Below are 115,343 nucleotides of genomic sequence, written 5' to 3'. Positions count from 1 at the left end.
GCTTGCGCACCAGCAGCGTTTTTGTGGGGTATTGGCCCATCAGTTGCAAGGCCACCCCGGCCGCCTTTCGCTCGCAGTTGGCATGATCAATCAGCACCTCATCCAAATGGGCGATCGCCTGGTTCACCCAAGCTTGGGAGGTGGGCTGCTGCAAAAAACGCACCGAGGGCAACTCAGAAACGGCCGGCGGCGGCAGAGAAGGGGAAGACATGGCGATCGGGAGGAAATTGCAAAGAACTGGAACCGTCGATCGAGCAGTTGAATCAACTGGGCGATCAAATTGGCGATCAACTGGGCGATCGATATCAATGCGAAATTAATGCGAACAAATCCAGTGAACCAGGCCATTGAACAACTGATCAACCCAAGAGGCCCAAATATCTCAAACCGGCAGCGGGCGATCGGGACTGCCCCGAAACCATCCCGGAATTCGCGAAATACAATGGCAAACGTTTCCTAGTTGATTCCTGCTCGATCGGGCCCGTTCGCCGCCCCGTCCGCAACCCACGCTGCCGCCCCTCACTCTCCCCACCCCCGTCTATGGCCGTCGCTCGCAAAGCCAAAGCCCGCCCCACAAAAGCCAAAAAACGCAACACCAAAACCAAGAAAAAACGCAATCAGAAGCGAAAAAATGCCAAGGTCAAAGTTGATCCCAAGGAGCTAAAAAAGCGCCAACGGGAACAAGCCAAAGCTCGCCAAGCCTTTATTCAATCCCTCACACCGTCCCTCATTGTGGGTGTGATTTTAGGGGCGATCGCTGCCGTTGCCGTTGATCCCAAAATGGGCGTAGTGGCCGGTGCGGCCATTCCGGTTTTGTCCCTGTCTTTGAAATATCCGCGTCAGGCTTTTTGGGGCTTTTTAATGTATTTGCCCCTCAGCGGCACGGTCACCTATGCCTTGGGTGGCAGCGTGGTGTTGCAATTGGCCAAAGACGGCATTTATTTGCCTGCTTTGATTGGCATTTGGCGATCGTGTCGGCAGATGCGAATTCCTTTCTGGGCCTCCAAAGCCCTGAAACCCACACTCTTGATTTTGTTAACTTGCTCCGTGATTACGCTGCTGTCCGTGAATGGAATGCAGCAGCTTAAAAAGCCCTTTCCTGATGACAAATCGCCACTTGCTTTGGGAATTTTGGGCTTCAAGGTTTTCATGGGCTATATTCCCATTATCTTCTGCACCTATCACCTCATTCGCAGTAAAAAAGAACTGCTGTTTGCTACGCGAATCACATCGGTTTTGGCTATTATTTGCTGTGCATTGGCCTATGTGCAATATTACTTTCTGCTGACGGGTCGCTGTGCGGGCACTGACCACTTGGAAGGATCGGGATTGTTCAAGGCCTCGATCGACGCTCGTTGCTTTGTGGGCGGCTCCTTGGTTTGGAGTCCATCACAAAATATGGTGCGATTACCGGGAACCTTTGTGGCTCCTTGGCAGTGGGCTTGGTTTCTAATTTCCAATGCCTTTTTTACCTATACGACGGCTTTTAATGACCCATCCCCCCTGTGGCGGCTGATTGGCTTGGGAGCCATGGGTGGCATCTTCATGAATGCGGTGATTTCAGGCCAGCGAATTGCCTTGGCGCTCGTGCCAGTGGTGACCGTCATTCTGTTGGTTTTGACGGGGCAAGTCACCAACTTAAAACGCTTTTTGCCGATCGCCCTCGGTTTGGTGTTGCTGTTGGGTGGTGCAGCGGTTTTATTCCCTGATGTGTTGCAAGAGCGGATTGATAGTTTTACCAGCCGTTGGGCTGCTTCTCCGGCCGATGAATTCATTGGGGAGCAGTTTGGATTTGTGCTTAAAAAAGCCCAAAACAATCCCTTTGGGGCGGGCTTAGGCCGAGCCACCAACTCAGCGCGGGTTTTTGGTCGCACAACCTTGATTGAAACCTGGTTTCCCAAGGTGATGTGGGAGGTGGGTTTTCCGGGCATTGCGGCGTTTTTGGCCTTCGTCACGGTGATTACCATCACCACGTTTAAGGCCTATCGATCGGTCAAGGAAAAAAATCTGCGCGGCATCGGAGCCAGCTATTGGGTGTTTGTGCTGTTCATCAGTTATCAAACCTATTACTACCCGTTGGATGTGGATCCAGTGGCGGTTTATTACTGGTACGCAGTCGGGGTGTTGTTGCGATTGCCCGAGATCGATCGCGCCGATCGTAAGCAACGACTCTTGGAAGCCGAGGACGATTCAGAAGACTTAGAGGCAGATTTAACCGATGATTTGGAGGAATCAGCCAATAATGGAACCAGTCGCCGGGGAGCCGCCAAGGCCGCTCCCGGTTAGCATCTGGTTTTAGCATCTCGCTATTTTTGTGCCAGTCTTGTGGGATTGAATCAACGAATCGGCAGGAGCGTCAGGGAGCTTTGTGGATGAGACTGACACCCAACACCAAGGTTTTGATTTGTGGGATTGCCGAACCGCTGGCGATCGACCATGTGCCGCTGATGCGGGACTACGGCACACAGGTGCTGGCGGGTGTCAGCCCCGGCGAAGGGGGCCGATCGATCAATGAAATTCCCGTTTTTGATTTGGTAGAAGAGGCGATCGCCACGGTGGGGCCGATCGATGTGGTGATTGTTTTTTCGCCAGCCTATGCGGCGGTGGATGCGGCCTTGGAGGCGATCGCGGCCGGCATTCGCCAGGTGGTGATGGTGTCGGCCGGTGTGCCGCCGTTGGATATGGTGCGCCTGGTGCGGCGGGCAGAGGCCACCGATACGTTGGTGCTCGGCCCCAATTGCCCGGGAATTATTGTGCCGGGACAGGTGTTGTTGGGAATGCACCCGGCCGAGTGCTATCAACCGGGGTCGATCGGGATTGTCAGCCGATGCAGCACCCTGGCCTACGAGGTGGCGCTGCAACTGACGCGGGCTGGGTTTGGCCAATCGATCGCCGCTTGCATTGGGGCCGATCGCGTGGTGGGATCGTCGTTGCTACAGTGGCTGCAAATGCTGGATGAGGACGATCGCACCGAGGCCATTGTGCTGCTGGGCGAAGTCAGCGGCGATGGGGAACTGCGGGCCGCGCGTTACATTGCCGAAACGATCGATAAGCCCGTGATTGCCTACATTGCCGGACACTTTGCCCCCGTGAACCGCTCGATCGGCCATGCCAACCAGATCGTGGCCTCGCGCACGGAGTTGGGCAAACGGGGCAAAACCGATGTTGCCACCAAGGTCGCCGCGCTCAAGGCCGCCAAGGTGAGAGTGGCCGATCGCCCCTCCAAAATCCCCGAGCTATTGCAAAGGGCCCTGAACACCAAAGCCAAGGCCCCTAGCGCTAAGTGATAACCGGTGGAGCTAGATCTGATTGTCGGCCAACCTAAGAAGCAGCCAGCAACTCATCTAGCTTGCCTTCCTGCTCCAGGGCGTGGATATCATCACAGCCGCCCACATGGTGGTTATTGATAAAAATTTGGGGAACCGATCGCCGACCATTGGCCCGTTCCGCCATCTTGGCCCGCCCTGGCTCATCGCCGTCTAGGACATATTCCGTATATTTCACCCCTTTGTGGTCGAGCAATCGCTTGGCCCGAATGCAAAAGGGGCAAGTTGTCCAGAGATAGATTTCAACGTTGGCAGCCATAGGATGCGATCGCGGTGGTGTTCAAGATTTATGAAGGATTGTATCTAGTTTCTCGATCGCTTGTGGCCTAGCCCAGGCTCCAGCCCACCTTCAGACACCAGAAGGGCGATCGACCCGTCGGTCGATCGCCCTTCCATTCAGACCCCATTGGGCCAAGGCGCATCGGGATCAGCACCCCAGTGAGCCGCCGCGATCAACCGGTGTTCCGCATTCCGGCCGCAATTCCGTTAATGGTCAGCAGGGCCCCGCGCAACAGCTCGCTGCGGCTATAGCGCGATCGCGCCATGCCAGTCGCTGACTGTTGCTTGTGTTGGCGTAACCGCTTGAGCAACGACGCTTGCAGGAAGCCCAAGGGCACGATCGTGCCGTTGCGCAACTGCACCGATCGCTGCAACGCCGGATCTCCATCCAACAGGCGATCGTGGCCCGTAATTTTCAGCACCAGATCCCGAGTCGTCATGTACTCATGGGCAATTTGCTCAAACAGAGCCTCAAACCGGTCTCGGTTGGCCGGCTGCGTCAACTCATTGGTGTAGTGGCGGGCAATTTGCAGATCCACCTTCGCCAACGTCATTTCCACCTTCGAGATCGCCATCTTGAAGAACGGCCACTTGAAGTAGAAATATTGCAGCAGCTTCAGGTGTTCTTCCGGCTCCTGATCCACAAAGTCTTGCAGGGCCGTGCCCACCCCATACCAGGCGGGCAACAGGAAGCGGCTTTGGGTCCAGCTAAACACCCAAGGAATGGCCCGCAGGCTGCTGAGATCCTTCTTGCCACCCCGGCGGGCCGGTCGCGAAGAGATTTGCAATTGACTGATTTCCTCGATCGGGGTGACCTCATGGAAAAAGTCAATGAAATCCGGTTGTTCGTAAATCAGCGATCGGTAATGTTCCCGCGATCGCGCCGACAGGGACTCCACAATCTCATTCCAAGCCTCAATGTCATCAAACCCCGTGCCCAACAGGCTCGATTGAATCGTGGCGGCGGCCACCTTCTCCAGGTTATAGAGCGCCAACTCGGGCAAGGAATATTTGGAAGCCAGCACTTCCCCCTGCTCCGTGATTTTGATGCGGCCTTGGATGCTGCGGCCCGGTTGGGCCAAGATGGCTTCGTAGGCCGGGCCGCCGCCGCGTCCCACGGATCCACCGCGCCCGTGGAAAATCTTGAGGGCCACCCCAAAGCGATCGGCCACCCCTTGCAGCGCCTTTTGGGCCTTGTGAATTTCCCAATTACTGCTGAGGAAGCCCGAATCCTTGTTACTGTCCGAATAACCGAGCATCACCTCTTGCTGATTGCTGGTGGGGGTGTGGGGTCGCATTTTGGCAAATTCTGCACCCGTTTGCCCTTCGGTGGCCGCTTCCAAAACGGCATCGAGGCGATCGTAGCCACCCGCCAACAATGCGCGGTAAAGCCGCATGGAGAACAGCCCCTCCATCACCGACGGCGCACATTTCAAGTCTTCCACCGTCTCAAACAGCGGCACAACGCGCAGGGTTCCTGACCCGGTGGCGGGGTCATAGAGGCCCGCTTCCTTGGCCAGCAGCAGCACTTCCAGCAGATCGCTGGCGTTGTGGCTCATGCTGATGATGTAGGTTTGGCAGACTCCGGGGCCAAACTCGTGCTGTAACTGTCGCACCACCCGCAGGGTTTCGATCGCCTCGCGGGTTTTGTCGGAAAAGGGCAACTCCGCCGGAATCAAAGGACGACGGGTGCTTAATTCCTGCACCAGCCAGGCCGTTCGTTCTGCCTCGTCCATTTCCCGATAAGGCTTGGGCAACAGTTGCAGATATTCCGTAATTTCATCGATCGCAGCTGAGTGACGGCCACTCTCTTGGCGAATATCCAAATGGGCCAAACTAAACCCAAAAATTTCCACCCGACAGATCAGATCTTCCAAATCCGAGCAAACTAAGCCCGTTTGTTGCAAACTGCGCCGAATGAGATTCAATTCCGCCAAAAATTCCGTGCCCGATCGATAGATGCTGACCGGATTGTTTTCCAACATATCCGAGTGCAATTCATCTCCTTCGTAGAGCCGGTTCGATCGCGCCAGGGTGTTAATCAACCGCTGTTCAATGTAAGCCAGCTTCAGGCGATAGGGTTCTTGGCGGAAACGCACCGCATATTTTTCGTAAATATCCGGTAGTCGAGCCTGCTCCTGCTCCAAGGATTCCAGCAGCTCCGGCAGCACATCGCTCCAGTGCAAAGAAAGGCTCAACAAACTGCTGAGACTTTTCACCGATTGCAGATATTTTTTCAGCACCAAGTTGCGCTGATAGCAGGCGGTTTTCCAGGTCACTTCTGGCGTGACGGAAGGGTTGCCATCGCGATCGGAACCTACCCAAGATCCAAACCGACAAAAATCGAAACGGGGCGGAGTCAGGCCCGGAAATGACGATTTCAACGCCCGATCGAACCGGTGATAGAGCTGGGGAATCACCTCAAACAGCACTTCTTCAAAATAGTGCAAGGCGTAGTCCACCTCATCCAGCACCGTTGGTTTGAATTGGTGTAATTCATCGGTGCGCCACCAAAGGCGAATTTCTTCCGTGAGTTTTTGGCGCAGGGTTTGGGCCTCGATCGAGGTGCTCAGCCCCCGATCGCGCAAATCTTCTTCCACCAAATCCAGCTCCCGCAAAATCTTCACCAACCGCCGCTGTTTATCGCGAATCGTGTGGCGCACAATTTCCGTTGGGTGAGCCGTAAAGACCAACTGAATATCCAATTGATCAATCAACTTTTGAATTTGCCGAGGCGGCACATTCAGTTGTTGCAAATAGGGAAATAGCCAATAGAACGTACCGCAATTATCCGGAATCTGATCCGGTTTGGGAATGCTCCGCTCCAGCACCTTTGCTTCAATTCCACCCTTCGATTCAGGATTGTCAAAGGGGCTATGGTTGCTAAAAAGCTTCGTCAAAATGGGCTGACTGCTGGCAGTTTCGTATTGCCGTTGTTGATCGCGTTGTTCGTAATGTTGCTCAACGATATTAATCAGTTGAAAATAAAGGGCAAAGGCACGCGCAGCCCGAATTGCCGAATTAAGGTCTAGGTTTTCAACCAGCTTCAAAACATCAGCTTCGCAAAAATCAGCGGCTTGGCCGTCCGGCGCGCAGAGATCCAACAGTCGATCTAGCAGGGATACCAATTCCTGACCGCACTCCTGTTGCAACACCTGCCGCCACAGGTCTTCCATCACCTTGAGACGATGCCGCAAAAACAAGTCTGATGCCGAGGCTGCGGCAACTTCTCGATCGAGCGAATGGATGGTCGAACTCATAGAGCGATCGGCTGGCTCGGTAAGGTTGGTCATGCTCCCTAGATTATAGGAAGGCGGGGCTTTAGAAACCCATCCTCATCCCGCCAGCTCGCCAGCGGGTGGGTTGTTGATGAGGGACGGGAAACCTGAATCCTGTTTGGGTCTGGGGGTGGGCAGTTTCCCCCCAAGGAGCCAACATGGTGCATGAAATCCCGGATGGATTGTGCGTTTAAACGGCCCCAGAATCGGTATAGCCCTGTACGGTTTCCGGGTTTTGCAGCCGAATTAAATCATTTGCTTGGCGGGTTTGCATCGGATCAAGATTTTTGATCACCAACAGGTATTGATCTTGATCAAGTCGATTACGATAGGCCAGCACATCGCCGTTACCTCCCGTCAGGCCCAGGCCGCCTCCAACGGTCACGCTGCCCATGGCTCCCCCGATCGCCCCCAACAGACCACCTACCAAATGGTTGCCCACCGGGCCAGCCCATTCCGTGAAGGTTTGCAACCCCGTCGCCAAGCTGAATCCCACGCCGGCCAAAAAGCCAAAGGGAATTGTCCAAAAAGCCATCATCTTAATTTGGCGACGAGCCTGCTGGCTGGGGTCAATGAAGCCAAATTCATCGGCGGTTTTGTAGCCCTTGCCCAAAATGGCCATTTGCTTGAGGTCAAAGCCTGCCGCTTCCAGGGCCGTGTAAGCCGCTTCCACGCCCATGCGATCGGCAAAGACAGCAATTAGGTAGTTCATCAACCAACTCCAAGAAACAAGCCCTAAAAACCAAAATCAGGATTGAGCTTACACTCCATCCTGATTCTGACTCGACAGGCATCATAGCCTACGCACTGTCTTGAGGATTGCCACCCGGCAATCTGACGAGTTGCGGGGCCGGTTGCTGGTCTAGTTGCTGGGCAGGTTAATGGCCATCAGCGATCGATCCAAACCCGCCGAAGTGGCCAGCGCTTGCCAAGCGGCTGCTCGATCGCCCGAGCGATCGGCTTCAATCACGCTGCTCACCGCGTCGTACCAAATGCCCGCACGAGCATAGGCCGCCGCCGCCGTCAGCCGATCGGGAGCTGCCGTTGCTTCCGCCACCGCAGAGCTGGCTTCCACCCGTTGAATCCAGCCGCTAGCGAAGGTGTTGCGCGGTTCTTCGCCGTTGGCCGTTTCGCAAGTGACCGAAACGTACCATTGATAGGCCTTGCCAGCGGTCAGGCCTTGGCCCTTATCCCGCAGCTTCACCTGCACCAAGCCGCCTTCCTGGGGAAGAGCGATGGTTTGCTCGTCCAAGTCGGCTTCCGTTGCGTCCGTCAACCGGAAACGAGCCGTGCTGCCCATCCCAGCGGGCACATAGACCCACAGCGAAGGATGAGCACTGGCCGTCAGCGCACCCTGTTGGCCGGGAACTAAGGGCATGAGGGCCAAGGCCGAGGAACCACAAGCACCGCGCCGGCCTCCACTGACCGTGTGGCGAAGGGTGCGGTTACCCCGGGGAGCGAACCCAGCTTCTTGGCTCGGGAGCGAATTAAAGCTAACGGCGGGCCCTTCTGAGCCAGCTTGACCGTTAACCAAAGGCATTCCTGCCGAAGCGGTGAAACTTGAAAGGGCGATCGCCCCGGCCGTCAAAACCGAGGAAACAAAGAATCGGGAGAGCATGCGATTGGGCACCATAAGAACTACCCCTTATGAGACTGATACAAGCAAAAGCAGTAGCGACCTACAAGGGCTGGATGTTATCTGTCCTCGCGGCTGCTGTTCCCTACCCCTGAGACTCTATTGAAAACGATACTCGGGAAAAAGTAGTGAACCATGTTCCGATCGCGGCTTCGGTTGGGCCATGGTCTGGATTGATCATGACCATAGCTGTGCCCTGCGAACCGCAAACTCAACACCAGGCGAGGACGGAAGCGAATTCCCGTTCAGTCAATAGATGCCCCTGGAAGCCGAGTCCGTCTAGACAGTTAACAAACTGTCTCTCAGTGTATGGCATTCCCCCAAACCAGCTATGTACCGATCAACACTCAGTTCACGGTGAGCTGACTGATCTTACCGGCGGGCGGGCGCGAAACAGGAACCAGAGCGATCGCGCTAAATCCTACGCTGAGCGCGGAACGCCCCTTGCGGAGCGCGATTCACAAAGCGAGCTTGAGGGAAGCTTGGCGAAAGCAGTCCCCTATTGGGAATTTTGAAGAAATGTAAAGAGTCGCAAACAATCGCAAGCTTGAGCTGGACTGCCTCAAGCGGGATCGAAAAGTTGGATCGAATTTGACTCAACTTGATGGATTCAGCTTGGCAGACTCAACTTAGACTCAACTGAATTTTGGGAAGCGGGGCAGCCCCTTTCCAGCCGATTCTGAAATCGGAAAACCGCGTTTTTGCCATTGTTTTTGCCATTGATTAACCCACTGGCCCCCTAACCCATTAACCCATCAGAATCACCCGATCGAGCACATGGATCACGCCATTGGCCGCTTCGATGTCGGCCGCCACCACCGTGGCATTTTTCACCTCGAAGTTTTTGCCAACCCGCACCGGAATTGGAGCACCTTCAAGCGATTCTAGTTGGGTCATCTGGGCCAAATCCGCTTGGGTGTATTTACCAGCCACCACGTGATATTTCAGGATGCGAGCCAGTTGTGGGGGGTTTTGCACCAGGGTTTGCACCGTGCCGGGTGGGAGCTGAGCAAAGGCCTGGTCGTTGGGCGCAAATACGGTGAAGGGGCCTGGACTTTTCAGGGCTTCGACCAATCCAGCCACCTTGACGGCGGTTACGAGGGTTTCAAAGGAACCGGCATTAATGGCAATGTCAACAATGTCGGGCATGGTCAAGGATGGGGGTGAAGTCCAGGTACGGGGCAATGCAGAGCCTCTGAGGCCCAAGGTTGCCGCTAAATCCCAATCATCCTACCGTCGATCGCCCGATCGATTGGCGGTGGGCAATTTTGGAGTTTTAATACCTCCGATTGGGCATGGTTGGCCCGCCCCGCTGTCCTTGGAAGATGGCAGCCATCCCCAGACAGCAGAGCAGGGCTAGATCTAGCAACGATGAGCTACATCGAATGAGCTACTAATGAGCTACATCGATTGGCATTAAGCAATTGGCAATCAGCAATCAGCAATCAGCAATCAGCAATCAGCAATCAGCAATCAGCAATCAGCAATCAGCAATCTGAGACTGGCCGGAGATTGATCTGAAAGTGACCTGAGCGATCGATTGGGTAACTGATCGCCGCTTCGTTACCAGCCCAACACGTAGGCAAACACCAACGGAGCCACGATCGTCGCGTCACTTTCAATCACAAACCGGGGCGTGTCGATCGACAGCTTGCCCCAGGTGATTTTCTCGTTGGGCACGGCTCCCGAATAGGAACCATAGCTGGTGGTGGAATCGCTGATTTGGCAGAAATAGCCCCACAGCGGCGTTTCGCGCAGCAGGTCTTGCTGCAACATGGGCACAACGCAAATGGGGAAGTCGCCCGCAATGCCGCCCGCAATTTGGAAGAACCCGATCGACTGGCCGCTCTCGATCGAAACCTTCGTGTAGTAGTCCGCCAGGGCCATCATGTATTCAATGCCCGTGCGCACCGTGTGGACATTTTTGATGTCGCCCTCAATGCAGCGAGCCGCAAAAATGTTCCCCAGGGTCGAATCTTCCCAGCCGGGCACAAAGATCGGCAAATTCCGTTCAGCCGCCGCCAACATCCAGGAATTCTTGGGATCGATTTGGTAATACTCCTTCAAGGAGCCATTCAGCAGCACTTCGTAGAAGAATTCGTGGGGGAACTTCCGTTGCCCAGTCGCATCGGCCGCCTTCCACACATCCAGCACGGCTTTTTCCATGCGGCGAATGGCTTCTTCTTCCGGAATGCAGGTATCGGTGACCCGGTTCAGATGCTTGTCCAGCAGTTTTTGTTCATCTTCTGGGGTCAAGTCCCGATAGTTCGGAATCCGCACATAGTAATCGTGGGCCACCAGGTTAAAGATGTCTTCTTCCAGGTTGGCCCCCGTGCAAGAAATCGCGTTGATTTTGCCTTGGCGAATCATTTCCGCCAGCGACAGGCCCAATTCTGCCGTGCTCATGGCTCCGGCCATGGCCAGCAACATCGGATTTCCGGCTTCCACATGCACCTTAAATGCTTCAGCGGCATCCACCAAGGCCGCTGCGTTGAAGTGGCGGTAGTGGTGTTTGATGAACTGACTGACGGGGCCCATAGGTTACTTGCCTTTCAACAAAAGAGTGCGACACAACCAGCAGCCCCGGAATTTGCGTCCAAGGGTCGATCGCGCTGCCCCAGCGTTGACCGAGGATGATTCAAGCCCAGCATCCTTCAGCCCAGGGGGCGATCGCGCGCGATCGAAAAAACGGGGCTGCAATCCAAAACGATCATCCTACCGCCTTGGCCTCAACGAAACATTAAGAAGCGGCACAAACCTGGTTTCGTCCCCCATGTTTGGCGGCATAGAGATAGCGATCGGCTTCTGCAATCATCGCCTCATAATCTCCCAGGGCTAAATGGTCAGAAACACCAATGCTGAGGGTGACGCTGAGTTCTGGGTGAATTTTGGGCCAAGGCGCTTGTTCGATCGCCTGGCGAACTTTGTTGCAAGCCGCCACCGCATCCGCTGAGCCGATGCCCGGCAGTGCAATCACAAATTCTTCGCCCCCATAGCGAGCACAAAGATCGCTCGATCGCAGATTCTTTTGCAGAATTTGCGCCACCCCTTTCAAGACCCGATCGCCCACCGCGTGCGAAAACTGATCGTTGATTCGCTTAAAGAAATCCACATCCCCGATCGCAACACTCAAGGGAGAACGATAGCGCTGAGCCTGCTCAAATAATTGGCTCATTTGCCCATTAAAGTGACGGCGATTAAACAGTCCCGTCAGCTCATCTCGAATGCTCAACTCTGTGATTTTGGCGTTCGCCTTTTCCAAATCCAAGATTTTTTGACTTAGGGCCTGTTGCAGTCGATAAATCTGTAAATGGGTGTTGACCCTTGCCAACACTTCCAACTCTTGAAAGGGCTTGGCGATATAGTCCACACCGCCCACCTCAAACCCCTTAACCTTGTCGTGAACAGCGTTGGCCGCGCTGATAAAAATGATCGGGATAGACTGCGATCGACGATCAGCCTTCAAGCGTTGACAAACTTCATAACCATCTAGGTTTGGCATCCGAATATCTAACAAGATCAGGTCTGGGCGATGGGCCGCGATCGCCTTCAGCGCCTGTTCTCCGCTGTTAACCGGCCGCACCTTGTGACCCTCCCGCACCAGCAACTGGCTCAAGACTCGCAAGTTCACCAAATTATCATCCACCAACAGGATGTTGCCTTGCACTGTCGGGATTGTGCAGGGCGGTTGATCCAGTTCATGGATGGCTTCGTGCTGGCCGTCTGCTGGGGGGACACGATCGATCATTGAATAGTTCATCGGCTCTGCATCCTGAAGATTGTGGTTTCGAGTTTCTGAAAATTTGCAAATTTAATTCACGAATTGTGAAACTCGAATCATGAAATTCGTGAATTTATCCTAGTTGCCAATGAAGCGAAGGAGCAAAATACAAGCACAATACTTAAAAAAATTCACTAAGCACTAATTAAAAATATCAATCAAATATCAATTAGCTGTCAATCAAATTTCGTGACAGTCTCATGGCAATTTTGTAACGGTTTCATGACAGATTGATACTCAACAATGACTGTAATTGATCATAGTCATAATCATGCAAAATACGATTCAGTTGAGCAATGATTAACGCCTCTTCCGGGGGCAACTTATGAATTAAATATTCCAGTTCAAAAAAGTCCGCTTCTTGGGCGGCTTTCAGCATTTGCTTGCGCCAAGGTTCTGGCAAATTCCGTAGTTTTTGACTCACGCGATCGGTGAGTTCAGGGCTGGCCACGGGCGATCGCCCGCTGAAGCTGCTGCTAATCTCGCTTTCCAAACCGGTGGATAAGTTGGCATACAGATAGCGAACCTGGAGATGATGGGCGATCGCATCCAAAATCGTTTGCTCTCGGAAGGGTTTGCGCACAAATCCATCAAAACCGGTTGCTAAAACCTCTTCTTCATCTTCCTGAAAAGCACTGGCCGTCAGGGCCAGAATAGCCACAAACTGCTGTTTTGAGCGGGCTAGTTTCTTAATTTGTCTCATGGCCGAAATGCCATCAAGTTGCGGCATCCGTAAATCCATCCAAATTAGGTGGGGCTGCCATTTAGACCACTCCTCAATCGCCTGATAGCCGTCATGAACTTCCCGAACAGCAAACCCCACACGCTTGAGCAATTGACTCAAAAGGGTGCAATTTTCCGGGCGATCGTCAGCAATCAAAATTCGAGGAATTGGGGAATCGGGCGCTAGCCCAATAATTTGTCTGGGATCGGGATTGGCGCTGTTTGGTTCTCCAATGGGCGCACTGATCGAAAAGTGAAAAGCAGTGCCCTGATTGGGCTGGCTTTTAACCGTAATTTCGCCCCCCATGAGTTGTATAAAAGAGCGACTGAGGGCTAATCCCAATCCGGTTCCTGCGCGGCTCGATCGCCCCGATGCGGTTTGCTCAAAAGACTGGAATAACTTGGGCAACTCAGCCGGTTCAATGCCCACCCCGGAATCAATCACTTCCACTATCAGGCGATCGGGCGGTGCATATCGCACTTGCACAGAAATGCCCCCTTCCGGCGTAAACTTAATAGCATTGCCTAAGAGATTGACCAACACTTGGCGAAATTTGCCATCATCCATCACCACACAGGCAGGCAAGGCGGAATCCAGTTCAAAATCGAGGCGTAATCCCTTTTGATGGGCAGCCAACTCGAACATGGCCATGACTTCTTTAAAGAGCGATCGCACCTCGATCGACTGTGTAACAAGTTCCGCCTTGCCCGCTTCAATCTTGGCCATCGACAGGAAGTTATCAATGAGTCTCAATAAATGCTCGCCGCTCATCTGAATCACGGCCAGGTTAGTTTTTTGCTCCTCGGTTAAGCCAATATCGCGCTTCATCAGTTGCGAAAATCCAATGACAGCATTCAGCGGCGTTCGCAACTCATGGCTCATATTCGACAAGAATTCACTCTTAGCCTGATTAGCTAGTTCCGCTTGGTGCTTGGCTGCTTCGGCCTGTTGCTTTTGGCGGGCTAATTTTTGCTCTGCCAGTTGGCGTTGGTGTCGCATGGCCACAAACTCAGTCGCCAGTTGGCCAATTTCACCATTCGCCTTAACCTCGATCGCGCGGTCTAAATTACCTTGCTTCATCAAACGAACAGCTTCTGTTAATTGCTCCAAAGGCTGCGCGATCGTATTTCCCCAAAAATAACCCATCATCCCAATGGGAAGCGCTGTAACCAAAAAAGCCAACAAAAAACTAACTCGCACACTTTGTTCATAGGCTAGGAAGCTGTCATCTACTTCCGAATCATTTTCAAATACAATGAAACCAATAATTTGCTCATCTAATTGCAGCTCAGAAATGCGCTGTGACCATACTTGAGACCACCAACGTTGCAAGTCGAAAAATGGGACGCGATCGCCCCGCGCGGCCCGCTCAGGCGGCAGGATATAGTTGCCTCCTGAGTCCACCACGGAAAACAGCGGGCGGCTGGGGGGCCAGGCTCGCTGGTCGGTTCTGGTTTGTCCTGGCTTGGGAGGTGGGAACAGGCCAGGCATCGTTGCTGGATCTTCTGGCAACTCCGGGAAATCCGGTGGCAAAGCGGCTTCCGAATTGCACGATGATGCCCCGAATCCCCCATGGGTCACGGGAGGCGGAGAGGGTCGCCCAAACATCACCAAAGGGCCTAGCCAAGCCTTGAGCCGCTGAAGCCAGCTTTCCACAGGACAATCGATCGGGCGGGGATCCTTAGGCAGGTCAGCGGCGCGATTGTGGGCCAGTGCTGCCCGACGGCGCTGGATGAAGTGGCCTAGATCTTCCCGCTGCTTGGCTGCGTCCCAAGATCCAGCCGATTGGTAATAGGCCAATACGTGCGATCGATACTTTTCTTGGTGGCCCTGCACGGTGGCCGGCGAAAAAGAAGCCCGCATCATCTCCAGGGTCAAGTGACCGACCACCGCCGCCCCTAGCCAGCCACTAGCCACCACAGCAAGGACGATTTTGGTGCGCAGGGGCAAAAATTTCATGGGCAAATTAGGGGCTGACGGCCCTTGCTTCTCACCATTTCAGTCTGCGATCAAAGTCCACGATCGCACCCCACGATCGCCAAAGGGCAGGCTTGGGGATCAGGGGATCAACTGCATAACCTATCCCTTGGCCCGGCGACGGTGCTTGCGAGCAGCCCGTTCCACCTGATCTTGCTCATAGTCAATCAGTCGGCCAAAGTAGGGATGTTGTCCCAAATCGAGCGACATGTAAACGTGGCGGCGCACATTGTCAAAGCCCTTGCGGGTAAAGAACTTCACTGCCGGTTCATTAGCGGGATCCGTATCAATAAATAGGCTGCGGGCCCCTTGGTGGATCGTGCGCTCCACGAATCGATCAACCAAGGAGTCGGCCACGCCCCGGCGCTGGAATCGGTGATCAACCCCGAGCCAATTGATGTAGCCGTAGGTCACCTGTTTTTCAATCACCGTACCCAACACAAATCCCGCAAACTCGCCTTCCACTTCCGCAATCAGGCAATATTCCGGATCCGTGTTGTAGAGGCCCGTGACCTCCCACTCATCCCAAGTGCGGTAAAGCGTGGGATACAACTCATTTTGAAAAAGCTGCTCGCCCAAGTGAAAGACCGGAGCGAGGTCATCGATCGTCATGTCGCGAGTAACCACCGCATTGGCCGGGGCCGGCTTGGCGGCCGCAGACTCCGCAGGGGGTGAAGACTCAGACCCGAGACCAACATTAGCCCCAGCCCGCGATTCGGACGACTGGGAAGGTAGATGAGGCGAATGAGAAGGCGATGCGTCAGTGGTCACAATAAACCTTAGGGCTGGTTGAACAACACCAAAACCAGCCCGCGATCGCCATTTTATGCGATCGCCATTTGATGGGAACGGATGCGGAGGGACTCGAACCCCCGACCCTCAGAACCGGAATCTGATGCTCTATCCAACTGAGCTACGCATCCAGGGTCGGCTATGCAAGCGGCCGCGCAAGCGCCACTCAACATCGCTTGGCTATATTACCACTTCTGACAGCGATCGCCCCTCTCATTTTAAAATTTTAGGGTTGTAAAAATGGTTTGATATTCGCCAACCCCATCACAACCAACCATTACACCCAACTAAGGAGAAGCTCGCTGTGGTTGCCACTGCCCTTAACACCACCCGTTCAGAAGAAATTTTTGCCGCTGCCCAAACGCTGATGCCCGGCGGCGTGAACTCGCCCGTGCGCGCGTTTAAGTCCGTGGGTGGTCAGCCGATCGTGTTCGATCGCGTCCAGGGAGCCTATGCCTGGGATGTGGACAACAACCGCTACATCGACTACGTGGGCACTTGGGGCCCCGCCATCTGCGGCCATGCCCATCCCGAAGTGTTGGAAGCCCTGAAAGCCGCGATCGACAAAGGAACCAGCTTCGGTGCGCCCTGCTACCTAGAAAACGTGCTGGCCCAGATGGTGATTGATGCCGTCCCCAGCATTGAAATGGTGCGCTTCGTCAACTCCGGCACCGAAGCCTGTATCGCCGTCCAGCGCCTGATGCGTGCTTACACCGGCCGCACCAAGCTGCTGAAGTTTGAAGGCTGCTACCACGGCCACGGCGACATGTTCTTGGTCAAGGCCGGCTCCGGCGTGGCTACCCTCGGTTTGCCCGACTCCCCTGGCGTGCCGAAAAACGTCACCGCCGACACCCTGACCGCCCCCTATAACGACCTGGAAGCCGTCAAGGCCCTGTTCGCGGAATATCCCGGCGAAATCGCGGGCGTAATCCTGGAGCCGATCGTGGGTAACGCGGGCTTCATCGTCCCCGAACCCGGCTTCCTGGCGGGTCTGCGCGAAATCACCAAGGAAAACGGCGCGCTGTTGGTGTTCGACGAAGTGATGACCGGCTTCCGGATCGCCTACGGTGGTGTGCAAGAAAAATTCGGCATCACCCCCGACCTGACCACCCTCGGTAAGGTGATCGGCGGTGGGCTGCCCGTGGGTGCTTACGGCGGCCGCCGCGAAATCATGCAAATGGTGGCTCCCGCAGGCCCCATGTACCAAGCGGGAACCCTGTCGGGCAACCCCTTGGCCATGACCGCTGGCATCAAAACCCTGGAACTGCTGCGTCGTCCCGGCAGCTACGAATATCTCGACCAAATCACCGGCAAGCTGATCACCGGCCTGTTGGCGATCGCCCGGGAAGCGGGTCACGAAGTCTGCGGCGGCCACATCAGCGGTATGTTCGGCATGTTCTTCACAGCGGGCCCCGTGCGCAACTACGAAGAAGCGAAGGCCGCTGACCTGACCAAGTTCAGCCGTTTCCACCGGGGTATGTTGGAGCGGGGCGTGTACCTGGCTCCCTCGCAGTTTGAGGCGGGCTTCACGTCGTTGGCCCACACCGACGAGGACATCGAAGCCACCTTGGCCGCCGCTCGCGAAGTGCTGTCGAGCCTGTAATCGCAAACGGCGCTGAATGACTCAGTTGATGAGCGGGAACAGGTTTTGGATCTGTTCCCGCGCTGAGTTTCATCAAAGAGCAACCCAAGTCCGACAGGGCAACGGCTGTAACTCCGACAAGCGCCGAGTTTGATAGAGATATCGAGTTCGGAGGACAGCCGATGGAAACCCTCGAAGACATCAAGTTGTTGTTGGAAGTGACGGCGGCTTTGGCGGCTTTGTCGCAGACCTTTCCGGTGGCGGCGATGTTGGCTGGTTCGGCGGCGATCGCCTGGTTGGTGTTTCCTGGCTTGAAGCGATCGCGTGACAAGAAGTAGGTTCGATCGAGGGCGTGGGGACTAGCAACCCTGCGCCCTCAACTCTTTTCAAGACAATTCATCTTCATAAGCCTGGGCAAGGTCTTGATCAATTCTTGTATTTTCAAAGTCCTCGGGTTGATCAAGAGTTAATGTGCCAAAGCATTGTTCAAAAGGACTTTTAGGGCCTGAATTGATTCCTACTTCAGAAGTTTCAAGTGACTCATCAGGAGACTTGCTAGCATTTTCCAGGTAACGACTTTTCAGGAAAAGTGTGAATTCGAGAACTAGCTCTAAAGCGGGTTCAGGTAATTCGTCAATCAAGAGTAGTAATTGCTCTTTGACAGTCGTCATGGCTCGCTAAGTTTGATAGAAGGCTTTGTTGGTGCGCTCAATCTGCGATCGATTACTCATCTTCGCCAATTGTGCCAAAAATAGATGAGACGAGAGTAATCTACTCCCGTCTCATTCGGCTAGGTTTCGACTGATCGGCCAATGGTCATAACCACGCTCATCATCACCAAATCATATCCAGGCCATGAACGGGATTGATCATCGCGCGTTGCACCTGTTCGATCCGGCGTGTTGCTTCCATTTTGGTGAGCCAGTTGATCGCTTCTTGGAAATGTTGATTGCTCTGGGTTTGGTTGAAGAGTGACTGATGAGTTTTACCCAAGTAGTAGTGAATCAGGGGAGCGTAGACTTTCATCTGCCCATCCGTCACCACTTCAAGGCATTTTGAGAAGGTCGCTAGTGCTTCCTTGAAATCTGAGCTGTAGTAAGCTAAAACGCCCTCCGATTTCTGCGCAAGAAAATTCAATGTTGCATCTTTAAGCGTCGTCTTGGTCACCAATTGAAGCTCATTCAACTCTTGACCAGCTTGCTGTAGATCTCCTAGATGGGAGTGAAAGTGACAAGCTAAGTCTGCCCAGAGAGCAGAGTCGTGAAAATCAAAGGCGCATTGGTAAACCTTCTTCTGGTCTTGGATTTTAGCTTTCAGAAGATGAATTTCATCGATAGAGATGTCGCTTGAGTCTTGTTGCAGAAATTCGGCCAACTCAAACAGGATGGAATCACTGACAAGATGGAGAATGATGCTTTCAGGGAACTCTCGACCAAAGCTGCTCAAGGGTGATTCAATGCTGATTTCAAAGTTGCTCTCACATAGCAAGCCAACCTTTCTTAAGTTCTGAAAAATTTTCTTGGCATCCGAGTAGTCTCCTTCAACCAGTCGCAACCATAGCAGTCCAGAATAGGCGAGTAGCCTGACTTCCAAGTCATCATCAAAAAAGCTTGAGACTTCTCGAAGCAGTCTTGTGCAGAAGATAGCTCGCCAAGGTGGGTATGGGAATGTAGCATCCAAGCCCAGCAGTCACCTCGATAGCCTTGAATTTTCAGAAAGACATCATCCATTGACGAAAAAGATTCGCACAAATTCAAAATTTTAGTCCAGGTTTCAATCGCTTCTTTGTAATTCCCTTGGTAGTAATTAGAAACACCCATAGAGCCCAGCAAGAGAGTAGTAGACTTCGGGGAAAGCTTTTCCTCAATCTGATTTGCACAACTGAGGAAGTAGTCAGGTCGTCCACTCCAGTTCAGGTAGGCATTGAGACGATTTTGACCCAAGCCAGGTGTGATGCTGCACATCAATGATGCAGCTTTCTCAAATTCATCAATTGCAACAAAATGGTGAAATGATTCGGTGCAGGCGAGAATTTTTTGGGAACCCTCAAAATCTGCATAGTGCGCTTGCCAGTAGCTGGCTGCTTGGTTATGGGACTGTTGCCAATCTTCGCTGATCTTCAAATGTTTACGAGCAAACTGGGCGGTGAATGGCTCCATCAAGTACCCTTGATCTTGACGCTTAAGCAGTGAGCGACGTAACAAGCTTTTAATCAATTGCTGATGTTCCTCGGTCGGTACATCCCACAACAAGCATTCCACACCTGCCAACGTGATTACAGGAATTTCCTCATAGCGATAGCAACCCATACGACAGAATAGACGAGCAGCATTTGGGTTCGACTTCTTCAAATTCTGAAATTGACTTTCAAGCAAAGTCTCTAGCTCAGGATGTTCCGACGAATTTACTTCTGGACGAGACATATATTCAATCAAGTTGTTGTTGGCATCTTCGCGAGTTGCACCGGCAATGATTTCCATAGCTTTAGCATTCCCACCATAGGAATGACGAAGTTTTGACAATGTAGGCGAATGAATCACAATGCCGCGATTCTCAAAAAAGGTGTGCCATGCCGATAACGGCAAACCATCCAGCATATGAGTGACGGCTGCGATCGAAGGTTCGCAAACTCGTACGCGACTTGTAACCAACGTCAGAGATTTCAGCGTGGGATCGCTCAAAGTTCGCAGCAATTCCACATAATCTCGACAATCTTCAATCAATCGTCCCTGCTCATCCAGGGCCGTTTCCAAGTTGTCAATCCAAATCCCGATCGGCGTGGTTTGTAATTGACGCTTCAGACGCAGCAGAGAAACTCCCAGATTGTGACCAGTCTGTTGTTGCAGATCAAACATCAGCCAATCATCCACAAACCCAGAAACCGGCGCTAAGTATCGCGCTTCCCGAGCCACGGGTAACTCAAGAACTTTTTGAGGGAAGTGTGTGCTGAGGAAGTTGCTGGCTAGGGTGCTCTTGCCCACGCCACCACCGGCTTGAATCACAATCAGGCGGTGCTGTTGGCTCAAACGTTCCAATTCAGCAATATCTGCTTCCCGACCCAAAAAGCTAGGATTGAAGACTGCTGTTTCATGATCATCTTCAGTCCCAAAATCGGCAATTTCTTGGAGGTCAAGACCTAGGCGATCGCAAATTTCTTGGAAATACCATCGATCAACTGGCCGACCTCGAAAGAAGTTGTAAATTGTGTCCCGTGAACGCCCCAGATCTAATGCAAGTGCTGATTGGCTTAAACCATTACGCTTCAGGGCGACTTTGGCGCGATCGCGATAACGATCAGCAACTCGCAACGATCTACTCATGGGACACTCATCAACCGCTTCAGCCCAATTATACAAGCCATCAATTGAGACTCTCAGTAGTGAGTTAATTGCTTGATATTGAGTCGAAAGTTAAGCAGTGCGCACCACCAACTGATTGCCGTTGTCGTAGCCCACAACCTCCAGGCGATCGCCCTCATGCAAGTTCAACCCATCCCCATTGGCAATCGACCAATAGGATGCTTGGAACCAAACCCGCCAGCCCCCAGTCACCGGGCTGCGATATTTGACGATCGCCGTCCCGATCGCCGCCGCTGCTGGTTGCCTATCGCCATAGCGCCGCACTTGCTGGCTCGCTTGCACACCCGTTGAAGACAGCCACAACAGTCCCATCGACATGACCTTGACCTCCCAAAACACTTTGGACAACGGTGTTTAACCCGATGAATTTAGTTTGGGCGACGACTGTTGGAGTTACGGATGGTGCTGCGTGGGTGACTGTCGGACTTGCTGAGGCAACTTGTCGGACTTTTGTTGAAGTTGTGGGCGATCGCCATTGCGACATTTTGGCAGTGCCCCCTGAGGATTATCGTACTAAAATCAGATAGTGGTTTCCGTAACCGCCGTTCTTAGAGTCTCTGATGGAGGAGGCGCGATCGATGAAAGGTCACTGTCTGTGCGGGGCGATCGCCATTGAAGTTCCCGACAAAACCACCGTGGATGCTTGTCATTGTGGGATGTGTCGTCGATGGAGTGGTGGCCCAGCGTTGGGAATTGCTTGCGGTTCCAATGTGCAAATCGAAGGAAGCGAGAAACTGAAGGTTTACCGATCGTCCGACTGGGCTGAGCGAGCATTTTGCGGTGAATGTGGCACGCATTTGTTTTATCGGCTGGTTCCGACTCAGGACTATTTTGTGCCAGCAGGATTATTTGCCGATGACCAGCCTTTTGAATTCACGGAGCAAATTTTTGTCGATCGCAAGCCCCATTACTATGACTTTGCGAACCAAACGGTGAACCTGACGGAGGCGGAAGTGTTTGCCAAGTTTGCCGCGATCGCCCCTGACTCTTCCGAAGGGGAACCCGCATAGTTCCGAATTAATTTGCTGAGTTGAAATGTCCCATGATTTTGAGTTTTCAACTCGATCGGGGCATTGCAATGTTGACGATGAATCATGAAAAACACTGGCAGGGCGATCGATCATTTTTGATCAGCTTGCCAGTGTTTTTGGTGGACTGGTTGTTGATGAATTGCCCAAAAAGCCCATCAACGTTGATTGTTGGGTTGTTGATTGTTGGGCTGCAAAAATGCGGTTCCTAAATTTGTTCGGGAACCCCAATTTTCATCACCTTCATGGGCGTGGTGATGCGTCTAGCTTTCAGGGCTGCGGCAAACTGTTCCGGTGTGCCCGGCAACGAAAATAAGCCGTAATGCATGGGTATCACCAATTTGGGGCGCACCAATTCCACCGCTTCAGCGGCGCGATCGGGGCCCATGGTGAATTTGCCACCAATGCAGGTCAACATCAAATCTACGGGGCCAAATTTTGGAATGAGGGCCATGTCGCCAAACAGGTCTGTATCGCCCGTGTGGTAGAGGGTGGGGCCGTTTTTCACCTTGATCCAAAAGCCGCCCGGGTTACCTGCATAAAAGGGTTGGGGGCTGCCATCTGTGCTGACGGTGGAACTATGAACCGCTGGCACGAATGCCACTTCCACTTCCCCATCCAGCAAGGAAATTTGACCGCCGAAGTTGCCCAGGGCCGGAAATTGCAATTGCTCTTTGGGGTAGCCCAACACGGAAACCAGAGCATTGGCCAAGTCAAAGGTGGCCACCAATTGGGCCCCGGTTTTTTGGCCGATCGCCACTGCATCTCCCACGTGATCGTTGTGGCCGTGGGTGACGAGCACCAAATCAGCCCGATCGAGCTGGTTCAGGATGGCTTTTCCCTCGGGGTTGGCCGGATTTTGCAACCAGGGATCGAGCCACAGCACTTTGCCCGAAGGGGTGGTGAGCTTGAAGGCCGATTGGCCATACCAAACCAGTTCCGTACCGCCGGGGGTTGCGGCCTGGCTGGGCTGGGTGGTTCCCCAACTAACGATGCCCCCGATCGCGGCCAGGCCAATGACCAACGCGGCTAAGAATCCCCATTTCAGATGGCCCAAGGGGGGCCAGTGGGGTCGCCAACGGGGCGATCGCGCCGCCAAATTACGCATACTGATCAACCTCTCAATCTCTGAATTTCTGCAACCAAGGTTCTACGAAGGCTTGACGAAGGCTCGACGGTCGAGTTTTCTCGAAGTTTCGCGATCGAATCACCACCCCATCACCCCCTCATCACCGCTCCAAACGGCATGAGGCGATCGATCCTCTGCGGCGATAATGACTACCCCATTTAGAATTTCCTGGGGTAGATCAGGCCAATGGTAAAGTAGACGGCGTTTGGTGTGCGGGTGCTAACTGCATTCCCGCTCCCTTAATTTCCCGTCACTTTCCTGTTTTTTGAGGCGATTATTTCGCATGAGTAGCAATCCCCCAAGCATCGCTAACCATCCCGCTCTGGTGGATCAAAATGAGCCAGGCGATCGCTCTGGGGAAATAGCCTATCCTGCTTTTTCTTTGGTGTTGCCGATTTTTAATGAAGAATTGGGCGTTGCTCCCACCATCGAACATCTGCAAGCCACCCTCAGTGCTTATCCGGGTGTCTATGAAATCATTGCTGTGAATGATGGTTCCAGCGATCGAACCGGTGAAATTTTGCATCAACTACCCGGTATTCGGGTCATTGATCACAACATTAATCGGGGTTATGGTGCGGCCTTAAAAACCGGAATTCGTCACGCCAAGTATTCTTTGATTGTAATTACCGATGCGGATGGAACCTATCCCAACGAACGAATTCCGGCATTGGTGAATTTAATTCAACTGGCGGAAGCGGACATGGTTGTGGGGTCGCGGACTGGGGAGAATGTGCAATATTCCAATTTGCGGAAAATTCCCAAGTGGTTTCTCGTTCGCTTTGCGGAGTGGATTACCAAAACCAAGATTCCTGATTTGAATAGTGGTTTGCGGATTTTTCGGAAGGAAATTGCCAATCGGTTTTTGAATATTTTGCCCAATACCTTTAGCTTCACCACCACCATTACGGTAGCCATGCTCACCAATGGCTATACGGTGCATTACGAGCCGATCGACTATCACCCGCGCCAAGGCCGCAGCAAAATTAAACCGATTCGGGACACTTTGCGATTTGTGCAAATTATTCTGCGCACGGGGCTTTATTTTGCGCCGATGCGAATTTTGATGCCCGTTTCAGCGGCCTTTGCGATCGGGTTTTGCGTTTCGTTGGCGCAAGATATTTTTGTGCGCAATGACTTGACGGAAGCCACCCTAATTTTGCTGTTGGCTGCCACCCAAACGGCCATTTTGGCCTTGCTGGCAGACATGATTGATAAACGGCTTTGAGGGCTGTTTTGTGGATTTTGCGTGAGCTTTGCGTGGGACTTGCGAATCAGCGCGAATCAATTGATCGCCCCATGGTCTTCTAAAACTTATTGGGTTCGGGCTTGGGGGCTTCGCAGGGTTGCCGCACCAACGTGCCATTGGGCAGGGTTGCCCCACATAACTCGGCTCCGTCGCTCCGAATATTCACCAGGTGAGCATCCCTGAGGTTGGCATTGGCCAAGCTGGCTCCCCGCAAGTCCGCGAACATCAAATTGGAGCGAGCAAAGTTCACTCGATCGAGCTGAGCTGCACTGAAATTGGTGGCCCGTAAATTGGCCCGTTCTAAATTGGCTCCTCGAAAATCTGCCCTGGTGCAGTCGGCTGCGCCTAAGTTGGCCTCTGCCAAGTTTGCCCGCTGGAGATTGACGTTTCGCAGGTTGGCCCCGTAGAGGTTGGCCGATCGCAGATCCGCATCTTGCAGATTCAAACTGGTGAGGTCTTGATAGCGCAAATCGCAGCCTCGGCAATGGTTGAAAGCCCGCAGTTGCGCCAGCGGATCCAAATTGGGGCGGGCGGCAGAAACCTGGGCCACAGGGGCCAACGGCAACCCGATCGCCAGGCCAATCCCCAAAGCCATGCCCCCGATCGCCCCTAAACGGGCCAGTCGATCAAGATTGCGCAAAGACTGGTGAGCGGTAATTTTGGCCACGAATCCGAATCCTCAGGGGAAATTGCCAACTATGACAGGCTGGGGGTGCAACGTCCGGCAGCAACGGTTGGGAAAGCGCCTCTATCCTAACCAGGCTCGGGGGCGACTGACAGCCGCTGAAGGCCGCTCGATCGCCCCCAACACACCGCTCGCGAAAAAACCTTGAAAAACCTTGGTCAAAGCTTTGCGTTTTTTCAAGAGATCATGGTATGGTGATAACCCGTTGCGGACGTATAGCTCAGTTGGTTAGAGCACCACGTTGACATCGTGGGGGTCACTGGTTCGAGTCCAGTTACGTCCATTCAGGTTCCGCGAATTCTTTTACAACACCTGGCAAAAGAATCTGGCAAAAATTAGCCAGATCATTTGCTCGATCGCAACTGGGTGACCAACGCCCGCAGCCCCAGCCGGTAGCTTTCGGGGCCAAAACCGGAAATTTGCCCGATCGCCACGGGAGCAATGTAGGAATGGTGACGGAAGCTTTCCCGTTTGTGGATATTGCTGAGATGTACTTCCACGGTGGGAATGGCCACCCCGGCGATCGCGTCGCGGATGGCCACGCTGGTGTGGGTGTAGCCACCGGGATTAATCACCAAACCGTCAAATTGCCCCAGAGCCTCATGGATCCAGTCAATTAACGTTCCCTCGTGATTGGACTGGCGACAATCGATCGCCACTTGCAGCTCCGCCGCATCCTGTTCCAAACGTTCGTTAATGGCCGCCAGGGTCAGGGTTCCATAGACTCCCGGTTCCCGTTGCCCCAGCAAATTCAGATTGGGGCCATGCAAAATCAAGATTTTCACGCGGATTTCGGCGCTCTTTCGCGGTCTAAATTCAATGGACTGAGTGGCCCATTCTCGCAAGATTCCAGCCCCAGTTTTTCTGAGGCTTTTCTGAGGGTCGCGCCAACCTCAGAGCTAACCCCATTTCTCAAAACCCCTTTCTAAAGCACAAGCAAGAGGATAGTCCCCTTGCTTGGCGAATCGTCGGTTTAAATCGGTTGTTGAAAGATACGAACGCTTGACGCTAACTTCCCAGGACAAATATCCAATTAGCGGCGGCGATAGGCGCGATCATCCACAGGCACGGGAATCGGTTCCGCCTCCGGCTGGGCCTGTGGGCCAAGCAGCGCTTCGATCACCTTCTGTGCCCACTGTTTCAGCTTTTCTATCACCTGTTCGATATAGTCCATTAATCGAAGGCTCCTTGACGGCGGTTCGATCGACTGTTGAGGGATCGCTCAGAGTCGCATGTCTTTAGATTAACCCAATCCTCCGTTGAGATGGTGCAAATTTGGTTGCAGTTTGCCCGTTGATTTTGCGTTGAATCCCGATCAAAGGGTGGGGTGGCCGCTCTGGGGCGTTAGGTATGGATCCGTTAAATTTGCTAAATTTGCGAAGTTAAGTGTAAAGCCGAGCGCAATGTTATGCCCTTGGCGCGGGGCTGACCGATGCTTTGGCTCTCCTGCGCTCTGGCCAGGGAACGAGCGATCGCGCAACGAGCAAGGACGAAACCGTGAGTGTAAGTGATCTGTTTACCAAGGGCGGCCCGGCCATGTGGCCGTTGTTAACACTGTCGGTGCTGTCAGTGGGGACGGTCTTTGAGCGCTGTTGGTTTTGGGGGCGCATTTTGCTGCGGGAACGGGAGGTGGCCGATCGAATCCTGGAGTCGGCCCGCAATGACTGGAGCAGCGCCGGCCCGATCGCCAGCAAGGCCCGCGACCAACCGATCGGGCGGTTTTTGGCGGCTCCCCTGAAGCTAGAAGACCCAGACCCGGAACTCTTTCGCCTGGCCCTGGAGTCGGCCGCCGAAGAAGAACTCAGCGCCATGCGCAAGGGCGACAAACTGCTAGAGGCGGTGATTGCTCTTTCGCCCCTGTTGGGTCTGTTGGGCACGGTGTTGGGGCTGATTGGCTCTTTGGGATCAATCCGAATTGGGCAGTTGGGAACCGATGCCACGGCGGGGGTCACCCTGGGCATTGGGGAAGCGCTGATCAGCACGGCGACGGGGTTGGTGGTGGCGATCGGGTCGTTGGCGTTTTATCGCCTCTTTCAAGGGCTAGTGTTTACCCAAGCCAAGCTGTTTCGGCGGGCGGGCAACGATTTGGAGTTGCTCTATCGACAATTGTGGGCCCAGCGGCGCGATCGCCCCGTGCCCAATGGGGAAACAGAGCCAACCCCGGAAGCCTAGGACATTTGATCTATTGCGATTGATTCTGTGTTGATCTACAGCGATCTGCATTGACCAGTACAGATTGGTACAGGTTGGTACAGATCGACCCTGATCCATTCCATATCAATACTGATCGCATTCATATCGATACCGATTGAATCCATATCGGCATTGACCGCAAGCAATCACGGCGATTCGTCACAGCCGATCGACCCTTTTTATTTCGACATTATTTCGACCCTCGTTATCACCGACCGTAGCGATTATGGCGCTGTTAAATTCTGATTCCATGCGGCAAGCGTTAACCTGCGATCGCCTGCCTCTGGCGGTTTACCGTGAACTGGCGGCCCACCTGAACTTGGTCGCTGGGGTGCAGGCGGTCTTGTTGCCCCAAACCTCCCAGGAGTTTGATTATTTGCAAAGTCAGGTGGGAGGCGTGGCGATCGAACTGGATCCCGTGCTGGGCGATCGGGCCCGGCAACAGGTGGAAGCAATTTTGGATCACTATGCCGATCGGTTTGGCCCCTGGCGATCGCTCCCCACGACCTAGGAGCTGTCATCAAATCCCCGAAACCCTGATTCTTGCGTTGCGAGATCGTGGGGAGCAAGGGGCTTAAGCCCCTTGTTTAGGGTGGTTGAGCTAGGAAAATTAGTCGTTCCAGCTTCATTTGATGACACGCCCTAAGCAGTTTCGGGGATTAATCAACAGAACTTGCAGGATCTCGGGGCCCCAACCGCTCTAGGATATTGAACGCTTCACCACCATTTCAATTCGATTCTTTCACCTCGACTCGATCGCCTGCCATGACTGCCATTCAAGCCCTACGCGGAACCAAAGATATTTTGCCGACCGAAGTCGGCTATTGGCAGCACGTGGAAGCCACCGCCCGCCAAGTGCTGGGCCGCGCCGCATTTCGGGAAATTCGTACCCCCATCTTTGAGCAAACGGAGCTGTTTGCCCGGGGCATTGGCGAAGCAACGGATGTGGTGGGCAAGGAAATGTATACCTTCACCGATCGGGGCGATCGCTCCTTGACCCTGCGGCCGGAAGGCACGGCGGGCGCAGTGCGGGCCTTTGTGGAGCACAAGCTGTTTGCAGCTGGCGGCCCCCAACGGTTGTGGTATTGCGGCCCCATGTTCCGGTACGAGCGACCCCAGGCGGGCCGGCAACGGCAGTTTCACCAAATTGGCGCGGAACTGTTGGGTAGTGGGGATGCGCGGGCGGATGTGGAAGCGATCGCGGTGGCCGTGGAGCTGCTGAATCACTTGGGGTTGAAATCGTTGCGGATGTTGCTGAATTCCGTGGGCGATCGGGTCGATCGCGCCACCTATCGGGCCCAACTGGTGGACTACCTCACGCCCTACTTTGCAGATTTGGATCCGGATTCCCAAGATCGCCTCAGCCGCAATCCCCTGCGAATTTTGGATAGCAAAGTGGCCAAAACCCAGGAAATTTGCCAGGAAGCCCCCAGCATTTTAGATGCCCTCTCGCCCGAGTCGGCCGCGCGGTTTGCCAAGGTGCAACAGGCCCTGACGGATTTGGGTATTGCTTACCAAGTGGATTCACGACTGGTGCGAGGGTTGGACTACTACAGCCACACGGCCTTTGAAATCCAGTCCGATGACTTGGGCGCACAGGCCACCGTTTGCGGAGGTGGTCGCTACGATGGCTTGGTGAGCGAGCTGGGCGGCCCGGAAACGCCGGCCGTGGGCTGGGCGATCGGGATGGAGCGGTTGATTTTGTTGTTGCAGCAGTTGCAACCCTTGACGGGCGATCGGGTGGATTTTTACGTGGTTTCCCGGGGCGAGCAGGCCGAACAACAGGCCTTGAAAGTGGCCCAAGCTCTGCGGCAGGGGGGCTTTGCGGTGGAAATGGACTTAAGCGCCAGTGCCTTTGGTAAGCAATTCAAACGGGCCGATCGCGCCGGGGCTGCCGCTTGCGTCATTTTGGGTGATGCGGAGGCCGAAAACGGCACGGTGCAGCTCAAATGGCTGGCTTCTGGGCATCAGGAGGCGATCGCCCAAGTGGACTTGGCGGCCAAGGCTGAACAGTTTCGTCAGCAGATTACCCAACAGATTTCTCAGTAAATTCCCCAGTAAATTCTCCGATAAATCTGCAAAAGCACTGCAAAGGAGCCAAATCAGCGCTTATTAGCGCTCAATTCTGATCTGCTTATTTCTGACCTTCAGAGGCGCGATCGGGAATGCGGGCCGCCGTGCGCAGGATTTGGCCCGCCAGGATCGCCGCCCCGAAGCCGTTGTCAATGTTCACCACCCCCACGCCCGCCGCGCAGGAGTTGAGCATGGTCAGCAGCGGGGCCAATCCGTTGAAGTTGGCCCCATAGCCCACGCTGGTGGGCACGGCCACCACCGGCACATCCACCAACCCCGCCACCACGCTGGGCAAGGCCCCTTCCATTCCCGCCACCACAATCAACACGTCAGCCTGGGCCAGGCGATCGCGGTGGGCAAACAGCCGATGAATGCCCGCAATTCCCACATCCCAGAGCCGATCGACCCGAAATCCCATTAACTCAGCGGTCACCGCCGCCTCTTCCGCCACGGGTAAATCAGCCGTTCCCGCCGACACCAGGGCGATCGTGCCGGGCCGAAGCTGGCGACGCAGGGCGGCCGGCGACTGCCAAGCACAAATCCGCGCCAAGGCGTGGTAGTACAAATCCGGCACGATCGCGGCAATTTGGTCATAGGCCGCGCGATCGACCCGCGTCGCCAAAATCACGGGCGCGCCCCGATCGCGCATCGCCAACATAATCGCTGCGATCTGTTCCGGGGTTTTGTTTTGGCCCCAAATCGCCTCCGGAAACCCCGTGCGCCGTTCCCGTTGCCAATCCACCTTGGCAAACCCTTCCACCGCAAAAAAACCCTGATCTTGCAGGTTGGCCATGGCCTGTTCAGGGGCCACCCGCCCCGCCGCGACCGCCTCCAGCAACCGTTTTAGATCCTCCATCGGTGCGCCCTGCTCCATCCTTGCCTTCACTTTCCCAAAATTGCCCAGGTTCCGCGCCCATCCTGGCTCCTAGAGATCCAGTTGCAAAATGGGCGATCGGGGGTTTGCCATGGTTCTGGCAATGATCTCCGCCACCAGTTCCGGCGCTTCTTGAATTTGCTGCCCCCCTTCCAGAGGCAAAAACGCCTGTCGAGTCTGGGCTAACCAAGTCGCATGGGGCCCCTTGGCTGAACGCCCCCGATCGCGCCCGGTTTCGCGCACAGCCCGCAGCGTCCAAACCGGACAAACCAGACTATCCCAATTCTTCGTTTCCAAAATTTCGGCCCGAACCGTGCCCCACTCCAAATTGATCGGTGATGCAGGCGATCGAACCGCCCGCTTCAGCAAGGATGGGGCCGCCGTTTGCCGCCTGCGACGGGGAGAACCCAACTGTGGCCACCGGAATCGTAATTGAGCACCTTTCAAGGTTTGCTCCGGATCCACCAGCAACACCCCCAGCACACGATGGGGACGATACAGGGCATAGCTGATGGCGATCCAAGCGCCCAAGTCGGCTCCCAACAGCCACAGCCGATCGACCCGCAGCGCGTCCAACCACTCATCGATCGCGGCCAACAACCCCGGCAACGACTCCCAGCGCGGCCGCCCCGACTCCCCCACCCCGGGCAAGTCCGGCGCAAGGCAATGGGTCGATCGCCCCAATGCTTCCAAAAGCCCCTGCCACTGGCCGCCGTCATGGGTCGCCCCATGCAAACAAACCACCGCCAGCGAGTCCGGCTTTCCCGCCTCTCGCCAAAACCAATCCCCTCGCGGCAACCGCATTCGGGCATTACGCACCAGTTGGGCCGCTGCCTGGGGTTTAATCCACAACGGCTTGGCCTCTGAAATAATCCTGGACTTGTCTCGCATGATCATGCGCCAACAACATCCCCCCGATCGAACTTGGCGCAAACAAGCCCACTTCTGCAATTTCCAGTTGATCCACCGGGGCGATCGCTCCAGTCACCTGCACTTCCACAGAAATGTTCACGGCATGGATTCGAGGGTCGCGGTCAAAGGCCGAATAAACCCCCACTAACCGCCCCACCGCCACAACGGTGAGACCCGTTTCCTCCGCCAGCTCACGGTGAATGGTCGAAGCGATCGTGTCGCCCCAATCCACCAACCCACCGGGTAACGACCACAGGCCGTTATCCCGCCGCTTCACCAGCACGAACCGGCCATCCGGCATCACCGGAATCATTGTCACACCCACCAGGGGATGGCGAAACACCACACCCAAAACTGTTTTGACATAGCGCCAAACTTGGGCCAAAGGACGAAAACCGGTCACGGCCAAATTTCCCAGTTCATTCAGGGGATGCCAACGGGGTTGAAAGGTCAGCAAGAACCTGAGTTGGATGAATTTCAGGCTTCACTTTCCGATAGATTTGCTCAATCCTACCATCTACCCCAATAACGAAAGTCTGTCGGAAAACTCCGATATATTCTTTGCCCATGAATTTTTTAGGGCCATAGCTCTCATAGGCGGTGGCGACGGAACCGTCGAGATCACAGAGTAACGGGAAAGGAAGTGAAAACTTCTGGGTGAATTTCTGGTGAGCTTTTGCGTCGTCTGCACTGACACCCAAGATCACGGTGTTTGCTGCTTGGAATTCGGCGTGGTGGTCGCGGAAACCGCAGGCCTCTTTGGTGCAACCGGGCGTGTTGTCCCGAGGATAAAAATAAAGCACCACCCGCTGGCCCCGCAGTGCCGACAGTTGCACCAAGTTGCCTTCGCCATCGGGCAGGGTGAAATCGGGGGCGAGGTCGCCAACTGAAAGGGTCATAGGTCAAAAATTCACTGCAAGAGGGATCTGGAAGCAACGGAGCTGAATTCAACCGAAATTCAGGCTGAATTCAACCGAAATTCAACCGAAATTCAGATAGCCAACTCCATCGCAAAACAGCAAAACCCGATCGAGTCAGGCCAATCCCACAGCAGGGCAGCACCTGAACGAGATCGGGTTGCCAATTCGTTCACCAAACCTGTTAAACGGTCATGATGTCCTTTTCTTTTTCCGCTAGCAAGCTGTCAATTTTGGAGATGAATTTGTCCGTGGTTTTTTGCACCTGATCTTGCAAATCACGAGCTTCATCTTCTGACAACTCGGCGCTCTTTTCTTGCTTACGAATTTGATCGATCGCCTCTCGCCGCACGTTGCGAATGGCGACCTTGCCCTCTTCGGCATACTTCGAGGCCACCTTCACCAGCTCCTTGCGGCGCTCTGAGGTGAGCGGCGGAATATTCAGGCGAATCACCGAACCATCGTTATTGGGCGTGAGGCCAATATCTTCATCCATCGAGATCGCTTTTTCGATCAACGACAGGGTGGTTTTATCGTAGGGCTGAATCGCAATGGTGCTGGCATCGGGGGTGCTGATGCCGGCCAAAGACTTCAAAGGCGTAGGAGTGCCGTAATATTCCACCACAATTCGATCGAGCAGGGAGGTGTTCGCCCGCCCCGTTCGAAGCGTATTAAAAGAGCGCAGGGTGGCTTCCACACTCTTTTGCATGTTGCTTTCAACGTCAGCTAACTTCACAGCGTCCTCCTACAATCGTGCCGACTGATTCTCCCATGACCGCGCGCTGAATATTGCCGCTAACGGTCAAGTCAAACACCACGATCGGGATGTTGTTTTCCTTGCACAGGGCGATCGCGGTACCATCCATCACGCGCAGATCCTGCGTCAAAACATGATTGTAGTTGAGGCTGGTGTAGCGTTTTGCCTCAGGATTGGTCTTTGGATCCGCGTCGTAGATCCCATCCACCTTCGTGGCTTTAAAGATCACATCCGCATCAATTTCCGCCGCTCGCAGCGCTGCCGTTGTGTCAGTGGTAAAAAACGGGTTACCGGAACCAGCCCCAAAGATCACCACTCGCCCCTTTTCCAGATGACGAATGGCGCGTCGTCGAATGTAGGGTTCAGCCACTTCTTGCATGGCGATCGCGGTTTGCACTCGGGTGGGCACCCCTTGGCGCTCTAGGGCATCTTGCAGGGTCATGGCGTTCATCACCGTGGCGATCATGCCGATGTAGTCACCCGTGGCCCGATCCATTCCGCCGGCCGCCGCCTTGACTCCTCGGAAAATATTGCCACCGCCCACCACGATCGCCAGTTGCACCCCCGTGGCCATCACCTCCGCCACTTCGCGGGCAATGCCGTGGACAATTTCGGGATCGATGCCATAGGACAAGTCACCCATCAGCGCTTCGCCGCTGAGCTTCAGTAGAATTCTTCGGTATTTAGAGTCCATTCGGCTACGATCTCGCGTTGCTAGAGTCCAAGCTTCCCCCATAGGATATCGCAAGGCATTCCATGCGCATCAGCTTGGCTGAAAGGGTTGTGGGATGTCCCTTGGGCGATCGGGCAATCTCTATTAAACTCTTTATGGCTATCCAGTTATACTTATTGGGTCATCTCATTGGGTCATCGTGCATTGGGTCATCTTGCTCCTGTGCTCCCATGCTGAATTGCCCTCACCAGCAGCCTGTTTGCTCCCAAACGCTTGCATATTCTCCAACGCCATTGCTTGGCCCCCTTCTGGCATGACTGATCAAGATTGCAACCCGCTGACCCCTGAAGTTTTGACCTCGATCGCTGACTATTTCAAGGTGCTTTCGGAAGTGAGCCGCTTGCAAATTTTGTGTTGTTTGCGATCGGGGCCCATGAACGTGATGGAACTGACGGAAGCGACGGGTTTCAGTCAAGCCAACTTGTCCAAACACCTGAAGATTATGACCCAGGCGGGCATCTTGTCCCGGCAGCCCAAGGGCGTTAGCGCCTATTACGAAGTGGCGGATCCCAAGGTGTTTGTGCTTTGTCAGAGTGTTTGCGATGGCATTGGCGATCGACTGCGGCAACAGGCTCAACAGTTCCAATTGGGCCCGACGGGAATGGGCGATCGAGCAGGGCGATCAGCCGCCCAAAGCCACCCCGGATGATCGCGGCAATCATGCCAGAGCAACCATTCAAGCGGCCATGATTAGCGATTAAACAGGCTGTTAACCGAATTCATCGATAGGAAATCACGGACTTTATGGACGTGCAAGAACTGATTCAGCGCGGTGCAGCGGGTGAACAAAAATTCCATCTCATCCAAATGCGGGATGTGGAATTAACCGCCATGAATTTCCAGGGATTTGACTTTAAGCAAGCGGATTTTCGGCAAGCAAGATTAGGCAAAAGCAACCTCAGCCATTGCAATCTGCAACAGGCGGATCTGAGTGAATCGCTGCTTTGGGGAACGAATTTGCATGGAGCAGATTTGAGCGAGGCAACGCTGCGGGAGGCAGATTTAACGGGGGCAATTTTGACGCAAACTTGCTTGAAGTTTGCCAACTTTTGCAAGGCAATTTTGAGCGGTGCGGATTTGGCGCGGGCAGATTTGCAAGGGGCTGTTTTGTATGAGGTGGATTTTCGATCGACCCCTAATCACCACACGAATTTACAGCACGCCCACTTTGCGGAGGCAGATTTGAGCTATGGCCAACTGAATGGGGCAATTTTGCGCCATGCATCGTTGGAGGGAGCCAAGCTCTGCCGCGCCAATTTACGCCGCATTTCCGGCGCAACGCCTCTGATTACGGATCTGACGGGAGCCAATCTGAAGCGTGCTGACCTCAGCTATGCGGATCTGACGGGGGCGATTTTGCGGGATGCGGATTTGCGCGGGGCGGATTTGACCGGAACGCTGTTGGGGCAAGCGGATTTGCAGGGGGCCGCCCTGCCAGATGGCTTTGCGTTGCAAGTATCCTAGGGGTGATTGCCCGATCGGGTCGATGGCTCGATCGGCTCCATATCGTTCTGGCGATCGGTCTGGCTGTTGAAGCGGCTCAAGATTGCCACCCGCTGCCAGCGCTCATCTTTCGGCTATCTTCCGGCCATTGCTCCGGGACAGGTTCGGGACAGGTTTGGAATATTAAAGATCATCCGTTTCCTCGATCGCCTGGTGCTGCAATCGGCGGGAGGTGCGGCGAAATCGTTTGCTATTCAACCGGGGTTCCAGGACTTCGCGCCCGTCTCGCTGGATTTTGCGCTTGAAGGAGCTTTCGGTTTGGCGTTGGCGCTCTTGGGCGGCTTCGTAGTCGATCGCCTCCTCAAGCAACTCCAGATAGAAAGGATATCGTTCCCAGTCACCGCGAACGGCGCAGTCTGGCTCATTGCGGTGGCGACAATCCCCATAGCGACAGGGGGCGATCGCTAGCCGTTGCTGAATTTCGGGAAACAGGGCCGGAATGGCAGCGGGGCCACAGGTCAGTTGAGGCTGATTGAATCCCGGCGTATCCGCCAGCAGACCACCACCCGGCAGCTCAAATAGCTCCACGTGGCGGGTGGTGTGGCGGCCGCGGGCCAATTTGCCGGAAACGGCGGCCGTTCGTAGATCCGTGCCAATTAAGGCCCCGATCGTGCTGGACTTGCCAACGCCGGACGGGCCCGCCACAACGGTTGTTTGCCCCGAAAGGGCCTCATGCAGGGTTTGGAGTCCCTGTTGTTGATAAACACTAATCAGTAATGGGTCATAGCCCCAATTTCGCAGCCGATCGCGCCATTGCTGGCAGTCCGCCGCCGACAGTAAATCCCGCTTGTTCAGACAAAGGGTGACCGCCAGCCCCGTAGACTCTGCTTTCACCAAGAATCGACTCAGTTGATGGGGATCCAAGGCGGGTTCCGCTAGGGCAAAAACCAACAACACCCGATCCACATTGGCCACGGGCGGCCGATCGAGCCAACTGCGGCGGGGCAAGACTTCTTCGATCGCCCCCCGTTGGCCTTGCCAGTCCGGTTCCACCACCACCACCCGATCGCCCACGGCCACTTGTTGACCCACCTTTTTCAGGCGGGCCCGCCGCAAACACAGCAACCGTTGAGTGGTGCAGGTAGCGGGAATGGGAGAACCAGGGTCAAGCTGCACCCAGTAATAGTTGGCTTGCACGGCCAAAACCGTGCCCGTTAACCGTTCGATCGCGATCGGTTCAGCGGGGAGAGTCGTTGCTTGCCCGGTCATGACTCCGCAGCAGCAGCGGCCGGCTTGCGCACTTGCAGCACAAAGTGGCCATCTGCCGCCTCGGGTTGGGGGCCCAAAAACTCGATCGCATAGCCCGCCATGGTTAAACTATCGGGCACTTGCTCGATCGGCTCCCCCGCATCCAACCACACTTCCAGCAGCGCCCCGGCTGCCATCTGTTGCAGTTTCAACTTGGTGCGCACAAAGTTGATGGGGCAGGGCGTGCCCCGCAGATCAAGCTGTTCATCCGGTTCCAGGGCGATCGCCGCCATCCTGTCAACTCCTTTCCAGTCCCCTAATGAAACAAATTACCTAAAAAACCGCGGCCCCCCTTATGGGTCGAGTCGCCACGCAGGGCCGCCAATTTCTCGAGAATTTCCCGCTCCTCATTGCTGATCCGCGTGGGAATCTCAATCTGCACCGTAATCAGGTGATCGCCGCGCTGGCTGGGGTTGCCCAAGCGAGGCACGCCCTTGCCCTCCAGGGTTAACACCGTACTGGGTTGGGTTCCGGCCGGAATTTCCAGCGCCTCCGTGCCATCGATCGTTTCCACCTCGATCGTGGCCCCCAAAATTGCCTGCAAATAGCTCACGGACAGTTCCGACAGAATATTGATGCCATCCCGTTGGAACTGTTCCTCCTCATTCACAAACAGGTAAACGTAAAGATCCCCAGGCGGGCCGCCGGCCTTGCCCGCGTCGCCTTCGTTGGAAACCCGCAGTCGCGTGCCGTTGTCTACCCCGGCCGGGATGGAGATTTTGAGCTTTTTGGTGACCTGTTTGGTGCCGCGGCCGCCGCAGTCGGTGCATTTGTCCTCAATCACTTGACCCGTACCGTTACAGGTGGGGCAAACGGACACTTGCGCAAAACTGCCGAAGGGCGTGCGGGTGGCTCGGCGCACTTGGCCTGAGCCGCCACAGGTGCCACAGGTTTTGGGGCTGGTTCCCGGCTTGGCTCCGGAACCGTTGCAGGTGTTGCAGGTTTCCAGATGGCTAATCCGGATTTCCTTTTCGCCACCGAAGATGGCTTCCTTGAAATCCAAGCGCAAATCGAGGCGGAGGTCATCCCCACGCACCGGCCCGCTGCGTCGTCGGCCACCACCGGGCCCCCCAACCCCGCCAGCTCCGGCAAACCCACCAAAGAAGGTTTCAAAAATGTCGGCGAAGCCCCCCATATCGCCCACACCAAAGTCGCTGAAGCCTGGCCCCCCGGCGGCTCCCGACACACCGGCTTCGCCAAAGCGATCGTACCGGGCCCGCATTTCCGGCTCCGAGAGCACTTCATAGGCTCGGTTAATTTCCTTGAACCGCTCTTCTGCCCCCGCCTCTTTGTTCACGTCGGGGTGATACTTCCGAGCTAACCGACGGTAGGCTCGCTTAATTTCGTCCTTATCTGCGTCGCGAGATACGCCGAGAGTCTCGTAGTAATCAGCCATAGCGCGATTTCAATCGGTGTGTGGGTGGTTAGGGGCAACTCCAACAGACGAAACTTAACAAAAGGGGGTGTGACGCTGCAACTGGCGAGGGGGCGTAATTGCCGTCTATGGATGAGGGGGGTTACCCAGGCCAATCTTTGGAGAGTTGGCCTGGGCTGGCGACTGTTGGAATGGGTCGAAATTGGATGGGGAATTGCTCGGAACTGGAGCGATCGGGCGTTTAGTCCTCGATCGCCTCGTAGTCGGCCGCGATCGTGGAGTCATCGTATTCCGAATCGTCATCCTCCGGTAACTCAATGCCCAAATCCGTGAGGGCGATCGAGGCGATCGGGGACGGCGGATCCACACTCAATTCCGGCATCGAAAAGCTATTCCCATCCCCGTTGGCCAACAGGTTCACCGCAGGCACGGCAGGGGTGACCGCCGGAACCGGGCTGGGGCTGGGAACGCTGACAGGCGCGGGACTGGTGGCCACGGGAGCCACGGGCGGCGGCGTGACCGGGGTGGAGGCGATCGGGGGAGAGCTGAATGCTGAACTGGTTGGCCCCATCACGGAAGGAGCGGGAGCGGGGGATGGGAATTGCGGGGAAGATGGGGGCTTGTTGGCAGCTTCCGAATTCTGATAAGCCCGTTTACCCACCGACAGCAGGGATTCCTGAAGCGCATTGAAGGCCGATTGCAAATCCTCAAAACGTGCTTCCGGATCGCTATCCAGTCGCCCAAGGGTGTCGGCCTGGGTTTTCAACACTTGGCGCAACGAATCATCGATCAGATCGGCATTGCTTTGGAGCGCCGATTCATAGCTATACATCAGGCTATCAATCTGGTTTTTCAGATCCACGCGCTGCCGTCGGTTGCGATCGAGATCTGCAAACTTTTCCGCATCCTGCCGCATCCGCTCCACTTCTTCCGTGGACAGGCCACCGGTATTGGTGATCCGGATACTTTGCTTTTGGCCCGTGCCTTTGTCCACGGCCGAGACCTTGAGGATCCCGTCAGCGTCAATTTCAAAGGAGACTTCGATTTGCGGCAGGCCGCGGGGAGCGGGGGGAATGCCGGTCAGCAGGAACCGGCCAAGGCTCTTGTTGTCGGCAACCATAGCCCGCTCCCCTTGGGCCACATGGATTTCCACGGAGGTTTGACCATCGATCGCGGTGGAGAAGACTTGCGATCGGCAGGTGGGAATCGGGGTGTTGCGATCGACAATCCGCGTAAACATGCCCCCCAGCGTTTCCAACCCCAAGGATAGGGGAGTCACGTCCAGCAACAGCAGGTTTTGCACTTCGCCGCCCAAGACTCCCGCTTGGATGGCGGCCCCCAGGGCCACGGCCTCATCGGGATTCACGGAGCGATCGGGCTGACGACCCGCAAACCTGGCGCTGACGGCCTGTTGGACGGCGGGAATGCGAGTGGAACCCCCCACCAAAATGATTCGGTCGATCTGATCGGGCGCAAGGCCCGAATCCCGAATGGCTTGATCCACCGGGTCGAGCGTGGCCTGCACCAAGTGTGCCACCAGTTCTTCAAACTTGGTGCGGGTCAGCTCCATTTCCAAATTCTTGGGCCCCGTTTCGTCGGCGGTGATGAACGGCAGGTTCAGGGAGGTGGTGGGGGAACCGGACAGCTCAATTTTGGCCCGCTCTGCCGCTTCCCGCAGGCGCTGGAGGGCCATCTTGTCTTCGAGCAGGTCAATGCCCTCGATCGCCTTGAACTCTTCGATCGCCCAGCTAATGATGCAGTTATCAAAGTCATCGCCCCCCAGGTGGTTATTCCCGGCCGTGGCCTTCACTTCAAAAACCCCATCCCCCAGTTGCAGCACCGACACATCAAACGTGCCGCCGCCCAGGTCAAACACCAGCACCGCCCGATCGACATCCTGCTTGTCAACACCGTAGGCCAAAGCCGCCGCCGTCGGTTCATTCACGATCCGCAGCACTTCCAGACCCGCAATCTGGCCCGCGTCTTTCGTGGCCTGGCGTTGGGCATCGGTGAAGTAGGCAGGAACCGTGATCACCGCTTGGGTGACCGCCTCCCCCAGGTAGGCCTCCGCGTCCTGCTTCAGCTTGTTCAGCACCATGGCAGAAATCTGCTGGGGCGTGTAGGACTGGTCGCGAATTTTCACATCCACGGTCTCATCGCGCCCGGCCACGCAGGTGTAGGGCATGACACGCCGCTCGGACTCCGTTTCCGTCCAACGGCGACCGATAAAGCGCTTAATGCTGAAGACCGTGTTTTCGGCGTTGGTGACCGCCTGCCGTTTGGCCAGCTCCCCCACCAGCCGTTCGCCCCCTTTGCCAAACCCGACAATGCTGGGAGTGGTGCGGGCCCCCTCCGAGTTGGGAATGACGATCGCTTGGCCGCCTTCCAGAACGGCGACGCAGCTATTGGTCGTGCCAAGATCGATCCCGATAACTTTTCCCATAGTTTTCAACTCAATGGCAGCAGCGGTTCAATCATCCCCATCACGGCAAGATTGATCGATACCTCATCAATACCCAGGCAGTTTCCATTGGCCTTCATATTGACCGGTTTTCGGAACAAACACACCGCAACCCGGCGATGAATGGTTTCAAGCTCAATTTCTAAAACTTTAAGATCGAGAGCTGAGAGTTCCGGCACTCGAATTTTTTTGGAACCCCAACGGTCAGAACCCAAACTTCTAGAACAAGCTGCTAGAACGAATTGCCCGGTAGAGCCAATGACGAAACTAGGCTGAAGAGGAGGCCACCACATCAGCACTGAACCCGGAACCATAACCCGGAGCCGTTGGGCCAGAGCCTGGGACGATCGATTAACCGATCACTAACCGATAACCGAGGCGATCGCCCCAGGGCCATCGCTGAATCATCATTGACCCTGATCCCAACGGGTGCGCCATTGCTCATCCGGCGGCCCTTAGGACTCAGAGGCGGCCTGGTCGTTGTCCTCAGACGCTACCACAGGCTCACCGGGAGCGGCAACTTTCACCATGGCATGGCGCAACACCCGATCGCCCAACAAATAACCATCCTGCAACTGCTCCAGCACTGTGCCTTCCGGGTGCTCATTGGACGGCTCCCGCATCACCGCCTCATGCAAATTCGGGTCAAATTCCTGGCCCTCGGGGCGCATTTTCACCACCCCTAACCGCTTCAGGCTGTCCACCAACTGGCGATAAATGCCCTGATAGCTCTTGTGCAGATTTAATTCGCCATCGGTTTGGGGCTTGATGAACGATCGGGCCCGCTCAAAGTTATCAATAACCGACAACAGCTCGCGGATCGTGTCGCAGCGAATCCGCAACTCCAACTCTTCGCGCTCTTTGGCGGTGCGGCGGCGGAAATTCTCAAAGTCAGCCGTTAAGCGCATGTGCTGGCCGGTGCGATCGTCCAGTTGCCCCTTCAAGCCCTCAATTTCCCGCAGCAAGTCCGCCACCTTTGGCCCATAGGTTCCTTCGGCTGCCGGTTCTTCCAACTCAGACAAGTCCAGATCATCCAGGGTGGCCGGTGCTTCCTCGGTTGCGCTGGTTTCGGGGGTGGCGGCTTCGGGGGTCGGCGCTTCAGCAGTTGGGGGTTCTACTGCCGCTTCGGGGGCCGGGTCATTCACCGAGGTATTGTCTTCCGTCAGGTTTTCTTCAGGGCTGTAGGTCATTGGTTCCTCGCTAGCAGTGATCACAATGGAGTTTTTGTTGAGTTCCTGTTGAGCTTTGACCATCAACAGTCCAACAACGGTCAAATTTCCTGACCCGTGCAAATTGGCCAAATTGGGGCGATCGCCCGTGGGTGGCCCTCACCACTTCAGTGCTCGCTGAAGTGCAGATTGCCCATCACCCACCTGTCCCGCAGGGCTGCCCGGACAGTGACCCGCACAGGCTCAACCTATGTTAGAACGCCACCCGGCCGAATCGAACATTTCCCGCCCTGGCCCCTGCCTCAGATGCCAGCTCTAGATGCCAGCTCTAGATGCGAGCTTTCCCGAGACCTTTAGCTTAGGATTGATTTGGTTTTGATCCATTGGCTTTGCATGACCCGCCAGCCCACCCTGAAACCGATCCGAGAACAGGCTCGAACCCATGGCCCAAAACTCAAAACCATGGCCCAAAAACCAATCAGTGTCAATGCCTGCCATTCCTAGGCATCCAGCTTCAGGATCCAGCTTCGATCCTTGGGGCTGCGTGGCTGCGGGCTGTTGTTTTCGGGGGGTAGACCGGGGTATACCTGGGTCATGCTGTAGCTGAGTTGGGCCCTGTAGCTGAATTGATTGCCCGTCCGTTTCGCTCCTCGCGCCCGATCGCCCGATCGATGCGCCTTCGATCCCGCTAGGTGTCACCTGCTATGACAAACTCCATAAACCGGCGCGCCCTGGTTGTCCAAAGCAATTTTTCGCCCTTCGGTAACAAACTTGTGCAGTCGGGCTATGTGGATCCCGACCAAATGAGCCGCGCTTTGGCTGAACACCGCCAGTCGGGCCGGCCGCTGATGGAAGTGCTGGCAGCGATCGCCGGCAAAGAAGTGCCACCGGAATTGGTACGCCAGTACAAAAAGCAACTGCTGTTTGAACTCAAAATTCTCCACGGGGTTGAGGCGATCGACCCGGAAATTGAAGAAGTGTCCGCGGCCCAGGTGGAGCAATGCATTGAAACCCTGATTCCGGTGGATGTTTGCCGTCGCTATCGGTTGCTGCCCCTGGGGCGGGCCCAACGGGGCGACGCACCGGCCATGATGGTGGCCATGGCCGACCCGGACAACCTGGATGCACTGGACGATTTGAATCGCATCCTGCGGCCCCAAAACCTGGCCCTGATTCGGCGGGTGATTGCCCCCGAAGATTACCAGGCCATCATTAGCCAATACCTAGACGAAGCGGCCCGCAAGTCCCAACAGGCTTCTCGCCAAACTTCCGCCGCCGTCAGTTTCGATGAGTCGGATTTGCAGAACCTCGAAGCCATGCAAATGGAAGAGGCTTCCGACGAATTGGAGACGGACGACCTGGCCAGCTCCATGAACGACGCGGAGTCGGGGCCGATCGTCAACCTAGTGAACAAGGTTTTGATTAAGGCCCTGCAAGACGGCGTTTCGGATATTCACGTGGAACCCCAAGAGGAAGAAATGCGGATTCGGTTCCGCAAAGATGGGGTGCTGCAAGAGGTGTTCCGGCTCCCGAAAAAGGTGGTTCCGGCCGTGACCTCCCGGTTCAAAATCATTTCCAACCTGGACATTGCCGAACGACGGGACACCCAGGATGGGCGGATTCGCCGGGTCTTTGAAGGGCGGAAAGTGGACTTTCGGGTCAATGTGCTACCCAGTCGCTACGGCGAGAAGATTGTGTTGCGGATTTTGGATAACTCCTCAACACAACTGGGTTTGGATAAGCTGATTGGCCGGCCGGAATCGTTGCAGTTGGTGCGGGAGATGGCCAGCCGCCCCTTTGGCTTGATTTTGGTGACGGGGCCGACGGGTTCCGGGAAGTCCACCACGCTCTATTCAATCTTGGCGGAACGGAACGACCCAGGCATCAACATCAGTACCGCTGAAGACCCGATCGAATATGCCTTGCCCGGGATTACCCAGGTGCAGGTGATTCGGGAAAAGGGGCTGGACTTTTCGCGGATCCTGCGGGCATTCCTGCGCCAAGACCCGGATGTGATTCTGGTGGGTGAGACGCGGGACAAAGAAACGGCCAAAACGGCGATCGAGGCGGCCCTCACGGGGCACTTGGTGTTAACCACCTTGCACACCAACGACGCATCCGGGGCGATCGCCCGCTTGGATGAAATGGGCGTGGAACCTTTCATGGTGGCGGGGGCCCTGTTGGGCGTGGTGGCCCAGCGGCTCATGCGGCGTGTTTGCAGCGAATGCCGCGTGCCCTACACCCCCACTCCCGAAGAGTTGGCCCGCTACGGCATGAGCGCCAACCAAGAATCCCACCTGACCTTCTACAAGGCCAATGTGGTGTCGCCCGATGAGCGCAAGACCCTGGGCGAAATGGGCAAACTTTGTCCCAAATGTGGCGGTGTGGGCTACAAGGGCCGTTGCGGGGTTTATGAGGTTTTGCAAGTGACGGAAACCTTGCAAAACCTAATTACCCAAGGGGCCCCAACCGATCGAATCAAAGAGGCCGCCGTTGAAGAAGGGATGGTTACCCTGTTGGCCTACAGCCTGGATCTGGTGCGGGAAGGGCTGACCACCTTTGAGGAAGTGGAGCGGGTCACCTTCACCGACACCGGCCTAGAAGCGGAACTGAAGGCCAAGCGCAAGAGCGCCCTCACCTGTCGCACCTGCGCGGCAGAACTCCAGCCAGACTGGATGGACTGTCCCTATTGCCTCACGCCTCGGTTTGAAGAGCCGTTGGTGACCGGTCGCTAGCTTTTGGCGATCGCTCATGACTGGCTCGCCGGTTGGCAGGGAATGCGATCTTGATACGATCGCCCGCCCAATTGGGCATCCTCAGGCCAACTTCACGGCTGAATTCACGGCTGACCTCATCCCTGGTTTCGACGCTTCCCCATGGTTGGCCCCGCTCGAGTTGTTCAAACCCTGCCAACTTTGCGGGCCCCGACAGCGTTTTGATCCCGATCGACCCCTCATTCGATCCCCATTCGACCTAACCTCACTCGACAGGAGTAGCGACCATGCCACTGGATTACATGATCGAAGACGTGATGGAATCGCTGATCGAACAAGGCGGCTCCGACATGCATATCCAAGCCGGTGCGCCCATCTATTTTCGGATTAGCGGCAAACTGACCCCCCAACCGCAATTTGGCGAAGTTCTCGACTCCCAGGACTGCCAAAAGCTGATTTTCAGTATGCTCAACAACAACCAGCGGAAAGACCTGGAGCAGAACTGGGAATTGGACTGCGCCTATGGGGTCAAGGGTCTGTCGCGGTTTCGGGTGAATGTCTATCGCGAGCGGGGCTGCTGGGCCGCCTGTTTGCGGGCCCTGGCTTCCCAAATTCCCAACTTTGAAAAACTCGGTTTGCCCCAAGTGTTGCTGGAGATGGCGGAGCGGCCCCGGGGCATGGTGCTGATCACGGGGCAAACGGGATCCGGCAAAACCACCACCCTGGCGGCCTGCTTGGACTACATCAACCGCACCCGCGCGGAGCATGTTCTGACCGTGGAAGACCCGATCGAGTATGTGTTCCCGAACATGAAAAGCCTGTTCCACCAGCGGCAAAAGGGCGAAGACACCAAGAGTTTTGCCAACGCCCTGAAGGCAGCGCTGCGGGAAGACCCGGATATCATTCTGGTGGGGGAAATGCGGGACTTGGAAACCATTTCCTTGGCTATCTCCGCCGCTGAAACCGGTCACTTGGTTTTCGGAACCCTGCACACCAACTCCGCCGCCGGGACGATCGACCGGATTTTGGACGTGTTTCCCCCCATCCAACAGCCCCAAGTCCGGGCCCAGATGGCCAACTCCCTCGTGGGGGTTTGCTCACAAAACTTGGTCAAGAAAGTTGGGGGCGGTCGCTGTGCAGCACACGAAATTATGCTGAATACCCCCGCTGTGGCGAACCTGATTCGGGAAGGCAAAACCTCGCAAATCTATTCCACGATTCAAATGGGTGGTAAGCAGGGGATGCAAACCATGGAATCTTGCCTGGCGAAGCTGTACCAAGAAAACAAGATCACCTACGAAGATGCCCTGGGCAAAAGCTCCAAACCCGACGAGCTACAGCGGTTGTTGGGTGGCAAGGTGGGTGCTGGTCGCTAGGGACGCGGCATTCCTTCCCTAATCAGGCGGATCCAATGAGGCGTACCTAAATTGGCATCGCCGATCGAGCGCATATCGGGCGCATAATCGATTGACAGAAGGTAACGACGGGGCCGATCGCTCGGCAAACCCTCGGGCGATCGACCCCAGCCCAACCCCCACAGCCCCCTTTCCCCCGTGCCGCCACCCCTGGCAACGGACTCTCGACAGAATTCTGAGGACTCACGTAGTTTGAGCAGCGCCCTATGGCTAAATTCATCGCCACCATCGCTGGCCCCGACGGCAAAGGCAAGCGCGAAGTTGTTGAAGCAGAAAGCATCAATGGGGCGCGTAATAAACTGATTGCCGCTGGGTTTAGCCAAGCCCAAATTCGCGATCTCAAGGAACAGAAAAGCGGCCTAGACATTGACCTCGCCAGCCTCACGGCCAGCGTAACCGTAAAGGATTTGGCCGTGTTCTCTCGGCAATTTTCCGCCATGTTCAATGCGGGCATTGCCATGGTGAAATGTTTGGATATTTTGAGCAATCAATGTGAAAATCCCAAACTGAAAAAAGCCCTATTTAAAATCAATGCTGATGTGCAAGAAGGGGAAACCCTATCTTCTTCGCTGAAACGACACGGCGACATCTTCAGTAAGCTCTATTGCGCCATGGTGGAAGCGGGTGAAATTGGGGGGGTGCTCGATGAAGTGCTCACCCGACTGGCAACCCTGCTGGAAAATGCCGCCCGGCTACAAAACCAAATTAAGTCCGCCATGTCCTATCCCTCCACAGTGGGATCCTTGGCGGTCATTATCTTTTTGGGAATGACCATTTTTCTGCTACCAACCTTTACGGGAATTTTCGATAAGTTGGGGGCTGAATTGCCGGCGTTCACGCAAATCATGATCAATATCAGTGAGTTTTTGCGTGGCCCCACTTTCCCCGATGATGATCCCAAGGGGCGCAAGAATTTCTATGTGGTGTTTTTGGTGATTGCCTTGGTCATCGGCAAGGTTGTCTATGACCTGTGGTACAAAACACCGGCTGGCAAGCGCCAAATGGATGCCGTCTTTCTGAAGTTGCCGATTTTTGGAGACATCATTCAGAAAAGCTCGGTGGCTAGTTTTTGCCGTACCTTTGGGACGTTGACGCGATCGGGTGTGCCGATTATTCAAGCCCTCGAAATTTGTAAAGATACCGCCGACAACCAGGTGGTTTCGGATGCGGTGGCTTCCTCTATTGCCGAAATTCAAGGTGGGGGGACGATCAGTGCGGCGATCGAGCGATATAAGGTCTTCCCGGCCATGGCCATTCAGATGATGATGATTGGTGAGGAAACCGGGGAACTCGACAAAATGCTAATGAAGGTGGCGGACTTCTATGAAGATGAAGTGGAGCAAGCAATCAAGGGTCTAACCAGTATGTTGGAGCCGTTGATGATTGTGGTGATTGGGGGGATGGTTGGTTCGATTTTGTTGGCGATGTATTTGCCCATCTTTGCGGTGATGGATGCGATTAAGTAGTGCTGCAAGGCAACGCTATTAACCATCAAAACTCCAAAGATTGACCACCAAAGCCCCAAGGCAAAGCGATCGATCATCAAAACTTCAGGTGAATTTTTCGCGGGCGAATTCTTCTCAGGTCAGCTTTTCTCAGGCAAACTTTTCTCAGGCAAACTTTTCCAGCGATCGAGTGAGCAGTAGCATCAGCGAGGCAGCCTATGTCCATCAAGTCTGCGGATTATGAGGAAATTCTGGCGACTTATAGTGGGCGGCAGGCAGCAATCGAGCTGCTGCGGGAATATCGGCCCTACTTGGAACTGTTGCCCAGTATGCGGCGGCCCCTGGACAGCACCGTGGTGATTACGTTGCCGTTGGCGCGGATCGATCCTGATGTGTTGGAAATGACCCAACTGGCCGAGGTGGCCGATGTGAGCCGATCGCGCCGTCGCCACTCGATCGAGTCCGAGCGATCGACCAACAAGCCGGGGCGGCAGGCGGTGCGGTTGCCCTGCGAGATTGCCCTCCTGATGTGCGATCCCGAATGGCAGGTGACCACGGGCGTGGCGGTGTTTGTGTTTGTGCATCGGCCCAATGAGGATTTTTATGGGCTGATGAGTCGCTGGCGACAGACGCAATTGCTGCTCGATCGCGACTATGAATGGGTGATGCCCTTGGCTTACCGCCATGTGGTGGGCGATCGGGCCGATCGAATCTATCCGCTGTTTTTGCTGTCGGAGCGATCGCCCGAACGGTTGCAACGGGGCTTGAAGGGCGCAACCTTGCCCTATGTGGTTTGTCCAACCCAGGCGGAACCCCCCGCTCGATTCGATCCCCAGGTTGACCACACCCCCGCTCCCACCACGGACTTGACCCGCGAAGCACCCCATCCAGGCCCGGGGCGATCGGCCCGCGATGCTCAGCCCACCTCCGATCCAGAGCTGGAAGGCGATCTTTGGGTTGAGTGAGGGTTGCCGCTCGCGCCCTTGGGGCCCAGTTGGGCTTGGGCAACGACTGAGACCCGGATTCGGCCCGGTATCCAATAGGTTGCTTTTGTGCCTTGCGTGGCATTGGGCGACACAGCGCCGTTTTCGGCGTGATCGTATAATGCCAAAGCCATCCCACAAGGCTGGCCATCCCCTCCCCACAGCGTTTAGCTAGGTTAACGATGGACTTGCTGGAGTATCAGGCAAAAGCCCTGTTTGCCGCCATGGGCATTCCGGTGCTGCCTTCCCAACCGATCGCCAGCTTGCAGGAATTGCGGGAATTGAAAATTCCCTACCCGATCGCCCTGAAATCCCAAGTGCGGGCCGGGGGGCGGGGGCGTGCTGGTGGGATCCGGTTCGCCAGCAACACGATCGACGCGGTGGCCGCCGCCCAAGCCATTTTCAGCTTGCCGATCGGGGGGGAATGTCCTGCGTTGCTGTTGGCGGAGGCCAAATACAACGTGGAGCAGGAGTTTTATCTGGCGGTGGCGCTGGATGACAACGCCCGGCGGCCGGTGCTGCTGGGATCCACCCAAGGGGGGATGGATGGCAAGCTTTCCGCCGGTACGGTGCATCAGGTGTTGGTGGATGGGGAATTTTCGCCCTTCTATGCCCGCCGTTTGGTGCTGAAGATGGGGCTGCGGGGCGAGCTAGTGCCTTCCGTCAGCGAGATTGTGGAGCGGATGTATGCCCTGTTTGTCCAAAATGATTTGGATTTGGTGGAGATCAATCCCCTAGGGGTCGATCGCGCCGGGGAACTGATGGCCCTGGACGGCAAAGTCACCGTGAACGACAGTGCGATCGATCGCCACACGGAGTTGAAATGCTTGCTCAACGGCGTAGTGATGCCGCCCAGCCTCAAGCCCGTTTGGATTGAGGGCGGAACCGCGCCCGCTTCGGTGGCCAATACGGCCCATGGTGCTCAGGGGGCCGTGAACGGTCAGAGCAGCAATTCCACCAATGGCGATCGCAGCAAAAAGAACGCCAGCACCCCGATCGGGATTGTCTGCAATGGCATGGGGCTGACCTTAGCGGCCTTGGATTTGGTTTGCCGCTTTGGGGGCAACGTGGCCGGGTTCATCAATGTGGGCTGGACCGTGGGCGGTGGTCGCCCCGAAATCCTAGAAGGGCGGCTCGAACAGGCCTTAGCCAGTCTCAGCCATCCACACCCGGTGCGGGTGGTGCTGCTGGATTTGTTGGGCAGTGCCATCACCCTGGATGGCGTGGTGGCAGTGATTCACCAATATGCCAAGCGCCATGGTTGGTGGCGACAGGAAACCCAACCGATGGAAGAATTACCGCAACCCCTCTCCACCACCCGCAGTGAAGGGGACTTGGCTGTGAATAATTGGGCTAATAATTTGGCCCTGAATCAGGGACGCGGCCCCGCGATCGTACTGCGGGTGTTGGGAGAACCCAGTGATGAAACGCGCGAGCTAATTGAAAGCTTGCCGATTTCCCTGGCCGACAGCCTCGAAGCCGCAGCCAAACTGACGGCTGTGTTAGCCAACGCGCCCCAAGTTTAAGGGACTGGTTGAAATGGGAACTGGTTGAAATGGGAACTGGTTGAAATGGAGAATAGCGGACTCGAACCGCTGGCCTCTGCGGTGCGATCGCAGCGCTCTACCAACTGAGCTAATTCCCCGAGGCAATTGGCGTATCGGACATGGTAGCACCAATCGGCGGTTCGGGCCGTTCCCGACCGGCAAAAAGCCGCTGCACCCGATCGAGATCCAAGGTATTTAAAAAGTCCACCACCCAATCGGCCCGGCGGTGCACCATTTGGAATGGGTGGCTGGTGGCCACGCCCACCACCTGCATTCCCGCAGCCTTGGCCGCCGCAATGCCAGGGTAGGTGTCTTCGATCGCCAAGCAATTTTGGGGTTGTAAATCCAGCCGATCGAGCTGCGATCGCAACTGGGCCACCGCTTGCAAATAACCATCGGGAGCGGGCTTGCTCTCTAGGCCCATATCACCCGTAATCAGCACACTAAAGAACGATCGCAGCCCCGCCCGACTCAAAACCGTCTCCACCTCCGCAGCCAGCGCCCCGGTCACAATTCCCATGGGCAACCCCAGGGTGCGCACCCGACTGCAAAAGTCCACCACGCCTGGATAGATCGGTAGTTGGGGCAAGTGGGCCAGACGATCGAGATACAGTTGCGACTTGCGGGCCACCAACCGATCGAGCGTGTCATCATCCACCATGCGCCCCCGCCGAGCCAGCAGATCCCGCAAACAGGCTCGATCGCTCCGGCCCAAACAGACCTCGCGGAATTCCTCCGGATCCGGCCGCAAATTCTCACTCAGCAACATCTCTTGCAGAAGTTGCCCGTGCAGCGGTTCGTCATTAATGATTGTGCCGTTAAAGTCCAGCAGAATTGCTTTGAGGGTCATGGGCAATTGGGCAAACAACGGCCAACGGAGCCTTTACCGATTCCCAACCTCGAAGATCCTCGGTGCGGATTGGAGTCCTGAATCCTGGGAACGGGAATTGCGTCTTAAAAGTTTAGCGCCAAACCAGTCCCCCACCGTTGAACACCAAAGGCCAGGGCCCGATCGCCCGCCCCCTAGCGAGCCGCCGCCCCCAACAGCCGGGGCCGATCGCGCCGTCGCACCCGTTGCCACTGTTCCCGCAAAGCCGCCACATCCGCCGGGCGATCGCCATAGCGCCAATCACTGTAGGCTCCAGCCACCGCCGCCAACAGCGCCAAGCGATCGCCCGCGCCGGGGCCGCCCCCCTGCTGGGCGAGCCACTGTTCATAGGCGGCCACATATTCCAATGGTGTTTGCCAAGGATAGGCGGGACAGTCTTCTGCCAGCCAATCGCGCACCTCCTGATATAACGCAGCGATCGGGGCTAACCGAGCCAAGCGCCTCCGCCGTTGCCAAGCGTGCCAGCCCAACCAACCCAACCACAGGGCCCCGCCCACCACCAAGGCCAGGGCGATCGCCGCCAAAATGCCCGTCCAGCCCCCCGTTAACAAACCCAGCAACCGACCCACCAGCGCCAGCAGTCCCCCCAACACCCCTGAAATCACCCCATCCAGCCAATTGCACAGGGGCGTGGGCAACCAACCAGCCACCCAAGCCCAGAGTTTTTCTAGGGTGCTGAAGGTTTCATTTTTCTCGATCGAGGGTGGAATCAAGGGATGGCCAGGAATCGGGTCAAAGCTATACCAGCCATACCCGGGAAAATAAACCTCTGTGATCAAATGGGCATCGGTGTTGTACACCTCGTATAGACCGGTGAAAGGATTGAACCGACCCGGCGCAAACCCGGCCGCCACCCGTGCCGGAATCCCCAAACTCCGCAACATGAGGGTGAGGGTAGTGGGAAAATGATCGGGATAGCCCCCTTGATACTGAAACAAAAAGCGATCGACCAAATCTTCGCCCGCAGCCGGTGGCGGCAAGTCCGGTTGTACGGTGTAGGTTTGCTTCAGGGCTTGGGCTAAGAACAGCGCCTGCTCATACGCATCATTGCGGGCATTGGGAGCCTTCGCGAGTAACTCTTGGGCCCGTTTTTGCAACTTGGGCCGCAGGGCCGCGGGCACATCGAGGTAATAGTTCCGAATGAAGGGGGGATAGGTACGGCGGGCCTGGCGCAGTCGGGTGCGATCGCGGTAGGCCACTTGGGAGATGACCGAGTAGGTTAACCCCTCATCCAAAATGCGGGGCGATCGAATACTGCCTTCCTTGTCGATCGCAATTCCTCGGGTTGGGAAAAACAACTCCGTTGGTTGGGCCAGGGTGGGAATCAGGTTGGGCAAGGCCGAAAGCACCGTGTAACTTTGCACCACCTCTTCAATTTGGGCGCGGGTTGGCTCCGGTGGAATCACAAAGCGATAGGACCAATCGGGCCGCACCAGGCTTTGGGTGTCGTCATTGCGGGAAATTTCCCACCCGCGACCGGTGTAGCGATCGAACCCCAACACCCGCCAAAAGCCCGGCGACTGCGATCGCACCCGCATCACCAAGGTGGGAACCAGTTGCCCCTGAAGGGTTTGGTCGATCGTGCTGCTAAAGCCGTAATAGAACGTGTTGTCCGTTTGGCCGCGGCCTGCACCGCTGGTTCCCCCGAGGGCTTGGCCATCTTGCCCATAACCCGGATTGCGAATCGACGCAGACTGATCCCGGTTATCAAACATCTGATCCATCAAATTGGGCGGGGCCGTCACCGGAAACTGGCGCAGTTGGTAGCCCGGAAAACGCGGCAGCAGGGCAAAAACCACCAGCCCCAAAACCGCCACCACCCCAAACAACCGCGCCATCTGACCCGGCCGAATTAGCCCCGTGAGGGTGCGCCAATCCCGATCGCCCGGTTCCAATCCCAGGCGCGATCGATAGTCCAACACCAACATCGGCAGCGCCACCCCCACAAAGGCCACCAACACGGGTGCAAACAACATGGTTTGGCTGAGGGTTCCGGCCACCCCCATCAGAATCAGCCCGATCAGCATCGAGTAGCCCAAGTCCTTGCGCCGGGGCAAGTCAAAGCAATGGAGCACTTGCAAATGGATCAGCAACTCCGCCAAAACCAGGCGTGTATCTCCCAAATTGCCCAGGAGCGATCGAAAGAAAACGGCCAAGGCCACCAGCATTCCCGCCGCGATCGCCAGTTGCGCCCCCAAGTTGCGCCGCCGCCGTTGCCGCCAACTCCAGTAGGCCCCGCCAAAGCTGAGGGGAATGGCCCACCAACTGGTTTGGGTTCCAGCGGCCACATCGGTGGCCAAAATCCCGATCGCCACCAAAATTTGCACCAAGATTCGCAGGGCGATCGATTCTTCCGGTTGCGGCCGGGGTTGATTTTGCCAAGTTTGCAGCCGTTGCCACCAAGCCTTCCTTGCCGCTTCCGAAACCATGCCTGTTCCCCGGTCTTGCTTCAGCTATTCCCAGGATAATGGCTTGGCCAAAGATCCCCAGATCCTCAACCGATCAATCACAGTCACAATCACGATCATGAACGATCGCGATCATCACCACGATCGCAACCTCCATCAAAGAGCAATTTCAGGAGTTGGCTCACGCGATCGCAACTCCGACGGCCCCGAGTCCGTTCCATGGGGCACAGGGGCCGGTGTTTCTTCCGAGGCCGAGTTGGCTTCCGGATTGGGCCAGGGACTCGATCGCCGCCGCACATAGAGATAGGCCGTCATGCGACCGCGCCCCTTCACCGGCAGATTAGACCAACGCTCAAACTCGTAATGATCCTTCAGGTAGGCATAGGTTGCCTCGGTCACCTGAATTTTGCCGGGAATCCCCTGGGACTCCATTCGACTGGCCACATTGACCGTGTCGCCCCAAAGGTCATAGCTAAATTTTTTGATGCCAATTACGCCGGCCACCACGGCCCCCGTGTTGATGCCAATTCGCAAGGCCAAGGGCAGCCCGGTTTCTCGCCGCAGTTGATTAATTTCTCGGCGCATGGCGATCGCCATTTCCATCACCGTGAGGGCATGGTCAGGGCGCGGCACAGGAATTCCGCCGGCCACCATGTAGGCATCGCCGATCGTCTTAATTTTTTCGAGGCCAAACTCTTCGGCTAATCGATCGAACGCCGAAAAAATTCGATTCAACAATTGCACCAACTCCAAAGGCGGCAACTGCACCGAAAGGGGCGTGAAGTCCACAATATCGGCAAATAAAATTGTGGCTTCCTCAAACCGATCGGCGAGGATTTCGTTTTCCATCGCCAACCCATCCTCCCTTGCCAGCCGATCGACAATGGCTTGGGGCAACACATTCAACAGCAACTTTTGCGTGCGGCTTTGCTCATCGCGCAGGGCCGATTCCATTTGCCGCCGCTCCCGCACTTCCCGATCGAGCAAAAAGAGCTGCTCTTGCAATAATTCTGCCTGTCGTCGCAAACGCTTTTGCAAACTGGCTGCCAACAGGGCCGGCCCCCGAAACAGCGTCAGATTGCGGGCCCGCTCATGGAGTCGATCGAGCCGACTGCGATCCAAATGCAACCGAATGCGTGCCAAAGCCTCCGCCGGTTCCAAGGGCAACAGCAAATAGTCCGCCGCCCCCGCCGCAAACAACGCGCCCCGATCAATTTGCCCCGCCGCCCCCACCAGCACGATCGGGGTGTTTTGGTGAGGGGCCGCCGATCGCAACTGATGGCACAGTTCCAAGGCCGCCAGTTCCGACCAAGACCCCACCAACACCAAAAGCGGCTGGAGCCGAGCGGCCGCCGCCATCAACTCATCCAAACTCGCGGGGCAATGGGCTTCGCACCCTAACTCCGCCACCACCTGGGCCAAGGCCTGCGCCAACTCCCGATCGGCAATGCCAATCAGAATTGGGCTACCGGAGGCAACCACAGCCGAGCTTGTCGTTGGAGCATTCACAATAATCGCAGCGCCATGCGGCCGAAAACGATGCAGCCTGTCGTAACCATCAGTTACTAGGTAGGGGCTACAACTCCGCACAGACCAAATCCGCCTCAAACCAGAGATTCAAGGGAAATTGCCCCCAAAATCCCGGTATTTCGTGGTCAAAATTCGGTAAATGATGAAAACCGACCGCCACAGTGGCGATCGCCCCCCCAAAAGACAGACTGCGTGACAATACGCCGATTAAAGATGCACCAACGGTTTAGCTCCCTGAGGCCGCACTGTGGCATCAAGCAACCTTCAGCTCAGGGTTTTGAGCCAAAAGTATCTTGAGCTTTGAGCCAGCAACAAAGCTGCTGCGATCGTATCAAAATTCCCCCGAATCCAGGTTTCCTGGGCCCCACAAACCCCCACCGGGCGATCGCAGGCTCCGTTCGCATCAGGCTCCGTTGGCATAATGAGACCAACCGCGATCGTGAGGACTAACCGATGATTGCCCAACCCACCACCACGACGATCACGCCAGGGATTCAGCCCCCACCGATCGACTATCCCGACAGCGATAGCCAGCCGATCGCCGACAACACGAAACAGTTTCATTGGATCCAAAAGATCTACATGAACCTTGCCGCCATCTTTACCAACGATCCGCAAGTTTTTGTGGCGGGCGATCTGCTCTGGTATCCGGTGGAAGGCGACAACAAAACCCGCCAAGCGCCCGATGTGATGGTGGCGTTTGGGGTTCCCAAGGGCGATCGGGGTTCCTACAAGCAGTGGTGTGAAAACAACATCGCGCCCCAAGTGGTATTTGAGATTTTGTCGCCGGGAAATCGCTTTGGGGAAGTGCTGAAAAAGCGGGCTTTTTATGACACCTACGGCGTTGAGGAATATTACATCTACGATCCCGATCGCCATGATTTGAGCATTTTGGTGCGATCGGAGCGAGGCGATTTGCGGCTCCGGGACGATCGCCCGGACGATTGGGTGAGTCCCCGGCTCGGCATTCGGTTCCAAATGGACGAAGACACCCTCACCCTATTTCGGCCGGACGGTCAGCCCTTTTCGACCCTGGCGGAAGAGATCCAACGCACCAAGCAAGAGCGCGATCGGGCTGAACAGGAGCGCGAACGGGCCGATCGCCTGGCGGCCCGGCTGCGGGAGTTGGGCATTGATCCCGAGGCGATCGGGTAGACCACGGCACAATAGCAACAGGCGATCGCGATCGGCAGGAGCGCAACGGGAATGACCATTGCCACAAGCCCTCAAACCTGGACGGATCAGGATTGGATGACCTTACCCAGGGAGGGGCATCGCTACGAGTTGGTGAACGGTCAGGTCGTGGATATGGGCCATGCGGGGATGGAGCATGGCTATTTGGCCTGCGTTTTGGTGGCGGCGCTGATGAATTGGGTGCGATCGCGCCGTTTGGGGGCGGTTTGTGATTCGAGCACGGCGTTTACCTTGGGCAATGGCAACCGGCGATCGCCCGATATTGCCTTTATTGATCGGTCTCGGTTGCAGGGTCTCAGCCGCCCGCCCCGAGGCTATTTTGAGGGTGCGCCGGATCTGGTGGTGGAGATTTTGTCGCCGGGCAACACGGTGGACGAAATGCACCAAAAAATCGTGGAATATTTTGCCCACGGGACGCGCTTGCTGTGGAAGATTGATCCAAATGAGCGCTGCATTTTGGTCTATCACGGCCCGGAACCCGATCGCCTGTTGCGGGTTGGCGATTTGTTGGAGGGGGAGGAGGTGGTGAGCGGGTTTGCGTTCCCGGTGGCGGAGTTATTTGAACCGTGGGATTTTTGAGGAGCCGCGATCGCTCCCAACTGATGAATGATGATCGGGTAGGGTGCATGGGAGCAATTTGTAATTGTTACGAAATGGTTGATTTGTTCTCCCATGCACCGTGAATTGATCGCCACCCAGCCGATCGTCGTTCCATGCGTTACGGGTGGCGGTGCATGGGAGATGAATGGCGATTTTCATTGCCTTCCGAGCGTTCTCCCATGCACCCTACAAAAATTCGATCGCGTAGAGCATTGAATAATTAACGTGTGATTGTTGATGGCTTTGGCGGCAATAATTTTGGGAATGGTTGATTGGGTAGGGTGCATGGGAGCAATTTGTAATTGTTACGAAATGGTTGATTTGTTCTCCCATGCACCGTGGATTGATCGCCACCCAATCGATCGTCGTTTCATGCGTTACGGGTGGCGGTGCATGGGAGATGAATGACGATTGTCATTGCCTTCCGAGCGTTCTCCCATGCACCCTACGGGTCTGTGGGTTATGGGGTGAGGTGGGATTGGAGCAGGTCGATCGCCCGGTGTAGGTCGGGGGTTTGCAGGGGCGATCGGGCGATCGCTTGGGAGGCTTCCAGCACGCCGCCCCGAATCGGCCACGTTGCTGTTGGATTGGTTAGGGTGGCGAGGGTGTTGGTGAGTTGCTCAAAACCGGCTTCGACATTGCCCAACAGGATTGAGATGATCGACCAATGAAGTTGTTCTTGGTCGATGTTTTTGGGGCAGAGTTGCAGGCTTTCGGCTAGGAGCGATCGGGCACTGTCGAGATCGGAGCGCAAGGCCCGCACCGCTGCCAAATTGAAGGCGGGCATATAGTAGTCAGGTTTGAGTTCTCTGGCTTTTAACAAATAGGTTTCGGCTTCGTCGATGCGGTCAGTAATTAGGCACAAAAAGCCGAGATTATTGGGCGAAATTTCATCGGTGGGATCGAGTTCGGCTACTTTTTGGAAGGTGGCGATCGCACCAGCAAGATCGCCTTGCTCGAATTGCAATAGTCCTAAATCGTAGTAGGGCGAAGTATTTTGCGGATCGAGATCAATCGCTTTTTGGTATGCCTGAATTGCCTCGTTGTAGCGCTCTTGGGCTTTCAGAACATTACCCAAATTTCTGAAATCGAAGGCGCGTTCTTTGATGCTGAGGGCTTGTCGATAGGCGGCTTCGGCTTCGGGATAGTGCTGAAGCTTTTCTAGCGTTAACCCAAGTTCGCTGTGGGCATAGACATAGTTTGGATCGAGATTGATGGCCTGCTGGTAAGCGGCGATCGCCTCTTCATACCGCCCGAGATTCTTCAGCGCAATGCCTCGGTTGTTCCAAGCTTCGTGTTTGTCGGGTTTGAATTGGATTGCTTGGTCGTAGCTGGCGATCGCCTCTTCATACCGCCCGAGATCTCTCAGCGCAATGCCTCGGTTGTTCCAAGCTTCGTGTTTGTCGGGTTTGAATTGGATTGCTTGGTCGTAGCTGGCGATCGCCTCTTCATACCGCCCGAGATTCTTCAGCACAATGCCTCGGTTGTTCCAGGCTTCGTGGTAGTCGGGTTTGAATTGGATGGCTTTGTCGTAGCTGGCGATCGCCTCTTCATGCCGCACGAGATTTTTCAGCGCAATGCCTCGGTTGTACCAGGCTTCGTGGTCGTCAGGTTTGAATTGGATGGCTTTGTCGTAGCTGGCGATCGCCTCTTCATACCGCCCGAGATCATCCAGCGCATAGCCTTGGAAAAAGGCGGCTGAATCATTGGTTGGGTCAAGATCTAGTGCGCGGGTAAAGTTACTAATTGCCGGGCCGTAATTGTTAGCAAATAAATTTAGCTTTCCAGCCTGTAAGTAGAGTTTACCGAGTTGATTTGTATCACTAGTAATTTTAATCAGGTCTTGTAATTCAAGTAATTTCTTGATGCAATCTTCTTCGTTCAGATTTTCATAGCCATCTTCTGCTAGTGATTCCTCTAGGATTTTTTGATCAATATCGGATGGCTCTAGGGGAAACCGATAAACCCCAAGCCGCCAATCAAAAAAGTCCGGCGCACGCTCACTGAGATATTGCATAGTCGTCGGTCGGCAACCGATGATAAATGCACAAGGAAACTGATCTCGCAAAGTTTCCCGCGCCCAATTCAAATGCTGCAAAATGGGCGGTACACCCCGCCAATCAACCTCATAAATTTGCACATCGCTCCAGCCCGCCTGCCGCTTGGTATCTTCATAGTCCAGCAGGGTTGCATCCAAATCCCGCACAAACAGCACATCAAACTCGGTCGTTGCTGCCAGATCTTTCACCTTGTCTAGCAGCGTCGTATCTTTTCGATCGAGCACCAATTGAGCAAACCGCTTTTCAGGAATCTCCCGCCGCAAGCGATCGAATAGCTCTACTTCCTTAGCGCGATCGCACACCACAAAATGCAGCTCAAACCCCGTTTGCCGCTGGAGCGATCGCCGCAAATTACCATAGATTTCCTCCGGTGTTTCCGGCGGCAAATCCTCATCCTCATCATCCCAATCCATCACCCATCCCCTCCTCAACGTTGAGGTCAGCCGCCTGCCATGTCAGTCCAGACAAGGTGCTCAAGCCCCTTGCCCCCGCGAGTTTGAGGCTTGAAACGCATCCCATCGCTGTTTAAACTCCTTGGAACTCCGAATCAGTGGATGCACCGCCGCCCAAGTGATTTTTTCGTCGTTTTCTTCGTCCCACTCGCGATATTCCAGCACACACAATCGAAACAGCAAATTGCGACAGCGATCTTCGCACTCGTTGCGGCTGTCCTTGGTTTGCTCGACCGCCATTAACGCTTCCCAATCCTCAAATCGGATCGCATCCAGATAGGTTTCTCGCGCCTCCGCGATCGCCCGTTGCACCGTTTTCAAACTAATGGGCAACACATCAATCCGCTTCAACGATTCCTGCACCAACCGCATCAGTTCCCGCATATGCCCACCACTGGCCACACACAACCGCTGCACAGCGGCCTCATCCGCAAACACATCGGGCACAAGCGATCGCCCCGGCGCAGCTTTCGCCACCCGCCGAGCCAACACATCTCGCAATTTGGCATAGCCATCATTCAGCATTTGATGATCGCGATCGGCGATCGCCACCATCGGCAACCGTTCCACCCCGTCATACTCATCCCGCAACCGCGACGCACTGGCCGAAAACACAAAGGATACCGGAGCCGTATAAATCGTGTGGCAGTTGAGGGACTTCAGGGAATCCGCGCGATCGAGAAAAATCTCATCGTGATTGGTGCGGCCCTGGGTGCGATCGACCGGCGAAATGCGGTCTAAGTTGTCCGCCATCACCACCAAATCGCGTTTACCCAGTGGCAATTTTTGGCGCGCATTGGCTAGCAAATCGTTCAAGGCTGTTTCTAAGCTTTCGGTGCGATCGAGCATCAATTTGCGAACTTGATCGCGCTTTTGGGGTTCCAATCGTACCGCCGTAGTCAGCTTGGCAAACTGACTCAGTTGCAGCTCCACATTGGTTTTCAGATCGTCAATTTTGATATCAGCCGATAGGATAGTTTTGAGATCATCAAAAGACTTAGAAATCCATTGGGCGATCGGTTGCGAATCGAGTCCTTCTAGGCTCTTGAGTCCATCAATAATATTGCGAGCACAAGCTAGCAAAATATCTGAATATTCCGTATCTTTCAGGTTCAAATCCCCTGCATCTTCTGTAGCAGCGGCGAAGTAAACGACAAAGAAGCCGCGATCTTCGAGCCACTTTTTCAGCTTTTTCAGTTCCGTGGATTTGCCGCCGCCGCGATGACCGGAATAGATTTGGCAGGTTTTGCGTTGGGCATCGGTGATTGTGCGGCCCAAGTCCACGGTGATGTCATCGTCGCCCCGCACCGACGTGCAATCCACATAGGCGGGATCGCCCGGTTCCAGCGGCCGCGACGGATCAAATTCGTGTTTGAGCTGAACAATGGTCTGAAATTCTGGGCTAAACACGCCGACAACTACCAACGCAACTAGCCTCGATTGTAGCCAAGCCGATCGCCCCTAGTGCCCTCCGCTTGGTGCTTGCCCCTTGCGACCCTTGCCCAGCAACAACAACAGCGGCAACGAAGCCAAAAACGCCATCCCCACCACCCAAAACGTGTCACTAAACGACAGAATCGACGATTGCAAACTCAAGAGACCATCCAGCGAGGCGATCGCCTGTTGGTGAGCCGTCGTCGGATCAGCGCCACGACTCTGAAACGCGCTGGTCAGGGCATCGAGTCGCCCTTGGGTTTCCGGGCTATAAACACTCAGGTGCTCGCTCAACACACTGCGGTGAAAGGCATTGCGGCGATCGAGCAGCGTCGTCAAAATCGCGATGCCAATGCTGCCGCCCAGTTGCCGCGTCAGGTTATAAAACCCCGACCCGGCGGGAATATCAGCCGGGGGCAATGAGCCGAGAGTAGCCAAACTCAGGGGTAAAAACATCATCACCGTGCCCACGCCCCGAAAAATCAGTGGATAAAAGAGTGAATCGCTACTGGAGTCGGGGTTGAGGGTCGCCAGGGAAAACATCACGAGGCTGGTCATGACGCTGCCCGCCGCGATCGCCCAGCGGGGATCGATCAAGCTGCTCACTTTTCCCAGCATGAGCATCGTGGCGGCGGAGGCCAGCGCCCCCGGCAACAGCAACAGGCCCGTTTGCTGGGCGGTGTAGTGCAACACGCTCTGGGCAAAAATCGGCACGGCAAACAAGGTTCCATAGAGACCCATGCCCACCACGGCGGAATAGATGCTGCCGGCCGCGAGCGATCGATGGCGCAACACACGCAAGTCCACGGCCGGGTGGCGCACGGTCAGCTCCCGCCAAATGAACAGCACCAACCCCACGATCGCGGCGATCGCCAGGGCGATGATCGTCGGGGACTCAAACCAGTTGTCCTGTTCACCCTCTTCCAGGAAGGTTTGCAGGCTGCCCACGGCGATCGTTAGCAGGCCAATGCCCCACCAATCGACTGATCGCCTTGGGCCGGAGCGATCGCGCGGGCGATCGGCGGGCAAAAACAGCAGGGCCATCACCACCGCCGCGATGCCAAAGGGAATATTGATGAAAAAGATCCAGCGCCACCCGAGGTTATCGGTCAGGTAGCCGCCGAGGGTGGGCCCGATCGCCGGGCCCGTAATCACGCCGACTCCGAAAACCGCTTGGGCCAACCCCTGCTCGGCGGGCGGAAAGCTCTGGAACAAAATCGATTGGGCCTTGGCCAGCAAGCCGCCGCCCAGCAACCCTTGCAAGATGCGGGCGGCCACCAGCTCTGGCAAACTGCCGGATAGGCCACAGAGAACGGAGGCGATCGTGAAGCCGGCCAGGGAAAGGACAAAATAGCGCTTTTGGCCGAAGGTTTCACCCAGCCAAGCCGTCAGGGGAATCACGATCACGTTGGCGATCGCGTAGCCCGTGACGATCCAGCCGATTTCGCTGAGGGTGGCTCCGACGCTGGATTGGATATCCGTGAGGGCAACGTTGACGATGCTGGTGTCGATCACTTCCAGGATTGCGCCTAGGGAAGCGGTGGCGGCGATCGCCCATTTCAGCCAGCCGGTGGGATAGACCGGGGTGATCGCGGGATTAGAGGTAGCGCTCATGGGGCCTGGCTCCTAGCGCACCGCCACGCTGACATTGGCGGACATCCCCGGCGTGACTTGGGCTTCATAGCCGCGCAAACTGTCGGGGTCGATCGCAATCCGCACGGGAATCCGCTGCACCACTTTGGTGAAGTTGCCTGTGGCGTTGTCCGGCGGCAACAGGGCAAATTGCGCGCCGGAGGCGGGGGCCAGGCTTTCCACATGGCCGCGAAACGGGTGATCGGGAAAGGCATCCAGCCGAATTTCCACCGCTTCGCCGGGATGCATCCGCTGCACTTGGGTTTCCTTGAAGTTGGCTTCGATCCAAAGCTGATCACCGACGATCGCCATGAGGGGTTGACCCGCTTGCACCTGTGCGCCCACTTCCACGGATTTGCGGCCAATCCGGCCGCTGACGGGGGCGGCGATCGTGGTGTAGGACAACTGCAACTGGGCGGCCCGTAGGTCGGCGGCCTGGCGGGCAATTTGGGCCGTGGCGGCGGCGTAGCGATCGCGGTTGACCTGGGTTTGGTTGCCCGTGGCGCGGGCCTGTTGCAGATCGCCCTGGCGCGATTGGCGGGTGGCCTTGGCCCGATCGACCCCTTGGCGAGCCTGGGCCACTCGGGCGATCGCCTGTTGCACCTGTTGGCGGGCGGCGGCGGTTTGGGCCAGGGCCACATCGTAGGCGGCCTTGGCCGCATCCCGTTGCTGGGCGGCGATCGCCCCGTCTTGGTAAAGCGCATTGTAGCGATCGTAGTCCGCCTTGGCTTTGGTCAAGGCCGCCTGAGCTTGGGCCAAATTCGCCCGCGCTACGGGTACGCCTGCGGTGGCTTCGTTCAAGGCCGCTTCAGCATTGGCGATCGCAGCGGTGGCATCGTTTAGATCGCCACGGGCCGTGGTCAGTTGGGCGGCGGTGTTGGCTCCGGCCAGGGCGATCGAGGATTGGGCCGCGCGGGCATCCTGTTGCGCCGCCACCAAGGCCGCCTGGGATTGCTGCACCTTCACTTGGTAGTCCGTTGGGTCGAGCCGCACCAACACCGACCCCGCCGTCACATGCTGGTTTTCCTCGATCGCCACGGCCGTCACCGTACCCGGCACGCGGCTGGCCACTTGATAAAGATGGCCCGCCACCTGGGCGTTGTCCGTTTCCTCGTGGGTGGAGGCGTATTGCCAAAACTGCCAAGCCCAGCGGCCCCCGGCGATCGCCCCAGCGGCCACCAGCACCAAGGCGATCGCCAGTTTGTATGGGCGGCGCTTGGCGGCGGTGGGCGGTGCGATCGGGGGGGTGGTGCTTGCTGGTTCGATCGGCTCGATCGGCTCAGTGCTCTCGGGTGGGGCGATCGGTTCCGGATCTGGGGCCAGCACGGTGGCCGTGGCGGGCGGCTTGGTGCCGTTGCGATCGACTTTGCTGATCAACTGGGGTTTCACGAGTCCTGACCTCTGACTAAGGGTTTGGGCGTAACGGGGGCCAATGCTCAAGGGCGAGATGACCAACTATTACGGGTATTTTTATTTCGTGTACGTACTATTGGGGCACTTGAAGGCTGGTTTGAGGGTGGTGGTGAGTGAGCTTGTAACTTGTAGGGTGGGCAATGCCCACCTATAACCTCGATCAACGAATCCGATCGCCGCTTGGGCGAGGGTAATCATGGCTTGGAGGATCGATGCTGTCTTGGTTAGGGGGTGGTGGGCATTGCCCACCCTACTAACTCTCTGACCCAGGGCTTTAGGGGGGTGGAATCAAATTAGCGATCGCCTGATCGACCAAACGGGACATGAGTTGACGATCCTGATCCGAAAATCCCTGGAGGGTTTCCTCACGCAACTGCATGGCGATCGGCGGCAAAATTTCCCACAGTTGCCAACCCAAATCCGTCAGCCAAATCCGCCACACGCGCCGATCGTGGCAGTCGCGCTCCCGCCGAATCAGGCCGCGCTCCTCCATTCGATCGAGTGCGCCGGTCATTGTGCCGCCCACCTGCCGCAGCCGATCGCTGATCGCGCAGGTGGCGAGTCCGTCCTGTTCCCACAGGCAACAGAGCACGACCCAGTGAAACGGCGTGAGGCCGTGCGGCTCCAGCAGCTCCTGAAACCGCCGTCCCATCAGTTGCGACAGCAGCCGAATCCGATAGCCCAAGCCATGGGGGGCCAAAATTTCCTGCCAAGGCGCAGCGGAACGGGGCGATCGAGCGGTAGCGTTCATGGGAAAACCGCAAGCGTGATTTATTTCGTGTACTAACTATTTAAGCACGAAATAAAATTTGGAGTATGACCTGAGCACCGTTGGGCATCCGGGCCATGATGAGGCGCGGAGATCAGAACTGATCGTCCCCGATCGCCCCTAAGCCTTGGCTACAATTCCGATCGAGCCGATCGATCGCCCTGACCTATGCCGCCGATCCTTGCTGAAGCCTTGACCCTGCGACCGCTGCAAGTGCGTGACTATCAATGCCTGATTGACCAGGGTTGTTTTGGCCCCGAAGAACATATTGAATTGCTGAATGGTCAACTGATTCAGATGGCTGCTAAGGGAACCCGCCATGCCGCTGCTGTCAGTCGTTTGGCGCGGCTGCTGGGTCGGCAATTGGGCGAAACGGTGCTGATTCGGCTGCAAGACCCGATCGCCCTGAATGACCAATCCCAACCCGAACCCGACCTGGCGATCGTCCGGCCCCATCCCCTCGACTATGCCGACCATCACCCCACCCCAGCGGAAATTCACTGGCTGATTGAAGTGGCAGATAGCACCCTCGCCTACGATACCCAAACCAAGGCCCGCGCCTATGCCCAAGCGGGTTTGGCGGACTATTGGGTGCTGGATTTGCCGGGCGATCGGCTCTGGGTGTTTCGCAGTCCCAATCCGGCGGGCTATGGGCTGGTTATGCAGCTCGATCGCGCCCAATCGATCGCCCCGATCGCCTTTCCCGATTGTGTTTGGCCCCTGGCGGACTTGCTGCCGATCGCCTTGGACTCTTGAGCAACCTGGGCCAAGGGGCGTTAGGCTGGGCAAGAGCGCGGCCAAGGAACCTCAAAATGGCACTGAAATCGATCGAACGGGCGGAAACGGTGGAGCGAGCAACCCTGCTGGCGGGGTTCCATGCCCTGGGCGATCCGATTCGGTTGGGGGCGATCGAACATTTGCGTCAGGGCGAGTTGTGCGTGTGCGACCTCTGCGAGCTACTGGGGGTCAGCCAATCAAAGCTGTCGTTTCACCTGAAGGTGCTCCGGGAAGCAGGCTTGATTGAAGTGCGCCAAGACGGCCGCTGGAACTATTACCGGCTGAATTCGGCGGGATTTGAGCGTTTAGAGCAATATTTGGCGAGTTTGGCGGGCTGGGTTACCGGGGGCGATCGCGCCTGCTGTTCCTAGCGATTCGCCGCGCCCACAGACCGGCCGTGCCCACAGACAAGGGGTTTAAACCCCTTGCCCCTTCGGTTGGGTAGCTGGAGATTTTCAAATCAACTTTTTTTGAATTCATCAATTTTTTTTGAACTATTCCTGACACAATGGAGACGATCGGGGGAAATCGGTGCGCATTGCCCGATCGCGAGGTGTTATGACCATCAATCCCAGTGCCAAGGCCCCGAAGGTGGGCGGCCAACTCAGTTTTTTTGAACGCTATCTGACCGTTTGGGTGCTGGTCTGCATCGGGGTCGGCATTCTGTTGGGGCGGCTGTTTCCCGATGTGGCGATCGCCCTGGATGCCTGGACGGTGCATCAGGTGTCAATCCCGATCGCGGTCTGCCTGTTTTTCATGATGTATCCGATCATGGTGAAAATCGATTTCACCCAAGCCAAACGGGCCATGCGATCGCCCAAACCGGTGTTGCTGACCCTGGTGGTGAATTGGGGAATTAAGCCCTTCACGATGATCGCGATCGCCCAGCTATTTTTAGGCCATTGGTTCCGCCCACTGATCCAAGGTTCCGAGCTATTGCGTGGCACATCCATCGCCCTAGCAGATTCCTACATTGCCGGGGCAATTTTGTTAGGCATTGCGCCCTGCACGGCCATGGTGTTGATGTGGGGCTATCTCTGCTATGGCAATCAGGGCCACACCTTGGTGATGGTGGCGGTGAATTCGCTGACCATGCTGCTGCTCTATGCGCCTTTGGGTCGGTGGCTGTTGGCGGCCAATGATTTGGCGGTTCCTTGGGCCACGATCGCCTTGTCCGTGTTGATCTATGTGGGCCTACCCTTGGCCGCAGGTATCTACACGCGCCACTGGATTTTTAAATACAAGGGAGCCGATTGGTTTGAGCAAAAATTTTTGCACTACCTCAGCCCGATCGCCACTTCAGCGTTGCTATTAACCCTGATTTTGCTCTTTGCCTTTAAGGGAGAGCTAATCGTGAATAATCCGCTGCACATTTTCCTAATTGCCGTGCCGTTACTGATTCAAACGTTGGCGATTTTTGGGATTACCTATGCCTTAGCGAAACCCCTGAAATTAGTCTATGAAGATGCGGCCCCGGCGGCTTTAATCGGTGCGAGCAATCATTTTGAAGTGGCGATCGCCACGGCGGTGATGTTGTTTGGTTTGAACTCGGGGGCGGCCCTGGCGACGGTGGTGGGCGTGTTGATCGAAGTGCCGGTGATGTTGTTGCTGGTGGAATGCTGTCGGCGCACGGCCCACTGGTTCCCCCGATCGCCCGAAAAGGCCACGTTGCTCGATCCGCGTTGTGCGCGCCTTTAAGTTGTTGAGATTGGTGCGTTTTGAGATTGGGAGGTCAATGGAATGAAATCGGTGATGTTTGTTTGTCGGCGCAATTCTTGCCGATCGCAGATGGCGGAAGGCTGGGCGAAAACCCTGGGAGCGGGCAAAATTCGGGTGGTGAGTTCCGGCCTCGAAGCCAGCCGGGTGCATCCCACGGCGATCGCAGTGATGGCGGAAGCGGGAATTGAGATCAGCGACCAAACCTCCAACGCCCTGGCCGAATTTGCCCCCGAAGACTTCGATGGCGTGATTTCCCTCTGTGGCTGCGGGGTGAATTTGCCGGAAGCCTGGGTGCTGCGGGAACGGTTTGAGGATTGGCAATTGGACGATCCCGATGGCCAGCCGATCGAGGTGTTTCGGCGGGTGCGCGACGAAATTCGCGATCGCGTCACGGCCTTGATCGATCAGATCAGCCAGATCAACCCTTAATTCATCGGCACTAAGGCTTCAACCGCCGCCACCAAGCGCGATCGCACCGTGGGCAAGTCGGCGGCCGGATCCGTGAGCGCAATGACCGATCGGGCCGTTCCCAGCAGCATGGCGTTGAAGCCGCCCGCATCACCAGAGCCGCGAAAATCCGTGCGCAGCGCCACGATCGGTAACTGACGCGCAAACGCATAGCCACATTCCCAACAGGTTCCCGAGTCCGCATCGGCCCCGTCCAACACGGCAATCACGGCGTTTGCCTGATCCAGCCCCGATCGACAGCGTTCAAAAATCGCCTGCGGATCACTGAGGCTCGCACATGCCGCCTGGGGCAAAAAGACGGGATAGCCCAAGGTTTGCAGTTCCTCGGCCAAGGTTTGGTTCAGCCAACGTTCTCCCAAGGAAAACAGCGGCCCAGCCCAATAAAGCCGCAAGGGGCGATCGGCCGCTGGGGCAGCCAGGTGGGCGCGGCCGGTTTGCAAAATGGCGCGAAACGGTTCCATCAGGGCCGGCGGCATTGGCCCCAAGGCAGTCACCACCTGTTCAGCCCAGTCGAAATAGGCCTGGCGACGGGCGATCGACCAGCGCTCCGGGGGCGACTGATCCACATCCCGCAAATTGCAAATTTTGTCCGCCAATTTCACCAGCTTGGCTCGATCGCTCAAGGTGGGTGCATGGTCAATTTGCAACTGCTTTCGCTCGGCCTTGGGCAATCGCTTATCGTCCGTCACCTCTTGCACCAGGGCGGCAATTTCGGGGCCAAAGTGGGCGACCAATTCGGCAGCAGTGGTGTCTGTGTCCTCGATCGTGTCGTGGAGCAGGGCCGCCGCCAACACTTGAGGATCCGTAATTTGGGCCTCATGCACCAGCACCCGCAGCAGGGCGATCGGGTGATTGATATAGGGCGATCGCGCTCGATCCTTGCGCCGTTGGTGTCGATGCTTGGTGGCGGCAAAGGCCAAGGCCCGCGCTAACAAATCCAGTTGGGGCAAACCGTTGGGGAAATCGATCGGGCGATGGCTTCCCGATTCAGTGATCGGCTGAGGATCCATAGGGCTGAGGGTTGCGCAACGGTAAGGGAGATTGGGGTTAAACGGTGAATGCAGCCGAAAGCGGGATCGCCTCATCTCCCAAGTGCGATCGCAACAGTTGCCAAAGCCGTTGATCGGTAAAGTTTTCAATCACCAACGAGGCCCCGGCTTGGGTCAGTTCCTCGGGTGCGTGGGTGGTGCTCAGGCCCACGGTGAAAATCCCCGCCGCCACCGCCGATCGCACTCCGGGGGGTGAGTCCTCAAAGGCGATCGCCCCACTGGCCGGCAGGTTCAACCGTTCCAACCCCAACCGGTAGGGCGCGGGATCCGGTTTGCCGGGGGGCGCTTCCTCCGCCAGCACCACCGTTGCGAACCGCTCCCGCAGCCCCAAGGCCGTCAGCATGTGGATCGCATTGTCCTTGGGCGCATTGGTCACCACAGCCATCGGCAGATTGCAAGGCTCCAGGGCTTTCAGCAGCAAAGGCAACCCCAGCACCGGTTCCAAGTCGGGGGCCAACTGCCGAAACAGCGCTTCCTTGCGATCGCTCAGGGCTGCTCCCTCCGCCACGGAATAGCTGGGCAACAAATCCACCACAATTTGGGCATTGGTGCGGCCACTGATGACCTGTTCATAAATCGTGGGCGTGAGGCCATAGCCCACTTCCGCCAAAACCAGTTCCCAAGCTCGGTAATGCAAGGGATTGGTTTCAGTTAAAGTGCCATCCAAATCGAATAGCAAGCCGAAGGAATTGGGCAACGAATCAGCGGACAACATGGCAAAGGCGAGGGGCGAAGGGGAAGGGCGTATGATTCCAGCCAAGTAATTCAAGCCAAGTAATTCAAGCCGATTAATTCAAGCCGATTGATTTACTCCGGTCAATTAATCCAAGTTGATTAATCCAAGTTGATTGATTCAAGTCGATTGATTCAAGTCGATTGATTCAAGTCGATTGATTCAAGTCGATTGATTCAAGCCCATTTATCCACCGCTGCGCTTGGCTTTATAGCCCTGTTCCACCAGCAACGCCACCAGTCGATCGGCATAATCTCCTTGAATTTCTAAATTGTTGTCCTTGACTGTGCCGCCGGTTCCGCAGCGGTTTTTCAGGGTTTTCAGCAGGGCTTGTAGCGTCTCGGGCTTGTGCTGAAAACCGCTGATGACCGTGACGGTTTTGCCGCCGCGGCCTTTGCGGGACAGTTGCACTTTCAGGTTTTGTTGATTGGGCGGCAGGTCAGGAACCGCCCGGGCGATCGCGTCTGGATTCACCGCGTCGCCAAATTCCGAATAGACCACACGGCGATCGGGGCGATCGTCAGCAGCACGGCGAGGACTCGGCATTGGTAGCAACCATTCCTTTGCAGTTGGGATTCGTACATTATGATGAAACGACGTTAATCCATGCGGGTTTCATGGCCCTGAGTCGGGGTTTAGCGCCATTGCCCCGCCGCTGGCCCTGGCCCGCAGGCCGATCGCCCGTTTCGCCCGGAGGAGTTGCGTGAACGCCGCCGAACGTGCCCACTCGATCGCCCTAGCCAGCCAAATCGCGGCTGCGGTGAATTTGTTTCGCATCGCTTTTCCCGATGTGCGCGTGGATCTGAAACCTTGGCTCAATGATGCGGAAACCCGCGCCACCGTTGATCCAGACTCGATCGACATTGGGTTTCACTTCCCGGGCTACAGCCGCGCCTGTGCCTGCCGCAGTTTGCTGGTGCAAGTGCGCTTTTTTGCGGATCCGGTGGAAGACACCCAACGGGCGATCGGTGTGGAAGTGGCGGGCTACGACCATCGGGGGCAACAGTGGCGCTTCTCCACGATCGAGGCCTGGCAGTTTGAGGGCGACAGCCAACCCCGCGCCGAACCGGCCGATCGAATTAAGCATTACTGCCGCGAGGTGTTGGAACTGTTCAACGGGCGATCGAGCAGCGACTCGGCTGCCTAAGTATTGCGCGATCGAGTAATACGCTCGCGCCAACTCAGGTGCAGTCAGTCGAACAGGGAGACACGAGTAAATTACGAGCGTAAATTACCTTACTCCTGGCCCCAACCATTAGGATTCAGGGTGTTATAGCCACTGATCAGTTTCTTTTGCCCCTTCAACTGATAATAATCATCTTCGTAGATTGAGAACATACAAAGGTCGATCGGGGTCACTTCCGAAGCATTAATCGACCCGATCGCCCCGCTGGCTTCCAGGGCCGCCGCCGCCAGTTCTGAACAGAAGAACCGTGAAAAATCTTCCGCATTACGGGTTAATTTCCCAGGAATCGGTAAATTGCTGGGCAAATCAAAGGCGGAGCGAATTGCCTGGGCAATGTCATAGGAACGGTGCTCATTATGGAGCAGAAAATTATAAAAAGCTCGCAAATCCATGCGATCGCGCACGTCCTGTCTGAGGGGCAACCACCACATATCTCCGGGATAAAACTTCACCCGATCGCTCAACCGATTGGCAATTACCCCGGCCCTCGTGCCGCTGGCCACGGTGGACTCCATCACCTGATTAAAGAATCCCTCTTGGGCCTCTCCATAGATAAAGAGTTTGGTTTGAAAAACAATGCCAATGTGGGTGATGTTCGATCGCGTGGCCATCTTAATCAGCGATGAAAATCCCACATTGCTCGAAAACGCAACAATATCACCGGGATTCATGGCTTTCCGAACGGATTCATAGGGGGCAGATTTCCAGGGCATGAAACCTCTCCAAAGTCTTTGCTGAGATTGAATGGAAATAGATAGATGGGAAAATTAGACAGTCGGGAGCTGCCAAAAAAAGGCTAAGGATGTGTTCTCATATAGCCTATGATGCGCATCCCATTGTTGGCGAATCCCTGAGCAAATCATCGGTAGCTTAGTCAGTCGCTCAATTGGTAGCGTAGTCAGTAGCCCGAATAAAAGCCCAGATAAAAGCTCAAACAAGTTTTGAATGCATCATCCTGGGCGATCGCATCCTTTTGCATCCTTGACATCATCATCGGCCCACGTCCTTGGCACAGTCGTTCCTTAACCCCCTATGGCAGCCTGCTACGAACAACACGATTGGATCATTTTGGGCGGAACCGCGGCCGGACGGCTGGCGGCCCAACAGGCGACCCGATCGGGGTTGCGGGTGGCGCTGATTGAGCCGTTGGAACCGGAAACGCGCCCTTGGGCTGAGTTGCTGGTGAGTCAAGGGGCGGCCCTGGCGGCCGGGACGATCGATTGGAGATCGCTGCAACGCCAGGCCCAATGGCACGATCGTCTCTGGGGCGATCAACGGGCTGCCTTGGCGGCGGGCGGGGTGGACTGCCTGGTGGGCGATGGATTGCTGATGCGACACCGGAACCAGTGGCGGGTGCAATTGGGCGATCGCCTGTTGGCGGGGCGGCGTTGTCTGTTGGCGTTGCCGGGCCGATCGACCGTGCCCCTGTGGACAGAGCAGGCCCCCGTGGCGGCCTACACTCCGGACACGATCGCCCAATTGGCCCATCGGGGGGTGCGGCCCGGCGAGCGCTGGTTGGTCACCGCCGACAGTCCCATGGCGATCGAACTGGCCCAGGTGCTCCGGGGATTGGGGGCCCAAGTGACCTTGGCGGCGGCGGGCGATCGGGTCTTGGGAGGGTTACCGGCGGCCGCGGCCGAATGGTTGCAAGCGGAACTGGAAGCCCAGGCGATCGAGGTGATTTTGCGGGCTGCCCCCCAACAGTGCAAAGTGTTGGAGGGACAAACCTGGATTCAAGTTGGCGATCGGGCCCGGGAAGTGGACTGCTTGCTCACGGACGGTAACTATCAAGCTCTCTTGCCCAAGGGGTTTGAGCAGCTTTGTCCCCGGGCGATCGGGATTGGCGATTGGCCCGCCAATGACCGGTTGCAATTGCCCCTCGCGCCAGAACTATATGGCTGCGGGGCCCTGCTGGGAGGCCACCCGATTGGGGCGATCGCCGCCACCGAAGCCCAATTGATCATCCGTAACAGCCTGCAAACCCCAATCCAACGCCCCCATTGCATCCGCTATGAACAGCAGCCTTGGGCCGTGCGGGGGCCGCTGCCCTTGGCGGTGGTGGGCGGTGGCGAAGGGCCAGAACTGCGCAGCGCGGCCTTGGCCCTAGCGGCCGGTCGTTGCCAAATCCAGCACGATCGCCAGGGCCAATTGCAAGGGGCGCTGTTACTCGCGGCGGGGGCGATCGAAGCGATCAGCACCGTCGCCGCCCTGATTGCCCGATCGGGAACCATTGCCGATCTGGCCCACCTGCCCGCCACCGAGTCCCCGGCGATCGACCTGCTGCGGCGCACCGCTCAACAGGCCCTGATCGCCGCTCGCTCCCGCCAGTAACGAGTCCTCGTAACGGCCCCTACTCTTGCCCAGATACCAATCTGGAGTAGGTATCCGCCGTCATTGCTCGATCCAGTTCCTGCGGATTGCTCATCCGAATTTTCACCAGCCATCCATCCCCATAGGGATCCTCATTCACCAACTCTGGAGAACTATCCATCTCGTTATTGGTTGCCACCACTTCCCCGGACACCATGGCATATAGCTCGCTGACGGCCTTCACGGACTCGATCGACCCCACCGAGTCACCGGCCTCAACCCTTTGTCCTACGGATGGCAGTTCCACAAACACCACATCGCCCAGTTGGTCGGCTGCAAAATCCGTGATCCCCATCGTGGCCTCGTCGCCTTCAACCCGGACATACTCATGGGAGTCGCTATATCTCAAATCATGGGGAAAGTGGTTAGCCATTGCTTTGCCATTCCTTGGGATTGTTGGAACTAAAAACTAAAAACTAAAAACTGTGAATTGCGACCGATACTTTTTTGCTAACGGATGCTAACAAATGCATAAGTTGAGATGGTCTCTCAACCAAGGCGTATCAACCAATGCCCGCAGGAAAATCCCACGAGCACCATTGAGATCCCGATTCATTGACCGCCCATCAACTTTCGACTTGATGATCCGAGAGCCGCCAATCTTGACGATTTCACCTGTCCATGAAACGGTTTTGGACGTGTAGGCTTCGTTGATGTCGGTCAAGGCAATCTTGCCCAACTCCCAAGCTTTCCACTCTAGATGTTTCTTGAACTGGTAATGCGATAGGGTCAACATCTGCCGCACGGTTTTCGACTTAATCTTTCGACGTGATTTGCTCACCATTTGAGATGATTCAAAACTGGGCAGTAAGATCACATCAAAGTTTTCAGTCAGAAACCGTGCGGTTTTGTGGTGAAGTTCTTTCACCAGGTGTTGCACCTTAGAACGTAGGCGATCGGCGGCTTTCTTGAAGCGGCGCTTCTGGGCTGACTTAGCCTTGGTGATTTTGGAAATCAGGCGATCCAGCTTGAAGCACAGCTTTTGAATCAGCAAGTTCGAGTCATTGCCAATCCATCCATAGGATGACTCAGCAAAGAAGGTCATGAATGTGCGGACACCGGGATCTAAGGCAACCACCCGCCCTTGGTTTTCGGACTGAATGGGTTGCACTTCTGTTGAGGTGATCAGGTAATACTCGCCATAGGCAAGTGTCAACCGACCATCACTGAAGCCACCAGGAATTGATTCTTTTAGGGCTGCTTTTCCCAAGATGGTGTGGTAAACACCGTTTTCACTGATGGCTGATTTGGGAATGTAGATCGTTTGTTGTCGATCTTTGCGACTACGGAAGCGACATTTGCGAATTTGTCCGTCTTTTTTGAAGCTTTTCTTGGCTTCTCGAACGGCCGTGCAAGCATCTTTGACCGCAATCTTTTTGATCTGATAGGGGACTGGCTTGGCCCATTCAGGAAGCGCACCCAGGATGATGGGCGCAACTGCCATCCAATTGGCTTTGGTTCCCGGCTCCTGAAGATGTTTGATTGTGGTGTTGTAGACGTATCTTGAAACGCCAAACCATTGCTTCAGGAGTGCTTTTTGATCAGGGTTTAGAAAGATTCGGATCTTCCTGGATCGCCTTCCGGTAGCTTCTGAGTCCGGGCATTCGACGAGAGAAGAGGTGAAGGATGGCGAGCAGATCCGCTGTGAGTTCGGATTCTGAGCAGTGAACAGATTGGTCGAGAACCATGAGTTCGCCACCGTTTTGTTGAACCATGAACTCGAACAGCTCGAATCCGAATCGGCAGAGTCGGTCTCGACAGGCAACCACAACTTGGAGCTGATCGCCACGCATGAGTCTGACCAGTAGGGATTGCAATCCTTTTCGCTGGAAGTTGAGACCTGATCCGATGTCTTGGATGATTTCGGCTTCGGGGTAGCGATCGCGCATGAACTGGACTTGTCTAGCGAGATCGTCTCGTTGCTTGGCTGAACTGACGCAGCAGTAGCAAACGACAGTAGATCGAGTTGCGTTGCGTCCATATGACTCGACGTTATAAAGCCGCTGGCCCGCTTCGTTTCGGATGGTTTCGATCTTCCCTTCATCTGCGTACTTCCTTAGCGTATTTGGATGCAATCCCAGAAATTCGACCGCTTTTCTGAGAGGAATGTATGCCATAGCTAAATATTGGCATACGTTAGCGAATGTTAGTAAATTAATTACTGTTGATCAACCTTGATGGGCCATGCATGAGCCACCGGTCACGAACTGAGTGATGAATGACTGAATCGAGTCGCGCGTGAATGATCGTGAATCGCCCTTGGCCTACTGCACGGGCCCGGCGATCGACTGCAACACAGACACCAATTCCGGTGGCCAGCGGCGCATCACTCGCCCCGTTGCTCGATCGACCGGTACCAGGGTGACACAGGCCGTGGCATAACATTCCCCCGTCGCCGCCGATTCCACTTGGTAGTCAAACATCAAGCGTACTCCCTCGATCGGCTCCAGGGCCACCTTCACCACCACCTCTTCGCCCATCCGTGCTGGGCGGTGATATTGGATCCCCAGGTCAACCACGGGCAACTCACAGCCCATCTCCACCAGTTGCTCATAGGCCAACCCGCGCGATCGTAAATATTCCACCCGCGCCGACTCCATCCAAGAAAGATAAGTGCCATGCCACACCACCCCGGCATAGTCCGTGTGGTGGGGCTGAACCCGCGCCGGGTAAGCAAAACCCTGAAAATCCGTTGAATCTTGAGCCATCGGAGCTGAGGAGGCAGTTACAGAGGCATTCATAGCGCACATTGCAAAGCACATTGCAAAAATTGCAGAAGGATTTAATCGGCCAAGGTTCAGGCCGGGCCAATCCCCTTTGGTCGAGCCAGCGATCGCATGGGGCGATCGAACCGGCGATCGCATTGATTAAACCAGGATGAAACCGGCGATCATTAGGCGATCATCATGGGGCCCGAGGTCATTCAGAACACAATCCTCTTGTTAGCAAATGAAGCAGACAGCCTTCGGGCCCACCATCCCCATTTAACACCTCCAGACCCGATCCCGTTGTAATTCTTTAAGGTTTTAATTTTTCCAGCAATTCTTGAAAAATGTAACTATTACAAGGGGTTCTGGCGGCAACTCAGGAATTCGGTGGTAGGCTTTAAATGAACTGTTGAAGCCTGTTGAATCAACTCGTCGATGGTCAGCAAGTGGTGTGCCTACTGGGTTTGTGTCACCCCTGACCCGGTTGATTCACACAGCAAAGAGACATCCTTAAATAACACCAACTCTCAGCAATACCCATTTCAGGATATTTACTTGATATCCAGTTGGTTAGTCTTAGGTTGGCGTTAGCGTTTTATTGATTTTCTCTGGATCAAATTTCAACATTGTTCTTGAGTAGTTCTTGATCGGTCTAGCAACGCGACTCCTTCAGAAGCCATGATTAAAAAAATCTTGTTCGCTGACTCGGGCACGGGACAGTCAGAAGAAATGCTGAAATTTCTGATGGAGATCCCCGCGATCAAAGATGCCCATGTCACCATTTTGCACGTGGTTCCTGGTCGGATTGGGTCTGACCAAATGGCCGAAAAGCTGGAAGCAGGCGGCAAAATGCTGGCCAAGGCGATCGAGTTTTTGGGTCTGCCGCCGGAACAGGTGTCGCCCATGTTGCAGCAGGGTGAACCCAAAGATTTGGTGCTGCGGGTGGCGGACAGTGTAGACGCGGACTTGATCGTGATGGGATCGCGGGGTCTGAAGCGGCTGCAATCGATTCTGGAAAACTCGGTGAGTCAGTATGTTTTCCAACTGTCGGGGCGGCCGATGTTGTTGGTGAAGGATGATATCTACGTCAAGCGGATTAACCGCGTGATGGTGGCGATCGATAAGTCCGATGCATCTCAGCAAGCGCTGCAATTGGGACTGTTTTTGACGCGGGATATCAAGGGCAGCCAATTGATTTTGACCCACGTGGATGCCAAACGGAAGCCGGATGAGGTGATCAGCGGCGAGAGTGATGAGGTGTTGGCTGGGGCGATCGCGGAGGCGAAAAAGTTTGGGGTTGGCTACAAGGCCATTTCGGCCGGGGGCCGGGCTGGGGAAACCATCTGTCGCCTGGCGGATGATAACAATGCGGATCTGTTGCTGTTGGGGTCGCCCGATCGCCGGCCATCGGTGGCGAAGGGACTGCCGGATCTCGATCGCCTGCTGGGATCGTCTCTGTCGGACTATGTGCGGGTTTATGCCAACTGTCCGGTGTTGCTGACGCGGATTCCGAGTGCGTAAGGTTTTCAGTTTGGGCGTTCGAGCTTAGGGCTTTGAGCAAGGGCCAAGCTTTCGGGGGCAAGGGGTTTAAACCCCTTGTCTGTTTGTTTATTCTGTTTGTTTGTCTAGAGAAAACTGCGGCTCAAGGCCAGGTTCTCCCGCAGTTGATCGCGCGTTTCCATCAGCACCTTGCCGAGTTCGTTTTTTCCAGTGCGATCAGCTCCACATCCCCAGTAATAATCTGTGGGTGAATCTTCAATGAGTTCTTCGCTGCCCGTACTGAGCAGCACTTGCGCCAATTCGGGATGGCTGGAAAACTTGACCCACACCCCTTGGGCCATGATCGATCGCTTCACCCGATCCCAGTCCGATCGCAACTGATGGGCCGGGTTGCGCCCCAAGGCGGCCGCTTCCGATGCAGTCAGCGCCGATCGAATTCGATCGATCACGGCCGCCGATTCCGTGCCCACAAACTTCTGTGCCTGATAGAAATGTTCTACCGTTGGCCAGTCAACGCCATCAACAACAATCCAATGGGGTGAGAAGTTAGAAAAACACCCATAGGGTTCGCCAACTTTGTAGAAGTAAATGGTCATGGGAGATCGATCGGGCAACGGCGGACAGCCCATCAAACCCGGCAACTATTCCAGCCTGGGATCAATGGGCAGAGATGGACGAGGCGATCACTGTGTTCTCAAGTGTGTTCTCAAGATTTTTGGGAGCGTGCCTATTGCTGATCATCGCATGGCAATGATCCCTGAGGGCAATTTCCCGATCGCCCGGCCTAAGCTGACAACGGCGACTCGATCGGCAAGTAATCGCCTAAGGTTTCCGCCTCCAGCAGTTGCACCTGCTCCACCAACGGCGCACAGCCTAACCAGCGAGTTGCCAAACTGGCAAAGCGATCGGCCTCGCCCGTGACACAAAAGCGAGTGGGTTGCGGTTGATCCAAATGCTTCAGGTTGAGCAACTCCAGCTCTTGGGTTGCGGCGGCCACCACATGGACGGCCGGGTCGATCGTGACCACTCCCGGCGGCAGCAGCGGTTCAATCACCCCTGCCAGGTGTGGATAGTGGGTGCAACCATAAACCAACGTGTCGATCGACTGTTCCAGCAACGGTTCCAGGTACTGTTGCGCGATCGCTCGGGTGTCGGGTTCGTGCAACCGTCCTTGCTCCACAATCGGCACAAATTCCGGACAGCCCACTTGCCAAACCTGCACCGTGGGATCAATCTCCACCATGGCCCGGCGATAGGCATCGCTGGCGGCCGTGATTGGCGTGGCGATCACTCCCACCCGGGAGCCGCGATCGACCGCCACCCGAGCCGCCGGCAAAATCAAGCCCACAATGGGCAAATCAAACTCTGCTCGCACCACATCCAGCGCCAACGCCGAAGAGGTATTGCAGGCCATCACAACCATCTTCACGCCCTGGCGTTCCATCCAGGAGAGGATTTCGCGTGAAAATTGGACAATTTCGGCGGGCGATCGCATCCCGTAGGGCAAGCGGGCCGTATCCGCCAAATACAGCAGCGACTCGTTGGGCAGTTGGCGATATAACTCCCGCAAAACCGTTAGGCCACCCACGCCACTGTCAAACACGCCAATCGGCCGTCTGCGGGCATCCCTCGCGATCGCTCCTGAAATTAGCCCCTTCAAACTCCAGACCTCCAATCCTCAAGGACAAGCAACTGCCTCACCAATCACAACCGCACCATTAAACCGCGCCATTGAGCCGCGCCATTGAACCACGCCATTTTGCAACTCCACATCTGGAACGGCATCCGAGATCCTGCTCAGGAAACCCTAGCTTCGAGAAATCCTAGCCTTCAGGAAACTCCGGCAATCTCCCATTCATCGCAGTACCGACGGTAATGAATGGCGGGGAATGGATGAAGGCTGCAACAGCGATCGGGGCAAGTTCCCATCAATTACGCTACAGCTTGGCGGGGATGTCAACTCTGGAGCCGATCGGGAGTCAATGGTGGGTCAAGTGCCGGTTCGGGTGAGGGCCCGCAGGCTTTGGCTCAAGACATCAGCGCGATCATCAGCGAGATCGGGCCCGTCGCCGTCCTCGGTAGCGTTTGCGCTTATGAATCACCTTGCCCTTAATTAATTGCCAGGTATGTTCAGAAGGCGGAAAACCCGCCAAAACCGATCGCTGCAAGTAGATATGAGTTGCGCGATCGGTCGGATTCATGCTGAGGCATTCCTCAAACAAAGAAGCGGCTTCCCGATATTGCCGACGATGGAATCGCAGGACTCCTTCCTCAAATAAACTACTGGATGCACGCTTGAGGGTTTGCAATTCAATCGGATCGGCATTCAGGACTTCATAAACCGCCACAGGTTGAGTTCTGCCACGCACATACAGCCGATCGATAAACCGAATGCTGTATTTAGAAGGGTTATGCAGCGCTGCCAATAGACGATGGGAAACCAAAATCGAAACACTATATTGCTTCGTTAATTCCTCTAGGCGAGAAGCCAAATTCACCGCATCCCCGATCGCGGTGGTTTCCATGCGGTGAACGCCCCCGATCGTGCCCAAAATCAGCGGCCCCGTATCCAAGCCAATGCCAATGCGAATGGCCGATCGCCCTGCCTGCAAGCGCTCCTGGTTATATTCACTCAGCGCCTTGAGCATCGAAATGGCCGCATCAACTGCCAGGTCAGCATCCCCTTCAAACAGGGCCATAATGGCATCGCCAATGTACTTGTCGATGAACCCATTATGTTGGGCGATCGCTCGCTCCATTCGACCCAAATAGGCATTCAAAAAACGCAAATTTTCCTGAGGGGACATGGTTTCCGAAAGGGTCGTAAAACCCCGAATATCGGCAAACATGACCGCCATGGTTCGTTCCGTATAGTCTCCCAGGCTCACTTCCGCCAAGGTTGACCGCTGCAACAATTGCAGAAATTGGGTGGGCACAAATCGCCCATCTAAACCATCCCAATCGGCCGAATCTTCCGGAATTTCTGCCAAATCTGTAATGTCAATCTCTGCCAAATCCGTTGCTTCAGGATTGGCCTCGTCATTCATTTCCTCAACTTCTTGATCATCAGTTTCTTGATCATTTTGATCATTCACTTGCCCATGAACAAGTTCGTTAACCGGTTCATTCAACCCTTGATGACGGTTACTGGGGCTATCTTCTCCCTGATGATCATTAACAAATGCAGAACCGTCAGCTTCAAATTCAGAACTAATCTTGAAATTGGAATGGGGATGTTGATTGATATCGAAAGAATAATGAGAATGGCGATGGGAAGAATGGCGATCGAAACGATTGACCAAGCGCAAACGGGAATGGGAATCAGAATCCTGAGGAGAACAAGAATGGGCGATCGCCTGGGCGCAGGTTTGGCGGGCCATCCAAAACCCAATCACACTGGCTGCTGAGGTACTCAAAAAAGCCACCATTGCCACAGTGCTGACGGGGGGAACCATCTGGCTCAGCTCTGGGGCGGTCTCCGAAAAAATCAGAAGTTGCCACCGCCAGGTGATGGCTCCACTGATGAGGGCCGCCAGGGCCGGCAAGGCAATGAGTAACCATTCCCACGACCAATTGCGAAGTCGCCCACTCAGGGCTTGATAGAACTGAAGTGTTGACATGACTCCCTGAGTGACAGCTTTGGCTCAGATGCTATTTGCATGATGCACACCTTGAGGGAAAAAAATCGGGAAGATGCAGGCAAAAAACGTAGACCATGGGCGCAAATAGCGCTGTGCTTACCGTAGCCTGATTCGATTCCCTGTGCCAGGAATCGTTGTGGATCGTTGGCCTGTCGTGATTGATCCCAGATCTCGCCTCACAGGGCTGGCGCATGGAGAATGGAAAATCATGTGCTCCAAGAGAGTTGAATTGCAAATCTTAATTGCAAACCTTTACTTAACCGCTGCTTTAGATTTGGATCAACTTCTATCCCGCCTGTGGATGCTGTGGGGTGGAAATAGCAATAGGGTTGTGGGTTGTCCTCAACTGCTGTTTTGAAACGGCCGAATTGCCAAGGGCTGAATGGGCAACTGAGCCAGGGAGCGGCTAAATGACTGAATTTTTAATGGATTGCTACTGAATTGCCACTGAATTGCTACTGAATTGCCATTGAACTTCTCAAGTGCTGAATTGCTGGGAGAAAAATCGTGATGCGTGCAGTCTTGACCTTGCTTTTGTTGGGTGCCTGTTCAATGGGAGGGCCCGTGACCGGAGCCGATCACTCGCCGGTTGTGCCGATCGCTCCCCAATCGATCGCGCCGGTTGCCCAAGCCACGCCCACACCGCCTGCCCGCATCACCGAGACGATCATGGTTGAAGGGGAGCCGGAGTCGATCGAGCTGGAGCGGTTTGCGCCCGATCGATTTCCAGTGGTGACCTATTTGGCTCGGGAAGATTTTGCTCCGATCCTGAATCGCCAAGGGGGCCGCGCGATCGCCCGGTTTGTGGCCCAGGGGGGAGCAGTCCGCAACGAAGCGGCCTATGTCAGCGTGATTGTTCCGGAAACGCCCACCACGCCGGAACAGTTGTGGCAAAGCTATACGGGCCCCAATGGCTGGTTGGCCACGAATCGGGCCAGCATTGTTCGATCGAGCGACGACCCCAAATTCAAGCGGTTTGGTTGGGTGAAGCGGGCGATCGCCTTCATGCGCACCGACAAAGGCGAGCCGATCGCCGGGGAGCTTTATCTAGGGGAAATGGCGGGTCGCCCCTTTGTGGTGCTCGTGCATTTGCCCATGGAATACCTGGAAGGCTATGGCCCTCGGGTGAGCTTGCTGCTGAAACATTTGGCAGTGCAGCCAGCGCCCTAATTCCAGCTTGCATCAAGGCGCTCAGGCGCTTTGAATGGCGGTTCTTCTAAGCTGCTAGGGTCAACGCTGAATTAACCTTGCAAGCAACGCAAGGCCTCCAGCACGCCGCGCGCCTTATTTAAGGTTTCCTGGTATTCCTTTTCGGGATCCGAGTCCGCCACCAGGCCCGCGCCCGCTTGCACCGACACTTCGTGAGTGCCATCAGCGCGGTTGCGCACCAAGGCCGTGCGCAGGGTGATGGCGGTGTTGAGTTGCCCCTCAAAGTCGTAGTAGCCATAGGCTCCAGAATAGGGGCCGCGCCGACAGCCTTCTAGGGCGTGAATGATCTCCATGGCCCGAATTTTGGGCGCACCGCTGACGGTTCCGGCGGGGAAGGTGGCAGCCAACACATCCCAAGCCGTGCGATCGCCCGCCACTTGCCCGATCGCGTTGCTCACGATGTGCATCACGTGGCTGTAGCGCTCGATCGTCATGAGTTGATTGACCGTGACCGTGCCGCTGTTGCAAACGCGCCCCAAATCATTGCGGCCCAAGTCCACCAACATCACGTGTTCGGCCACCTCTTTGGGATCTGCCAACAGATCCGCCGCCAGGGCTTCATCTTCAGCGTGGTTGGCTCCTCGGGGGCGTGTACCGGCGATCGGGCGAACGGTGGCTTGAATGGTTCCATCAACCTGGCGATCGGTCTTGACCATGATTTCCGGGCTGGAACCAATTAATTGCCAATCACCGAATTGGAAATAGGCCATGTAGGGCGAAGGATTCACCAACCGGAGCGATCGATAGATATCGAAAGGATCCCCTTCAAAATCCGTGCTCAACCGTTGGGAAATCACCACCTGAAAAATATCGCCGGCCTTGATGTGTTCCTTGGCCTTGAGCACGTTGGCATGGAAGGCTTCGCGAGTGGTGTTGCTGCGAGGGTTCAAGGGCGGGCGATCGCTCTGGGTGGCCGGAGTCCAGCGCAGGAGCGATTCTTGGCGATCAATACTGCTTTGGAGGCGATCGATCAATTCATCAACCCGCCCACAGGCCACCTCATAGGCCTGGCGTAACTCCACCGCCGGATCCCGCAAATCCGCATAGGCAATCACAAACACCTTGCGCTTCACCTGATCAAAAATCATCAGGCGATCGACCTGCATCCACAGCCCATCCGGCAAATCCGCCTCCGTGGGCCCATAGGCCGGCACACGCGGCTCAATCCACTGGATCAGCTCATAGCCCCAAAAGCCAAACAGCCCGCCAATTCCCGGGGGCAACTGTGGCAGCTTCACCGGCCGCACCGACTCCAAACAACTGCTCAAAATTTCAAACGGATTACCCCGGTGCTCCACCACCGTCCCATCCCGGAACGTTTGCACCGCCAAATCTCCACGCGCTTCCAGCACCCACAGGGGGTCATAACCCAAAAGGCTATAGCGGCCAATGTTTTCGCCCCCTTCCACCGACTCCAGCAAGAAGCTGTAGCGTTGGCCCTGGCAAGTGCGCAACCAGGCCGAAACCGGCGTGTCCAAATCCGCAACCCACTCGCGATAAACCGGGACGAAGTTTCCTTGGCGGGCGAGTTCCGAAAATTGGCTAAAGTCGGGCAACATGGGTCAGCAGCAGATGAGCAAGTCTCAAAATACTAGCAACCGTCTGGATTCCTTGCACCAAAACTTCTCCGATCGGGCGATCGCCCCATGGTGTCGATGTCCCAGCGTAGGAATGCAATGGCACAGCACCGGTAATCAGCCAGCCCAACACAGACAAGCCCAACACAGACAAGCCCAAAACAGGCAAGCCCAAAACAAAAACGAGCCGCCCCAAAACAAGGAAGCGGCCCGTTTATTGAGTCGATTTGGCAGTCTTGGAATCGGGGAAAATTCCCCAGCCCATGGACAAACACAGGGATCAAGCGGAGCGGTCAAGCAGAATTCTGAGCAAATTAGCGGTTTAAGTGCAGGAGTCAAAAACCGCCTTGCAATTCAAGCTCAACCCCTCGCCCATCCAAGCGCCCACCATGGGCAACCCCAAAAACCTACACTTCGTAGGTTTGCTTGCCGCTGAACTTGACCGTTGCGGGCTGAGGGTTTTCGCCAATGCGGCGATCCTTCTTGCCGTTGAAGTCGCGACCAGCATTCACCTTTTCGGGGAAGGTGCCATCGGCGGGGTGGATGAACTCCTGTTCGCCGTTGGGATAAATACGATAGACCTTATAGTCTTCGATTTTGGGCTTGAACTTGGTGCGCAGTTGCTTACCAAGGGCGATGCACTGCTCCTTGCGGGCCAAGAACAGCAGGTTTTCGCCTGCATTCATGACGGCAGCGCCACCGGTGGGCATTTCAAAAACTTGTTCTTTGGTACTGGTCCAGGTAATGGCGTATTTCTCTTCGACGTTAGCCTTCGAGAGCAAGCCACCCGTGCTACCGCCAAATTTCGGCGTTTGGCCCGTGAGGCCGCTGGTTTCAGGTGTAGGATTTTCGGACATCGCTTTTTGTCTCGCTAGTCTCTAAAAAGTCTTGCGAATTTACGGGAAATCCTAGCACTGGCTTTGTGTTGAGCCATACCCCCCCGGCCAGAACTGTTACAGTTCTTTATTTGAGCCGATCGAGCTGAGAATGGCTGCTGCAAAGGATCTGCGGCGAGATCGCCCCAGTTTCCGAGCGCTATGCTGAGGACGAAAGACCCGCTTCACCCTGGAGCTAACCCGATCGCCCATCAGCACCCAGAAAGGGAAAGTGCGATCGGCCCATGGCCGGGATGGGGGTGTGATCCTGGGACAGGATGGGCTGAAGATTGGCTCAAAATGCTCAAAGTTTCGGTGTGATTTCGACCTGTTTTTCGACCTGTTGTTCGATGTGTTTGGTGTGATCGCGACACGGATGAGGCCCTGCAAATCATGCAAATTCTGATTGTGGAAGATGACACGGAGATTGCGGAGTTGTTGCGCGGCACGCTCGATCGCGAAGGGTTCACCTGTGGGGTTTGTCACGATGGCCAAGCGGCGATCGAGCAGTTTTATCGATCGCAGCCCGATTTAGTCATTTTGGATTGGATGATTCCGGGCATTGATGGCCTCGAAGTCTGTGCCCGCATTCGCCAAAAACCCGGCGACAAGGATCCCTATATTTTGATGTTGACGGCGCGGGGCGAAGAGTTCGATCGCGTTGTGGGCCTGTCAACCGGTGCAGATGACTATTTAGTTAAGCCTTTTAGCCCCCGCGAGATGGTGGCTCGGGTGCGGGCGCTGTTGCGTCGCAGTTTGCGCCAGGCCGGAACCGGGGGCGATCGGGACTTGACCCCCACCTACGCCACCCACCACTTCAGCCTCGACAGCGATCGGCGCGTGGCCCGTCGCCACCTGCCCGATCACGATTCCGAAGATCTTGACCTCACCACCTTGGAGTTCAATCTGTTGGCCACCTTCCTCAGCTATCCGGGCCGGGTCTGGAGCCGCAGCCAACTGATCGACAAACTTTGGGGCGATGACTTTTTTGGCGATGAGCGAGTGGTGGACACCCATGTGGCCCGCCTGCGCAAGAAAATTGAACCGGATCCCGGAAATCCCCAATTTCTGAAAACGGTGATTGGGGCCGGCTATAAGTTTGAAGACCCCGGGAATTAATCTCGAACTCGCCTGATTTTCCATGTCCCAATCGTCGTAACAAGGGGCTTAGGGCTGTCGTCAAATTTCCTGAAACCCTGATGACCTCGTTCTTTAAAGCAATCAGTCGTAGGGGCGGGGTTTCCCCGCCCAGTTCTCGTGATCCTTGGGTGCTCCCAGGGGTGGACAGGGTTGTGGCGATCGCCCAGGTTAGGGTTGGGAGACCCAACCCCTACGGCGATGGAAATGACGACAGGCCCTAAGGATCGATCACACAGGATCGACCTGCCTGGTTGAGACTGAAGCAATAGAATCAACATCAGTAACAACGTAGGTTCAGTTCGGGTTCAGAGTTGACGCTCTTCACTCCTCACTCTTGAACTTTATCTTTTGAACGGGTCTGACGGGGCTCGAACCCGCAACTTCCGCCGTGACAGGGCGGTGCTCTAACCAATTGAACTACAGACCCAAATTGCTTTCCGGCTTTCGGAGCGCTTTTGTTTTGCGTCCCGCGCCTTCAGCGATATACATATTTGCGGATAAACCCGAATTTGTCAAACGTTTTTCTGAAATTTTCTAAAAAAATTTTCTGGGCGGTCTTCCAGAAGATTTTCTAAAAAACTTTTTCGCCCCTTTGGCCGCCGATCGCGGGCCTGGGGTAGGAACCCAAAGCGAAACCGGGCCGGAGAACAGTGCGCCCTAAACATTGACGGGACGATCGCACCTCGTACAATAGGCAGGATCTCGGGCCGGGCGGCCCGTGGTCGATCGAAATCGCTAGTCCCCTGGGATTGCCCTTATGCCCCGCCGCGACGACATTCGCAAGATTCTGCTCCTTGGTTCCGGCCCGATCGTGATTGGTCAGGCCTGCGAATTTGACTACTCCGGTACTCAGGCTTGTAAAGCGCTCCGGGCCGAAGGGTACGAAGTCGTGCTGGTGAACTCCAACCCAGCCACGATCATGACCGACCCAGAAATGGCCGATCGCACCTACATTGAGCCGCTCACCCCGGAAGTGGTTGAGAAAATCATCATTAAAGAGCGGCCCGATGCCTTGCTGCCCACCATGGGCGGCCAAACGGCCCTGAACATTGCCGTGGCCTTGGCCAAGAGCGGCGTGCTGGCTCGCTATGGTGTGGAGCTGATTGGGGCCAAGCTGGCGGCGATCGAAATGGCCGAAGACCGCAAGCTCTTTAAGGAAGCCATGGAGCGAATTGGCGTGGGCGTTTGCCCCTCGGGGTTGGCCAACTCCCTGGAAGAAGCCCGTGATGTGGCACGCCAAATTGGCTCCTACCCGCTGATTATTCGCCCGGCCTTCACCATGGGCGGCTCCGGCGGCGGCATTGCCTACAACCAAGAGGAATTTGAAGAAATTGCCCAGTCGGGTTTGGATGCCAGCCCCGTTTCACAAATTCTGATTGAGCAATCCTTGCTGGGTTGGAAGGAATACGAGCTGGAGGTAATGCGCGATCTGGCCGATAACGTGGTGATTATCTGCTCGATCGAGAACTTTGACCCGATGGGGGTGCATACGGGCGATTCGATCACCGTGGCTCCGGCCCAAACCCTCACCGACAAGGAATATCAGCGGCTACGGGATGCCTCGATCAAGATCATCCGCGAAATTGGGGTGGAAACCGGCGGCTCCAACATCCAGTTTTCGGTGAACCCGGAGACCGGCGATGTGATTGTGATTGAAATGAACCCCCGGGTGTCGCGCAGTTCCGCCTTGGCTTCCAAGGCCACGGGCTTCCCGATCGCCAAGTTTGCCGCCAAGCTGGCCGTGGGCTACACCCTCGATGAAATCTCCAACGACATCACCCAAAAAACCCCAGCCTCCTTTGAACCGACGATCGATTACGTCGTCACCAAAATTCCCCGGTTTGCCTTCGAGAAATTCCCCGGCACGCCCGCCGTGCTGACCACCCAAATGAAATCCGTGGGTGAGGCAATGGCGATCGGGCGGACGTTCCAGGAATCGTTCCAAAAGGCCCTGCGATCGCTCGAAACGGGTCGGGCCGGTTGGGGCTGCGATCGGGATGAAAAAATTCCCAGCCTGGAACAGGTTCGATCGAGCCTGCGCACCCCCAGCCCGGAGCGCGTCTTTACCCTGCGCTATGCCATGCAGCTAGGCATGAGCGTGGAGGACATTTACGAACTGACCGGCGTTGATCCTTGGTTCCTGGATAAGCTGCAAGAAATTCTGGAAACCGAAAAGCTGCTGAAGCGCACGCCCTTAAAGGACATGAGCGCTGCAATTCTGCTGGCGGCCAAGCAACAGGGCTTCAGTGATCGACAAATTGCCTACGCCACCAAAACCAGCGAAGACGAAGTGCGGGCCTATCGCAAAGGCTTGGGCATTGTGCCGGTTTACAAAACCGTGGACACCTGCGCCGCCGAATTTGAAGCCTACACGCCCTACTACTACTCCGCCTATGAAACCAGCAGCCTGGTGTTGACCGGTGACGAAGCGGAAACCGTGGCGGCGGAAACGGAAACCCTGCCGAGCGATCGACAAAAGGTGATGATCCTGGGTGGCGGCCCCAACCGAATTGGCCAGGGGATTGAGTTTGACTATTGCTGTTGCCATGCTTCCTTTGCGCTGCAAGCGGATGGCTACGAAACGATCATGGTTAACTCCAACCCGGAAACGGTTTCCACGGACTACGACACCAGCGATCGGCTCTACTTTGAACCGCTGACCAAGGAAGATGTGCTGAACATCATCGAAGCGGAACGGCCCAAGGGCGTGATTGTGCAGTTTGGTGGTCAAACACCCCTGAAACTGTCGGTTCCGTTGTTGACGGCTTTGCAAAGCAACCCCGACCTGCCAACGGAAATTTGGGGAACGTCGCCCGACTCGATCGACATGGCCGAAGACCGGGAACGGTTTGAGCATGTGTTGCGGGAACTGAACATCATGCAGCCCCCCAACGGCATTGCTCGCAGCTATGGTGAAGCCCTGGATATTGCCCGGCGGATTGGCTATCCGGTGGTGGTGCGGCCTAGCTATGTGCTGGGCGGTCGAGCCATGGAGATTGTCTATTCCGATGCGGATCTGGAACGCTACATGACCGTGGCGGTGCAGGTGGAACCGGATCACCCAATCTTGATTGATAAGTATCTGGAAAATGCGATCGAGGTGGATGTGGATGCGATCGCCGACCACGGTGGCAACGTGACGATCGGCGGGATCATGGAACACATCGAACAGGCCGGGATTCACTCCGGTGACTCCGCCTGCGCCATTCCCAGTTTCTCGCTGCCGACCAGCGCCCTGGACACCATCCGTGGCTGGACGATCGACCTAGCCAAGTCCCTGAAGGTGGTGGGGCTGATGAATATTCAGTTCGCGGTGGTCACGGGCGACAATGGCCAACCCCAGGTGTATATCCTGGAAGCGAATCCCCGGGCCTCGCGGACGGTTCCCTTTGTTTCCAAGGCGATCGGGGTGCCCTTGGCCAAAATGGCCGTGCGGGTAATGTCTGGCAAAACCTTGGCCGAGCTGGACTTTGAACAGGAAGTGATTCCCGATCGCTTTGCCCTCAAGGAAGCGGTGTTGCCCTTTGAAAAATTCCCGGGCACCGATACGATTCTGGGGCCGGAAATGCGATCGACCGGGGAAGTGATGGGCGTGGATCCAGACTTTGGCACGGCCTTCGCCAAGGCAGCCCTGGGGGCGGGTCAACGGTTGCCCCTAGCCGGCACGGTGTTTGTGTCGGTCAACAGTCGCGACAAGGCGGCGATCGTGCCGGTGGTGAAGGAACTGCTGGACTTGGGTTTTGAAGTGCTGGCCACCGAAGGCACGCGCAAAGTGCTCCACGAGCATGGCCTCAAAGCGGTGCAATTGACCCTGAAGATCCATGAGGGCCGGCCCAACATTCGCGATGCGATCGTCAACGGTCAGGTGCAGTTGGTAATTAACACGCCCGCCGGGGAGCAAGCCCAGTTCGACGATCGAGCCATTCGGCGCACGGCCCTGGTCTACAAAGTGCCCATCATCACCACGATCGCCGGGGCCAAGGCCACAGCCGCCGCCATTCGATCGCTCCAATCTCAACCCCTAACCGTGAAATCCCTCCAGGAATATTTGGTTTAGGTCAAGTAAAGGCGGGGAGGATATCCAGCATTAAGAGGATATCGAGCATCAAACAGACAAGGGGCTTAAGCCCCTTGTTTTTTAGCGGAATTCCTTGATTTCCTCAGCTTTTTCAAGGGATTCTTAGCCCATTTCAGCACTATGCAAGTCGAAGCGGCCTACGATGCTTGATAGGCGGGAAAATCCGCGTAGCCCTTTTCGTCAAAAGCGTACCAAACCTCCAACGGAGCTTCCGGAGCCAGGGGCCAATCATGGGCAAACCGCTCAACCAAGTCCGGGTTGCTGATGAAAGGTCGCCCAAAAGCAATCAAGTCTGCATTCCCCGACGCGATCGCCGCTTCTGCCGTTTCTTGGGTATAGCCACAATTGCCCATCAAGGGGCCTGAAAACACCGATCGAAACTCGCTCAGGGTCATCGGTTCACCCAAGTTATGGAACCCAATTGCTAGGCCATCCATAACGTGCAAATAGCCCAAATTCAGTGCATTGAGCTGTTGCGCCGCGTAGGTAAAGGTTTCCCGATAATCCGGCGAACCCATATCGTTATAAATCCCATTGGGCGCAAGCCGAACCCCCACCCGATCGGACGGGAAAACTGTGATTACGGCTGCCACAATTTCGCTCAGAAACCGATAGCGATTTTCCAGGCTGCCACCGTAGCGATCGGTGCGGTGGTTGGTTTTGGATTGCAGGAATTGATCAATCAAATAGCCATTGGCCGCGTGAATTTCCACCCCATCAAAACCCGCCGCCTTGGCTCGTTCGGCGGCCCGGCGATAGTCTTCCACCACTGCCGCCACCTCGTCGGTTTCCAGGGCGCGCGGGGTTTCGTAGGGGTGTTTGCCCGTGGGGGTGTGGATGTGGTCGTTGCTGATGGCGATCGCGGAGGCAGAAACCGGCAGCGACTCATCGGCGCGGAAACTGCTGTGGGAAGCGCGGCCACAGTGCCACAGTTGCAAGAAAATTTTGCTGTCCCGATCGTGTACTGCTTGGGTGACCTGTTTCCAGGCTTCCGTTTGAGCGTCGTTGTAAATGCCGGGAGAGTTTTGCCAACCAATGCCCTGCTCAGAAACGACGGCGGCTTCGCTAATCAAAAGGCCAGCACTCGATCGCTGGGCATAATATTCCGCCATCAAGGCATTGGGCAGGCGCTCCACCCCTGCGCGGGCGCGGGTTAGGGGAGCCAAAACCACGCGATTTTTGAGGGTTAAATCACCAAACGTGAAAGGACTTAGAAGCTGAGGAGATGAACTCACAGAACGATTCCCAATGAATGGCAGGGTTAATAGTCGCGACTTTCAATCTAGCAAATTCATTAGGACTTGGGACTCTACTGGCAGATTAAATTGCGTTTAAGTATTTGGATTTGAGCAATGGCCCCTACGAACTCTTTGACCATAATTTAGCCCAAGAGACATTACTCACTGATCACATGAGCGTGAAAAACAATTTAAGATGCTTTTGTTGACATCAAGACAGAAACTTAGTGAAAGATTTCGGTCAAAAATTTCGGCCAAAAATTTAAAAATATTCTGGATCAAACTCTAGGAAGCAATTAAGCAGACCAATGACTAACCCATTGGCGAAGTTGGTTTTGAAATCTAGCCATTAGGCTTTTCGGTTCCGAATCTTCCAAGAGACCCGCTGTTTCTAAATGGTGGCGATAGCTTTCCAACACATCTTGACGATCGCCCATGGCCTGCGAAATCACCTCCAACAAATGGGGATGGTTATTCAGAAGTAGTTGAAACCCATCACGGTGAATCAAAAAAAGTTCGGTCGGTTCCGCCGCTCGCATGGTGGTGGGGTAAGGCACATTCAACATCAGCGGCAATTCACCAAAAAATTCACCCTCTGTGAAGGAAAACAACCGGCGGCTAATGCGTTGATTTTCAAAAATGGCTTCGATCGCCCCTTTCAAAACAATGCAAAATTCATGGGCCCCATCCCCTTGCTGATAAAGAACTTCGGCCGTTGTTAATTGCCGCCGGTAGCCTAATTGGATCAGAAACTCAATTTCCAGGGGGGTGAAACTTTGGAAGTAGTCGATCGACCGCAGCAGGTCTTTGAGGGGTTCGTTGGGAACAGTTGCCGGAGCGATCGCCCCGGCCTCGGCCGCTGAGGGTTCCGACTCGGCCGCAACCCAATGAGGAAGGGTTGGTGCAAGCTGGATCTGATGTTGCCGCAAACCATGGGCGATCGCAAAGTGGAGAGCACTGCGAATGCCAGCACGTTGATCAACGCGATCGACCCAGGCCCAAAGTTCCAAACTGATGCTGCCTTCTTGAAAGCCTTGAAACATCACCTTGGGTGGGGGCGATCGCAAAATCTGTGAGTGGGTAAAAGCCGCCGCTAGCAAAATTTCCGTCACGACTGAAAGATCGCTAGTCGGAACCACTTTCAAGGGAATTTCAATGCGGCTTCGGCAATCTTGATAACTCCAATTTTCAACCATTCGATTTGTTAATTCGCTGTTGGGCACAATTAATTCCGACCCACGAAACGTGCGAATCACAGTTGAACGAATCGAAATATCTTGGATATAGCCCAGCTTATTATTAAATTCAATCAAGTCCCCGACTTTGAGTTTTCGCTCACCCAACAGGGTCAAACCACTGGCCCAGTTTTTGGTTAATTCCTTCAGTCCCAAACCAATGCCAACACCTAGACCACTGACCACCAAAGCAAAGGATTCCAATTGTAATCCCATGGCTTGGAGCACCAGCACATAACCCAGAGCGCCCATGCTCCAGCTAAACAAAATAGCGACCGCTCCACGGGTTCCTTCGCTCATGCCCAAGCGTTTTAGGATGATGTTTTTTAACAATTGGCGCAGGCCTTTGGTGAATAGACTCACCAGCATCAGCAGCAACGCCACTTGAATCATCCACCCGATCGTGATCGGGGTGGTTCCCAATCTAAAAAGGGGAGCTTGCGTAATTTGCGACCAAGCAACTTGTAAAGCAGCCATGAAGACGTTCCCGATCGGGATTGGGTTGGGAAAGCAGCCAGATTCAGCATTCAGGAAGCATCGTTCAGGAAAGATTTTTCAAACCAAATTCTTTACAAGAACCCTTTCCCAAAAACTGCAACTCTTTATTCACGAAACTGGCGAGCATAGTAGGCGGCATAACGCCCGTTTTGGGCCAGTAGCTGATCATGGCTGCCCGATTCGACAATTTGCCCTTTTTCAACCACTAAAATCCGATCGGCTCCCCGCACGGTGGCCAGGCGGTGCGCAATGGTCAGGGTGGTGCGATCGCGCCGGAGTCGATCGAGCGCTTCCTGCACCAGGCTTTCGGATTCCGAGTCGAGGGCGCTGGTGGCCTCGTCCAAAATCAGAATTTTGGGATCTCGCAACACGGCCCGGGCGATCGCAATTCGCTGGCGCTGGCCGCCGGACAGGTTGGCTCCCCGTTCGCCCACCCAGGTGTTGTAGCCCTCGGAGAGTTGGCTGATGAAGTCGTGGGCGTTGGCAATTTGGGCGGCTTGTTCGATGGCGCTGCGGCTGGCTTTGGGGTTTCCCAGGGCGATGTTTTGGGCGATCGAACCGGAAAAGAGGATCGTTTCCTGGGGCACGATCGCAATCTGTTGGCGCAGGCTGTTGAGGGTCACCTCTCGTAAATCGATGCCATCAATGCAAACCTGGCCCCCTTGGGGATCATAAAACCGCAGCAACAGATTGACGATCGTGCTTTTGCCCGCGCCGGAAGCCCCCACCAGGGCGATCGCCTCACCGGGCCGCACGGTCAGATCCAACCCTTGCAGCACCGGTTCCGCCGCGCTCGGGTAGGCAAACTCGATCGCGTGGAATTCCACCCGGCCGGTGATGGCGGGCAGGGGTTGCGCCCCGGGGCGATCGCGCACCGTCGGCGGCACGGCCAGCAGCTCAAACAGCCGATCAACCGAGGCTTCACTTTCCTTGAATTCGTTGTAATTGCTGGTGGTGATTGAAATGGGGTCAATCAACAGGGCCACAGCGGTCACGTAGCTAATGAACCCCGCGCCGGTTAAGTTGCCTTGGCCAATTTGCCAGCTTCCCAACCAAAACAACACCAACACGCTCATGGCTTCCAAAAAGCCCACAATCACAAACTGAGCCGCCTTCGCTTGGGCCGCTTGCAGTTTGGCGTGTCGGGCCGCTTCGGCCTCTTGCCGGAAGCGATCAAGTTCCGTGCGTTCGGCCCCAAAGGCTTGCACCAACCGAATTCCCGCCAAAATTTCCGCGATCGTGGCCGCCAATCCCGCAATTCGATCCTGGCTGCGGCGAGCAAAGCTCAACAGGCGATCCCCAAACCAAGCAATCAAAACCGCAATCAAGGGCGCGATCGCAAAGGTAGCCAAGGTTAACTGCCAGTTGAGATAGATCATGTATCCCAACACCACCACCAGTTGCAGCACACAGGGCACAAACTGGTGAAACACCTTGCCCACCGCATCTCCCACCCGATCGACATCGCCCGTGAGTCGATAGGCCAGGTCACCCGTTTGCGATCGCTCAAAATAGTCCAGGCTCAGGGTTTGTAAATGTCCATACAGCCGCACCCGTAGGGTCATGGCCACCCGCAAAGCCGCCTTGGCCATCAAGGTATCTTGGCCGTATTGAAATGCGCCGCGCACCAGAAAAATCAGGGCTGCTAAGCCCGCCAATTGCAAAATTTTGTCTGGCTGACCCGTGCCGATCGGCTCGGCCAACTGCCCCGGCAACCAGGCCAACACCGGCCAAAAAGCCGTGAACCCCACCGTGCAGGCCAACGCCAGGGCGATCGTCTGGGCCTCCGCGCGCACGAAGGGCCACAGTTGCCAATAGTGCGATCGCCCTTTGCCGGTTCGGGACATGGTTTACACCTGCTTTGTGGATAGAGCCAAAATGCTACCTGTTAATCAACCCCGAATCCCGATCGGGATCCAATCTCCTCCTGGGCCGATCCCCGCAATTGCCAGAATCGAAAGCAGGTTGAAAGGGGATTGGAAACGATCGATCTAGTCAACTTAAATGAATGCCCTAAGCATGGTCTAAAAAAGAATGGTCTAAAAATGGCTGATTCAAACGCTCCTTTGCAGCGAATCCCCCCATGGATCGTTAAAAAACATACCCATTCCTCCGAAGGATCCCCAAAGAGTTATGGTGTTAGCCGTCGTAGCCCTCGGGTGGGTGGTTTAAACTTGAAGCGTGCGACCATCCCGCGCGATCGCCCAATTTTGCCCCCGGATGCCGCTCGCTCCCTACAAACCCACTGCTTTGAACGCTGACACAGTAAACGCAGCCTGGCCCTATGGTGACGCTCTCAGTCGGTCAACTTCTCGACCGACGCTATCGGATCGTAGAAATCCTGTCGTCCGGAGCGTTCGGGCAAACTTACCTGGCTGCGGACTTGCGCCGACCGGGCTTGCCCCACTGCATCGTGCGGCAATTCCAATTCCCCAGTAAAAATTCCAAAGCACTGCAAGTGGTGCAGTTGCTGTTTAAGAAAAAAGCAGAAACCCTCGAAAAGCTGGGCACTCACGATCGAATCCCGCAGCTTTTGGCCTGCTTTGAGCAGGAGGGACAACTTTTTTTCATTGAGGAACTGATCCAGGGGCAAACCATCGCCGAGGAGCTGAAGGCCAATCAGCCCCAACCGGAAGAGTATGTGGTGCGTTTCCTGCAAGATACGCTGGAAGTGCTGGATTTTGTCCACAAAAACGGGGTCATTCACCGTAATTTGCGGCCCGAAACCCTGATTCGCCGCACGATCGATGGGCGAATTGTCCCGATCGAATTTGGCTTGATTCAAGAAATTGCCAATCCCTCAGCCCGGGCTGATGCGATCACGCCGCCCCCTTCGCCGGATTCGGTGGTTTACATGTCGCCGGAACAGTTGCAGGGAAACCCGCTCTACAACAGCGATCTCTACGCGGTGGGGATGATTTGCGTCCAAGCCCTGACCGGGTTATCGCCCAATGCCCTGCCCAAACCCAAAGACAACAATGGCGATCGCCCGCCCCATTTGGATTGGCCCAACCACGGGCAAATTAACCCCGGACTGATTTCCCTAATTGAGCGGCTGATTTCTCCCTACTTCGATCGCCGCTATCAGTCAGCCGCCGATGCCCTGCGGGATTTACAGGAACTCTATGGCCTGTCCATGGGCAGCGGGGTGAATCTCAGCGGCGCGGGCATGAGCGGCCTGCGGGCCCGACTGGCCAGCAGCAGCCAAAACTCCCCCGCCCACAGCGAGGCCCAGGAGGCGGCCAAACGCCGTTGGCCCGATCGCCGGTTGTGGTTGGGGGTGGCGATCGCGGTGGTGGGTTTGGGGTTTGGGGCCTTGTTGTTGGCGGGGCCCCTGCGATCGCGCTATTGGGTCGATCGCGGCAGTGACCAACTGAAGGCCGAAAACTTGGAAGAGGCGATCGCCAACTACAGCCAAGCCCTCCAGGTGGATGCCAACAATGCGGAAGCGCTCTACCGACGGGGAGCCGCCTATGAGGAAATTGGAGAATATCAAAAGGCGATCGCGGATTTAGATCGGGCCATTCGCCTGCGGCCCAAACATGCCCCCAGCTATTTCCAACGGGCCAACGCCCGCTACCGTCTCAGCGATGCCCGCGCCGCGATCGAGGACTATGATCGGGCCCTGACCTACGACCCCAACTTGGTGCAGGCTTATCTGAACCGGGGCAACGTTCGGGGCGACATTGGCGACGACAAAGGGGCGATCGAGGACTACAACCGTGTGATTGCGGCCAAGGGAGTGCCGGCCCGCCTCCTGGCCCCCGCCTATCTGAATCGGGGCCTATCGCGATCGAACCTGGATGACCAACAGGGGGCGATCGACGATGCCACCAAAGCAATTCAACTCAACCCCAGCTATGCCCTGGCCTACCAAAACCGCGGCCTAGCCCATCGGCGGGCCGGTAACCTCCAGGCCGCCCTTCAGGACTTCAACATTGCGATCCAACTACAACCAGACGACCCAGACCCCTACTACAATCGGGGGCTAACCCGTTGGGATTTGGGCGAAGTGGAAGGCACGATCGAAGACTTCAACAAGGCGATCGAACTGCGGCCAGAACATGCCCTGGTTTATTACGATCGGGGCGTGGCTCGGCTCAAGCAGGGCGACCAAACCGGCGCACTCACCGACTTCCAACAATCGGCCAAGCTGTGCATCGACGAAGGCCGTTTGGGTTGTTACCGTGATGCCCAGTACCAAATCCAACAGATCCAAGCGGGCAAACTGCCCACCGATCTCAAATTGTCCGATGAGGAAGAACCCGAAGCCCCACCACCCGAACCCAGCCCAGCCGCCAGCCCGCCGCCCTCCTAGTCACGCGGCCGGCTTGCTTTCACCGGCCAAGCTATAGGTCAAGCCATCGGTCAAGCCATAGATTGAGTTAATTAAGTTAAATGACTGTTCCCGTTACCCGATCGTTAGGCAGCAAAGGGCTTCAGCCCCCCGGGATTGCGACTAACTCCGCAATCTGCGCCCAACGAATTAGACCTATCGCGCGACTAGGCGCGGCCATCCATTCACCTGCTGGGGTCTGTCTCACCCTCTAATTCCCCAGACCTCATTTCTGGATCATTTAACCCGTTGTTTTTGCCCCATCCCTAACTGAACTTGGCCCCCAACACCCCACCTTCTCCTCCACCTCCGGGCGATCGACCTCCCAAATCATCCCTAGGCAAGGATCCTATTACCATCGGCCAACTGCTGGATAAGCGCTATCGCATCTTGCAAGTGCTTGGCTCCGGAGCCTTTGGCAAAACCTACCTGGCTGCGGATCTTCGCCGGCCGGGCTATCCCCAATGTGTGGTGAAGCAACTGCGCCTGTTGCGTCCCAACCCCACCGCCGCCAAAAACGCCCACCGTCTCTTTCAGCGGGAGGCGGAAATGTTGCAACGGTTAGGAACCCATCCCCAAATTCCCCGCCTGTTGGCTTTTTTTGAAGAAAACGAGCAATTTTATCTCGTTAAGGAATTTGCACCGGGCCACCCCCTCTCGCGGGAATTGGTGGTGGGGGAACCGCTCCCGGAGCAACGGGTGATTTCCATGGTGGCGGAAATTCTGGAAATTTTGTCCTTTGTCCATGGCAACCGGGTGATTCACCGGGATATCAAACCCGCCAACTTAATCCGCCGCAGCGCTGACGGCCGGTTGGTGTTGATTGACTTTGGTTCCGTGAAGGAAATTTTGCAAACCGATGGGGAATCGGCCGCCGCCCGCACAATCGCGGCGGGTACTCCGGCCTACATGCCGATCGAGCAGTTTTATGGCAATCCCCAGTTCAACAGCGATATCTATGCCGTCGGGGCGATCGCAATTCAGGCCTTAGGGGGCTTTTCCTCGGAGGAATTACAGGCCCTGCGAGGATCCCAGGAGCCGGTGAGCGGCCGTTTGAATTGGCGGGCCAGCATTTCTGTCAGCACGGCGTTTGGAACCGTCCTCGATAAGATGGTGCATCCTTCCTATCAACAGCGCTACGCCAGCGCCGAGGAAGTGTTGATGGATCTGCTGCCGTTGATGGGCGGGAATGTTGGCGAGTCCATCACCACCGCCGCCGAGGAAGAACTAGGCAACCCCATTCCTTGGGCTGAATGGTGGCGACGTTGGTGGCCTTGGGGGTTGGGGTTGTTGGGCACGGTGGTGGGGCTGGCGACCCTGTGGCAGTCGGGGTTGCCCCAGTTGGCCATTGCCCAGATGATTTTGTCGCGCTGGTCTCAAGTGCCCACGGGATTGGTGATGAACCAAAATGCGTCCCCCTCGGATTTGGTGGGGATTGCGCGGATGTTGGAGGGAAAAACTCCGGCTCCCGATCGCACCTGGGACTACAGCAAGGCCATCCACGACGCAACCCAAGCGCTGGTTTGGTCCGCCAGCAGTTCCGCCTATTTTTTGCGCGGCGTGGCTTACTACAACAGCGGCAACTGGAATGCGGCGTTGGCCGACTTAAACCAAGCCTTGCAGCTCGAAGCCAGTGACGCGATCGCCCGTACCTATCTGGCGGCCACGCAAGATCGCCTGGGCGATTTGCAAAGTGCTCTGGCCAGCTACGATCGAGCCATTCAAGACAATGGCAAGTTGAGTGCGGCCCACTTGGGTCGGGGGTTTGTGCGGTTGCAACTGAGCGATGCAAAAGGGGCGATCGCGGACTTTGACAAAGTGCTGTCTCAGCAGTCCAGTTGGTCGGCGGCTTATCGTGGTCGGGCCTTGGCCAAAATGCTGGCGGGCGACTCCGAAGGGGCGATCACCGACAGTTCCCAAGCCATCCGGCTCGATCCCAACAACGCCAGGGCCTATCAGGTGCGGGGACGTACTCACTTTGCCAGCGGCAATCTGCCCTCAGCCCTGGCCGATTTGACGGTGGCCATTCGTTTAGACAGCAAAGATCCGGAAAGCTACTACTACCGCGCCCTCACTCGCCAGGCCCTGGGGGAACCCCAAGGCACACTCAGCGATCTGAACCAGGCGATCGCCCTGGATGATCGCTATGCCATGGCCTATCAACAGCGGGGATTGGTGCAGGTGGGCTTGGGGAACCGAGCCCCGGCGGCGGCGGATTTTCGGCAGGCGGCCAAGCTCTGTCTCGATCGGGGGCAACTGGATTGTTATGACGCAGCCCGCCGTGAGCTAGAGAAATTGCAGGCCATGCCTTAAGGGCTGTTCTCTAGGTTATTCTCCAACCCCCCATACCCTCATGCTGTCGATCGGGAAAATCATCGGGAACCCATGGCTCGGGCAAGCCGCCAGCCGCATCCGGCCAACCGGACTGATGGGCGCGGTGGCGGGCCTGTTGGTGGGTTGCCAAGCGCCCCCATCGCCTTCTCTGTCTTCGTCGTCCATGCCGGCTGGTTCGCCCCCGGTGCAACCCTTGACGCGCATCACCCAATCCGGCGGTGGCATTGTGATCGCGCCCGATCGCCTGGCCGTCAGCACCGGTCAGGTCATCTTGGTGCCAGCCTACTCCCATGTGTATTACGGCGATCGGCAGGATGAATTCCTGCTGAGTGTCACCCTCAGTATTCGCAACACCAGCCTCACGGAGTCGATTGTGGTGCGATCGGTGCGGTATTACGACTCCCAAGGCAAGCTGATCAAGCAATATGCCAGCAGTGCCTTGAAGTTGCCGCCCTTAGCAAGCACAGAATTTTTCATTCCCCAAACTGATCGCAGCGGCGGTTCCAGCGCCAGTTTTGTGGTGGAGTGGGTCGCGGAGCAAAAACAGGTTACGGCCCCGATCGTGGAAGCGATTATGCTCAGCACCAGTTTTCAGCAGGGCGTTTCATTCACCAGTTCTGGCCGCGTGATTCAAGAGCTTTCGGCCCCACCAGCCGCCCGATCGCCCAATTCGCAGTGATGACAAGGGGGCGCATCTGGCTGCACCATGGGGCGGTTAAGCAAGCAAAATCCTACTTTAGGAACCATGCTGCGGCCGTCGGAGCCAGGGCTGAGAACTACGGGGATCCTAAAGATTGCAGGGAAATGAACGCGATCGCCATGCCTAAATCCTCGTCATCGGTGGCCAACAACAGGCGAGTGGCGTTCGGCTCCGGAGCCAGGGCGATCGCTTCAATTTTGTGGTTGCCCGCTTGGATCAGATTTTGCGGGCGATCGACCGGCTGCCAAACCCATTGACCCTCAACCCAAGTCAGCGACCCCACCCAATATAGGGCCGACTGAAAAGGGCCCCGATCGCCGCCATCAATGGTGGCCAGACCCAACAGGCGACCATCGGCCAAATACACCAAATCCGAGAGCGATCGCTGGGTAGCCAAATTCAAGGGGCCGGTCACGGGGGCGCTGCCTTGTAGCGCGATCGCGTTGCTGGCCGGGTCAAACCAACCCCAATGGAGGGTGGCGGGGCGGCCCTGTCCACCGCGATCGGCAAACAGGATCGCCAGGCGATCGCCCCAGCGCACAATCCGCAGAGTTTCAATGTCGCGATCGGGTTCCGGGGTTGGGGGCAAGTTAAAAACCGCCCGAACGGTCAGTTCACCGGCCAGCGATCGGGGGTCTGGATTCAGGAAAACATCGGCGGTCGAGGAACCATTCTCCAACGCCGACAACCGATAGGCTCGTCCGCGACTGGTCACGGCCAGATAGTCCCCGGTTCCGGGAATGGCGCTGATGGCTTCGAGGTCGATCGGCAGTTCGGCATCGGGGGGCCAAGCGAGGGACGATCGGCCCCGGGGCGGTCGATCGCCCCATTGCACCTGACTGAGCCGATAAAGCGCCGTGCGGGCCCGATCTCCCTTGGTGTCGTGAACCGCCAAAAAGAACTCTTGATCGCCATCGGATCCCTGCCAGGCCAGGCCACTGATGCCCGAGAACCGATCGGCCCCGAGTTCTGTCCAGCGCAGGAGCAGAGGACTGCGGGCCCACAGGGGGGCGTTGACCAGGCCGATCGCCCCGATGGTCACCAGCAACAGCAGCGCCCATCGGTGAATTCGGCGCACAAGGGTTGAGAGTCGAGAACGGAGCGGCGTGAGATCTGGCAGCATTCGGAGCAAAATCGACAGCGATCAATCGACTGGGGAGCGGCTTCCCTAGTTTGACCGATGAGCTGAAGCGGTTGCCAGCTTATACCAATTTCCCAAAATTTTGAGACAGAATAGAGGTCATACTCTTATTCCCTATCCCTGCAAGTATATCAGGCATCCTCAAACTCGAAATCCAGGAATCAGCGGCGGAACTCAAAGCCTTGATGGAGCGCCAACAGAAAGCCAGCCAGCGGCGTAAAGTGCAGGTGCTGTGGTGGCTGAAAACCGGTCAAAGCGCAACGGTGAATCAGCTGAGAGCTTCAAGTTGGTAATGCTAAGCGCCAATTACGTAGCAAATCAATCGTTCCATTTACCCTAAACTTGGCAAACAAAGGGTAGTGCCTGTGAAGTAATGATGCGAGCCTAGAAGTCATCATTCATAGCTCCAGTTCATGTCTGCTTATCCTCAATGCCAATCCAGCCACACGGTCAAAAAGGGTCGTATCCACAACGGCAAGCAACGCTTCAAAGGTAAAGCCTGTGGCTAATAGTTCAACGGGGGCAATTTTCCAAGTCAGAATGGGTTAGTCAGCCGTTTAAGCACCCCTTAAACACCCCAAATTTGCAGAGACACGGAGCGCGATCGGGGGCCGTCTAACTCAAACAGCAACACCGATTGCCATTGCCCCAAACCCAATCCCCCATTCACCAGAGGAATCACCTGCGAGTTACTCAGGGCGATCGCCATCAGATGGGAATGGGCATTGATCGGCTCATCTTCCGGCACATCTCGCAAATGCAGATCGTTGTGGCGATAGGAACCCATGGGTGGAGCCAAAGTTTTTAGCCAAACTTTTAGATCCTGCAACAAGCGCACTTCATGTTCATTCACCGCCAAGGCCGTGGTGGTGTGCAAAGAAGAGACCAAAATTTGACCGTTTCGAGCACCGGTTTGCTGACAAAATTCAGTAACTTTTTCGCGAATTTCGGGGGTTAAATCATAGATTTCAATCCCTGAATCGGTGTTTCGTTTCAGGGTGTAGTGAACGATTTGCATGGAGCTAAGGGAACGATGGGCAGAGAATGAAAAAACAAATCATCAGGGGCAAATAGGATCGAGCAGGATCAAATAGGGCTGAAGTGATTTGAATTGGCTTGATTTGAATTAACTTGAATTAATTTGGATTGCTAACTGGGCGGTAGTTCCAGGGGCAAATTACCCAACGCGCCCTTCCGAAAGTCTTGCAACAGGGTACGGGCAGCTCGTTCCCGATCGCCCTGATAACGAAATTCCGCCAACGCGGGCACATAGTCCTCGCCGTTCAGGAGTCCCGGAGCCAAGCCATAGCGTTTTTCCAGCGCCCGATCGCCCGTCGATCGGGTCGTTGCCGTTGGAGGTGCTGTGGAGGTTTCTGTTAGGGATTCTGGCAAAGTTTCTAGTGAAGTTTTTGGCGAAGTTTTTGGTGAAATATCCGCCGGGGTTTCGAGCGTTGGTTGCGGATCCAAATTCAACCCGCACAGCAAATCCACCAAAGCCGCCGCTACCTTTTGGTTGTCGTAGGCCGCTTGGCCAATGTCGTCACAAATGGCTAACTTCACGGCCGCCGACTGATCCACCAAATTGGCGGGCAAAATGCCCGGCGCATCCAGTAATTCCAATTCTGAAGAAATTCGCACCCACCGCAATTGGCGTGTTACCCCCGGTTTGGCCGCACTTTCGACTACGCGCCGCTTCACCAACCGATTAATCAGCGCCGACTTGCCCACATTCGGAAAGCCAATCACCGCAGCCCGCACCGGCCGCGGCCGCATTCCCCGTTGCAGCCGCCGCTCATTCACCCAAGCCGCCACATCTTGGGCCGCATGGGCGATCGACTTGACCCCCTGACCCTGGCGCGCATCGGTGAAATAGGGTGTTTCCCCTTGCGATCGCATCCACTGTTCCCAATTTTGGCGAACGGGCCCCGGGATGGAGTCCACCCGATTCAGCACCAACACGCGGCCGGTTTTGGTGCCGGGGCGCTCCAGCCAACTTTGCAACTTTGGGTGATGGGTGGCCAGGGGAATCCGCGCATCCCGCACCTCAAAAACCACATCCACCAATTTGAGTTGCTCCAAAAGGGCTTTTTCGGCTTTGGCAATGTGACCGGGATACCACTGAATGGTTGGGGTAATCATGGGCGGGCAAGGGTGGAGAAGAACTGGAAACGGGCTACTCGTTCATGTCTTTGTAAGTGGCAACGGCGGAAGGCGAAATGCGATTGAGATATCGGAAAATCCAATACTTAATCACGGCATCCAAAATCACCGGAAAGGTCGCAATAAACAAAAACATGAAGTCTTTATTTTCCGGTAGCCCCAGGTGTCGAGAAATGCCGCTGACCACCACTTCCCAGCCGTGGGCCGAGTGATATCCCACAAAGATATCGGTTGAAAGAATGATCACGAAGGCCTTAGCGCTGTCGCTCAGACCATACATAATCTCATCAATGAAGGACTTGAGGACGGCAATTTCTTCGCGACTATAGGCAATCACTAGCCCAAACCCGGCCAGGGACAGGAAATCGGAAAAGACATTTTTGAGGGCATCGGCGCTGCGAACCCAGGATTCATTGGCAATTTCTGAGGCTTTTTCTTGAACTTTTTCCTCAATTTCTTCGGGGGTGAGTTTGGGCGTTTTGCCCAAGAGGGACTGGAAGTGCAGGAAGTTTTCATAGCGCTCTAGCTCAACCATGGCTTCTTCTTGCATGTCCATGTTGAGGAAGACGTTGTTGATGCTGGGGTGATAGACCCGATCGACGATCGGCCCCACCAGGAAGTTTTTGGACATCTGCTGCACCAACAGGGGCACCAAAATCAGCAGCAAGATGAATTTGAGCGAAACGATCGTCCGAACTTTGGAGGTGCGATAGTTTTGCAGCACTTCTTCTTCGGAACGATCGTCCAGGTCGCGCCGCACGCGATCGAAGGTGGTGAGGAGCGATCGGGGAATGAGGCCGGTGCTGCCGGTGGCGGAGGGTTTGCGCATTCCGCCGGAAATGTTGCGCGTGGCCACGTTCAGGGCCCCGGTTCGCCAACTGGAGGGCCGCTTGGGGCGAATTTTGGCGGCGTTGGCGGCGGCCTGCCACGATCGGGACTGGTCTAGGGCGGCGGTGGTGGTGTTGGCGGTGACGGGCGGCGATTCCTCCGGGGTGGCGGGCAGGTTGTCGCTGTTGAGTTCCAGCCGATCGACCGATCGACCGTGGACATAGCGATCCAAGGTATTGTCAATTAGCTCCAGTTTTTTGAGCACGATGAAGGAGCGATCGCCCGGTTCCGAAAATCGCCGGCCGCTTGCGTCGGTGCTGGTGGCGATCGGGGCGCTGGGATTGCTCAGGCCCGCTTCGGTTTTGCGGCCGGGAATCCCGATCATTTTGGTGCCAAAATCCAAAAAAGCATTGCTGCTGTTGAATTCCCACAACCGCACATCGATCATTTTCAGTTGTTTTTGCAGCTCGGTGCGAAAGTAATCGCAGGTGCTGTCACCGTAGCGGGTGCTGTCGAGGTCGATTGGATTGCCCTCGAAGTAGCGATCTTCCAGGGCCCGAATGGCGAGGGCCGCTTCATAGGCCTGGTTGAGCGCCCGTTCTGGGGTGGACTCATACCAACTCCCCGCATTCGCCCAGAGCGATCGCAAACCCGGAAGCCACCGATTCTTCATATTGTTCAAAGGCGGTTGAAATGCTGTGGCCAGCGATCGGGCTGACAGGTTGACATCTTTCCCTGAGGAAAATTCAGGGAATTCCGAGCCGTGATTTAACCCCACAACCGCAGTTGCCCAACGAGACCCAAAGGGCAACCCTGGAGCGGGACTTGAGGCTTGGGTATTGGGGTGATCGTTTGGAATCACTGGGCGATCGGTATCATAGCAAAACCATCATTTTTCCGTGCTTGTGGCTAACCATTTCCCGGCCTCCGCCACGTTTGCGCCCGATCGCCCGGCTGCGATCGCCCGATCAATTTGGATTACAGGCGGGGCCCTCAGCGGCAAAACCCAAACCCTGGTGGATTGGTTCCAGGGATTGCGGGATCAGTTGCCCCCGGGAAGTCGGGTGTTGGCCCTGGCGGCCAGCAGCGAAACCCGTTGGGCCCTGATGGAGCGATTGGCGGCGGTGGGTTGGCCAGCCATCGACTGCACCACCCCCCTGGGGTTTTTTGAGCAGGAGGTGATGCTGTTCTATCCGTTGCTGGCGGAGCGGGCGGGGTTTGTGCCGCAATTTCCGCTGCTGTTGCGCCCGGAAAATGAACAGGAACTGGCGGGGCAGTTGTGGGGCCCGGCGCTGGCTGAAAGCCCTGATGCACCGATCGCCCAGCCATTGCGAGAGCGGGCCGTGCGGCGGCTGTTGGATCTGTTGCAGTTAGCAGCCAACAGCAGCACGGATTTGGCGGAAATTCCCGATCGGCTGGTGCAAGGGCTGGGGCCAGCGGCAGCGGTGGAACTGCCGGGAAATTGGGTCGATCGGGCGGGCGCTCTGATTGTGGAGTGGCGAGACTGGTGCTTGCGGCGCGGTCTGCTCACCTACGGGCTGGTGAGTTGGCTCTATGGCCACTTCTTGCTGTCGGATCCGCGCTATCTCGATCGACTGCAACGACGCTATCAAGTGGTGTTGGCCGATGACACCGATGATTTTCCGGCCCTGGCAGGGCGGCTGCTGACCCTGTTGCAAGAAGGCGGGGCCTGGGCCGGCTACACCCACAATCGGGATGGGGCCAGCCGCTTGGGGTTGGGTGCGGATCCCGCGGCCTTGCAGCCCTTAGCCGATCGCTGCACCGATCATTTGGATTTGGGACGCGCGAATCACGATTTGGTGCAACGGGTGGCTCCGTTACTAACCACGGTGGCGCGGGAACCCTTTGCGATCGCCCCCTGGGCCGAGGCCTGGCCCCCCACGGTGCAAGTGCTGACCACCATTGCTCGGGCCCAACTGCTGCGGGAAACGGCCGAAACCATTGTGCAAGCCGTCCAAACGGAAGCCCTCCAACCCCAGGACATTGCGGTGATTAGTCCCGGTTTGGACTCGATCGCGGGCTACACCCTGGCCTCCATCCTGCGTGATCGGGGGTTACCCGTAACCCTGTTGGGCAACCAGCGCCCTTTGATTAGTTCGCCCACGGTGCGATCGCTCCTGACCCTGTGGACATTGGTTTATTCGGGTTTGGGCGACTGGCTAAATCGGGAAGATGTGGCGGAAATGTTGGTGGGGCTGAGCACGGAACCGGATCCTTGGTTGGCCACCCCGGAACCGGCGGCCACCGGGGCCGGGTCGATCGGGACAGAAGCGGAGTTGGATTTGGCGCTGCCGGACTTGGCAGAAACCAGCCCCACGGGCCTGCGCCGGGCGATCGATCCCGTGCGTGCCGGCCTGATTGCCGATCACTGCTTCCGTCCCGATCGACAGCGGCCGGAACTGTTGCCCGTGGAAGTCTTTGCCCGTTGGGATCGGTTGGGCTACCGAGCCACCATGGCCTATCAAAAGCTACGATCGTGGATTAGCGAGCAACAGCAACAACTCCGCCAACGCATGGTTCGCAGCCCCCTAATTGTGCTCGATCGCGCCGTTCAGCAGTTTTTGTGGCATGGGGGACGCTTGGATCCCGCCGAATTGGCCGCCCTGCGCGAACTCCTAGAAGCCGCCCATCGCTATTGGGACATCAGCCACCGCATTGATCCCCAAGCACCGGAAACGGAAACCATCCACAAATTCATTGCGCTGTTACGACGCGGCACGATCGCCGCCAACCCCTTCCCCAGTCAAGTGCTGAACCCGGCCCCCAGCGGCATCACCCTCGCCAATATTTTCCAGTACCGCACCGCTCGCCTTTCCCACCGCTGGCACTTTTGGCTAGATGCCTCCTCGCCCCTTTGGCCCCGGGGGGGCGCAGCGGTGTTGTTCGGCTCACCCCTGTTTCTGCAAGATTGGAACGGTCGCCGCCGCACCCCAGACGACGAGGAACAAGCAGACCTCGATCGGTTCGATCGGGTGGTGCATGACCTGTTGGGGCGTTGCCGCGATCGACTTTATCTGTGCCACAGCGATCTATCGGTCACCGGCCAAGACCAGTTGGGGCCCATGCGCCCGGTGATCGATGCCAGCGAGCTTGGAGTTGGCAATTAGGAAATCGGGGCTTTCCCGTTCGTCTGCAACCCGGATTCCACCGTGGCGAGATCGTAGGGGGCAAGACGACAGGCCCTAAGCCCAAGCCAGGTAAGGCAAACGGCCAGCAGTGGCCTGCACGGCCTCTCCTTGACTGACCAATTGACCGCAGCTATCCCACATGCCGCTGAGGAAGGCCTGGCGCGGCCCTTCCTTCATGGTGACGGTGATGGTTAAGTCCCCGATCGCAGCGGTCAGATTCACCAAATCCAAAGACACCGAGGCGCTGGGGTTGGCTTCAATGGCCCCTTGCAGCGCCAACACATCCTCATGGCTAGCCGTGACGCAGGGAATCCCGATCGCCACGCAATTGCTAAAGAAGATTTCCGCAAAACTTTCGCCCACAATCGCCCCAATGCCCCAACGGGCGATCGCCTGGGGCGCATGTTCGCGGCTGGAACCACAACCAAAGTTACGATTCACCACCAACAGCTTGGCCCCTTGGTATTGAGCCTGATCAAAAGGATGCTCGCCGTTCAGTTGGGTGCGATCGTCCGCAAAGGCATGTTCACCCAACCCATCGAAGGTGACACAGCGCAGAAAGCGAGCCGGAATGATGCGATCGGTGTCAATGTCATCACCGCGTAACGGCAAACCAGTACCCGAAACCCGTTGAACTTGACTGTTGATTTCGCTCATAGGACTGCTAAAGGGCTGCTGATGGTCATGAAACAGAGTGGAATTATCCTACCGCAATCGGAAATACTCTTAACTGAATGCCCTTAACTCGCCGTTGGTGGAGCCGGAGGTTGAGCCGCCAAATTAATTCGATCGCTCAGTTGGCGCAAATTTTGGGCAAACTCCGGATCCGCATCCTTTAATTGCGCCACTTTGTCGCAGCTATACATCACCGTGGTGTGATCTTTGCCGCCAAATTCTTCCCCAATTCGGGGCAAACTCAAATCCGTATGTTGCCGCATCAAATACATCCCAATTTGACGGGCTTGGCTAATTTCTCGGCGGCGGGAATTGCCCTTCAAATCCTCGATCAAGATATTGAACGCATCCGCCACAATTTGAATCACTGACTCGGGCGAAGCTTCCACCGTTTCCACGGGTGGGTTCAAAACCGGTGCAATGTTCTGCACCGTCATCGGCAATCCCGAGATCGAAATATAGGCCACCGCGCGAATTAGGGCCCCTTCCAATTCCCGAATATTGGAAGTATAGCTAGCGGCAATATATTCAATAACATCGCGGGTCATTCGAATATTTTCATACTCGGCTTTTTTCTGCAAAATGGCCATCCGGGTTTCAAAATCCGGCGGTTGAATATCGGCAATTAAGCCCATGGAAAACCGGGACGACAGCCGCTCTTGCAACCGAGGAATTTGACTGGGCGGGCGATCGCTCGCCAACACCACTTGCTTACCCGCTTCATGCAACGTATTGAAGGTATAGAAAAACTCTTCTTGGGTATATTCTTTACCTTCAATAAATTGAATGTCATCCACAATCAGCACATCAACGGCGCGGTAAAACTCCCGAAACCGCTGCATTCCGTCCTTGCGAATGGCGGCGATCAAATCATTGGTGAATTGCTCGGTGGAAACGTAATAAATTCTGGCATTCGGATCCGTTTCCAGACGGTAATGACCGATCGCCTGCATTAGATGGGTTTTGCCCAGTCCCACTCCCCCACACAAAAACAGGGGGTTAAATTCCCGACCCGGCGACTCGGCCACCGCCAGGGAAGCCGCGTGGGCCATGCGGTTGTTAGCCCCCACCACAAAGCGCGAAAAGGTATATTTCGGGTTCAGTTCCGTGGCGGTGCGGCCCCGATCGCTGGGGGCAGGGCTGGCGATCGGTGGGGCGCTGGGGGGATCGGCGATCGGCTCCGGCGGCGGCAGAAAGGCTTCCGGGTCGATCGCCCCGCCAACGCTTTCATCACCCCGGGCAGCCACGATCTGAATTTCCACCTCATGGCCCAGCACTTCGCGGGCCGCCTGGGAAATAGCTTTTAGATAATACTTTTGCAGCCAATTGCGAGCAAAGGGCGTGGGAGTCCGCACCACCAAAGCCTGATCGTCTAAGCGCTCTGCGATGGCCGTTTTGATCCAAGTTTCAAACGTTGGCCGACTCAGTTGGTTTTGGAGCTGATCCAAAACCTGACCCCAGAACGCATCGAGCGATTTTTCCACGGTGGACATCCTCTGGACGAATCTCGATCGAACCCCCATCGCAGGTCACCGGTAGCGATTCCACCCGTGCCCAACACCCCCAACGGTGTATTGCCCCGCGACTTCAGTTCGATGGCAACCATTCGATTGCACTGGTTGACTGCATAGGTTGACTGCATAGGTTGACTGCATAGCATTGACTGCTGGGATGGCAGCGATCGCCACAACCGGCAACCAGTGCAGCGAAGTTATTCTAGCCGTCTTTGTTCGATTGAACGGATCGAACCCGACCCAGCGCACAAAAACCCGGTCAAAATCAACGCAACAGCCCCGAAACCCAGGGCAGCGATCGGGCAGTTGGGTCACCCTCACGCCATTGCGTTGGCCCCGTCAGTAGGTTGGACTGGGCCGATCGGCCCGTCATCAGATTCCTCAAGACCCTGATTCCATGCTGGTCTGGTCGATCGCGCTCCAATCATCAACACAACTCCAGCAGCGAAATGCAGCATGAAGGGTCTGCTCGCTGACATCTAGTGTCCAGCAAAGAGCCATAAACCTATCATGAATCGGGCCAAGGGGCGATCGGCCGGAATTTCTTAAACAATTCATGCGCCTTCCGTGCGCCCTTCATCCGTCTTCCCTGCGGCTCAATCTGCCATTCAGACTTGGCATGGTTAATGACTTGGGTGTAACTGAACGCAACGAATGGGAAGAATTTACGGATAATCTAATGCGGGCCATCTGCCCCTAATTCCTGTTGTTAAACCGATCTGAACCTATGAAGTCCTACCTGGCGGCGGCAGTCCAAATGAACAGCCAGCCCGATCTGGCCCACAACCTGGCCCAAGCCGAAGACTTAATTGATCTGGCCGTGAACCGGGGGGCAGAACTGATTGGCCTGCCGGAAAACTTCTCCTTTTTGGGCGAAGAAAACGCAAAACTCGCCCAGGCCAGCGAGATCGCCGCCGCCAGCGAAAAATTCCTGAAAACCATGGCCCAGAAATATCAGGTCACCATTTTGGGGGGTGGATTTCCCGTGCCAGTGCCGGACAACCAGGTGGCCAACACGGCGCTACTGGTGGATCCCGATGGCTCCGTGGTGCGATACGAAAAGGTGCATTTGTTCGATGTGGATTTGCCCGATGGCAACACCTACCGCGAATCGCAAACGGTGTTGGCCGGTTCCCACTTGCCGCCCCTCTATCGATCGGACAATTTGGGCAATTTGGGTCTCTCGGTCTGTTATGACGTGCGGTTTCCAGAGCTATATCGCCATCTGTCCAAACAGGGTGCAGATGTGTTGTTTGTGCCCGCAGCGTTCACGGCCTACACGGGCAAGGATCATTGGCAAGTGTTGTTGCAAGCCCGGGCGATCGAGAACACCTGTTACGCGATCGCCCCGGCCCAAACGGGTCTCCACTACGGCCGCCGCCAGTCCCATGGCCACGCGGTGATTATTGATCCTTGGGGCACAATCTTGGCCGACGCAGGGGATCCGGTGGGCCTCGCGATCGCGGAAATCAACCCCGATCGACTGGCCCAAGTCCGTCGCCAAATGCCCTGCCTGGAGCATCGCGTTTTTGGCTAAATGTTCACCTGACTAACGCCCATCCAAACAACCCATCCAAACAACGGGGGCGCAACACCCGCCCCCAAACCTTGATTTTCTAATTATTGGCGAATTCCCTTTCCTACGAAAACCCAGATATTATTAAACAAATCACTTTATGTAAGCTTTTGAGTTCCAAGCTGCCATGGTTCCCCGAGTTCAGCTTTCAACCCTGATGGTAACGGCATTGTTGCTTACGGTGAGCTTCGGAAAATCAGCCCAGGGCCAGGACACAGACCCCCTGTGCTACTTCACCGATGCGGCTGGCAACCGCCGGGATCTCAGTGCTTGGTGTGGTCGGCCGGGTAACAATCCAACGGCCCCAAGCAGCGCTCCGGCATCTGCGCCGATGGGGCCACCTCCGGCGGCCACTAGTGCCAATGGCGGCGGCAATGTGGAGCTGTTGCAATGCTGGTTTGAAGGAGAAGATGGAGCCGAGCAACCCTCCGGCCTAACTCGGGGGATCAGCCACTTAATGGGATCAGTACAGAATCAGACGAGCCAGCCCGTCACAGATGTTAATGTGCGCTATGTTGTGCGCTCGCGATATGGTTCTAGTATTTTGAATCGGGCAGGACGATCGTTGAATGAGCGTTCACTAGCAGTGGACGCTCAAGGAATGTTCAATCGTCGAGATCAACCCATCGCACTAGATTTTAAATCTGATAGTAGAAATGATTGGGTGATGCAAATCGAAGGAATTGACTGGGTAGAAGCAGGTATTCAACGCTCCTATCAATTTCCTCAACCCAAAGATTGTCCTTTATCAACCTGGTTGCGTTCCAGGAGTAATGAACGCTAATTGTTAACACCTCAACTGCTACAGATAAGGGGCTTGAGCATCTTGTCCCCCACAATCTCGTAACGGCGAAATAGGGTTTTGGGGAATCTGATAGCAAAATTCAGGCTTGATGATTTCCAGTTGATCAAAGCCTTCTGCCAGTTCTGGGGGCGATCGATCCAATTGTTGAGCCATCCGCTCAATGACATGGGCGGGAACCTGCCGATCTCGCTGGGCATTCCAGGCCAAGCATTGCTCCAACGGGGTTTGCACCCACCAGCCGATGATCTGGTGAAACCCAAATTCCCGTGCGGTTTCTAAGATTCGCTGTCGTTGGCGCGGGTCGGCATTGGTGGCATCGTAAACGGCATCGGCTGCGTTGACGATCGCGGTTTGCAGTCGATCGCACACCACTTGCCAAATGGCTGACCAGTCGCCCTGAACAGCCGCATCACCAAAGAGTTCAGCCCGGATGGCATCGGTGGAAATCCAATGTCGATCGGGAGCGGCGGCTTGCCACTGGCGGGCCAGGGTGGACTTGCCACAGCCCGGCGGCCCAATCAGCACGATCAGGCGAGTCGTGGGCAGACCAGAGGCGGGGGGATCAGCAACGGGGCGATCGGGAAGTGGCATGGCGCTGGAATGGGCTAATCAACCGGTTAACGCCACAGGTTAACGCTGTAGGTTAACGACATCGGCTAACGAGATGATTTGAGCATGGTTGAGCCGTTGAACCGCCTAAGGATCAGGGATCACCCTCGCCTTAGCCGGCCCGGCCCGCCTAAAATTGAACCATTCTCCACCGCCCGATCGCCCCTCCCAGGTGGGAGATGCGCGGCGATCGCCGTTTGGGGATCTGGTTCATTTTGCCGTTCTATTCTTTTCCATTTTTTTGTCGCATTCTGAGGTGGCTTATCGAAACCATTCATGGAGATCTGAAAGGTCTCAAAACCAACCAACTCAAACAACTGAAGCGGCTTTATCATCAGCGCGTGCCCGGCGATCGCTTCACCACGCCGGAATTTGCCCAGCGCCTGGCCGCCATCAGCACCGAACTGGAAAAACCCCTTTGCGTTTACTTTAACCGGCGGGGCCAGGTGATTCGAGTCGGTGTGGGCACACCGCGCCAAACCCAAATCCCGCCTTTGGAATTGCCGCGTTACGGGGCCGAGCGCCTGTGCGGAATTCGTTGCATGGCCACCGCGCCCGAGTCAGAACAGCCGGGAACCGGAGCCTTGACGGCTTTGGCCCTGCAACGGTTGGATGCGTTGGTTTGGTTGCCACTCACGGGCAGTGGCTTTGCGCGGCGCGGCGGCGGTGTGGGGGGCTATGTGAAATCGGCGCGGGTGGCCCATCTGTTGCCGCCGTCCAATCTGCCGGGTCTGGTGGTGCGAGGGACGGAATCGACGGCCGAAAGCGTCACCCAAAGCACCACGGTGTTACCCCCTGTCCCGATCGAGGATTTGGCGGAACAGGACTTTCTGGACTTTGTGACGGGGCTGGAGGCCGAGTTTGCCCGGGAAGTGTCCGGCCTAGAGATTGATCAAGCGGGCGATCGGGTGTTGTTGGTGGGGGTGCAAACGAGCGATCGGGATCCCAGGGCCTTTGAAGACGGGTTGGCAGAACTCGATCGGCTGGTGGACACGGCTGGCGGTTCCGTGGTCGGTGTGGTGCGCCAAAAGCGATCGCGCCCCCATCCCCAAACCGTGGTGGGTGAAGGGAAGGTGGAAGAAATTGCCCTCCAGGCCCAGAGCTTGGGGGCCAACCTGGTGGCGTTCGATCGGGACTTGTCCCCGGCCCAAATCCGCAACTTGGAAAAATTCATCGGTACGCGCGTGGTCGATCGCACCGAGGTGATTCTCGATATCTTCGCGCAACGGGCCCGATCGGGCGCGGGCAAGCTGCAAGTGGAACTGGCCCAGTTGGAATATCTCATGCCGCGACTGACGGGCCGTGGCCAAGCCATGTCTCGGTTGGGCGGCGGCATTGGAACCCGGGGGCCCGGTGAAACCAAATTGGAAACCGAACGCCGGGTGATTCAGCGGCGCATTGCCCGCTTGCAACGGGAGGTGAACGAACTCCAGGCCCACCGCAACCGCCTGCGCCAACGTCGCCAACACCACGATGTGCCGACCGTGGCGATCGTGGGCTATACCAACGCTGGAAAATCAACCCTGTTGAACGTGCTGACCGATGCGGAAGTCTACGCGGCCGATCAACTGTTTGCCACGTTGGATCCAACCACTCGCCGCCTGACCCTGACTGCACCCGCCCCGATCGCCCCGATCGCTGAATCGGAATTTCCAGACAGCCCCGAATTTGCGGAACCCACCGAGGGGCGATCGATCCTGCTTACGGACACGGTGGGGTTTATTCAAGAGCTGCCGCCGCCCTTGATGGATGCCTTCCGCGCCACCCTGGAGGAGGTGACGGAAGCAGAGGCCCTGTTGCACTTGGTGGATTTATCCCATCCTTCCTGGCCCCGACATATTGCGGCGGTGCATGAAATTTTGGGTGAAATGCCGATCGTTCCGGGGCCGGAGCTGCTGGTTTTCAACAAAATCGACGCGGCTAGCTCCGAGGCGATCGAACAGGCCAAGGCGGAATGTCCCCACGGGGTGTTTATTTCCGCAGGCGATCGCTTGGGACTCGAAACCCTCCGGCAACAGTTGCTGAACCTGGTTCGCTACGCCACGGGCGAATAGGCCCCTGCCCGATCGATCCTGCCCGATTCATCCTGATCGATCCTGCCCGATCGATCAGGCGGGACAAACCGCCGCAATGGGTTAATCAACCGCTAAAACAGCAGCTTTCGGGCCTAGGGCCTTGCGCCCCGACCTAGACCGCAGAGCTGTAAAGAGAGCCACCTCGCAACATAATCGCCATTTCGTTCTCGCGGGGCGAATTGGCGAGAGCAATCTCCTCGTTGATGCGTCCTTCCAAATAGAGCTTGTAGAGAATTTGGTTCATCGTACACATGCCCTCGTATTCCGATCGGGGAATGATGTCCTCCACCTCGTCAATCTGACCTTTCTTGATGTAATCCCGAATGGCATCCGTGTTGATCAACACTTCAAAGACCGGGGCCCGTTTGCCGTCGGTGGTGGGCACTAGGGCTTGGGAAATGCAAGCCACCATCGCTTCCGCAATTTGGGTTCGCACGGCTTCGCGATCTTCCGGTGAATAGAGCGCCAAAATCCGCTCGATCGTCTTGACGGCCCCGTTGGTGTGCAGCGTTCCGAATACCAAGTGACCGGTTTGGGCGGCCTTCAGGGCGGTTTCCACCGTTTCCCGATCGCGCATTTCCCCAATCAGAATCACGTCTGGATCTTCCCGCAAGGAAGCCCGCAACGCATTGTCAAACCGTAGGGAGTGAATCCCCACCTCCCGCTGATTGATCACCGATCGGCGGCTTTGGTGGACAAACTCGATCGGGTCTTCGATCGTGATGATGTGCCGGGTCATGTTGCGGTTGATGTAGTCAATCATGGCCGCCAAGGTGGTGGACTTCCCGGAGCCGGTGGGCCCCGTCACCAAAATCAACCCCTTGTGGGCATGACAAACATTGGCAAAGGCCGCCGGTAAGCAAAGCTGCTCAAAGGTCTTGATTTCCATCGGAATCAAGCGCAACACCATCGCCGGCCCATTCAGGGTTTCAAACAAATTGATCCGCACCCGCGCAAAGGGATATTGGGCTGCCCCGTCAAAGTCTAAGTTTTCTTGGAAATGCTGAATTTCCAAATCGCTCAACACCTCTTGCATCCAAGCCATGAAGGTGTTGTCGTCCGTGGTGGGGTAGGTGGTGGGCTGCATTTGCCCCCGGCTGCGGAAGCGCGGTTCTCGGCCCACGGCCAAATGCACATCGGAATAATTGTTGCGAAAGGCTTCTTCCACCAACTGCCGCAGGGTGGGCGCACCTTCCGAGGCCTTCGCCCGAGGGAGGGGACGGCGGCCGCTGACGGGGCTGGCTTCTGGGACGATCGGGCCCGGTGGGGCCGTTTCGCCATTTTCCCCAATCACCTGAAACGACCAGTCCGCCCGCCGATCGCCCAAATTCACACTCAGGTGATGGTTGCCGGGCTTGGGAAACACCAGGTCTAAGCGCCAAGTGCCGTCCTTGGCCACGATCGGCCCTGTCATCTTGAAGTCATTATTCAGACTGACGACCAACGGTTTGCCCGCATCATCGGGCGTTGCCACACCGGCCACCACAAACCGCTGGAGCGGGCGCACGGGTTGGCTGGGAGCCTGAACAATTTTCATTGAGAAACCTCCAAAATCCGTCACTACTTCACTAGCAATTGCCACCATTCGCTCGCGAAGGCTGCAATCGGGAGGCTTCCTGCTTCATCACGGCGAAGTCCGCTTCATCCGCAACCTAGGCTGACAAGACCGGACTGGCCGCCGTTTCGAGATGAATCGCCCCGCTTCCGCCCCGATCGATTTTCAATCCACAGTTTGGCCCATGGTCGAAAGCCCTTGCATTCAGCCTGACCCACCCACACCTGCCTGCTGCTGGAGAAGTGGGAAACCGGCAAGAGGGTTCCCCTGAACTCCGTGATTTTGCGGATCAGGCTCCCTTTGTTTCTAATCCAAAACCAATGGATTTGTCAGCTTTTGGCTGCTAGGGCTGGGGAAATG

Annotated in this window: 103 protein-coding genes, 4 tRNA genes and 1 pseudogene (2 of these 108 only partly in view); 38 read left to right on the top strand and 70 right to left on the bottom strand. The window is 56.1% G+C overall.

All coding sequences use genetic code 11. The features are described from left to right. Window positions 1-211: the 5' end (the start) of a MiaE family protein gene (locus tag ACZA91_RS16965; RefSeq protein WP_463183600.1), read on the bottom strand. 413 nt of this gene lie to the left of the window's left edge; 211 of the gene's 624 nt are visible here — the first part of the coding sequence; the start codon lies at window positions 209-211; its stop codon lies off the left edge, out of view. Window positions 212-540: 329 nt separating this feature from the next. Here ACZA91_RS16965 and hpsL point away from each other — a divergent pair, with 329 nt between their 5' ends. Together hpsL and ACZA91_RS16955 are read left to right on the top strand one after the other, a co-directional pair. Further along, window positions 541-2,286, top strand: coding sequence for a hormogonium polysaccharide biosynthesis protein HpsL (gene hpsL / locus ACZA91_RS16960; RefSeq protein WP_463183598.1), 1,746 nt, complete (start codon window positions 541-543; stop codon window positions 2,284-2,286). 86 nt (window positions 2,287-2,372) lie between these two features. Next, window positions 2,373-3,287, top strand: a complete 915-nt coding sequence (locus ACZA91_RS16955) for a succinate--CoA ligase subunit alpha (RefSeq protein ID WP_099532049.1) — start codon at window positions 2,373-2,375, stop codon at window positions 3,285-3,287. A gap of 34 nt (window positions 3,288-3,321) precedes the next feature. Here ACZA91_RS16955 and grxC read toward each other — a convergent pair whose 3' ends face one another. The 10 genes from grxC to ACZA91_RS16905 all read right to left on the bottom strand — a co-directional run bounded on the left by grxC (window position 3,322) and on the right by ACZA91_RS16905 (window position 15,924). After that, window positions 3,322-3,585: a glutaredoxin 3 gene (gene grxC / locus ACZA91_RS16950; RefSeq protein ID WP_099532050.1), complete on the bottom strand. Its 264-nt coding sequence runs from the start codon at window positions 3,583-3,585 to the stop codon at window positions 3,322-3,324. A 193-nt stretch (window positions 3,586-3,778) separates the two neighbouring features. Continuing rightward, on the bottom strand, window positions 3,779-6,865 hold the full coding sequence (ppc, locus tag ACZA91_RS16945) for a phosphoenolpyruvate carboxylase (RefSeq protein WP_099532051.1): 3,087 nt from the start codon (window positions 6,863-6,865) through the stop codon (window positions 3,779-3,781). A 208-nt stretch (window positions 6,866-7,073) separates the two neighbouring features. Beyond that, window positions 7,074-7,595, bottom strand: a complete 522-nt coding sequence (locus ACZA91_RS16940; RefSeq protein WP_099532052.1) for a hypothetical protein — start codon at window positions 7,593-7,595, stop codon at window positions 7,074-7,076. 150 nt (window positions 7,596-7,745) lie between these two features. Then, window positions 7,746-8,516, bottom strand: a complete 771-nt coding sequence (locus tag ACZA91_RS16935) for a DUF928 domain-containing protein (RefSeq protein WP_190355403.1) — start codon at window positions 8,514-8,516, stop codon at window positions 7,746-7,748. A 750-nt stretch (window positions 8,517-9,266) separates the two neighbouring features. After that, window positions 9,267-9,668: a fasciclin domain-containing protein gene (locus ACZA91_RS16930; RefSeq protein WP_099532054.1), complete on the bottom strand. Its 402-nt coding sequence runs from the start codon at window positions 9,666-9,668 to the stop codon at window positions 9,267-9,269. Window positions 9,669-10,082: 414 nt separating this feature from the next. Next, window positions 10,083-11,057: a deoxyhypusine synthase family protein gene (locus tag ACZA91_RS16925; protein WP_099532056.1), complete on the bottom strand. Its 975-nt coding sequence runs from the start codon at window positions 11,055-11,057 to the stop codon at window positions 10,083-10,085. 202 nt (window positions 11,058-11,259) lie between these two features. Beyond that, complete coding sequence (locus ACZA91_RS16920) at window positions 11,260-12,279, bottom strand: diguanylate cyclase (RefSeq protein WP_463183593.1); 1,020 nt, start codon at window positions 12,277-12,279, stop codon at window positions 11,260-11,262. Between the two features lie 241 nt (window positions 12,280-12,520). Further along, on the bottom strand, window positions 12,521-14,983 hold the full coding sequence (locus tag ACZA91_RS16915; protein ID WP_463183591.1) for an ATP-binding protein: 2,463 nt from the start codon (window positions 14,981-14,983) through the stop codon (window positions 12,521-12,523). 120 nt (window positions 14,984-15,103) lie between these two features. After that, window positions 15,104-15,613 carry a GNAT family N-acetyltransferase gene (locus ACZA91_RS16910; protein ID WP_099532059.1) on the bottom strand — a complete coding sequence of 170 codons (510 nt, stop codon included), beginning with the start codon at window positions 15,611-15,613 and terminating at the stop codon, window positions 15,104-15,106. A gap of 237 nt (window positions 15,614-15,850) precedes the next feature. After that, window positions 15,851-15,924 (bottom strand) — tRNA-Arg (locus ACZA91_RS16905). A 173-nt stretch (window positions 15,925-16,097) separates the two neighbouring features. Between ACZA91_RS16905 and hemL the strand changes: the two genes are divergently transcribed. After that, on the top strand, window positions 16,098-17,396 hold the full coding sequence (gene hemL, locus ACZA91_RS16900) for a glutamate-1-semialdehyde 2,1-aminomutase (protein ID WP_190527250.1): 1,299 nt from the start codon (window positions 16,098-16,100) through the stop codon (window positions 17,394-17,396). A gap of 161 nt (window positions 17,397-17,557) precedes the next feature. Continuing rightward, a complete protein-coding gene (locus ACZA91_RS16895; RefSeq protein WP_190355398.1) occupies window positions 17,558-17,713 on the top strand; it encodes a hypothetical protein in 156 nt (51 codons plus the stop codon). 48 nt (window positions 17,714-17,761) lie between these two features. Here ACZA91_RS16895 and ACZA91_RS16890 read toward each other — a convergent pair whose 3' ends face one another. From ACZA91_RS16890 to ACZA91_RS16875, 4 genes are all read right to left on the bottom strand, one after another. Then, window positions 17,762-18,046, bottom strand: a complete 285-nt coding sequence (locus ACZA91_RS16890) for a hypothetical protein (RefSeq protein WP_463183587.1) — start codon at window positions 18,044-18,046, stop codon at window positions 17,762-17,764. A gap of 163 nt (window positions 18,047-18,209) precedes the next feature. Beyond that, complete coding sequence (locus ACZA91_RS16885; protein ID WP_463183585.1) at window positions 18,210-18,929, bottom strand: hypothetical protein; 720 nt, start codon at window positions 18,927-18,929, stop codon at window positions 18,210-18,212. Further along, complete coding sequence (locus ACZA91_RS16880) at window positions 18,875-20,695, bottom strand: helix-turn-helix domain-containing protein (protein WP_463183583.1); 1,821 nt, start codon at window positions 20,693-20,695, stop codon at window positions 18,875-18,877. Before ACZA91_RS16880 ends, ACZA91_RS16885 begins: the two co-directional genes overlap by 55 nt. Window positions 20,696-20,785: 90 nt before the next feature. Then, the gene (locus ACZA91_RS16875; protein ID WP_463183581.1) at window positions 20,786-21,052 is read right to left on the bottom strand and encodes a hypothetical protein; all 267 of its coding nucleotides are present in this window, start codon (window positions 21,050-21,052) and stop codon (window positions 20,786-20,788) included. Between the two features lie 260 nt (window positions 21,053-21,312). On the opposite strand from ACZA91_RS16875, the gene ACZA91_RS16870 reads away from it, so the two are divergent. Beyond that, window positions 21,313-21,744: a GFA family protein gene (locus ACZA91_RS16870; RefSeq protein WP_099532085.1), complete on the top strand. Its 432-nt coding sequence runs from the start codon at window positions 21,313-21,315 to the stop codon at window positions 21,742-21,744. Window positions 21,745-21,970: 226 nt separating this feature from the next. On the opposite strand, the gene ACZA91_RS16865 is transcribed toward ACZA91_RS16870, so the two are convergent. Continuing rightward, window positions 21,971-22,870, bottom strand: coding sequence for a metal-dependent hydrolase (locus tag ACZA91_RS16865; RefSeq protein ID WP_190533417.1), 900 nt, complete (start codon window positions 22,868-22,870; stop codon window positions 21,971-21,973). A 304-nt stretch (window positions 22,871-23,174) separates the two neighbouring features. On the opposite strand from ACZA91_RS16865, the gene ACZA91_RS16860 reads away from it, so the two are divergent. Further along, complete coding sequence (locus tag ACZA91_RS16860; RefSeq protein ID WP_463183575.1) at window positions 23,175-24,119, top strand: glycosyltransferase family 2 protein; 945 nt, start codon at window positions 23,175-23,177, stop codon at window positions 24,117-24,119. Window positions 24,120-24,198: 79 nt separating this feature from the next. Here the strand turns inward: ACZA91_RS16860 and ACZA91_RS16855 are convergent, their stop codons facing one another. Further along, window positions 24,199-24,807, bottom strand: a complete 609-nt coding sequence (locus ACZA91_RS16855) for a pentapeptide repeat-containing protein (RefSeq protein ID WP_463183573.1) — start codon at window positions 24,805-24,807, stop codon at window positions 24,199-24,201. A gap of 227 nt (window positions 24,808-25,034) precedes the next feature. On the opposite strand from ACZA91_RS16855, the gene ACZA91_RS16850 reads away from it, so the two are divergent. Continuing rightward, window positions 25,035-25,108 (top strand) — tRNA-Val (locus tag ACZA91_RS16850). 61 nt (window positions 25,109-25,169) lie between these two features. On the opposite strand, the gene aroQ is transcribed toward ACZA91_RS16850, so the two are convergent. Together aroQ and ACZA91_RS16840 are read right to left on the bottom strand one after the other, a co-directional pair. Beyond that, a complete protein-coding gene (aroQ, locus tag ACZA91_RS16845; protein ID WP_199858076.1) occupies window positions 25,170-25,610 on the bottom strand; it encodes a type II 3-dehydroquinate dehydratase in 441 nt (146 codons plus the stop codon). Between the two features lie 248 nt (window positions 25,611-25,858). Further along, entirely contained in the window at window positions 25,859-25,999 is a 141-nt protein-coding gene (locus ACZA91_RS16840) for a hypothetical protein (RefSeq protein ID WP_190355392.1), read from the bottom strand. A gap of 323 nt (window positions 26,000-26,322) precedes the next feature. Between ACZA91_RS16840 and ACZA91_RS16835 the strand changes: the two genes are divergently transcribed. The 3 genes from ACZA91_RS16835 to hisS all read left to right on the top strand — a co-directional run bounded on the left by ACZA91_RS16835 (window position 26,323) and on the right by hisS (window position 29,067). Next, a complete protein-coding gene (locus tag ACZA91_RS16835; protein ID WP_190527261.1) occupies window positions 26,323-26,997 on the top strand; it encodes a MotA/TolQ/ExbB proton channel family protein in 675 nt (224 codons plus the stop codon). Window positions 26,998-27,268: 271 nt separating this feature from the next. Further along, window positions 27,269-27,529: a hypothetical protein gene (locus ACZA91_RS16830; RefSeq protein WP_190527437.1), complete on the top strand. Its 261-nt coding sequence runs from the start codon at window positions 27,269-27,271 to the stop codon at window positions 27,527-27,529. A 254-nt stretch (window positions 27,530-27,783) separates the two neighbouring features. Next, window positions 27,784-29,067: a histidine--tRNA ligase gene (gene hisS, locus ACZA91_RS16825; RefSeq protein WP_463183570.1), complete on the top strand. Its 1,284-nt coding sequence runs from the start codon at window positions 27,784-27,786 to the stop codon at window positions 29,065-29,067. A gap of 85 nt (window positions 29,068-29,152) precedes the next feature. Here the strand turns inward: hisS and larB are convergent, their stop codons facing one another. The 6 genes from larB to pyrH form a co-directional block, all read right to left on the bottom strand. Next, window positions 29,153-29,947, bottom strand: coding sequence for a nickel pincer cofactor biosynthesis protein LarB (gene larB, locus ACZA91_RS16820; RefSeq protein ID WP_463183569.1), 795 nt, complete (start codon window positions 29,945-29,947; stop codon window positions 29,153-29,155). A 69-nt stretch (window positions 29,948-30,016) separates the two neighbouring features. Then, on the bottom strand, window positions 30,017-30,817 hold the full coding sequence (locus ACZA91_RS16815; RefSeq protein ID WP_463183567.1) for an alpha/beta fold hydrolase: 801 nt from the start codon (window positions 30,815-30,817) through the stop codon (window positions 30,017-30,019). Beyond that, on the bottom strand, window positions 30,807-31,334 hold the full coding sequence (locus ACZA91_RS16810) for an NUDIX hydrolase (protein WP_234406562.1): 528 nt from the start codon (window positions 31,332-31,334) through the stop codon (window positions 30,807-30,809). The genes ACZA91_RS16815 and ACZA91_RS16810 overlap by 11 nt, the downstream gene beginning before the upstream one ends. Beyond that, window positions 31,297-31,776 (bottom strand): thioredoxin-dependent thiol peroxidase, encoded by a 480-nt coding sequence (bcp, locus tag ACZA91_RS16805; RefSeq protein ID WP_099532071.1) that lies wholly within the window; start codon window positions 31,774-31,776, stop codon window positions 31,297-31,299. Before bcp ends, ACZA91_RS16810 begins: the two co-directional genes overlap by 38 nt. Window positions 31,777-31,978: 202 nt before the next feature. Beyond that, complete coding sequence (gene frr / locus ACZA91_RS16800; RefSeq protein WP_099532072.1) at window positions 31,979-32,530, bottom strand: ribosome recycling factor; 552 nt, start codon at window positions 32,528-32,530, stop codon at window positions 31,979-31,981. Further along, window positions 32,517-33,245 (bottom strand): UMP kinase, encoded by a 729-nt coding sequence (pyrH, locus tag ACZA91_RS16795; RefSeq protein WP_099532073.1) that lies wholly within the window; start codon window positions 33,243-33,245, stop codon window positions 32,517-32,519. Before pyrH ends, frr begins: the two co-directional genes overlap by 14 nt. 292 nt (window positions 33,246-33,537) lie before the next feature. Between pyrH and ACZA91_RS16790 the strand changes: the two genes are divergently transcribed. Next, on the top strand, window positions 33,538-33,933 hold the full coding sequence (locus ACZA91_RS16790; RefSeq protein WP_099532074.1) for an ArsR/SmtB family transcription factor: 396 nt from the start codon (window positions 33,538-33,540) through the stop codon (window positions 33,931-33,933). Between the two features lie 95 nt (window positions 33,934-34,028). Further along, window positions 34,029-34,748 (top strand): heterocyst differentiation pentapeptide repeat protein HetL, encoded by a 720-nt coding sequence (gene hetL / locus ACZA91_RS16785; protein WP_099532075.1) that lies wholly within the window; start codon window positions 34,029-34,031, stop codon window positions 34,746-34,748. Between the two features lie 162 nt (window positions 34,749-34,910). Here the strand turns inward: hetL and rsgA are convergent, their stop codons facing one another. From rsgA to grpE, 6 genes are all read right to left on the bottom strand, one after another. Then, window positions 34,911-35,996: a small ribosomal subunit biogenesis GTPase RsgA gene (rsgA, locus tag ACZA91_RS16780; RefSeq protein ID WP_463183562.1), complete on the bottom strand. Its 1,086-nt coding sequence runs from the start codon at window positions 35,994-35,996 to the stop codon at window positions 34,911-34,913. After that, a complete protein-coding gene (locus ACZA91_RS16775; RefSeq protein ID WP_463183560.1) occupies window positions 35,993-36,268 on the bottom strand; it encodes a sulfurtransferase TusA family protein in 276 nt (91 codons plus the stop codon). Before ACZA91_RS16775 ends, rsgA begins: the two co-directional genes overlap by 4 nt. A 23-nt stretch (window positions 36,269-36,291) precedes the next feature. Then, entirely contained in the window at window positions 36,292-37,431 is a 1,140-nt protein-coding gene (gene dnaJ, locus ACZA91_RS16770; protein ID WP_190355385.1) for a molecular chaperone DnaJ, read from the bottom strand. Between the two features lie 220 nt (window positions 37,432-37,651). Next, window positions 37,652-39,853: a molecular chaperone DnaK gene (gene dnaK / locus ACZA91_RS16765; protein ID WP_463183555.1), complete on the bottom strand. Its 2,202-nt coding sequence runs from the start codon at window positions 39,851-39,853 to the stop codon at window positions 37,652-37,654. A gap of 5 nt (window positions 39,854-39,858) precedes the next feature. Continuing rightward, window positions 39,859-40,086 carry a hypothetical protein gene (locus ACZA91_RS16760; protein ID WP_190533393.1) on the bottom strand — a complete coding sequence of 76 codons (228 nt, stop codon included), beginning with the start codon at window positions 40,084-40,086 and terminating at the stop codon, window positions 39,859-39,861. Window positions 40,087-40,326: 240 nt separating this feature from the next. After that, window positions 40,327-41,124 (bottom strand): nucleotide exchange factor GrpE, encoded by a 798-nt coding sequence (gene grpE / locus ACZA91_RS16755; protein WP_370567834.1) that lies wholly within the window; start codon window positions 41,122-41,124, stop codon window positions 40,327-40,329. 620 nt (window positions 41,125-41,744) lie between these two features. Here grpE and ACZA91_RS16750 point away from each other — a divergent pair. From ACZA91_RS16750 to ACZA91_RS16725, 6 genes are all read left to right on the top strand, one after another. After that, window positions 41,745-43,775 (top strand): GspE/PulE family protein, encoded by a 2,031-nt coding sequence (locus tag ACZA91_RS16750; protein ID WP_099532082.1) that lies wholly within the window; start codon window positions 41,745-41,747, stop codon window positions 43,773-43,775. A gap of 266 nt (window positions 43,776-44,041) precedes the next feature. Next, on the top strand, window positions 44,042-45,130 hold the full coding sequence (locus tag ACZA91_RS16745) for a type IV pilus twitching motility protein PilT (RefSeq protein WP_099532084.1): 1,089 nt from the start codon (window positions 44,042-44,044) through the stop codon (window positions 45,128-45,130). 245 nt (window positions 45,131-45,375) lie between these two features. Then, window positions 45,376-46,635 (top strand): type II secretion system F family protein, encoded by a 1,260-nt coding sequence (locus tag ACZA91_RS16740; RefSeq protein WP_099535413.1) that lies wholly within the window; start codon window positions 45,376-45,378, stop codon window positions 46,633-46,635. A gap of 88 nt (window positions 46,636-46,723) precedes the next feature. Beyond that, window positions 46,724-46,858: a pentapeptide repeat-containing protein gene (locus ACZA91_RS16735; RefSeq protein ID WP_463183551.1), complete on the top strand. Its 135-nt coding sequence runs from the start codon at window positions 46,724-46,726 to the stop codon at window positions 46,856-46,858. After that, the gene (locus tag ACZA91_RS16730; RefSeq protein WP_099535417.1) at window positions 46,833-47,579 is read left to right on the top strand and encodes a hypothetical protein; all 747 of its coding nucleotides are present in this window, start codon (window positions 46,833-46,835) and stop codon (window positions 47,577-47,579) included. The genes ACZA91_RS16735 and ACZA91_RS16730 overlap by 26 nt, the downstream gene beginning before the upstream one ends. A 200-nt stretch (window positions 47,580-47,779) precedes the next feature. Continuing rightward, the gene (locus ACZA91_RS16725; RefSeq protein ID WP_463183547.1) at window positions 47,780-49,123 is read left to right on the top strand and encodes an ATP-grasp domain-containing protein; all 1,344 of its coding nucleotides are present in this window, start codon (window positions 47,780-47,782) and stop codon (window positions 49,121-49,123) included. A gap of 46 nt (window positions 49,124-49,169) precedes the next feature. Here the strand turns inward: ACZA91_RS16725 and ACZA91_RS16720 are convergent. From ACZA91_RS16720 to ACZA91_RS16695, 6 genes are all read right to left on the bottom strand, one after another. Beyond that, window positions 49,170-49,242: transfer RNA gene (locus ACZA91_RS16720), tRNA-Ala, on the bottom strand. Continuing rightward, window positions 49,233-49,994 carry an HAD family hydrolase gene (locus ACZA91_RS16715; protein WP_099535427.1) on the bottom strand — a complete coding sequence of 254 codons (762 nt, stop codon included), beginning with the start codon at window positions 49,992-49,994 and terminating at the stop codon, window positions 49,233-49,235. The genes ACZA91_RS16720 and ACZA91_RS16715 overlap by 10 nt, the downstream gene beginning before the upstream one ends. Window positions 49,995-50,167: 173 nt before the next feature. Then, complete coding sequence (locus ACZA91_RS16710; RefSeq protein WP_463183544.1) at window positions 50,168-52,462, bottom strand: transglutaminase TgpA family protein; 2,295 nt, start codon at window positions 52,460-52,462, stop codon at window positions 50,168-50,170. A 135-nt stretch (window positions 52,463-52,597) separates the two neighbouring features. Further along, window positions 52,598-53,923, bottom strand: a complete 1,326-nt coding sequence (locus ACZA91_RS16705) for an adenylate/guanylate cyclase domain-containing protein (protein WP_463183540.1) — start codon at window positions 53,921-53,923, stop codon at window positions 52,598-52,600. Window positions 53,924-54,017: 94 nt separating this feature from the next. Further along, complete coding sequence (locus tag ACZA91_RS16700) at window positions 54,018-54,170, bottom strand: hypothetical protein (RefSeq protein ID WP_393014633.1); 153 nt, start codon at window positions 54,168-54,170, stop codon at window positions 54,018-54,020. Between the two features lie 65 nt (window positions 54,171-54,235). Further along, a complete protein-coding gene (locus tag ACZA91_RS16695) occupies window positions 54,236-54,391 on the bottom strand; it encodes a hypothetical protein (protein ID WP_463183537.1) in 156 nt (51 codons plus the stop codon). A gap of 33 nt (window positions 54,392-54,424) precedes the next feature. Here ACZA91_RS16695 and ACZA91_RS16690 point away from each other — a divergent pair, with 33 nt between their 5' ends. Together ACZA91_RS16690 and ACZA91_RS16685 are read left to right on the top strand one after the other, a co-directional pair. Continuing rightward, the gene (locus tag ACZA91_RS16690) at window positions 54,425-55,126 is read left to right on the top strand and encodes a Uma2 family endonuclease (RefSeq protein WP_463183536.1); all 702 of its coding nucleotides are present in this window, start codon (window positions 54,425-54,427) and stop codon (window positions 55,124-55,126) included. A gap of 51 nt (window positions 55,127-55,177) precedes the next feature. After that, complete coding sequence (locus ACZA91_RS16685; RefSeq protein ID WP_463183534.1) at window positions 55,178-55,744, top strand: Uma2 family endonuclease; 567 nt, start codon at window positions 55,178-55,180, stop codon at window positions 55,742-55,744. A gap of 481 nt (window positions 55,745-56,225) precedes the next feature. Here ACZA91_RS16685 and ACZA91_RS16680 read toward each other — a convergent pair whose 3' ends face one another. The 5 genes from ACZA91_RS16680 to ACZA91_RS16660 form a co-directional block, all read right to left on the bottom strand. Further along, the gene (locus tag ACZA91_RS16680; protein ID WP_463183532.1) at window positions 56,226-58,238 is read right to left on the bottom strand and encodes a tetratricopeptide repeat protein; all 2,013 of its coding nucleotides are present in this window, start codon (window positions 58,236-58,238) and stop codon (window positions 56,226-56,228) included. Window positions 58,239-58,298: 60 nt separating this feature from the next. After that, window positions 58,299-59,702: an ATP-binding protein gene (locus tag ACZA91_RS16675; protein ID WP_463183529.1), complete on the bottom strand. Its 1,404-nt coding sequence runs from the start codon at window positions 59,700-59,702 to the stop codon at window positions 58,299-58,301. A 36-nt stretch (window positions 59,703-59,738) separates the two neighbouring features. Next, window positions 59,739-61,325 carry a DHA2 family efflux MFS transporter permease subunit gene (locus ACZA91_RS16670; RefSeq protein WP_463183527.1) on the bottom strand — a complete coding sequence of 529 codons (1,587 nt, stop codon included), beginning with the start codon at window positions 61,323-61,325 and terminating at the stop codon, window positions 59,739-59,741. Window positions 61,326-61,337: 12 nt separating this feature from the next. Further along, a complete protein-coding gene (locus ACZA91_RS16665; RefSeq protein ID WP_463183525.1) occupies window positions 61,338-62,732 on the bottom strand; it encodes an HlyD family secretion protein in 1,395 nt (464 codons plus the stop codon). A gap of 298 nt (window positions 62,733-63,030) precedes the next feature. Then, window positions 63,031-63,507 carry a MarR family winged helix-turn-helix transcriptional regulator gene (locus ACZA91_RS16660; protein WP_190355369.1) on the bottom strand — a complete coding sequence of 159 codons (477 nt, stop codon included), beginning with the start codon at window positions 63,505-63,507 and terminating at the stop codon, window positions 63,031-63,033. Window positions 63,508-63,693: 186 nt separating this feature from the next. Here ACZA91_RS16660 and ACZA91_RS16655 point away from each other — a divergent pair, with 186 nt between their 5' ends. From ACZA91_RS16655 to arsC, 4 genes are all read left to right on the top strand, one after another. After that, window positions 63,694-64,281 carry a Uma2 family endonuclease gene (locus ACZA91_RS16655; RefSeq protein ID WP_463183523.1) on the top strand — a complete coding sequence of 196 codons (588 nt, stop codon included), beginning with the start codon at window positions 63,694-63,696 and terminating at the stop codon, window positions 64,279-64,281. Between the two features lie 56 nt (window positions 64,282-64,337). Beyond that, window positions 64,338-64,673 carry an ArsR/SmtB family transcription factor gene (locus ACZA91_RS16650; protein ID WP_463183521.1) on the top strand — a complete coding sequence of 112 codons (336 nt, stop codon included), beginning with the start codon at window positions 64,338-64,340 and terminating at the stop codon, window positions 64,671-64,673. A gap of 187 nt (window positions 64,674-64,860) precedes the next feature. After that, on the top strand, window positions 64,861-66,000 hold the full coding sequence (gene arsB / locus ACZA91_RS16645) for an ACR3 family arsenite efflux transporter (protein WP_463183519.1): 1,140 nt from the start codon (window positions 64,861-64,863) through the stop codon (window positions 65,998-66,000). Window positions 66,001-66,042: 42 nt separating this feature from the next. Continuing rightward, complete coding sequence (arsC, locus tag ACZA91_RS16640; protein ID WP_463183517.1) at window positions 66,043-66,450, top strand: arsenate reductase, glutathione/glutaredoxin type; 408 nt, start codon at window positions 66,043-66,045, stop codon at window positions 66,448-66,450. On the opposite strand, the gene ACZA91_RS16635 is transcribed toward arsC, so the two are convergent. From ACZA91_RS16635 to ACZA91_RS16620, 4 genes and pseudogenes are all read right to left on the bottom strand, one after another. Then, entirely contained in the window at window positions 66,447-66,881 is a 435-nt protein-coding gene (locus ACZA91_RS16635; protein WP_463186467.1) for a nucleoside 2-deoxyribosyltransferase, read from the bottom strand. The two genes, arsC and ACZA91_RS16635, sit on opposite strands and share 4 nt — an antisense overlap. 9 nt (window positions 66,882-66,890) lie before the next feature. Beyond that, window positions 66,891-67,430: pseudogene (locus tag ACZA91_RS16630) on the bottom strand (HD domain-containing protein); the annotation flags it as partial. Window positions 67,431-67,536: 106 nt separating this feature from the next. Beyond that, complete coding sequence (locus tag ACZA91_RS16625; RefSeq protein ID WP_463183515.1) at window positions 67,537-68,253, bottom strand: HAD family hydrolase; 717 nt, start codon at window positions 68,251-68,253, stop codon at window positions 67,537-67,539. Window positions 68,254-68,457: 204 nt separating this feature from the next. Next, window positions 68,458-68,817, bottom strand: coding sequence for a translation initiation factor (locus ACZA91_RS16620; RefSeq protein WP_099535125.1), 360 nt, complete (start codon window positions 68,815-68,817; stop codon window positions 68,458-68,460). A 157-nt stretch (window positions 68,818-68,974) separates the two neighbouring features. Between ACZA91_RS16620 and ACZA91_RS16615 the strand changes: the two genes are divergently transcribed. Beyond that, window positions 68,975-69,418, top strand: coding sequence for a hypothetical protein (locus ACZA91_RS16615; RefSeq protein WP_099535123.1), 444 nt, complete (start codon window positions 68,975-68,977; stop codon window positions 69,416-69,418). 89 nt (window positions 69,419-69,507) lie between these two features. On the opposite strand, the gene ACZA91_RS16610 is transcribed toward ACZA91_RS16615, so the two are convergent. Further along, window positions 69,508-70,170 carry a hypothetical protein gene (locus ACZA91_RS16610; protein WP_463183514.1) on the bottom strand — a complete coding sequence of 221 codons (663 nt, stop codon included), beginning with the start codon at window positions 70,168-70,170 and terminating at the stop codon, window positions 69,508-69,510. Window positions 70,171-70,489: 319 nt separating this feature from the next. Between ACZA91_RS16610 and ACZA91_RS16605 the strand changes: the two genes are divergently transcribed. Further along, window positions 70,490-71,788 (top strand): FAD-dependent oxidoreductase, encoded by a 1,299-nt coding sequence (locus ACZA91_RS16605; protein ID WP_463183512.1) that lies wholly within the window; start codon window positions 70,490-70,492, stop codon window positions 71,786-71,788. A gap of 19 nt (window positions 71,789-71,807) precedes the next feature. Here ACZA91_RS16605 and gcvH read toward each other — a convergent pair whose 3' ends face one another. From gcvH to ACZA91_RS16585, 4 genes are all read right to left on the bottom strand, one after another. After that, window positions 71,808-72,200 carry a glycine cleavage system protein GcvH gene (gcvH, locus tag ACZA91_RS16600; RefSeq protein WP_190533341.1) on the bottom strand — a complete coding sequence of 131 codons (393 nt, stop codon included), beginning with the start codon at window positions 72,198-72,200 and terminating at the stop codon, window positions 71,808-71,810. Window positions 72,201-72,287: 87 nt separating this feature from the next. Continuing rightward, a complete protein-coding gene (locus ACZA91_RS16595) occupies window positions 72,288-73,466 on the bottom strand; it encodes an RNA-guided endonuclease InsQ/TnpB family protein (RefSeq protein ID WP_463186466.1) in 1,179 nt (392 codons plus the stop codon). After that, entirely contained in the window at window positions 73,369-73,944 is a 576-nt protein-coding gene (locus ACZA91_RS16590; RefSeq protein ID WP_190534078.1) for an IS607 family transposase, read from the bottom strand. The genes ACZA91_RS16595 and ACZA91_RS16590 overlap by 98 nt, the downstream gene beginning before the upstream one ends. A gap of 147 nt (window positions 73,945-74,091) precedes the next feature. Further along, on the bottom strand, window positions 74,092-74,535 hold the full coding sequence (locus tag ACZA91_RS16585; RefSeq protein WP_099535620.1) for an acyl-CoA thioesterase: 444 nt from the start codon (window positions 74,533-74,535) through the stop codon (window positions 74,092-74,094). A 678-nt stretch (window positions 74,536-75,213) separates the two neighbouring features. Between ACZA91_RS16585 and ACZA91_RS16580 the strand changes: the two genes are divergently transcribed. Continuing rightward, window positions 75,214-76,056 carry a universal stress protein gene (locus ACZA91_RS16580; protein WP_190355360.1) on the top strand — a complete coding sequence of 281 codons (843 nt, stop codon included), beginning with the start codon at window positions 75,214-75,216 and terminating at the stop codon, window positions 76,054-76,056. Window positions 76,057-76,160: 104 nt separating this feature from the next. Here the strand turns inward: ACZA91_RS16580 and ACZA91_RS16575 are convergent, their stop codons facing one another. From ACZA91_RS16575 to ACZA91_RS16565, 3 genes are all read right to left on the bottom strand, one after another. Then, on the bottom strand, window positions 76,161-76,631 hold the full coding sequence (locus ACZA91_RS16575) for an NADAR family protein (protein WP_099535622.1): 471 nt from the start codon (window positions 76,629-76,631) through the stop codon (window positions 76,161-76,163). 188 nt (window positions 76,632-76,819) lie between these two features. Continuing rightward, window positions 76,820-77,671: a glutamate racemase gene (gene murI, locus ACZA91_RS16570; RefSeq protein ID WP_099535624.1), complete on the bottom strand. Its 852-nt coding sequence runs from the start codon at window positions 77,669-77,671 to the stop codon at window positions 76,820-76,822. Window positions 77,672-78,083: 412 nt separating this feature from the next. After that, window positions 78,084-79,655, bottom strand: a complete 1,572-nt coding sequence (locus ACZA91_RS16565; RefSeq protein ID WP_463183505.1) for an adenylate/guanylate cyclase domain-containing protein — start codon at window positions 79,653-79,655, stop codon at window positions 78,084-78,086. Window positions 79,656-80,183: 528 nt separating this feature from the next. On the opposite strand from ACZA91_RS16565, the gene ACZA91_RS16560 reads away from it, so the two are divergent. Then, window positions 80,184-80,846 carry a hypothetical protein gene (locus tag ACZA91_RS16560; RefSeq protein ID WP_463183503.1) on the top strand — a complete coding sequence of 221 codons (663 nt, stop codon included), beginning with the start codon at window positions 80,184-80,186 and terminating at the stop codon, window positions 80,844-80,846. A gap of 71 nt (window positions 80,847-80,917) precedes the next feature. On the opposite strand, the gene ACZA91_RS16555 is transcribed toward ACZA91_RS16560, so the two are convergent. The 3 genes from ACZA91_RS16555 to psaD form a co-directional block, all read right to left on the bottom strand. Then, the gene (locus ACZA91_RS16555) at window positions 80,918-82,444 is read right to left on the bottom strand and encodes an anthranilate synthase component I family protein (protein ID WP_463183501.1); all 1,527 of its coding nucleotides are present in this window, start codon (window positions 82,442-82,444) and stop codon (window positions 80,918-80,920) included. Further along, on the bottom strand, window positions 82,428-82,658 hold the full coding sequence (locus ACZA91_RS16550) for a hypothetical protein (protein ID WP_463183499.1): 231 nt from the start codon (window positions 82,656-82,658) through the stop codon (window positions 82,428-82,430). The genes ACZA91_RS16555 and ACZA91_RS16550 overlap by 17 nt, the downstream gene beginning before the upstream one ends. A gap of 211 nt (window positions 82,659-82,869) precedes the next feature. Then, a complete protein-coding gene (gene psaD / locus ACZA91_RS16545) occupies window positions 82,870-83,319 on the bottom strand; it encodes a photosystem I reaction center subunit II PsaD (RefSeq protein ID WP_099535524.1) in 450 nt (149 codons plus the stop codon). Window positions 83,320-83,730: 411 nt separating this feature from the next. Here psaD and ACZA91_RS16540 point away from each other — a divergent pair, with 411 nt between their 5' ends. Then, on the top strand, window positions 83,731-84,456 hold the full coding sequence (locus ACZA91_RS16540; RefSeq protein WP_099535626.1) for a response regulator transcription factor: 726 nt from the start codon (window positions 83,731-83,733) through the stop codon (window positions 84,454-84,456). 374 nt (window positions 84,457-84,830) lie between these two features. On the opposite strand, the gene ACZA91_RS16535 is transcribed toward ACZA91_RS16540, so the two are convergent. After that, window positions 84,831-84,904, bottom strand: a tRNA-Asp gene (locus ACZA91_RS16535). A 330-nt stretch (window positions 84,905-85,234) separates the two neighbouring features. On the opposite strand from ACZA91_RS16535, the gene carB reads away from it, so the two are divergent. Further along, window positions 85,235-88,534 (top strand): carbamoyl-phosphate synthase large subunit, encoded by a 3,300-nt coding sequence (gene carB / locus ACZA91_RS16530; protein WP_190355355.1) that lies wholly within the window; start codon window positions 85,235-85,237, stop codon window positions 88,532-88,534. 158 nt (window positions 88,535-88,692) lie between these two features. On the opposite strand, the gene ACZA91_RS16525 is transcribed toward carB, so the two are convergent. The 3 genes from ACZA91_RS16525 to ACZA91_RS16515 all read right to left on the bottom strand — a co-directional run bounded on the left by ACZA91_RS16525 (window position 88,693) and on the right by ACZA91_RS16515 (window position 93,373). After that, window positions 88,693-89,790 carry an alkene reductase gene (locus ACZA91_RS16525; RefSeq protein WP_190355354.1) on the bottom strand — a complete coding sequence of 366 codons (1,098 nt, stop codon included), beginning with the start codon at window positions 89,788-89,790 and terminating at the stop codon, window positions 88,693-88,695. Between the two features lie 299 nt (window positions 89,791-90,089). Next, window positions 90,090-91,505 (bottom strand): mechanosensitive ion channel domain-containing protein, encoded by a 1,416-nt coding sequence (locus ACZA91_RS16520; RefSeq protein ID WP_463183493.1) that lies wholly within the window; start codon window positions 91,503-91,505, stop codon window positions 90,090-90,092. Window positions 91,506-91,630: 125 nt separating this feature from the next. Next, a complete protein-coding gene (locus ACZA91_RS16515; RefSeq protein WP_463183490.1) occupies window positions 91,631-93,373 on the bottom strand; it encodes an ABC transporter ATP-binding protein in 1,743 nt (580 codons plus the stop codon). Window positions 93,374-93,810: 437 nt separating this feature from the next. On the opposite strand from ACZA91_RS16515, the gene ACZA91_RS16510 reads away from it, so the two are divergent. The 3 genes from ACZA91_RS16510 to ACZA91_RS16500 all read left to right on the top strand — a co-directional run bounded on the left by ACZA91_RS16510 (window position 93,811) and on the right by ACZA91_RS16500 (window position 98,875). Next, window positions 93,811-95,844 carry a serine/threonine-protein kinase gene (locus ACZA91_RS16510; protein ID WP_099535534.1) on the top strand — a complete coding sequence of 678 codons (2,034 nt, stop codon included), beginning with the start codon at window positions 93,811-93,813 and terminating at the stop codon, window positions 95,842-95,844. 294 nt (window positions 95,845-96,138) lie between these two features. Then, complete coding sequence (locus tag ACZA91_RS16505; RefSeq protein WP_190355351.1) at window positions 96,139-98,175, top strand: serine/threonine-protein kinase; 2,037 nt, start codon at window positions 96,139-96,141, stop codon at window positions 98,173-98,175. A gap of 40 nt (window positions 98,176-98,215) precedes the next feature. After that, window positions 98,216-98,875, top strand: coding sequence for a DUF3124 domain-containing protein (locus ACZA91_RS16500; RefSeq protein ID WP_463183488.1), 660 nt, complete (start codon window positions 98,216-98,218; stop codon window positions 98,873-98,875). Between the two features lie 97 nt (window positions 98,876-98,972). On the opposite strand, the gene ACZA91_RS16495 is transcribed toward ACZA91_RS16500, so the two are convergent. After that, the gene (locus tag ACZA91_RS16495) at window positions 98,973-100,019 is read right to left on the bottom strand and encodes a hypothetical protein (RefSeq protein WP_463183486.1); all 1,047 of its coding nucleotides are present in this window, start codon (window positions 100,017-100,019) and stop codon (window positions 98,973-98,975) included. Between the two features lie 431 nt (window positions 100,020-100,450). Here ACZA91_RS16495 and ACZA91_RS16490 point away from each other — a divergent pair, with 431 nt between their 5' ends. Then, window positions 100,451-100,546, top strand: a complete 96-nt coding sequence (locus ACZA91_RS16490) for an IS1/IS1595 family N-terminal zinc-binding domain-containing protein (RefSeq protein WP_463183483.1) — start codon at window positions 100,451-100,453, stop codon at window positions 100,544-100,546. 59 nt (window positions 100,547-100,605) lie between these two features. Here ACZA91_RS16490 and ACZA91_RS16485 read toward each other — a convergent pair whose 3' ends face one another. The 3 genes from ACZA91_RS16485 to ACZA91_RS16475 all read right to left on the bottom strand — a co-directional run bounded on the left by ACZA91_RS16485 (window position 100,606) and on the right by ACZA91_RS16475 (window position 103,698). Then, window positions 100,606-101,055 carry a secondary thiamine-phosphate synthase enzyme YjbQ gene (locus ACZA91_RS16485; RefSeq protein ID WP_463183481.1) on the bottom strand — a complete coding sequence of 150 codons (450 nt, stop codon included), beginning with the start codon at window positions 101,053-101,055 and terminating at the stop codon, window positions 100,606-100,608. 131 nt (window positions 101,056-101,186) lie between these two features. Then, the gene (gene ylqF, locus ACZA91_RS16480) at window positions 101,187-102,176 is read right to left on the bottom strand and encodes a ribosome biogenesis GTPase YlqF (RefSeq protein WP_463183478.1); all 990 of its coding nucleotides are present in this window, start codon (window positions 102,174-102,176) and stop codon (window positions 101,187-101,189) included. 34 nt (window positions 102,177-102,210) lie between these two features. Then, window positions 102,211-103,698, bottom strand: a complete 1,488-nt coding sequence (locus tag ACZA91_RS16475; protein WP_463183476.1) for a proton extrusion protein PcxA — start codon at window positions 103,696-103,698, stop codon at window positions 102,211-102,213. Between the two features lie 232 nt (window positions 103,699-103,930). On the opposite strand from ACZA91_RS16475, the gene ACZA91_RS16470 reads away from it, so the two are divergent. Then, window positions 103,931-106,153 carry a recombinase family protein gene (locus tag ACZA91_RS16470; RefSeq protein ID WP_463183474.1) on the top strand — a complete coding sequence of 741 codons (2,223 nt, stop codon included), beginning with the start codon at window positions 103,931-103,933 and terminating at the stop codon, window positions 106,151-106,153. A gap of 75 nt (window positions 106,154-106,228) precedes the next feature. On the opposite strand, the gene leuD is transcribed toward ACZA91_RS16470, so the two are convergent. Together leuD and dnaA are read right to left on the bottom strand one after the other, a co-directional pair. After that, window positions 106,229-106,822, bottom strand: a complete 594-nt coding sequence (gene leuD, locus ACZA91_RS16465; protein WP_099533286.1) for a 3-isopropylmalate dehydratase small subunit — start codon at window positions 106,820-106,822, stop codon at window positions 106,229-106,231. Between the two features lie 92 nt (window positions 106,823-106,914). Beyond that, the gene (dnaA, locus tag ACZA91_RS16460; protein ID WP_190354999.1) at window positions 106,915-108,333 is read right to left on the bottom strand and encodes a chromosomal replication initiator protein DnaA; all 1,419 of its coding nucleotides are present in this window, start codon (window positions 108,331-108,333) and stop codon (window positions 106,915-106,917) included. Window positions 108,334-109,090: 757 nt separating this feature from the next. On the opposite strand from dnaA, the gene ACZA91_RS16455 reads away from it, so the two are divergent. Further along, window positions 109,091-109,900, top strand: a complete 810-nt coding sequence (locus ACZA91_RS16455; protein ID WP_099533253.1) for a carbon-nitrogen hydrolase family protein — start codon at window positions 109,091-109,093, stop codon at window positions 109,898-109,900. A gap of 166 nt (window positions 109,901-110,066) precedes the next feature. Then, window positions 110,067-110,723 carry a hypothetical protein gene (locus tag ACZA91_RS16450; RefSeq protein WP_463183471.1) on the top strand — a complete coding sequence of 219 codons (657 nt, stop codon included), beginning with the start codon at window positions 110,067-110,069 and terminating at the stop codon, window positions 110,721-110,723. Window positions 110,724-110,741: 18 nt separating this feature from the next. Here the strand turns inward: ACZA91_RS16450 and ACZA91_RS16445 are convergent, their stop codons facing one another. Next, complete coding sequence (locus ACZA91_RS16445) at window positions 110,742-111,335, bottom strand: AAA family ATPase (protein ID WP_463183469.1); 594 nt, start codon at window positions 111,333-111,335, stop codon at window positions 110,742-110,744. A gap of 281 nt (window positions 111,336-111,616) precedes the next feature. Between ACZA91_RS16445 and hflX the strand changes: the two genes are divergently transcribed. Further along, entirely contained in the window at window positions 111,617-113,407 is a 1,791-nt protein-coding gene (hflX, locus tag ACZA91_RS16440) for a GTPase HflX (protein WP_463186465.1), read from the top strand. A 133-nt stretch (window positions 113,408-113,540) separates the two neighbouring features. Here the strand turns inward: hflX and ACZA91_RS16435 are convergent, their stop codons facing one another. Then, window positions 113,541-114,965 carry a type IV pilus twitching motility protein PilT gene (locus ACZA91_RS16435; protein ID WP_234406928.1) on the bottom strand — a complete coding sequence of 475 codons (1,425 nt, stop codon included), beginning with the start codon at window positions 114,963-114,965 and terminating at the stop codon, window positions 113,541-113,543. A gap of 347 nt (window positions 114,966-115,312) precedes the next feature. Then, a protein-coding gene (locus ACZA91_RS16430) for a bifunctional folylpolyglutamate synthase/dihydrofolate synthase (protein ID WP_463186464.1) crosses the window boundary here: on the bottom strand, window positions 115,313-115,343 show its 3' portion. 1,193 nt of this gene lie beyond the right edge of the window; the window shows 31 of its 1,224 coding nt (coding positions 1,194-1,224); its start codon lies beyond the right edge, outside the window; its stop codon occupies window positions 115,313-115,315.

This window comes from Limnothrix sp. CMB-01 (assembly GCF_055193175.1).
The sequence above is the reverse complement of the archived record's forward strand: the minus strand, read 5'-3'. Positions and strand labels throughout refer to the sequence as shown.

Excerpts from the sequence above, each read along its gene's own strand:
- hpsL (WP_463183598.1), top strand. The coding sequence starts at position 541 with ATGGCCGTCGCTCGCAAAGCCAAAGCCCGCCCCACAAAAGCCAAAAAA.
- ACZA91_RS16955 (WP_099532049.1), top strand. The coding sequence starts at position 2,373 with ATGAGACTGACACCCAACACCAAGGTTTTGATTTGTGGGATTGCCGAA.
- grxC (WP_099532050.1), bottom strand. The coding sequence starts at position 3,585 with ATGGCTGCCAACGTTGAAATCTATCTCTGGACAACTTGCCCCTTTTGC.
- ppc (WP_099532051.1), bottom strand. The coding sequence starts at position 6,865 with ATGAGTTCGACCATCCATTCGCTCGATCGAGAAGTTGCCGCAGCCTCG.
- ACZA91_RS16940 (WP_099532052.1), bottom strand. The coding sequence starts at position 7,595 with ATGAACTACCTAATTGCTGTCTTTGCCGATCGCATGGGCGTGGAAGCG.
- ACZA91_RS16935 (WP_190355403.1), bottom strand. The coding sequence starts at position 8,516 with ATGGTGCCCAATCGCATGCTCTCCCGATTCTTTGTTTCCTCGGTTTTG.
- ACZA91_RS16930 (WP_099532054.1), bottom strand. The coding sequence starts at position 9,668 with ATGCCCGACATTGTTGACATTGCCATTAATGCCGGTTCCTTTGAAACC.
- ACZA91_RS16925 (WP_099532056.1), bottom strand. The coding sequence starts at position 11,057 with ATGGGCCCCGTCAGTCAGTTCATCAAACACCACTACCGCCACTTCAAC.
- ACZA91_RS16920 (WP_463183593.1), bottom strand. The coding sequence starts at position 12,279 with ATGAACTATTCAATGATCGATCGTGTCCCCCCAGCAGACGGCCAGCAC.
- ACZA91_RS16915 (WP_463183591.1), bottom strand. The coding sequence starts at position 14,983 with ATGAAATTTTTGCCCCTGCGCACCAAAATCGTCCTTGCTGTGGTGGCT.
- ACZA91_RS16910 (WP_099532059.1), bottom strand. The coding sequence starts at position 15,613 with ATGACGATCGATGACCTCGCTCCGGTCTTTCACTTGGGCGAGCAGCTT.
- ACZA91_RS16895 (WP_190355398.1), top strand. The coding sequence starts at position 17,558 with ATGGAAACCCTCGAAGACATCAAGTTGTTGTTGGAAGTGACGGCGGCT.
- ACZA91_RS16890 (WP_463183587.1), bottom strand. The coding sequence starts at position 18,046 with ATGACGACTGTCAAAGAGCAATTACTACTCTTGATTGACGAATTACCT.
- ACZA91_RS16880 (WP_463183583.1), bottom strand. The coding sequence starts at position 20,695 with ATGAGTAGATCGTTGCGAGTTGCTGATCGTTATCGCGATCGCGCCAAA.
- ACZA91_RS16875 (WP_463183581.1), bottom strand. The coding sequence starts at position 21,052 with ATGTCGATGGGACTGTTGTGGCTGTCTTCAACGGGTGTGCAAGCGAGC.
- ACZA91_RS16870 (WP_099532085.1), top strand. The coding sequence starts at position 21,313 with ATGAAAGGTCACTGTCTGTGCGGGGCGATCGCCATTGAAGTTCCCGAC.
- ACZA91_RS16865 (WP_190533417.1), bottom strand. The coding sequence starts at position 22,870 with ATGCGTAATTTGGCGGCGCGATCGCCCCGTTGGCGACCCCACTGGCCC.
- ACZA91_RS16860 (WP_463183575.1), top strand. The coding sequence starts at position 23,175 with ATGAGTAGCAATCCCCCAAGCATCGCTAACCATCCCGCTCTGGTGGAT.
- ACZA91_RS16840 (WP_190355392.1), bottom strand. The coding sequence starts at position 25,999 with ATGGACTATATCGAACAGGTGATAGAAAAGCTGAAACAGTGGGCACAG.
- ACZA91_RS16830 (WP_190527437.1), top strand. The coding sequence starts at position 27,269 with ATGCGGCAAGCGTTAACCTGCGATCGCCTGCCTCTGGCGGTTTACCGT.
- hisS (WP_463183570.1), top strand. The coding sequence starts at position 27,784 with ATGACTGCCATTCAAGCCCTACGCGGAACCAAAGATATTTTGCCGACC.
- larB (WP_463183569.1), bottom strand. The coding sequence starts at position 29,947 with ATGGAGGATCTAAAACGGTTGCTGGAGGCGGTCGCGGCGGGGCGGGTG.
- bcp (WP_099532071.1), bottom strand. The coding sequence starts at position 31,776 with ATGACCCTTTCAGTTGGCGACCTCGCCCCCGATTTCACCCTGCCCGAT.
- pyrH (WP_099532073.1), bottom strand. The coding sequence starts at position 33,245 with ATGGACTCTAAATACCGAAGAATTCTACTGAAGCTCAGCGGCGAAGCG.
- ACZA91_RS16790 (WP_099532074.1), top strand. The coding sequence starts at position 33,538 with ATGACTGATCAAGATTGCAACCCGCTGACCCCTGAAGTTTTGACCTCG.
- hetL (WP_099532075.1), top strand. The coding sequence starts at position 34,029 with ATGGACGTGCAAGAACTGATTCAGCGCGGTGCAGCGGGTGAACAAAAA.
- rsgA (WP_463183562.1), bottom strand. The coding sequence starts at position 35,996 with ATGACCGGGCAAGCAACGACTCTCCCCGCTGAACCGATCGCGATCGAA.
- ACZA91_RS16775 (WP_463183560.1), bottom strand. The coding sequence starts at position 36,268 with ATGGCGGCGATCGCCCTGGAACCGGATGAACAGCTTGATCTGCGGGGC.
- dnaJ (WP_190355385.1), bottom strand. The coding sequence starts at position 37,431 with ATGGCTGATTACTACGAGACTCTCGGCGTATCTCGCGACGCAGATAAG.
- dnaK (WP_463183555.1), bottom strand. The coding sequence starts at position 39,853 with ATGGGAAAAGTTATCGGGATCGATCTTGGCACGACCAATAGCTGCGTC.
- grpE (WP_370567834.1), bottom strand. The coding sequence starts at position 41,124 with ATGGTCAAAGCTCAACAGGAACTCAACAAAAACTCCATTGTGATCACT.
- ACZA91_RS16750 (WP_099532082.1), top strand. The coding sequence starts at position 41,745 with ATGACAAACTCCATAAACCGGCGCGCCCTGGTTGTCCAAAGCAATTTT.
- ACZA91_RS16745 (WP_099532084.1), top strand. The coding sequence starts at position 44,042 with ATGCCACTGGATTACATGATCGAAGACGTGATGGAATCGCTGATCGAA.
- ACZA91_RS16740 (WP_099535413.1), top strand. The coding sequence starts at position 45,376 with ATGGCTAAATTCATCGCCACCATCGCTGGCCCCGACGGCAAAGGCAAG.
- ACZA91_RS16730 (WP_099535417.1), top strand. The coding sequence starts at position 46,833 with ATGTCCATCAAGTCTGCGGATTATGAGGAAATTCTGGCGACTTATAGT.
- ACZA91_RS16725 (WP_463183547.1), top strand. The coding sequence starts at position 47,780 with ATGGACTTGCTGGAGTATCAGGCAAAAGCCCTGTTTGCCGCCATGGGC.
- ACZA91_RS16715 (WP_099535427.1), bottom strand. The coding sequence starts at position 49,994 with ATGACCCTCAAAGCAATTCTGCTGGACTTTAACGGCACAATCATTAAT.
- ACZA91_RS16710 (WP_463183544.1), bottom strand. The coding sequence starts at position 52,462 with ATGGTTTCGGAAGCGGCAAGGAAGGCTTGGTGGCAACGGCTGCAAACT.
- ACZA91_RS16695 (WP_463183537.1), bottom strand. The coding sequence starts at position 54,391 with ATGCCAACGGAGCCTGATGCGAACGGAGCCTGCGATCGCCCGGTGGGG.
- ACZA91_RS16690 (WP_463183536.1), top strand. The coding sequence starts at position 54,425 with ATGATTGCCCAACCCACCACCACGACGATCACGCCAGGGATTCAGCCC.
- ACZA91_RS16685 (WP_463183534.1), top strand. The coding sequence starts at position 55,178 with ATGACCATTGCCACAAGCCCTCAAACCTGGACGGATCAGGATTGGATG.
- ACZA91_RS16680 (WP_463183532.1), bottom strand. The coding sequence starts at position 58,238 with ATGGATTGGGATGATGAGGATGAGGATTTGCCGCCGGAAACACCGGAG.
- ACZA91_RS16670 (WP_463183527.1), bottom strand. The coding sequence starts at position 61,325 with ATGAGCGCTACCTCTAATCCCGCGATCACCCCGGTCTATCCCACCGGC.
- ACZA91_RS16660 (WP_190355369.1), bottom strand. The coding sequence starts at position 63,507 with ATGAACGCTACCGCTCGATCGCCCCGTTCCGCTGCGCCTTGGCAGGAA.
- ACZA91_RS16655 (WP_463183523.1), top strand. The coding sequence starts at position 63,694 with ATGCCGCCGATCCTTGCTGAAGCCTTGACCCTGCGACCGCTGCAAGTG.
- ACZA91_RS16650 (WP_463183521.1), top strand. The coding sequence starts at position 64,338 with ATGGCACTGAAATCGATCGAACGGGCGGAAACGGTGGAGCGAGCAACC.
- arsB (WP_463183519.1), top strand. The coding sequence starts at position 64,861 with ATGACCATCAATCCCAGTGCCAAGGCCCCGAAGGTGGGCGGCCAACTC.
- arsC (WP_463183517.1), top strand. The coding sequence starts at position 66,043 with ATGAAATCGGTGATGTTTGTTTGTCGGCGCAATTCTTGCCGATCGCAG.
- ACZA91_RS16625 (WP_463183515.1), bottom strand. The coding sequence starts at position 68,253 with ATGTTGTCCGCTGATTCGTTGCCCAATTCCTTCGGCTTGCTATTCGAT.
- ACZA91_RS16620 (WP_099535125.1), bottom strand. The coding sequence starts at position 68,817 with ATGCCGAGTCCTCGCCGTGCTGCTGACGATCGCCCCGATCGCCGTGTG.
- ACZA91_RS16610 (WP_463183514.1), bottom strand. The coding sequence starts at position 70,170 with ATGCCCTGGAAATCTGCCCCCTATGAATCCGTTCGGAAAGCCATGAAT.
- ACZA91_RS16605 (WP_463183512.1), top strand. The coding sequence starts at position 70,490 with ATGGCAGCCTGCTACGAACAACACGATTGGATCATTTTGGGCGGAACC.
- gcvH (WP_190533341.1), bottom strand. The coding sequence starts at position 72,200 with ATGGCTAACCACTTTCCCCATGATTTGAGATATAGCGACTCCCATGAG.
- ACZA91_RS16590 (WP_190534078.1), bottom strand. The coding sequence starts at position 73,944 with ATGGCATACATTCCTCTCAGAAAAGCGGTCGAATTTCTGGGATTGCAT.
- ACZA91_RS16585 (WP_099535620.1), bottom strand. The coding sequence starts at position 74,535 with ATGGCTCAAGATTCAACGGATTTTCAGGGTTTTGCTTACCCGGCGCGG.
- ACZA91_RS16580 (WP_190355360.1), top strand. The coding sequence starts at position 75,214 with ATGATTAAAAAAATCTTGTTCGCTGACTCGGGCACGGGACAGTCAGAA.
- ACZA91_RS16575 (WP_099535622.1), bottom strand. The coding sequence starts at position 76,631 with ATGACCATTTACTTCTACAAAGTTGGCGAACCCTATGGGTGTTTTTCT.
- ACZA91_RS16565 (WP_463183505.1), bottom strand. The coding sequence starts at position 79,655 with ATGTCAACACTTCAGTTCTATCAAGCCCTGAGTGGGCGACTTCGCAAT.
- ACZA91_RS16555 (WP_463183501.1), bottom strand. The coding sequence starts at position 82,444 with ATGTTGCCCGACTTTAGCCAATTTTCGGAACTCGCCCGCCAAGGAAAC.
- psaD (WP_099535524.1), bottom strand. The coding sequence starts at position 83,319 with ATGTCCGAAAATCCTACACCTGAAACCAGCGGCCTCACGGGCCAAACG.
- ACZA91_RS16540 (WP_099535626.1), top strand. The coding sequence starts at position 83,731 with ATGCAAATTCTGATTGTGGAAGATGACACGGAGATTGCGGAGTTGTTG.
- carB (WP_190355355.1), top strand. The coding sequence starts at position 85,235 with ATGCCCCGCCGCGACGACATTCGCAAGATTCTGCTCCTTGGTTCCGGC.
- ACZA91_RS16520 (WP_463183493.1), bottom strand. The coding sequence starts at position 91,505 with ATGGCTGCTTTACAAGTTGCTTGGTCGCAAATTACGCAAGCTCCCCTT.
- ACZA91_RS16515 (WP_463183490.1), bottom strand. The coding sequence starts at position 93,373 with ATGTCCCGAACCGGCAAAGGGCGATCGCACTATTGGCAACTGTGGCCC.
- ACZA91_RS16510 (WP_099535534.1), top strand. The coding sequence starts at position 93,811 with ATGGTGACGCTCTCAGTCGGTCAACTTCTCGACCGACGCTATCGGATC.
- ACZA91_RS16500 (WP_463183488.1), top strand. The coding sequence starts at position 98,216 with ATGCTGTCGATCGGGAAAATCATCGGGAACCCATGGCTCGGGCAAGCC.
- ACZA91_RS16495 (WP_463183486.1), bottom strand. The coding sequence starts at position 100,019 with ATGCTGCCAGATCTCACGCCGCTCCGTTCTCGACTCTCAACCCTTGTG.
- ACZA91_RS16490 (WP_463183483.1), top strand. The coding sequence starts at position 100,451 with ATGTCTGCTTATCCTCAATGCCAATCCAGCCACACGGTCAAAAAGGGT.
- ACZA91_RS16485 (WP_463183481.1), bottom strand. The coding sequence starts at position 101,055 with ATGCAAATCGTTCACTACACCCTGAAACGAAACACCGATTCAGGGATT.
- ylqF (WP_463183478.1), bottom strand. The coding sequence starts at position 102,176 with ATGATTACCCCAACCATTCAGTGGTATCCCGGTCACATTGCCAAAGCC.
- ACZA91_RS16475 (WP_463183476.1), bottom strand. The coding sequence starts at position 103,698 with ATGAAGAATCGGTGGCTTCCGGGTTTGCGATCGCTCTGGGCGAATGCG.
- ACZA91_RS16455 (WP_099533253.1), top strand. The coding sequence starts at position 109,091 with ATGAAGTCCTACCTGGCGGCGGCAGTCCAAATGAACAGCCAGCCCGAT.
- ACZA91_RS16450 (WP_463183471.1), top strand. The coding sequence starts at position 110,067 with ATGGTTCCCCGAGTTCAGCTTTCAACCCTGATGGTAACGGCATTGTTG.
- ACZA91_RS16445 (WP_463183469.1), bottom strand. The coding sequence starts at position 111,335 with ATGCCACTTCCCGATCGCCCCGTTGCTGATCCCCCCGCCTCTGGTCTG.
- ACZA91_RS16435 (WP_234406928.1), bottom strand. The coding sequence starts at position 114,965 with ATGAAAATTGTTCAGGCTCCCAGCCAACCCGTGCGCCCGCTCCAGCGG.